Source organism: Streptomyces sp. 5-10 (assembly GCF_014712245.1).
In the GTDB taxonomy this organism is placed as follows: domain Bacteria; phylum Actinomycetota; class Actinomycetes; order Streptomycetales; family Streptomycetaceae; genus Streptomyces; species Streptomyces violaceusniger.
Map to the genome: position 1 here is coordinate 168,879 of NZ_JACVYG010000003.1, position 115,343 is coordinate 284,221.

A 115,343-nucleotide genomic window follows, 5' to 3' on the forward strand; every position below is an offset into this window, starting at 1 on the left:
TCAGGTCGGCGATCGGCCCGGCGGTGGAGCCGGTGCCGGGCAGGCGCTCGCGCAACTCGTCGGCGGTGCAGCGCAGCAGGCGCTGGTACTCGGGGTTGTCCATGGCCTCGATACGGGCGTGCAGGGCGTCACCGCCCGGCCGCGCGAACAACTCCCGCAGCGCGTGCCCGTACTTGAGGGTGATGACCTGCCAGCCGGCCGCGGCGAACATGCCCTGCAGCCGGTCCGCGGCGATGCCGGGGACGACCCGGTCCAGGGACTGCCGGTTCAGGTCGACGACCCACGCCGCCTCGCCCAGGCCGGGCACCATCGGGTCCTGGATCGCCTCCCAGATCGCGCCCTCGTCCAGCTCCGCGTCGCCCAGCAGGGAGTACTGCCGTCCCCTCCCGGCCCCGCCGAAGTGGCCCTCCACGTAGCGCCGGGCGAGGGCGCCCCACAGGGGGGCGGTGGCACCGATGCCGACCGAGCCGGTGGAGTAGTCGACCGGGTCGGGGTCCTTGGCCCGGCTGGGGTAGCTCTGCAGGCCGCCGAAGGCGCGCAGGGTGGTCAGGTAGGACTCGTCCAGCTCGCCCAGCAGGTAGTTGATGGCGTGCAGCACGGGTGAGGCGTGGGGTTTGACCGACACCCGGTCCTCGGAGGCCAGGGCGTGGAACCACAGCGCCGTCATGATCGAGGTCATCGAGGCGCTGGACGCCTGGTGGCCGCCGACCTTCAGCCCCGAGGGGTTCGGCCGCACCCGGTTGGCGTGGTCGATGATCGCGGTGGACAGCCACAGCACCCGGCGCCCGACCGCCTCCAGCACGGCGAGCTCCTCCTCCCGGGCACGGCCCGAGCCGTTTCCGCCGATCGCTCTCAGCTCCGGGTCCAGGACCATCACCGACCGCCTCCGCTGTCCGCACCACGCCATGGAAAACTGATTTTGTGCTCCGTCAGTAGACAGATAGCTCCTCAACTGCACAAGATGCTTCTCTTTCATTGAGCATTCTGCTCATGCTCTGAGTCGAATGAGGGATATCGATTGAGCACTATGAACAGTGAGCGAGGCGTGGACGCCACCGACGCGCGGATCCTGCTCGCCCTCGCCGCCCAGCCACGGGCCACCGTCGTCGCCCTGGCCGAGCAGCTGGGGTTGTCCCGCAACACCGTCCAGGCGCGGGTGGCCAGATTGGAGCAGGGCGGCGCACTGGGCTCCTTCGAGCGCCGGATCACCCCGAACGCGCTGGGCCATCCGCTCACCGCGTTCGTCACCGCGCGGGTCGATCAGCGCCGGCTGGCCGAGGTGTCCGAGGCACTGGCGGGCATCGCCGAAGTCGTGGAGGTCTTCGGCCTCAGCGGCGAGACGGACCTGCTCGTACGGGTGGTCGCCGCGGACGCGGAGGATCTGTACCGGATCGCGGGGCAGATCCTCGCCGTGCCCGGCATCGAGCGCACGGCGACGGCCCTGGCCATGCGCGAACTGGTGCCGCACCGCCTCACCCCGCTGCTGCGCCGAGCCGCGGCGGAGTGAGTGGTCACCCGGGCGAGTCCGCGGGGCGGGGTTCGAGGACGAAGGTGTGCCGCAGCAGGGTGTACGGCTCGTCGGTCAGCTCGCGGCAGGGCCCGGTGTCGGCCTCGTAGGTGTCATAGGACGTGATCAGCGACTCCTTGACCCCGAACACCGGATCCGTGTCCAGGTACGCGTCGTCCGACGGGAACAGCATGGTGGTCACGCGCTGGAATCCCTCAGCCTCGATCAGCAGGTGCACATGGGCGGGGCGCATGAGCGACCTGCCGGTCGCGCCCAGGAGTTCGCCGACCGGGCCGTCACCGGGGATCGGATAGCTGGACGGGCGGATGGAACGGAAGCTGAAGTGTCCGGCCTCGTCGGTGCGGAACAGCGCGCGCATGGCCGGGTCCACCTGGCCGGGCACCTCCACGTCGTAGTGGCCGTCCCCGTCGCTGTGCCAGACGTCCACCGCCGCGTCGGCCACCGGCGCTCCCGCACGGTCCACGACCCGTCCCTCGAAGAACAGCGGGGTGCCGGGCAGACCTCCGGAGATGTCGGCGGCGTCGGCGTGCCGCGGCCTGTCCTCCCTGAAGAAGGGGCCCAGGACGCTGTTCTGGGTGGTTGCCGTGGGTCGTCGGTTGCTCAGGGAGTCGACCAGCATGGTGATGCCCAGCACGTCCGACAGCAGGATGAACTCCTGGCGCGTCGATGTGCACTTCTGCCCGGTGCGCGTCAGGAAGTCCACTCCCCGGGCCCACTCCTCCTCCGTCAGCTCGACATCACGGACGAAGGCATGGAGGTGCCGCACCAGCGATTCCAGGATCTCCGCGACGCGGGCGTCCTCGGTGTCCCGCATGGTGGAGATCACGGCATCGGTGATGGTGTCGCTGGTCAGATCACGCATGGCACGCTCCCGTGGTGGTGGGGTGTCGATGGCGGAGCCGGTCCGGGGGTGTTCGTCGCCGGATGACGTTCACGGTGCCTCGCCGACCCAGGCGCGGGTCAAGAGGGCGCGCACCGCGATCCGTTCCGCGGGCGGCGGATTCCCGTAGCCGTCCCGCACGGCAGGACGACCGTGTGGATTTCGGCGTCCACGCTTCCGGCGTACGCGACCGCCCTGGATCACGTCACCGCAACGAGTGATTCGGGACCGGCCGCCTCACGCGTGTGAATGGGGACCCGTCCCGAGGCGCGGCCTTACCGTGATGGGCACATGTCGGACCCGGGAGACCCTCATGACACGACCGCGACAGTGCTGGTTCTGCGCGGGTGACACCACCGCCACACGGCACGATCGCATCGTCGGGTTGCACAGGGACGTCGAGGCCGGCCCGACCTGGTATCTGGGCGTGCGCACCACGTGGCAGAGCATCAGCGTGCGTGTGCCACGGTGCGAGCGGTGCCATGTCGGCCATACGATCGCGCAGTCCATGCTGGCGGTGTCCATCGCCGCGCCGATCGCCTACGCCGCCAGCGGTGAGTTGGACACGCTCCTCGGGATCCTGCCGAGCACATCGGCCGGCAAGGTCCATTCGGCGATATGGGCCGTGGTGGCATGCCTTCCCGCACTGGCGTGGATCGCCACCCGCCAGGCGTGGCTGCCGTGGCGCCGCCTCGCGCCCCGCCCGCTGCGCCACGCCCGCCGCCACCCGGCGGTGCAGCGCCTGAGGGAGGACGGCTGGCATTACCGGCCGGGGCCCTTTCCGCATTGGCAGAACGCCAAGGACCCGGACCTCGACCACCTCTCCGGGCCGTCCGCCCGCCCCCGGCGGATCCTCGGCCGCATCACCGGCCTGCTCGGGCTCGCCTCCTTCGTCGTGGCCGTCGTGCTGTATCTGCGGGACAGTGAGTTGGCGGCGTTGTTCCTGGTGATCGCCTTCGGTCTGTTCTTCCTCACCTCGAAGATCGACCCCGAGGTGTGAACGCGGCCGGGGCCGGGCCCACGCGCCGGGCCCGCTGTCGGTGAGCTGTTCACGGATCGCGTCCCTGCGGCCGCCCGGTCGGGATCGGCGCCATGCGCCGTCAGCGCCTCGGTCAGCAGCCGCTCCCAGTCCTCGAACGCCTCGGCGGCGGCCACCAGGGCCGGCGGGACCTCGTCGGCCGGCGCGACCGGGTGCAAGCGGTCGTCTACGCCTACCGCCAGGGTCTGGTGATCTGACGCGCCACGCGGCGGACCCTGCGGCTCATGCCGCGATCAGTTCCTCGCTCAGCTTCCAGAGCCGCCGGGCGGACCGCGGGTGGATGGCGTACGGTACGACGTCGGCCGGAGGGTCCTGGTCGGTGCCGAAGGCGATGGGGGCCGGGTCCTCGTCCAGCGGTGAGATGTCGTTGTCCTTGAGGTAGACACCGCCGATCCCGGCGAGCAGTGGGCTGGCCGCCGCGAACACGATGGTGCTCGCCCCCTGTCGCGGACTCTTGATCCCGCGGCCGGGGTCGACGACGGGCCGGCCGGACTCGTCCAGCAGTCCCATGGCCCTCTGCCGCTCCTCGCCGACCGAGCTGTTCAGTTTCGTGCCGACGACCACGCCCGGGTGCACGGCGTAGCCGCGGATACCGTCCTGGGACCAGCGGCGGTCCAGCTCGACGGCGAACAGCACGTTGGCCGTCTTGGACTGGCCGTAGGCGAGGTGGCCGTCATAGCCCGTGGTGAAGTGCGGATCGTCCCAGCGGATGTCGGAGAGTCGATGGCCACCGGATGACACGTTGACGACCCGGGCACCGTGAGCGGCGCGCAGCGCGGGCAACAGGCCCAGGGTCAGCTGGAAGTGGCCCAGGTGGTTGGTGGCGAACTGCGGCTCGTAGCCACGTGCGTCGCGCACCAGGCGTGCGGGGAGCGGCATACCGGCGTTGTTGACGAGGATGTGGAGCGGGCGGCCGGAGTCGAGGTAGCGGGCCGCGAAGGCGTCGATCGAGGTCGGGTCGAGCAGGTCGAGCCGGCTGACCTCGACACCCTCGATCCCGGCCAGCGCGGCCGCGGCGCGTTCCGGGTGGCGCGAGCCGACGGTGATGGACGCGCCGGCCGCGCCGAGTGCCCGGGTGGTCTCCAGGCCGAGTCCGGCGTGGCCGCCGGTGATGACGACGTGGGTGCCGGACAGGTCGATGCCCGCCAGCACCTCGGCGGCCGTCGACGCCGCGGTGAAGCCGGACCCGAGGGGGTGTTGTGTGTGATGCATGGGTCCACTCTCGGGCGTGTCCCTCGTACTTTGAATCCTTGCACGTTCGGGGTTTTTGCTCGATCGTACGGACATGGCCGACGACCAGCTGTCCGAAGTGTTCGATCACATCGAGATCCGGGGGCTGATGTCGAGCGGCTTCGCGGCCCGGGAACTCTGGGTGGCGCGCGGCACCATCGGCCATCCCCTGAAGTTCATCGCGGTGGCGCGCGGCCGCGCGTGGCTGACCACCGACAGCACCGGGAGCCCCATCGCCCTCGACACGGGCGACGTCGCCATCCTGAACAACCAGGCGTGGCTGGAGCTCCGGGGAGGCGCCGGCGACGGGCCGCCCCGCGACATCGATGTGACCACGGCGAGCTATACCTCCCTCCGCGAGGACGACGCCGACCACGCCGGGGCCGACGTGGTCCTCGGCGGCCACGTCGCCCTCAACTCGGTGGGCCGGACCCTGCTGCTCCAGGCGCTTCCGCCGGTGGGGCACGTCCGGGCGTCGCCCGCGGCGACACATCTGCGCGACAGGCTGGACCAGATCCTCGACGAGCTGACCGGCGGCCGCATCGGCTCCGCGTTCGCCATCCGGCAGCACGGCCAGCTCCTGCTGCTCGACATGTTGCGCGCCTACGTCGACCAGGCCGAACTCCCCTCGGGGTGGCTACGGGCACTGACCGACGACCGTCTGCATCCGGCGCTCAGCCTCATGCACGCCGAACCGGCGAAGCCCTGGCGGCTCGAGACGCTGGCAAGCGCCTCGGCGATGTCACGGACGTCCTTCGCCACGCACTTCCGGACCGTGGCGGGCATGCCGCCGCTCACCTATCTCAACCGCTGGCGGATGCTGCTGGCGCAGCGCGCCCTGCGCGACAGCGACGATCCCATCGGGTCACTGGCATCCGCCCTCGGCTACACGTCCGTGAGCGCCTTCAGCTCCGCGTTCAAACGAGAGGTGGGAGAGTCACCACTGCGCTACCGGCACCGGCTGCGTGACGCGAAGCTCGCCCAATGACGCCGTGGTGAAGCCGAGTTGCAGCCGTTGAGGGCCGTGGTGGGCGGTCACCAGCCGCTGACGCGGTTCCAGACGGCTTGGACGGCGGGTGCGCCCGTCACCGTCCGGCCGCTGTCGATGACGTGGTAGCCACGGTGCTGTGCGGCGGTGGCGCAGGCGTGGTTGGGCAGGACGCGCAGGCGGGTGCCGATGGGCAGGTCGGGCAGGGTGGCGCCGTCGCGGGCGGTGATGGTTCCGTGCTCCTGGCTCGCGGCGCTCATGACCAGGCCGGGGATCAGGCGCCCCGCCAGATCGGTGACCAGGCCGTACCCCTGGTCCTGGGGCTGGGCCGCCGTACCGCGGTCGCGGGACATCGCCATCCAGCCGCCGTCGGTGACGATCCAGCCGTACTCGGGGCGGTGTCCGATGACGGCCACGACGACCGACAGCGCGAGGTCGTCGATCCGGCACACCCCGAGGCCGGCCATCACCAGGTCGAAGAACACGTAGTTGCCGGCGCGCAGTTCGGTGACGCCGGTCAGGTCTTCGGCGGCGTGCGCGGTGGGCGTCGAGCCGACGCTGACGGTCGCGACGGGCAGCCCGGCGGCGCGCAGCCTCTCGGCGGCGGCGACGGCGGTGTCACGTTCGTTCTCCGCCGCCAGCCGCCGCTCCTCCGCCGAGTAGGCGAAGTAGGACTCACCCGCGTGAGTCAGCACACCGTCCAGGCATCCGGCGTCGCGCAGGGTGCGGCCGATGCCGAGGAGTGCGGGGTCAGCGGTCTTGAGACCGCCGCGGTGGCCGTCGCAGTCGATCTCGATCTGCGCGGGGATGCCGATACCGGCCCGGCGGGAGGCTTCCGCGACGAAGGCGGCCTGCTCGGGGCTGTCCAGCAGGACCCGGAGGGTGACGCCGCGGCGCAACAGGGCGAGCACACGGGGGAGTTTGTGGGGGTCGATGCCGACGGCGTAGGTGATGTCGGTGTAGCCGCCGTCGGCGAACGCCTCGGCTTCGGCGAGCGTCGAGACGGTGACGGGGTTCGGGGCGGCGCCGTGCATGAGGGCGGCGACGTCGAGGCTCTTGGCCGTCTTGACGTGCGGCCGCAGAGTGACGCCGAGATGGTCAGCCTTGGCGGCGAGTCGGTCGATGTTCCGCAGCGCCTTGTGTACGTCGACCACCGCGAACGGGGTGTCGGGGTCGGCCAGCGTCCCGGCAGTGGTGGAGGGCGTGGTGGTCATGGAGTGATGTCCATCTTCTCGAGTAGGGCCGGGCCGCGTCCCGCGCTCATATTAATCGACTGAAATTCTACTTCTAGACAGTACTGCTAGATCTGCGGGTGCCGCCATACCCACGTGATCACCTGTCTATGTGGTGATGATTCGCCCTCCGCCTGAGGACGTCTAGGCGTTGACAGTCCAGCTCAGCCACTTCATCCTGATTCCGTCACCACATAAGCCGGTGACGACCACAGATCTCATCCCGCCTCCCCCATCGATGAGGACCCACCTTGCGAGACCAGAGCGAATACCTGTACTTTTTGCGCCGCGCCTTCGACGGGATGCTCGCAGCGCTGGAAGACCTGGGTGATGACCTGGGAAACGTCCGCCCGCCACTTCCCGGCGCCAACTCCGTCTACGCGATCGCGTACCACTGCGCAGGTGTCGCCGACTACTGGGTCGGGCACATCATCGCTGGACGGGAGGTCGACCGTGACCGCGCCGCGGAGTTCATCGCCACGGGAAGCGCACACGAGCTGCGGCGGAAGGTCGACGCACTTTTCGAGCGGCTGGCGGCCGACCTCGAATCGGTGACGCCGACTGCGCTCCCGCGCAACACACCGCCCGCCGAGTTCGAGGGGCCGGAGCGCCCGCTGAGCGTGCGAGGTGTCCAACTGCACGTACTCGAAGAGCTCGCCCAGCACCACGGCCACATACAGATCACCCGTGATCTGCTGACGCGGGGAGCGCGCTCATGAGCGTCACCCCGTCCGAGCCGGTGCCCGGTTTCGATGACCTCAGCCTCGACTGGCTGCGCGCCCGCCGCAGCGTCAAGTGGCACCGCCCGGGACCACGGGTGCTCCCCGCATGGGTGGCGGACATGGACTTCCCCACCCCTCCGGTGGTGGTCGCCGCACTGCGGGAGGCCGTCGACCGCCGCGATCTCGGCTATCCGGACTGGCCGGACGGCAGTCCGCTCCGGCGCGCGTTCGCACGGCGGATGATGGACCGCTACGCCTGGGCGGCACCCGCGGACCGCGTACGTGAGCAGACCGACCTGATCCAGTGCCTGCAACTCGTCCTCCACCTCGCCACGGGCGCGGGTGACGCGGTGGCCATCCAGACGCCCAACTACCCTCCGTTCCTCGCCACGTTGGCGACGATGAACCGGCGCGCCGTGCCCATCCCGATGCGGGACTCCGCCGACGGCTGGTGCATGGATCTGGCCGCTCTCGACACCGCGGTCGCGGAGTCGGGCTGTAAGGCACTGGTGCTGGTCAACCCGCACAATCCGACGGGCCGCGTGCTGACCCGTGCGGAGCTGGAGGAGATCGCGGCCATCGCCCGCCGGCACGATCTGTTGGTCATCAGCGACGAGATCCACGCCGAGCTGGCCCATGAGCCGCATCGCCACATACCGTTCGCGAGCCTGTCCCCGGACGCCGCGGGCCGCACCGTCACGCTCACCTCCGCCACCAAGGCGTTCAACCTCGCGGCCACTCGCTGCGCGGTCACCCACTACGGCCCGGACCGGCTGCTCGCACTGCGCGACGCACAACCACCCGACCTGTACGGCGCCGTATCGCCGCTCGGTGTCATCGCCACCGAGGCCGCGTGGCGAGAGGGCGACGCCTGGCAGCGCGACCTGCTCACCGTGCTGGACCGCAACCGCCGACGGGTCCATCAGGTGGTGAGCACCGAGCTCCCGCGACTGCGCCATCACCTGCCGGAGGCCACCTATCTGGCCTGGTTCGACGCACGGCCGCTGGGGCTCGGCGAACCGCCCGTGGAGAGAGTGCTGAAGGAGGGCGATGTCCTGCTCGACGGTGGCAGTCCCTTCGGCCCGGACGCCGACGGCTTTCTGCGGCTGAACTTCGCCACGTCCCATGCCGTCCTCGAGGACATCCTGGCGGGGCTCGTCCGGGCGCTGCGACCGGGGCCGAGCCAATGAGCTGACGCTGGGAGCGGGGGCGGAGCCATCGAGCCGACTCCGGGAGGGTGAAATTCCCTGGCGTGGCGGCCGGAAGGGCCGGAGACTCGTCTCATGGCTGATACGGGGGCGTTCCGGGAGGCGGTCACCGCGTGGGCGGCCGGTGGCCCGGGCGGCCCCGCGCGCGAGCTGGCCGCGCGGCTGCCCATCCGGGCGGTCGTCCTGCTCGAAGGGGCGAGCGACGCCGCGGCGGTCGGCGCGCTGGCCGCGCGCCGCGGCCGGGACCTGGCGGCCGAAGGGGTCTGCGTCCTGCCGATGGGCGGTGCCATGAGCGTCGGACGCTTCGCCCACCTCCTCGGGCCACCCGGTCTGGGCCTGCGCCTCACGGGGCTGTGCGACGAGGCGGAGCGTCGCTTCTACGCCCGTGGCCTGGAGCGGGCCGGCGCGGCGCGGCAGGAGTTCTTCGTCTGCGCGGCGGATCTGGAGGACGAGCTCATCCGCGCGCTGGGCGTGACACGGGTGGCGGAGCTCGTCCGGGCGGAGGGCGACCTGCGCGCCCTGCGGACCTTCCTGCACCAGCCCGCACAGCGGGGCCGCACCTCACAGCAGCAGTTGCGGCGCTTCCTCGGCACGAAGAAGGGGCGCAAGATCCACTACGGCCGCGTCCTGGTCGAGGCCCTCGACGACGACCGCGTACCCGCGCCACTCGACGCCCTGCTCACCAGCCTCCGACCCCTGGAAGGCCGTGGCCGACCGGACGTCACGGCGTGACGTCCACCAGGACCTTGCCGACCGCGCCGCTCTCCACCGCTCGGTGCGCGTCGGCGGCGCGGTCGAGCGGAAAGCGGACCAGCGGCAGGCCGTGCTCCTCGCCGACCGGCAGCGCACCGCCGCGCACCGCGGCGGCGACGTCCTCGACGGCCGCGGCGAGCGCATCCGAACCGACCGTGTAGAGCACCACGAACTGGAAGCGTGCGTTCAGCACCATGCTCCGCATCACGTCCAGTTCGGCCGGCTTGCCACCGTCGTTGCCGTAGGTCGAGATCGTGCCGCGGGTCCGCAGCACGGCCATGTCCAGTGCGAGGTTCGCGCCCAGCGCCACCTCGGCGACGATGTCGACGCCGTCCGGGGCGATCTCGCGGATCTCGGCGGCCGGGTCGCCCTCGCGATAGTTGATGACGTGGTGGGCCCCGGCGGCGGTGGCCAGCCGGGCCTTCTCCGGGCCGCTGATCGTGCTGATCACGGTGGCGCCGGCCCATCGGGCGAGCTGGATCACCGCGTGCCCGACCGCCCCGGCCCCGCCCGCGGCGAGCACCACCTTGCCGTCGAGCGCCCCGGGCCGCAGACGGCGCGGCCCGTCCTCGGCGACGGTGAGCGCACGGTGCGCGGTGAGCGCGGGGACGCCGAGTGAGGCGCCGACGTCGAAACCGGCCTCGTCGGGCAGCGGCACGGCCCGCTCGGCGGGTACGACGGTGAACTCGGCGGCGGTACCGGTGGGCCGCCCGGCGGCGGCCAGGAACAGCCAGACCCGCTGACCGACCCGGCTCCGGTCGATCCCCTCACCGACGGCGTCGATCGTGCCGGCGCCGTCGAGGTGCGGGGTGACCTCGGGGAAGCGCTTGGGGCCGGTGGCGCCGGAGCGGGCCTTCCAGTCGGTCGGGTTGATCCCGGACACGGCGATCCGGACGCGAACCTCGCCGGGGCCGGGCGCGGGCAGGTCACGGTCGACGAGCTGAAGAACGTCGGGGGCGCCGTTGTCGCGGTAGATGATGGCCTTCATGATCCGTCCTCAGAGCCTGGTGGAGCGGGGTTTCCCGGTGCGGCCTGGCGTTCCGTCAGGGCGTCCGGCGGGTGGTCGCGACCCTGGTCGCGCCGTTTCCGGTCAGCCGATGGGGGCCTCGTTGGAGCGGGACTCGATGGCGTCGAGTGCGGCGAGGGTCGCGTCGTCGAAGGTGATCTCGCCGACCGCCATGTTGGCCTCGAGGTGGTCGGCGTCGGCGGTGCCGGGGATGAGCAGCACGTTCGGGGCGTGGTGCAGCAGCCAGGCGAGGCCGACCTGGGAGGGCGTGACGCCCAGGGACGCGGCCACTGCCTGAACGACCGGTTCCTCGGTGGCCTTGGGCAGGCCGGGGAAGGCCCCGCCGAGCGGGAAGAACGGCACCCAGGCGATGCCCTCGGCCGTGCACAGTTCGAGCATGTCCTCGTCGTCGCGGGAGGCCAGACTGTACGCGTTCTGCACACAGGCGATGCCGGCCGGCAGGGCGCGGCGCAGGCCGTCGAGGGTGACGCTGCTCAGGCCGATCGCGCCGATCTTGCCCTCGTCGCGCAGGGCGGTCATCGTCGCGAGCTGGTCGTCGAGGTCGACGACCTGGTCGCCCTCGGGGCACAGCCCGGGGCCGGTGTCCAGGCGGCGGAGGTTGACCACCGGGAGCCGGTCGACGCCGAGGCCGCGCAGGTTGTCCTCGACGCTGGCGCGCAGTTGCTCGGGCCGTTGTGCCAGACGCAGCGGCAGTCGCCCGCCGGGGTCGGGGTCGGCGCCGACCTTCGTGACGACCAGGATGTCGTCCTCAGGGCGCAGCGCCTCGCGGATCACGTCGTTGGCGAAACCGAAGCCGTAGAACTCGGCGGTGTCCACATGGTCGACGCCCAACTCGACCGCGCGGCGCAGCAGCGCGACGGCCTCGCCACGGCGGTCGTGCAGGCGCTCGAGCTGCAACGCGCCGTAGCCGATCCGGGATACGGCGCGGCCGGCGAACGAAGCGGTCGGGGTGGTCATGGCGCTGTCTCCTCGGTCGGTGATCGCAAGGCGGTGTACAGCAGTTCGGCCTGGTAGAGCGCCATCACCCGGTGGGCGATCGGGGCGGCGCGCTCCCGGGCCCCGGCCTGCTCGTGACGCTCGACCTTGACCAGCCACGCCGTGACGCAGTCGTGCAGCATCGCCCGCATCCGGTCCGTCATATCGAGGACGATGTCGCGGATGGCCGGGTCGGTGGTCGCCTCACCCCAGGTCTGCACGCCGACCCGGGCCTCGGCGGGGTCGATCGCGGCGATCAGGCGGGCGAGCAGTTCGTCGGGGCCGGGCGGAGTGTCGCTCGCGGCGTACTCGCCGAGGACTTCCGCGCGCTTGGCGAGCACCTCGCGGGCGGCGGCCTGGACCAGGTCGGCCTTGTTGCGGTAGTGCGCATAGATCGAGCCGGCCGAGAGGCCGGACTCGGCCGTGATGTCGGCGATCGAGGTCCGCTCCAGGCCGTTACGGCCGAAGCAGCGCACGGCGGCCTCGGCGATCTGGGCACGCCGGAGCTCCTTGCGCGCGTCGGTGAGCCGCGGCACCACACACCCCCACAAAAAGAATAGGCGTTCTGCTTATGGGGACACTAACAGAATCGCCGTTCCTTTTGTGGTTGGCGGCACCTGCCAACGCCTGGCAACCCGTCCAGCCCGCCGATGCCCCCGTATCCGCCGTGCTGATCCGCGGTTCCTGCCAGCGCGATCGGGTGCGGCCCCCACCCGGTCCTGGCGTCCCCTGATGGGGCATCAGCTTTTTGGGTTCAGGGCAGCAGGCTTCAGGCTCAGGTTTCCCTGACGGCCTGCTGCTTCTTCCGCTTCCGGTAGCTGGCGGCCTTGTGCTTGTTCCCGCACTCCGCCATCCCGCACCAGCGCCGGGCTCCGGAGCGCGACACGTCCACGAACAGACGCGTGCAGTCGGGGTTCGCGCACTCCTTGGTCTTGGCGAGTTGGGCCGAACTCAGCAGGTCCACGGCGTCGCGGGCCACCGCGCCGAGGACCTCGTCCACGCCGCCCGTCCGCGTCAGCCGCCCCGACGCGTCGAGCTGATGCCTGGGAAGTGGCAGCCGGGCCGCGTCGTTCACCTCGGCGAGGGCGTCCCCGAACTCGGCATCCGAGGGATCCCCAGGAGGCCAGGAACGCACCAGTGTGTAGATCGCCTCGCGTAGCCGGCGGACCCGCTCCAGCCCGCGAGTGTCCATGGGGCCGGGGTCGTCCAGCAGCTGCGCCTCGCGGATCCAGCGGCTCACGTCGCCCGGGGAGGTCAGCAGCTCCGTACGGAGGCTGCGTCGCCACAGCTTCGTGCCCGCCAGGTCGAGGCAGAGGCGACCGCTCACAAAGACGAACTCATCCACGTGACCATATTGCCGGGTGACGTCCTGGTTGTCGACGCCCCGGCTCTACGAAAGACTCTCCTCGCCTCACCTGGGAGAATGGCAATCGCCTTGACCGAACCCGGCCTACCGCCTCCGCCACCGTTACCCGCTTGACAGGTAACACGGGGATCACGGGCCGATGCGGCCCTTGCCTGGCCGGGCTCTCGCGGGCCCGCTGGATCACCAGCAGGGAAGACACAGCCGGTGCGCTCTCGCTCGCCCGGCTGTGCGCGGCGGCCGGTTTCGAGGCCGCGGTCGCCTTCCGCAGCAACAACTACGGGGTCGTACGGGAGCTGGTGTCCGCGGGTCTCGGCGTGGCCATCGTGCCAGGGCTCGGCCACTCGCCGGGCGGCTCGGCGAAGGCGACTCGGCCGGCGCAGCGCTCGGCGTACCGCCGCGTCATGGACGATGTTCGCCCGCGCCGATACCCCCTGAGCCCCGGGACCCCTCCCGGGCCCCTGCCCTACCCTCACCGCTTCCGAGGACCGGGGGTCAGACATGGAACAGGCGTTGGACGCGGCGCTGGCGCAGCTGACGATCAGGGACCGGCTGCGCTTCGGGCGGTTGAGGTTCCACCGTTCGAGCGGGGCGCTGGTCTTCCAGCTCGAAGGCGAGGAGGCGACCGTCCGCGGCTGGCCCCGCCTCTTCCACGAGCGGCACCGCGGCGTTCTGCCGGTCAACTGTCCGGATGAGCTGCCGGCGGAGGAGACACCGGAGCGGCAGGTCGTCACCGAGCTGCTGGCCATCGTCCAGGGCTGCGGATACGACGGCCGCCCGGCCTACCGGCTGCCCATCGTCTTCCCCCGCTTCGCGGCGGCCTTCGCGGCGCTGTACGTGTGGCGGCCGGACGACGGCCAGATGCCGGCCAAGCAGAACACCAAGATCGCACGGATGGTCAAGCAGGCGATCGCCGAGGAACGCCGCTACACCTTGCAGGAGATGAAGGAGCGGGCCGAGGCGCTGGCCCGGGACGAGCAGATGGCCCTGCAGCTGGGCGGGCTGGCCGGGGTGCTGGTGAAGGTGGCGGACGTCTGCCGATTGCCCCACCGCCGTACGGTGCGCTGGTACCGCAGGAAGTGGTTCCGGGGCCGGGTCGTCACCCAGCTGGAGGTCTTCCGGGAGCTGCGCGGCCGACAGCGAAAACCCGTGGCGGACAAGCAGTTGCTGCTCGTCGAGGCGCTGCTCGCGGACATCGACGCGCATTACGGCTTCTTCCGCCGTCTCAACCGGGCGCGGCGCCCGGTCATCCTGCTGCCGGACGTCGACCGGTCCGCCGCGCGACGGCAGATCAGGGATCGGCTGCTGGACGCGTATGACGACGGGGCGCGCGAGCTGCGGGTCCATCCCGTCGTCATCGCCACCTCCGCCCCCGGCGCCGCGCCTCCGCCACGGGGCGAACAACCCCCCGTGGCGGCCGAGGAGATCACCGCCGCGGTGCCCGACCGGTTCCGCGCCCGGGACGAGGCGGTGGAGCGGTGGCGGCGCAATCAGGACGTACCGCTGCCGAGCCGGGTGCTCCAGGTGCGCCTCGTCTCCCCGCCACCGGCTCCGCTTCCCGCGCTCGGGGCGGGCCGGTGGGGCCCGGCGATGTTGTCCGCCGGTACCGTGGCGGTGGTGTGCGCGGTGCTCGCCGGGCTGCTGCACTGGGCCCCGTGGGACCGTGCGGACGGCTGTGGCGAGCGGTTGGTGATGCGGGGCGCGGACTGTGTCGGCGTCTCGGACGGGACCGGGGTCTTCATGCCCGGTCTGCGGGGCATGCGCGAGGTCTTCGCCGGAATCGAGGCGGAGAACGAGCGGATCGTGCATACCGCGCATGCGACCGTGGCGCTGATGATTCCGATGGAGTCGGACAACCCGGCGGTGCGCCGCCAGATCCTCAGCGAGGTGCAGGGCGCCTATCTGGGACAGCTCCAGGCGAACGGCTCGGACGCGGCCCCGCCCATCCGGCTGGTGGCGGCCAACCCGGGCCGGGACTACCGGGCGTGGCGGTACACGGTGGACCGGCTGGTCGACCAGGAGCCCGAGCTGCGGATGGTCGTGGGTTTCAACCTGAGCCTGGACTCCACCCAGGAGGCCATGAGTCATCTGACCAACGAGCTGAGGATCCCCGTCGTGGCCGGGCTGGTCACCTCACAGTCCTTCGCCAACGCCGACGGTCCGGGCCCCTACCGCTATCCGGGCCTGGCCCGGGTGGTGTCCACAGCCAAGGACCAGGCCGCCGCGCTGCTGCGCTACGACCCGGGGCTGGCCCGCGCGCAGACGGCGCTGGTGGCCGACACCCGGCCGGGCGACAGCTACGACAAGTCGCTGCGGGACGCGTTCACCGAGGCCCGGGGCAGCGGTGCCGGAGCCCAGGACATGACGTTCGCCTCGGAGGGGCCGGAGGTCGCGGGGGTCACCCCGAACGAGTTCGAGACCTTCGCCATGAATCTCTGCGAATCCAAGGCGCGCGTCGTCTACTTCGCGGGCCGGGCGTTCCATCTGGAGCTGTTCGTGAAGAAGCTGGCCCGCACCTACTGCGCCCGGAAGAAGTCGTACACGGTCATCTCGGGCTCCGACGCGACCACCCTCGACGAACGCCTCGACGGCACGGAACGCGCCCTGCTCCGGGGCGACCCGGGCGCCGGCACCCCCACCATCAACGTCCTGTACGCGGCACCGGCACACCCCGACGCCTGGGACGTGGAGGTCGGGCGCTGGAAGAAGCGCGCGGGAAAGCGGGGGGCGGCCCCCGGAGACCTGCCGCGCCATCTGGTCGAACCGCAGCGGGCCATGGCGCAGCTGCGCGCCGCGGCCAGGGCCCATGCGGGAAAGCTGGGCACGGTGCGGTTCGAGGACGGACGGGCGATCGAGACCCACGATGTGATCCTTACCGCCGCGAAGGCCCTGACGAAGGCGGCGGCCACCACCCGGACGCCCGTCCCCTCGAAGGATCGGATCAAGGAGGACTACGAGAATCTGAACTCCGCGTTCCGGGTCCAGGGAGCGGGCGGCTGGATCTGTCTGACGAACGCCGGCAACCCGTACAACAAGGCGCTGGCCATCGTCCGGCTCGACCCGATGCGCAGCAAGCTGAGCTTCGAGGCCCTGTCCTGGCCGAAGGGCGCCCCGGCCGCGGACGACCGGTGTGTGGTGCCGCAGAACCCCGGCCGGCCGGGAGCCCGCGACGCGGCCGCGACCGCGCCCCGCGCAACAGAGCTCCCCGCCACAAGCGATTGACCAGGGGCTCTGGTGGGTCTCGTAGGTGGCGATCGCCGAGGGCACTGCGGTGGGCGGGGGCGCGGGGCCGGTGGCGTTCGTGTACTCCGGCAACAGTGCCCAGTGGGCCGGCATGGGCGCCGAACGCCCCGGATTGGTGGACGGCGGGACCAGGTGGCGGCGGACAGGAGTCGGGACACCACCTGCTCGGCGACCGGTTGCCGACCGTGATACCCACCTGGCGGACCCCGGTCGAACCGTCCCGGCGCGGCTGGATCGGCGACCACCGGGTCAGCGGGTAGACGGGCGACCTGCTGGCCGCGTACCGGAGTCCGGCCCCCGATCCGGCCCCGCCGCCGTCGGCCCCTCCGAACCGCTGAGCCCGCGGTGGCCCCGGCCGGGCCGAGCCGACACCGCGATGCGGCTATCGCATGGGCGCCCGCGCGGTGTGCGGCTCCGGCTCATCGGTGTCGGCCAGCGTGTTCCCTCTTCGCTGCTGACGCCCGGATGGCCGCCGGCCCGCCGAGGCGCGCAGGACATCGACGAGCGCGGCCACCGTGGGCCGGTGCTCGGCGAAGGAGCGGCACACCACCACGATGTGGCGTTCCATCGTCTCGTGCAGCTCCAGCACATCGAGGCAGGACGGGCGCAGCCGGAGCATCAGGTCCGTCACCACGCTGACCCCGACGCCGGCCTCGACCAGGGCCAGGGTGGCGGCCGTGTCCGTCACTTCGTGCAGCACCTGCGGTTCGAAACCGGCGCGGCGGCAGGCGGTGAGCACGGCGCGGCCGTAGTAGCTGCCGGCTGACGGCAGGATCCATCCCAGGTCCCTGGTGTCGGCGAGCGAGACCTTCCGCCGACCGGACCTGCCGGACTGACCGGACCTGCCGGGCTGACCCGATCGCCCGGACCTGCCGGACTGACCCGGTCGACCGGACCTGCCGGACCTCCCGGACATGGTTCCGGTGGGAACCGCGAGCGAGAAGCGTTCCCTGGACAGCTCCCGCACCCGCAGGGACGGATCCCGCGGGATGGGCACGTCCGGGTAGTCCAGCCCCAGCGCCAGGTCCACGCTCCCGCCGGCCACCGCGTCGTACACCTCGTCCACGTCCATGTCCCGGCTGCGCACGGTCACTCCGGGGTGCTTCTCGCGCACCTGCCGCAGGGCGGGCGGCAGGATCTCGGCGGCGGCCGTGGCGAAGAGCCCGACCCGCAGCGTTCCGGAGATCTCGTTCCGGATGCGCTCCAGCGCTTCGACGGCCTCGGCCTCCGTGGTGAGGATGCGCTCGGCGTGCAGGGCCAGGGTCGCCCCGGCGTCGGTGAGTTCGACCCGGCGTCCCACCCGCCGCAGCAGTTGGGTGCCGGTGGCCTTCTCCAGGGCGGTGATCTGCTGTGAGACCCCGCCGGGGGTGTACCCCAGGGCCTGCGCGACCGCGGTGATGGTGCCGCGTCTGGTCAGTTCCACCAGCGAACGCAGCTGCGCACTCGTCCAGTCCATATAGGGATCCTAAAAGATCAGAAGCATGGACTGTTGATGGACGTCAACGTTTGTGTGCTGCACGATGACGCGGAGATAGCTGTTCGGCATCGCTCTGTCCTGACAGCCCCGCCGCCCCCCGGGCATGGCCCCGTCCTCGCCCGGCGAGGCGGCCTCGGAAGGGAGTGGTCTGTTGTCCTCCTCCGCCTTCCGCACCGTTCCCGCCTCCGCCGATGTTGTGATCGTCGGTGGCGGCGTGATGGGTGCGAGCACCGCGTTTCACCTCGCCGAGGCCGGGGTGACGAACATCGTCGTCGTCGAGCGCGGCGACCTCGGCTGCGGCAGTTCGGGCAAGCCGATCGGCGGTGTACGCGCCCAGTTCTCCGATCCGCTCAATATCGAGCTGGGCAGCCGCAGCCTGCGTGCCTACCAGGAGTTCCGCCACCGGCCCGGCGCCGACATCCGGCTCGACACCGTCGGCTACCTCTTCCTGCTCGACAGCGCACGGCAGGCGAGTGACTTCGAGGCCGGGGTCCGGCTCCAGAACGGCCTGGGCGTGCCCAGCCGCATGATCAGCCCCGACGAGGCCCAGCGCCTGTGTCCCTATCTCGCCACCGACGGCCTCGTGGCCGCCGCGTACTCCCCCGCCGACGGGCACGCCCGCCCCGGGCTGGTCGTCCAGGGGTACGCCCGGGCCGCGGCCCGGGCCGGCGTCACCCTCGCCACCCACACCGTGGTGTGCGGCCTCGACACGGCCGGGGACCGGGTCGTCGGTGTGCACACCAGCCACGGCCGCATCGCGTGCTCCACCGTGATCTGCGCGGCGGGTGCCTGGTCGGCGCGGATCGGGGAGATGGCCGGCGTCAACCTCCCGGTCCGGCCGGTGAAACGGCAGCTGGCGTTCACCGCGCCGATCACACCGCCCGCCCCGCGCATCCCGTTCACCATCGACTTCTCCTCGACCGCCTACTTCCACAACAGCGACGACGGTCTGCTGCTCGGGCTGGCCGACCCCGGCCAGGAGGAGGGCTTCGACACCACCTGGACACCGGAGTGGCTGGAGCTGTTCCGCAGCGTCGCCCGCCACCGCGCCCCGGCCCTGGCCGGCATGGAGACCGCCGGCGGATGGGCCGGTCTGTACGAGGTCACGCCGGACCACAACGCGCTGATCGGCCGGTCCGGCGAGCTGCCCAACTTCCTCTACGCCGCCGGGTTTTCCGGCCACGGCTTCCTTCAGGCACCCGCGGTCGGCGAGGTCGTGCGCGATCTGTACCTGGAGCGGGAGCCGTTCACCGACATCTCCCCGCTCAGCGCCGACCGGTTCCGCCTCGGCGCCGGGATCCGCCCCGAAGCACACGTGGTGTGAACTGTGAACCCCGATCGAAAGGCCGAACCATGTCAACGCTCAGTCAGTGGCAGCTGAGGGCCGCGTTCGCGGCGCGGCTGTCGGAGATGTACGGGCGGGAGGTCCCCGCCTACACCACGCTCGTGGACGTCTCGCGCGAGGTCAACGAGGACGTTCTGCGCGCGCGGGGAGCCGACGCGACACGCCTCGGGTCCATCGGCCGGGTGACCGCCGAGCGGCACGGGGCCATCCGTGTGGGCACGCCACGGGAGTTGGGGCAAGTGGCCCGGATCTTCGGCGCCCTCGGCATGCACCCGGTGGGCTTCTACGACCTGCGGGAGGCCGCGGCCAGCGCCGTCCCCGTCGTCTCCACCGCCTTCCGGCCGGTGGACGGCGAGGAACTGGCGCGCAATCCCTTCCGGGTGTTCACTTCCATGCTCACCCCGGCCGACCCCCGTTTCTTCGACGCCGAGCTGCGCTCGCGCCTGGAGGCCTTCCTCGCGGACCGCGAGCTCTTTCCCCCCGAGCTGCTCGCGCTGGCCGACCGTGCCACCGCCGAGCGGGAGCTGCCCCGGGAGGCGGCCGAGCGGTTCCTGCACCTCGCCGTGCGGGCATTCGAGCTGTCCGCCGAGCCGGTCGACAAGAGCTGGTACGAGACCCTGGAGCGGATCTCCGCCGTGGCCGCGGACATCGGCGGTGTACGCAGCACCCACATCAACCACCTCACCCCGCGCGTCCTCGACATCGACGAGCTGTACCGGCGCATGACCGACCGCGGCATCGAGATGATCGACACCATCCAGGGCCCGCCCGCCTGGAAGGGCCCCGACGTGCTGCTGCGCCAGACCTCCTTCCGGGCCCTGGCCGAACCCCGCGCGATGCGGACCCCGGACGGCAGTGTCATCAGCGGCGCCCTGAGGGTCCGCTTCGGTGAGGTCGAGGCCCGCGGCATCGCCCTCACCCGCGAGGGCCGCGCCCTCTACGACGAGCTCCTCGGCCACGTGGACGAGCAGGCGTCCCGGGACCCCTCGGCGCCCCGGGGCGAGATCGCCCGCGCCGTGTGGGAGCGGCACCTGCCCGACAGCGAACACGAACTCGCCGCCCAGGGGCTGGCCCACTTCACCTACCACCTCCGCCCCGACCGGCCCCGCGACGGCGGCCGGCCACCCACCGGCCTCGGCGAACTGCTGCGGCAGGGCTGGGTGCGCGCCGAACCCATCGTCTACGAGGACTTCCTGCCCCGCTCCGCCGCCGGCATCTTCCAGTCCAACCTCAGCGGCGAGGGCACCCGCCACAGCGACCAGCAGGGCACGGCCTACGACGCGGACTGGCTCTCCGGCGCCATCGGCCGCGACGTCCTGGACCCCTTCGCCCTCTACGCGCGGCAGCAGAACGACTCCCTCGCACACGTCGCCCGTGAGCTGGGCCTCACCAGCCTCAGCTGACACCTCACCCCCGGAGGACCGCCATGACCAGCACCGCACTGCCCACCACGGACGACCTGCGCACCCGCGCCCGCACCGCCCTCGACACCATCGGCGTCGAGGTCGCCGAGGGCGGCGACTTCTCCGCCCGTACACCGCTCACCGGCGAGAACCTCTTCGGGCTCACCGCCGCCACCGACGCCGACGCCGAAGACGCCATCGCCGCCTCCCGTACGGCCTTCCTCACCTGGCGCACCACGCCCGCACCGCGCCGCGGTGAACTCGTGCGCCGTCTCGGTGAGTTGCTGCGCGAACACAAGAGCGACCTGGCCGACCTCGTCACCATCGAGGCGGGCAAGATCCGCTCCGAGGCGCTCGGCGAGATCCAGGAGATGATCGACATCTGCGACTTCGCGGTCGGCCTGTCCCGGCAGCTGTACGGCCGTACGATCGCCTCCGAACGCCCCGGCCACCGGCTGGCCGAGACCTGGCACCCGCTCGGTGTGGTGGGCGTCATCTCCGCCTTCAACTTCCCCGCCGCCGTGTGGTCGTGGAACACCGCCGTCGCCCTCGTCTGCGGCGACACCGTGATCTGGAAGCCCTCGGAGCTCACCCCGCTGATCTCCCTGGCCTGCGACCACCTGCTCGCCCGGGCCGCCGACGAAGTCGGCGCGCCCCGCGACGTACACCGCCTGCTGCTCGGCGATCGCGCGGTCGGTGAGAAGCTTGTCGACGACCCGCGCGTCGCGCTCGTCAGCGCCACCGGCTCCACCCGCATGGGCCGCGAGGTCGGCCCCCGCGTCGCCGCCCGCTTCGGCCGCAGCCTGCTGGAACTGGGCGGCAACAACGCGGCGATCGTCGCCCCGTCCGCCGATCTCGACCTCGCCGTCCAGAGCATCGTCTTCGCCGCGGCCGGCACCGCGGGCCAGCGCTGTACGACGCTGCGCCGCCTCATCGTGCACCGCGACATCGCCGACACCCTCGTCGGGCGGCTGACCGCCGCCTACGGCAGGCTCCCCATCGGCGATCCGTTCGAGGACACCACGCTGGTCGGCCCGCTCATCTCCCCCGCGGCCCTCGACACCATGAACAGCGCCCTCACCCGCGCCCAGGCCCAGGGCGGCAAGATCCTGGCGGGTGGCAACCGGCGCCTGGCCGAGGCCGCCCCCGCGGCCGCCTATGTCGAGCCGGTCCTCGTCCGCGTCGACGCACAGACGGACGTGGTACGGGAGGAGACCTTCGCACCGATCCTGTACGTCCTCACGTATGACACCCTGGAGGAGGCGATCGCGCTGCACAACGACGTCCCCCAGGGCCTGTCGTCCAGCATCTTCACCCGCGACCAGCGCGAAGCCGAGGTCTTCCTGTCCGCCGCCGGCTCCGACTGCGGCATCGCCAACGTCAACATCGGCACCTCCGGAGCCGAGATCGGCGGGGCCTTCGGCGGCGAGAAGGACACCGGCGGCGGCCGGGAGTCCGGCTCCGACGCCTGGAAGGCGTATATGCGCTCGGCCACCAACACCATCAACTACTCCAGCGAGCTCTCCCTCGCCCAGGGCGTCAGCTTCCTCTGATCAGGCATCTCTCTCACTCGGGCGCGGACGGTGGTCCGGGGCCTGGGACGCACACCGGCCGAAAAGGCGTGCGGTGGGACAGGGTATGCGCTGCCGAGCGCATCACCTCCGAAACACCGCTACCGTGCTTCGCCCTCCTCGTGGGTTCGAACCGCATTCCCCACCATGATTCAGCCCGCGCCCGGCCGCCGAAGCGGACGGCGAGTTAACGGGGCCGGGGCGCCGACCGCATGCGGCGGCGCCCCGCACACATCAGTCGACCCGCCGCGCCAGTACCTGCCCCGGCCACTCCCCGGACAGGAAGCGCTCGGTGGGCGTGAAACCGTTGCGCTCGTAGAACGCGACCAGTTCGCCCCCGCCGCCCGCCCAGCAATCGACCCGCAGCAGCTCCACGCCGGCCCGCCGGGTCTCCTCCGCGGCATGGGCCAGCAGCGCCGCCCCGATGCCCCGGCCGGCGTGCCGTCGGTCGGAGACCAGCAGCCGGACGTATCGCTCGGGTTCGCCGGCCGGGGCGATCGGCATCTGCGGACTGGGCCCGGAGTCCAGCACCAGGGCTCCGACGGGCACTCCGTCCGACTCCGCGATGAATGGGGCGTTCTCGGTCAGATACCGCTCGACCCGCGCCACCCCGCCGGGCCTCCGCGAGTACGGCATCGTGCCCCACTGCTCGGTGTTGCCACGATCGTTCATCCAGACCACCGCGGCGTCGAGCATGTCCAGCACCGCCGGCGCGTCGGCCACATTGCCCGGTCTGATCCGTATGGTGTGTGTGGTGTCGTTCACGGCGGAAGTCTAGGCAGAAAAATACCCGGAACCGCCGGTCGATCGAATGGGCGCTCAAGCGGATTGCGAAATTCCCCGGGCGATCGGGAATTTTGCATCAGACTTTCGGCCGATTGTGTACTGCGAGTGGTTCGGCCTGGGACTACGGTGTTTTCGAGCGTCTGGCAGAACGGAATCGGCGGCACCGGGACGTGGCGGCATTGGGGCGAACCGTATTCGGGCGACTGTGCGAAGAGCGTCAGTGGAGTCACCCCGCGGTGTTTCTCGCGGTCTACGCCAATGTCGCCGCCCGTCTGGGAGAGCCGGAACAGGTGACGGCCCGGCAATTCCACCGGTGGCGTGAGCCTGATCCGCCGTACCCCGGGCCGTCGAGCCAACGGGTGCTGGAGGACATGTTCGGTGCGCCACTGGAACACCTCGGGTTCCCCCTCCCCCAGCGGCACCGCGGCCCCTCGGCATCCGGTGGCGCGGACTCGGCGTTGCGGTTCGCCGTACTGGGGCCCGTTCGCATCTGGCGTGGCGAGCAGGCGCTCCCGGTCCTCAGGCCGCTGGAGCGCGCCGTGCTGTGTGTGCTCCTGCTGCGGGGGCGCACCGCCACCGCGGGCGAGCTGGTCGACGGGGTGTGGGGCGACGCCCCACCGCCTCAGGCGATCGCCAGCTTACGTACCCACGCCTTCCGTCTTCGCCGAGCGCTGGGGCCCGGCGTCCTGGTGTCGGAGGCCGGCGGGTACGCACTGCGGATACGGCCCGGGGCACTGGACCTCGCGGTGTGCGAGAGCTACGAGGCACGGGCGGAACGTGCCACGGCGGAAGGGGAGTTGACCGGCGCGCGGAAACTGCTGCACATGGCGGCGGAGCTGTGGGAGGGACAGCCGCTGGCCGGAGTTCCCGGCCCGTACGCCGAGGCCCAGCGCGCCCGTCTGGAGCAGTGGCGCCTGTCGCTGTTGGAGGCGCGCCTCGAGCTCGACCTGGAACTGGGCCTGCACACCGATGCGGTCTCGGAGCTGACCGCGCTGACCGCGGAGCACCCGCTGCGCGAGCGGCTGCGCACACTGCTGATGACGGCGCTCTACCGCAGCGGCCGACAGGCGGAGGCGCTGGGTGTGTACACCGACACCCGCCGCCTGCTGTCCGAGGAACTGGGCGTGGCGCCCAGCGCCGAACTCGCCCGGCTCCATCAGCGCATCCTGCGCGCCGACCCCACGCTCGCCGGGCCACGAAGGCTCCCCGCCGGGGCCAAAGCGGTGCCCACGGCCTCACCCTCCCCCGCGCCGCGTCCGGCGCAACTCCCGGCGAAGCTCGCCGACTTCACCGGGCGCGCCGCCGTCATGGACACCTTGCGGAAGCGGCTGCCGCTCGCCCAGGGGACGGTGATGGCGATCTCCGTGGTGCAGGGGCTCGGCGGGGTGGGCAAGACGGCCCTGGCCGTGTGCGTCGCGCAGGAGGTCCGGGAGCGGTTCCCCGACGGGCAGCTGTTCGTCGATCTCATCGGCCACAACGCCCAGCCCGCCGATCCCGCGGCCGTACTGGGCACCTTCCTCCGTGCGCTGGGCACCCCGCCCGCGGAGGTCCCGGAGGGGTTACAGGAGCGGGCGGCGCTGTACCGCTCGATCCTGGCCGACCGCCGGGTGCTGGTCCTGCTGGACAACGCCCATGACACGGCGCAGGTGCGCCCGCTGCTGCCCGGCTCTCCGAGCTGCGCCACGCTGATCACCAGCCGCGCCCCGATGACCGGGCTCGACGGCGCCCATGTGGTCGACCTCAGCACCATGGCCCAGTCCGAGGCGCTGGCCCTGTTCACCCGCATCATCGGCGACGAGCGGGCCGCGGCCGAGCCCCGCGCCTGCCGCCAGGCCGTCGCCGCCTGCGGCTATCTGCCCCTGGCCATCAGGATCGCCGCCGCCCGGCTGACGACCCGCCCCGCCTGGACCGTGCGCAACCTGACCGACCGCCTGGCCGACGCCCACCGCCGCCTGCACGAACTGCGGGCCGGGGACCTGGCCGTCAAGACGAGCTTCGAGTTCGGATACGCGCAACTGGGGCCCTCGCAGGCGCGGGCCTTCCGGCTGCTCGCGCTCGCCTACGGACCGGACATCTCCCTGGCCGCGGCCACGGCCATCCTCGGCGTCACCGCCCAAGAGGCGGAGCGATTACTCGAGTCGCTCGTCGATACCAGCCTGCTGCATTCGCCCGAGCCCGGCCGCTACCGTTACCACGACCTCGTTCGCATCTACGCGCGCGACCGCGCCGAGCGGGATGAGCCGCCGGCAGGCCGAGCGGCCGCGATGTCGCGCATGCGGGACTTCTACGTGGCCTCGGCGGCGCGCGTGTACGCGATGGGACGGCCGGGAGACCGGCTCGTCGGCCATCTGTTGTCCACCGACCACCCCGGGCAGGACTTCGGGGGCGCCCGCACCGCGCTGGACTGGCTCCTCAGCGAAGCGGACTGCCTCCTCACCTGCGCCCAGCAGGGCGCCAAGTCCCCGGAGAGAGGCGCCGTGCGCCGCGCGGCGGACCTCCTCCTGGTCACCAGGGACCTGGTCGAGTCCGGTACGCACTACCTCCAGTACGAGGCGGCGGCCCGTTCGGTGGGCCATGCCGCCCATATCGCCGGGGACACGGCCGCGGAGGGCCGGGCCCGCCTGGCCCTGGCGGGGATGTTCCCCGTCACCAGGGGGCAGCAGCAGGCCGACGACGACGCCCGCCGCGCGGGCCTGCTCGCGACTGCCGCGGGCGACCTGACCACCGCCTGCCACGCCGTGAACGTACGTGGCGTCGTAGCGATCTACCAGCAGCGCTACGACGACGCGGAAACACACCTCCGCGAGGCACTGCGCGGCTTCCGGGCCGACGACAACCTCGCCTGCGTGGCCGGTGTGTTGTCCAATCTCTCCCGCGTGCACGCCGCCACGGGCCGGGCCGACAGCGCCGTCGACCTCGCCGCGCGGGGAGTCGACCTCCGGCGGAGCCTGGGCAGCACCTGGCGCATCGCCAATGGCCAACTCGCCCTGGGAATCGCCCTGCACCGGGCAGGACGGCATGCTGCGGCACTGACCGAACTGCTGGAGGCGCTCAACACGTTCCGCGACAACCGGCAGCGGCTCTGGGAGGGTTCCACCCACGCCCGGCTGGCCGAGGTGTACCTCGCGGCGAACCACCCGGCCGAGGCGGCCACACATGCCGAGCAGGCACTGGCTCTCGGCTCCATCGGCAACAAGTGGCGCCGCGGGTCGATCCTGAGTGTGCTGGGCCAGGCATTGGAGCGACTGGGGCAGCCGGACAGAGCCCGCGCGTGCCGGCGCAAGGCCGAGATGTCCTGGGTCTGGTGGAGCCCCTGACCCTACGGCGGGCCTCCTTCTTCATACGAGCTGGGGCGTTCAGCGGCAGGTCGGCATCCTTTCGGGTTGCGGACCTGTCGGCGGAAGCCGATGTGCGGCTGTGCCGGCCGAGCACCGGTTGACTTGGCGCGGGCGGAGGCGATCACGTCTCCGAAGCGCGCGTCTTGTGAGGGCTGCCACGTTGATCAACAGACGGAACGTACTGCGGGCAGGCACGCTTCCGTTCAACCACCGGTACGCCGGGATCCGGCCGGCGGGAATCGTGGCGTGCGGCACCACCAGGGACGTCCGTACGGCGGTCCGCTGGGCCCGGACGGTGGGGCTGCCCGCCGTGCCCCGGATCAACCAAGTGCCGCCGGACGCGACGGCGTTCGTCCACCGCAACGCCGTGTTCATCCTCGCCGCCGAGACCTCGTGGGCGGACTAAGACCCGGCACCTGACGTTCCGCAGGGGGCTTGACAGACTGATCGGCGCGAGTCTCGCTGTCGCGGTCGGCGGGACGAACGGATACACCGCGATCGTCGCCATCAACGCCCTGTCGTTCGCCGCCGCGGCGATCCTGACACGGCTCGACGCCTCAGGCGGCACTCACGCCACTTCCGCCAACGCCACACCAGAACACGACGCCCCCTCAGAGCACGCCCCCACGAGCGGCTGGGCGAGCACCCTCCGGGCCCTCATGACCACACTTCTCGCCCTCGGCCCGGCCACCACCTGGATCCCGATGGCAGCCCTCGCCATGGTCAACATGCTCGGCATCGCCCTTCGCACGCCTCAGTGGGCTCGTGAGTCGAGGAGAGGAGGGCTCACAAGGCCCTGGACCTGTACATGTCCCGGCGCTGAACGTTCAGGTGGAGCTGAGCCGACCATTGACGCGGCCGAGTACAGCCAGAACCTCGGCATCCCCGAGGGCGGTTCCGGGATCGCTCGCCTCGCCGTTACCGCCGCGATCCGGCTTCCGGGCTCGCATCACGGCGGTCATATCCATCCAACGTATTGACATATCAATTGGATGAGATCACTCTCTTCGCATGGCCGAACGCGACCTCCCGCTGTACGAGCAGATCCGCCGGGAGCTGGAGAGCAACATCCGGGACGGCCGGTGGCAGCCCGGGACCCGGGTGCCCACCGAGGCCGAGCTCGGAGAACGGTTCGGTGTCTCGCGGATCACCGTGCAGCGCGCGCTGCGCGAGCTCGTGGACGCCGGGCTGGTCGTCCGGTACCGCAGGCACGGCACGTTCGTCGCACAGACCACCGATGAGGAGAATCTGCTCCGCTCCGCGGGCGTGCTGACCAGCGGGCCCGAAACCCACGGCGACCACCGGGTGATCAGCGCCAAGGTCCTGCCCGCGGGCGGCGCGGCCCTGCGGCTGCCCGGCCTGGACGACAACGACGCCGTCGTGCAGCTCGATCGCCACAAGCTGAGCCCCGACGGCAGCCGCGTGACCAGCACGGAGCTCGCCGTGCTGCCCTTCAGGTTCGCCCCCGACCTGCTCGACCAGGATCTGGTCAGCATCACGAGCCATATGTACCTCCGCGACCGGGGCGTGCCACTGCAACGCTCACGGCTCTACGTGGAGCCGTACGCCCTGGACGAGGAGCACGCCGGGCTCTTCGGCCTGACGCCGGGTGCCGCGGTCTTCCGCTGGCTGCGCGTCACCTGGGCGGAGAACGACGAGGTGGTCGAACACCTCGAAATCATCCTGCCGACCGACACATCCCGCTTCTACGTGGAGACCTCGCTCCAAGGCCCGCTCCGCTGATCCCTGTTCGCCTCCCCGCCGCAGCGTTTCCCCGCTTCCTCTCTCCCCTCGGCCACCCCTCGTTTCCCCCTTCCCTCCCGCCTCCTCCGGTCGCGGGAGCGGGAACGGCACTTCCATCTCTCATCGCAGGAGGTAGCCATGCCATCCCCCCGATCAGCCCTGCCCACCCTGTGTGCCGTGACCAGTGCCCTCGCGCTCACCGTCGCCGTCACCGGCTGCGGCGCCCCCAGCCCCTCCGCCGGTGGCGGAAAGGGAGGCACCCTGGTGGTGGCCGGCTACGGCGGCTCGTTCGAGACGGCGTTCCGCGACTCGGTCCTGCCCGCGTTCGAGAAGAGCTGCGGCTGCGAGGTCACCTACATCCCCGGCTCCTCCACCGACACCGTCGCCAAACTCAAGGCGCAGCGCGCCAATCCGCAGATCGACGTGGCGCTGGTGGACGACGGTCCCCAGGCGCAGGCGCTGGAGGCCGGGCTGCTCGCGTCGATCGACACCAAGGTGGTGCCGGTGGACCACGTGGCGAAGATCGCCCGGATGGAGAACGACTCGGGGGTGGGGTTCGGGCTGACGGCCACGGGCATCGCCTACAACCCCGAGTGGTTCGAGGATCATGGCATCCCCAAGCCCACCACCTGGGAGGATCTGGCCAACCCCAAGCTGAGGGACAAGGTGGTCCTCCCCTCGATCACCAACACCTATGGGGTAGGGCTGCTGGTCGGCGCGTCCAAGGCGAACGGCGGCTCGGAGAAGGACATCGACCCCGGTCTCACGGCGGTCAAGAAGATCGCCAAGAACGCGGCGACGTTCGACACCACCGCCGATGTGTCCAACTACTTCCTCCAGGGCCAGGCCGCCGCCTCGGTGTGGGGGGTGTCGCGGACCTCGACGCTGGCGGAGAAGGACTTCCCGATCGAGTTCGTCTACCCCGAGGACGGTGCGATCGGCCTGGTGACCACGGCGAACGTGGTCAAGAAGGCGCCGCATGAGGAGCTGGCCCAGAAGTTCGTCGCCCATCTGCTGGAGCCGTCCGTCCAGCGCGCGCTCGCCAAGGCGACCTACGACGGCTCGGTGGTCCAGGGCGTCAAGGAGGACCCGGCCCTGAAGAACAAGGTCGTCAGCACCGACAAGGTGGACTCCCTGCTGAAGCTCGACTGGAAGACCATCAACAAGAACCGCTCCGCCTGGACCGACAAGTGGAACAAGCAGGTGGAGAGCAAGTGACCGCGGGGACGGACACCGTGGGCAGGGAGAGCGCGCCGGCCGGGGCGGACACCGCCACCCGAGCGGGAAGCACCCGCGGGCGGCTGGTCCTCAAGGGGATCCACAAGGCCCTCGGCGGCAAGGAGGTCGTCCGTGGCATCGACCTGACGATGGAGCCAGGGGAGTTCCTCACCCTGCTCGGTCCGTCGGGTTGCGGCAAGAGCACCACGCTGAACATGGTGGCGGGCCATCTGCTGCCCGACTCCGGCGTGGTGGAGGTGGACGGCCGCGACATCACCCGGCTCCCGGCGAACCGGCGGGCCATGGGCATGGTGTTCCAGTCGTACGCCCTCTTCCCGCATATGACGGTGGCGGAGAACATCGCGTTCGGCCTGCGGATGCGCAAGGTCGGGGCCGCCCAGCGCAGACGCAGGGCGGCCGAGGCCCTGGAGCTGGTGGGGCTCGACGGCATGGGCGAGCGCTATCCGCGCCAGCTCTCCGGCGGGCAGCGCCAGCGCACGGCCCTGGCCAGGGCGCTGATCGTTCAGCCCGATCTGCTGCTGCTCGACGAGCCGTTCTCCAACCTCGACGCCCAGCTCAGGGTGCGTCTGCGCGAGGAGGTCGCCGCCCTCCAGCGCCGGGTGGGCACCACCACGATCCTGGTCACCCACGACCAGGACGAGGCGCTCGCGGTGTCGGACCGGATCGCGGTGATGGCCGAGGGTACGATCCACCAGCTGGACGTCCCCGAGACCGTGTATCTGCGCCCGGCCACGGACTTCGTGGCGCAGTTCGTCGGCGAGGTCAATGTGCTCGACGGGATCGCGGCGGGGGCGGCCGCCGAAGGGCACCGCTGCCGGATCGGTGACACCCACCTCGTCGCGGCGACACCGGTGGGCACCGCACCGGGCGACGGCGAGGCGGTACGGCTCTATGTGCGGCCGGAGGCCGTACGGGTGCTGGCCGTACCCCAAGCCGTGCCCGGGAAGGGCCACTCGGCGAGCACAGCCGACCGTACGGCGGCGGAGCCGGGGCTTCCCGGCACCGTCGAGGCCACCCGTTTCCTCGGCACCCGTGTCCGCTGCGTCGTGGCCACGGCCGCGGGCCGTGTCGAGGCCACGCTGCCGTTCGGTTCCGAGGTGCCCGGCCTGGGCGAGGAGGTGATCTGCGCATGGCAGCCACAGCACGCGTCGCTGACGGCCCGGCCCTGAGCCCCGACGGCTCCGCGCCGGCGCCGGGGGTTTCCCGGCCGGTCAAGGAGCGCGGCCCGTGGCGCACCGGTCTGCTGCTGGCCTCCCCCGCCATCGCGGTGCTCGCCCTGCTCTTCATCGCACCGCTGTTCATGCTGGTGTACAACAGCTTCCGCACCCAGGCGGGCGATCCCACGCTGCACAACTACACGCGGTTCCTCGGGGACTCCTTCTACCGGGATGTGCTGTGGCACACCCTGTGGATCGGCGCGCTGACCACCCTCGGCTGTCTCGTGGTGGGCTACCCGTTCGCCGTCTATCTGCGCGGCCGCTCCCCCAGGGCGCGCAACTACCTCTCCCTGGTGCTGCTGTCGCCGCTGCTCATCTCCATGGTGACCAGGGCATACGGGTGGCTGGTGCTGCTCGGGCCGAAGGGGCCGATCGCGGACGGGTTCCACGCCGTGGGCCTGGAGGCGCCCAAGATGCTGTACAACGACACGGCGGTCGTGGTCGGCATGGTGCATGTGATGCTCGCGTACATGGTGCTGCCCCTGATGGGCAGTCTGGACCGGATCGACCCGGCCCTCACGCCCGCGGCCAAGGGTCTGGGGGCGAGCGGCTGGACGTGTTTCTGGCGGATCACCGTCCCGCTGTCCTTGCCGGGGATGCTCGCCGGTTCGCTGATCGTGTTCAGCCTGACGGTTTCCAGCTTCGTCACCCCGGCGATCCTGGGCGGGCCCACGGTGAAGCTGATGCCGTACTTCGTCTACACCGAGGCGACATCCAATCTGAACTGGCCGTACGCGGCGGCGATCGGCTTCGTCCTGATCGTGGTGACGACGGTTCTGACGGCCGTGTACGCCCGGCTGCTGCGCGGGCGTGGTGGCAAGGAGGTGTTCGCGTGACCACGGCAACGCAAACGGAAGCGGCGACGGCGACGAGCAAGGCGAGCAAGGCTGCGGGCGAGCCGATCGCCGCGGGCGCGGCCGGGCGCGCCAGGCGTCTGCTCGGCGCGGTGTTCGCCGCGCTCGTCGGCCTGTTCCTGCTGGCGCCCGTGCTGGTGACCATCGCCTCCTCGCTCACCACGACCAGCTATGTCACCTTCCCGCCCAAGGGGCTGACCCTGCACTGGTACGCGGAGCTGCTGAACCGCCCCGAGTTCCTGGACTCGTTCCTGCTCAGCATCGGCGTGGCGGCGGGCGCGGCCGTGGTGTCCACGGCGCTCGGGCTCGCCGCCGGGCTGGCCATCCACCGCTATCCGTTCCCGGGGAAGTCGGTGCTGGACAGGGTGTTCTCGAGCGCGTTCGCCGTGCCGACGATCGTGCTCGGCATCGGGCTGCTCCAGTGGTACGCCCAGCTCGGCATGGCCTCCAGCCCGCTCACCCTGCTGCTGGCGCATCTGGTGCTGACCGTGCCGTACACCGTGCGCCTGGTGCTCGCCGGACTCGCCGGGCTCGACCGGTCGGCGGAGCTGGCCGCCGCCGGGCTGGGCGCGAAGGCGCCGCAGGTGTTCTGGCATGTGACGCTGCCCGCCGTGCGCGGGCCGCTGATCGCCGGGGCGTTCTTCGCCCTGATCACGTCCTTCGACGACCTGACGATCGCGCTGTTCGTGGTGACCACGGACATGCAGACCCTGCCGGTGCGGATCTTCAACTACCTCCAGTACAACTACGACCCGACCGTGACCGCTGTCGGCACCGTGATGGTGCTCTTCGCCGCGGTGGCCGTCGTCATCATCGAGCGCGTCGTCGGCGTCGCGCATCTGTTCGGGGCCGACCCCGAACACTGACCTTCGTGCCAAGGAGGATTCCCGTGCGAGTTGTGGTCATCGGAGCCGGAGTGGTGGGCGCGGCCGTGGCGGCGGAGCTGGCCGCGCGTGGCGCCCGGGTCACCGTGCTGGAGGCCGATCACCCAGGAGCGGGCACCACCGCGAACTCGTTCGCCTGGATCAACAGCGCGAACAAGGAGCCGGAGCCGTACTTCGCGCTCAACCACGCCGGTATCCGCGCACACTACGCGCTGGCCGGGGACGGCGCGCCGTGGTTCTTCCCCGCCGGAAACCTGGAGTGGGCGGTGACGGACCGGCACAAGGAGGTGCTGGCCGCGCGGGTGGCGCGGCTGACGGCCAGGGGCTACCCGGCGGAGTGGATCACCGCGGAACGGGCCAGGGAGCTGGAGCCGGACCTCGCGGCGGCACCGTCCCACGCCGTGTACGCCTTCTTCCCCGAGGAGGCGTACACCCTGCCCGTGCTGCTGCTGTCCCGGCTGCTGGGCGCCGCCAGGGACCGTGGCGCGACGGTGGTCGGCGGCGCCAGGGTCACCGCGATCGAACGGGGCGCGGCCGGAACCACGGTGGTCTGCGCCGACGGCGGCCGCCACCCGGCGGACACGGTGGTGAGCTGCGCCGGCCGGTGGACACAGGAGGTGGCCCGGCTGGCCGGTGCGCACGTCCCCATGGCGGACCCGGATCTCGCGGGCTCGGCCACGGTCGGCTTCCTCGCCACCACCGCGCCGACGGCCGCGCGGCTGTCCCGCGTACTGACCGGGCCACGGCTGAACGCCCGCCCGGACGGCGGCGGGCGGCTGCTGCTCCAGGCCCTGGACCTGGACGCGACGGCGGACCCCGCCAAGGCGTACGCGCCCGACGGCGAGATCGCCACCGCCATGCTGGCCCGCCTGCCCGAGGTGCTGAACGGCGCCGAGGGCACCGCGGTGGAGAAGGTACGGGTCGGCCGGCGCGCCATGCCGGGCGACGGCTTCACGGTGGCGGGCTTTCCCGCCACCGACGTTCCGTTCTATGTGGTGGCGACCCACAGCGGCATCACCCTGGCCCCGCTGCTCGGCCGCCTGGTCGCGGACGAGCTCTACGGCGATGAGTCGCCCCTGCTGCAGGACTTCCGGCCCAGCCGCTTCACCTCGGGCGCGGTCCTGCCCCCGCCACCACCGGCCCGCCGCCCGGGCGAGCAGTGAGACGGGCGCCCGGAGCCGTGCTCCGGGCGCCTCGGATGCGCGGGGCGGGGGACGGCCCCCGCCCCGGGGCCCGGCGGGTCGGAGGGGTCTCAGGGGCCGTCGGCGCAGTCGAGTGCCGTGAGGTCGATGGCATCGGCCAGCGCCTGCATCCCCTTGTCGTTGGGGTGCAGATGGTCGCCGTTGTCGAAGAACGGCAGGATGCGCTCGGGGTCGTAGGGGCTGCGCAGGGCGCGGTCGACGTCGGTCACCGCGTCGAACTCGCCGCTGCCGCGAACGAAGGCGTTGACGTCCTGGCGTACCCGCTCGGCGGCCGCGTCCCATTCGCTCCAGCCCTTGAAGGGCCCCACGGTGGCACCGACCACGCACATGCCGGCCACGTGCGCCCGCTCGATGATCCGGCGGTAACCGGCGATCATGTCATCGGCGGTGACACCGGTGTGCGCCTTGATGTCGTTGACCCCCTCGAAGAGGAACACGGTCCGCACGCCCGGGAGGGACAGGACATCGCGGTCGAGCCGGTTCAGGGCGCTCTGCCCGGCGCCGTCGGCGAGGACCTTGTTGCCGGAGATCCCCTCGTTCGCCACTCCCCTGACGTCGGTGGCCGCCTGCCGCAACCGGCGCGCGAGGTAGTCGGGCCAGCGGCGGTCGAGGTCGGTGGTGGACTGCCAGCCGTCGGTGATGGAGTCGCCGAGCGCGGCCACGGCACCGGTCGCGGCGGAGGTCCGGACGGTGGCGGCGTCGAGGTAGAACCAGGAGCCGGTGGTGTCCGTCCAGTGCGCGGCGCTCTCCTCCCCCGTGTGGTCGCCCTGGGACGTGTACGACGTCTGCATCGCCATCCCGTGGCCCGTCGCCGGACCGGCCGCGTCGGGGGTGTGGAGGCTGACGACCAGGTTGGTGGCGGCGGGCAGGCTGCCGGGCAGGGCGTCGCTGAACACCACCTCGCCCGCCGGGATGGTGACGGTGTGTCCGCCGCCGAAGGTCAACCGCCGGTTGCTGCCCCGCTTCAGCTCGGCACCCGACTTCCGCACGCCGACGTAAAGGCTGTCGAGGGTCAGCGGCCGGTCGCCGAAGGCGTTGGAGAGACGGATGCGCAGATCGCTCCCGCCGACGCTGGTGTGCACGACCATCCGATAGCCGCGGTCGGGTGCCCCGTCTCCTAAGCGATCGGCGCTCGCCGCCCAGGTGACGACGTCGTGTCGGCCGCCCGCCGCCGTGGCGGGCGTGGCGTGCAGCGCGGCGGCCGCGAGCAGTACGACGCCCAGGCCACCGATGGCGGCGCGGCGAGCCGTCATCGGGCGAACCCCTTCAGCGTGACGGACCCGCCGGGCTCCAGGCGGACCGTGCGGGAGGTGGAGCCGTGGGCCACCGTCGTGGTGCGGCCGCCGACGCTGCGGATCGTGGCCGAGGTCGGCACCCCCTGCTGCCAGTACAGATCGACGACGAAGCCGCCCCGCGCGGCCAGTCCCGTGACCGAGCCGGACGCGGCCCAGGCGTCGGGCAGGGCGGGGAGCAGTTCCAGGTGGCCGGGGCGGGAGTACAGCAGCATCTCGCTCATGGCGGCCGGGGTGCCGAAGTTGGCGTCGATCTGGAAGATGCCACGCCCCTTGTCCACCTCGTAGATGTCGAAGAGGTTGAACGCGGTGCCGTTGCTGCCGTCGGTGGACGGGCGGAGGTTGTTGGCCACGAGCCGGTACGCGGTGTCGGCGTCCTTCAGCCGCGCCCAGCACGCGGCCCGCCAGGCGTTGGCCCAGCCGAAGCTGTTCATGCCGCGCGCGGTGAGCAGGGCGGTGGCCCCGTCCACGATCTCCTGGGGAGTGGAGCCGTCGGGGCGGACGCGGTCGCCGGGGAACAGGCCGATCAGCGGGGACAGATGGCGGTGGGTGGTCTCCCCGAGGTTGTCGGGGGACATCCACTCCTGGAGCCGGCCGGTCTTCGGGCTCACCTCCGGCAGGTACAGCTTCTTCCGCAGTGAGGTGATCGTGTCCGCGTAGGCGGTGTCCTGCTTCAGCTCGGCGGCCGCGGCGGCGAAGTTGCCGAACAGCGCCCACACCAGCTCCTGGGCGTAGGTGATGCCCTTGGCGTCCTGTGGGCCGTGTTCGGGCGACCAGTCCCTGTCGTCGATGAGCACCTCCCTGGAGGTGCCGGGGAGGGTGGTGGTGAGCAGCCGCGCCTCCCAGAACTCACAGGCGCCCTTGAGCAGCGGGTAGATCTTCGCCAGATACGTCCGCGACTGGGTGTACTCGTAGTGCTCGTACAGGCTGTTGCTCAGCCAGGCGTTGCCCGCGGGATGCCACCACCAGCCGCTTCCGCCGTGGATGTTGGTGGAGAAGGCGACGGTCCAGCCGGCCACCTTTCCGCTGGAGTTGCGGTAGCGGTTGCGCGGGTCGTTGAAGAGGTCGTGGGTGAGCCGGGCCCAGGACGGGAGCTGGGCGAGGCAGTAGTCGGCGAAGGCGTCGAAGCACGGGGACAGCCCCGCGCGATCGGCCATCCAGTAGTTCATCTGGATGTTGATGTCGGTGTGGTAGTCGCCCATCCAGTCCGGATCGTTGCCGTCCAGCCACAGGCCCTGGAGGTTCAAAGGGAGGCTGTCGCGCGAGCCGGAGATCATCAGATAGCGACCGAACTGGAGGTAGGCGGCCTCCAGTTCGGGGTCGGGCATCCCGTCCCGGGCGCGTGCGGTGAGGCGCTCCCAGGTGTCCAGGGAGCGCTGGGCGTCCGTGGAGGTGCCGAGCGAGAGGGTGAACCACTCGTACAGGCGGCGGTAGTCGGCGATATGGGTGCGCAGCAGGGTGTCCGCCGAGTGCTGGGCGGCGGCGAGCACCTTCGTACGGGCCAGCTTCTCGGGGTCGAGGGTGGGATCGCGGTAACCGCTGTCGGCGTCGGGCGCGTAGTTGGTGCCGCCGCTGACCACCACCGTGAGGTCCTTGCAGCCGGAGAAGTCGATGCGCGTGCCGCCCACCCGGACCCGGCCGCCGCTGCCGTACGCCGTGACCGCCGCGCCGTACCGCAGGCCGTTGGGGAAGGACGCGCCGAACGACTCGGCGTGCGAGGGCTTTTCGCCGTGGGTGCCCTCCAGGGTGACGCTGCCGGTGTAGCGGCCGCCGCCGCTCTGTGTGAAGTGCAGGACGATCACGTCGTCGGGGTGGCTGGCGAAGATCCGGCGCCGGTAGGTGACACCGGAGTGGACGTAGGAACTGGTGACCAGTCCCTGTGCGAGGTCGAGGGCGCGGCGGTAGCCGTTGACGCCGGACAGATCGTGGCCGGGGATGTCCACGGTGAGCCGGGCCAGCAGGGTGAAGGAGCCGAAGTCGTCCCGGCCGTACGGGAATTGGCCGTTGGCATCGAGGGTGTCGTTGAGGCCGCCGGTCCACATCGTGGCGTCGGTGATCAGCAGCAGCTCGCGGCCGGGGTCGTTGCTCGCGAGGGCGCCGAGGCGGCCGTTGCCGACCGGCAGGCCCTGCTCGATCAGGGAGCCCTCGTCGCCGGGGGCCCGCCACCACAGCTCGTCGTGTGAGCTACCGCTGAGCGGCGGGGTGTCGGCCGGGCGCCGGGGCGCGGCGGAGGCGGTGAAGGCGGGCAGGGCGCCGAGGGTCAGGGTGAGTCCGGCCGTCGCCGCGAGGGACAGCGCGGTTCGTCTGCTGGGGTCTGTGCCGGAGTCTCTGTCGAGGTCTTCGTTGACGTCTCCGTCGGGTTCTCTGCCGGCGTCGGTCGGGCGGGGGTTCATGGCGGCTCCAGTCGTCTGAGATCGGCAGATCGGCAAGGGGCCCGGCCGCGGGGCCGGGCCCCTTGGTGTTCAGGAGGACTTCGGTACGTCGATCCGGTCGATGTCCGGTGCGTAGCCGGAACCGCTGTCGAACGTGATGGTGTTGGAGCCGGCCTTGAGCGTCACCGGAACGTAGACACTATTGACGGTGGACCAGTCGCCTGTCGAGGGGAACGTGTGGCGGGTGGCGCCGCCGCCGTTGGCCGAGACATCGGCGGAGCGGGCGTCGCCGCTGATGTAGGCCACCTTGATCTGGTAGGTGCCGGCCCTGCCCACCTCGACGTTGTTGATGGTCAGCCTGGACCCGGTGTAGAGGTTGCCGACCTTGCGGCCGTCGGAGCAGGCCGCGCAGTCGGCCACGGAGGCGTTTCCGCCGAGGGTGTTCGCGGAGGACTCGGCCTCGATACCGGTCCACGTGAGCGCGTCGCCGCGTGGGGTGACCGTGAAGAGGCGGGAGCCGTGGGCGGGCAGGGCCTGGGTGATCCCGTTCTTGTGGGTGCCGAGGTTCTCGCGGTTCCACAGATCCCGCACCGCGGCCTTGCCGGTGAAGCCGAGCGTCGACCAGTCGGCGGTCACCGAGGCCGGTCTGTCGGCGAGGTTGAACAGGGCCACCGTGTAGCTGCCGTCATGGTTCTTGGCTGCCCACACCTGCTGGGGGTCGGACGGTGTGACCGGCCGCGCGGGCGGGTTGTCGCCCTGGTTGACGGCGATGACCTCGCGGTTGGTCAGCAGCGACAGCCCGTAGGAGTCCAGCTTGGTCACGTCGTCGCCGGTGTAGAGCGGGGACTTGGCGATCGCCCACAGCGTGGCGTAGCTCTGCCGCTCGGCCCTGGTGAGGCCGTCCATCTCGCCGTTGCCCACATTGAGGGAGTCGAGGTCGTTCCAGCCGCCGGGGCCGGCGTGCCGGGTCCAGGCCGGGGTGTCGTCCCAGCGGTCGTCGACGGAGTTCTCCCAGCTGACGAGCGTGTTGCAGTAGCACTCGACGTCGGTGTCGACGCGCCAGCCGTTGGAGTGCTTCTTCCAGTCGGCGGCGTGCCCGATGTCCAGCGACCAGGACAGCTCCAGGTGGATCGGGCGGCCGGTGGCGGAGATCGCCTTCTGCCAGGCGGCCACGTCGGCGACGTTGTCGTAGTTGTCGCCGCTCTTGAAGGAGCCGGGGCCCACGCCGTCGAGCTTGAGGAAGTCATAGCCCCAGTCGGCGAACATCCGCGCCTGGGAGTCGATGTACTTCTGTGCGCAGGGATCGGAGAAGTCGATCTTGTATGCGCTGTCCCAGCCGTTGGTGGTGCGCAGGTCGTCGTAGACGATGTCGGCGGTGGTGCAGCCCTCGGCGTTCCAGATCGGCACCTTGCCGCCGCCGTACGCCTCCTTCTCCAGGCCGACGGGCAGATAGATACCGGCCTTGAGGCCCTTGGAGTGGATGCGGTCGGCGACCGACTTCATGCCGCTGGGGAAGCGCACGGGGTCGGCCTTCTGCCGGCCGTACGCGTCGAACTCGGGCGTCCACGCGTAGTCGCGCCACCAGCCGGCGTCGATGTTGATGTACTCGTAGCCGTACTTCTTGAGCTTGGCGGCGAGGGCGTCGGTCTGCTTGAGGACGTTCGCCTCGGTGAGGTAGCTGTAGTCGCCGTTCGGATTGAGGCCCGGGTACTTCGACGACTGCATGCTCCAACTGGTCCATCCCATATAGGGCTTGGCGGCGGTGTCGGTGTCGGTGGCCGAGGATGCCGGGGTGGCCGTGGTGGCGTTGCCGTCGTCGGGCTGTGCCCGCGCCGCCGGGGCGGCCGTGGCGAGGCCCGCGGCGAGGGCCAGGACGACGAGGGATCTCAGACCGCGTACGGGCATGACGGAGTACGAGGGTGACCGCATGGGTCTACCTCCTGGGGGTGCGGTTCGGGGGACGGGGTGGCGGGGAGGTGCGGCGGGGTTCGGGGGTACGGCGGCGGAGGTTGCCCTTGTCCCGACCGGCGGTGGGGGAATGGCAGCCCGCGCTAGTTCGCGTCTGACCTGATGAAGGACTGGATGGCGGTGGCCGCGGCTCCACGAGCCCACTCGTCGAACGGCAGCGGCCGGGTCTGTACGTCGCACCGCGCCGCGGAGCCGAAGGCCGCCGTGGCGAAGGCGTCACGGATGTGGTCGGCGAACAGGTCGTAGGCGGCCAGACCCTCGCCGGAGATGATCACGCGTTCGGGGCCGAGGAGATTGGCCACGGTGGCGATGGCTCGGCCGATGGCGTCGCCTGCCCGTGCGTAGACCTCCCGTGCGCCGGTGACGCCGTCGTGGGCCAGCCCGGCGGCCTCGACCGCGTCGGCCACCTGGACCCCGGTGGCCGCGCGGACCTGACGGACGATGGCGTCGTCGCCGGCGATGGCCTCCACACAGCCACGGTTGCCGCAGTGGCAGCGGGGGCCCGCCGGGTCGACGGTGACGTGTCCGATCTCACCGGCCACGCCGTGAGCCCCGGCCACCACCCTGCCGTGGACCACGAGGCCACAGCCGATGCCCGCGCCGACCGTCACGACGGCGAACCCTGACAGCCCCACGCCCGCCCCGAACCACTGCTCGGCCACGGTCAGCGCGCGCACGTCGTTGTCGACTGTCACCGGCAGCCCCGTGGTCATGGCGGCGAGTTCGGCGAGTGGCACATCGCGCCACTCCAGGAAGGGCGAGTAGCGCACCACGCCCTCGGCGCGGTCCACATCGCCGGAGACGGCCATGCCCAGGCCCGCGACGCGCACACCGAGGCCGTCCGCCTCGATGAGCAATTCCCGGACGAGTTCCGCGGCCGTCCCCAGTACCGCCTTGGGGTCGCGGGCGGGGAGGGGGATGTGCCGGGCGACGAGGATCCGGCAGCACAGGTCGGTGAGCACACCGATGGCCGTGTCCCCGGTCACCTTGACCCCGATGAACAGCGCGCGGCCGCCATCCACCCGCACCAGGTTCGCGGGCCGCCCGAGTGCCGGGCGCGCACCCTCGTCCACGTCCTCCACCAGGTAGCCGGCCTCGATCAGGGGACGGACCGCCTTGGTGACGGCCGCGGCCGACAGCCCCGCCCGCCGCGCCACTTCCAGGCGGGTGAGGGGGCCCTGCGACAGGACCGTGGTGAAGATCTGCGAGGCGGCCGACGTGTGCGCCGGGAACGACTCGACAGCGGAGGGCGAGGACATGGCCGGGAACCTAGGCCCCTTATTTTCCACTGTCAATGAAAGAAGCAAGAATCTCCTGAGGATTGCCTGTGAGGCCTGATCCCGCCTCCAAAGCGCGACTCCTGCGGGGGTGTTGACATGCGATCGAAGGTCTCGTTGGCTTACCGGGCGACCCTCTTCCCTCACTCGCCGAGTCTGCCCGCATCCGTACGCGGCACCCGCCGCTCCCCCGCCGCCCTTCGAACGTGAGGCCCGATGCCGACGATCTCCCGTGCCCCGGACACCGGGGTCTGGCTGCTGACCACGCCCCGTACGTCGTACGCCGTGCACATCGACGAGACGGGCGCGCCCTGCCACCTCGCCTGGGGGCCTCGGCTGACGCCGCGGGAGGCGGAGGAGCTGGTCCTACCCGCCGGGGAGGCGGCGAGCAGCTTCGAGGGGCGGCCCGCGGTGGGCGAGGAACTGCCGGTGGACGGCGGCACCCGCTACGGCACGCCGTCCCTCCAGGTCCGCTACGAGGACGGCTCGCGTGGCTTCGAGTGGCAGCCGACCGGGCACCGCGTCCTCACACCGTCCGACGGTGTCGGCGAACTCCGTCTGGAATTCCGCGACCGCCACTATCCGCTGCACGTCGCGCTCCACTACCGGGTGCGGGACGACACGGATGTCATCGAGCGCTGGACGGTGCTGCGCAACGACGGTGAGCAACGTGTCAGCCTGCTGCGCGCCGACTCGGCGGCCTGGTCCCTGCCGCCGCTGGCCGACTACCGGCTCAGCCATGTCACCGGGCAGTGGTCCGCGGAGAGTCAACTGCGCCGCGAGCGCCTGCCGCACGGGGAGACCGTGCTGACCAGCCGACGTGGCATCACCAGCCACCACGCCGGCCCCTGGGTGATGGTGGACGCGGGTGACACCGGCGAGGAGCACGGCCGGGTGTTCGGCGCCGCCCTCGCCTGGAGCGGGAGTTGGCGCATCACCGCACAGCGCACACCGGACGGGCGCGCCGGTTTCACCGGTGGCGTCGGCCACGAAGGCACATGCGTGCCGCTCGCGCCGGGCGAGGAATGCGCCACCCCGGTGTTCGCCGGGCTGTTCACCGACGGCGGGTTCGGCGCGGCGAGCCGGGCCTGGCACGCCTACACGCTGCGCCACGTCCTGCCGCACGGACGCGAGGTGGCGCCCGTGCTCTACAACTCCTGGGAGGCCACCGGCTTCGACGTGGACGAGGCGAACCAGAAGGCGCTGGCCGAGCGGGCCGCCGCCCTGGGTGTGGAGCTGTACGTGGTCGACGACGGCTGGTTCGGGGCCCGGCGCAGCGACCGCGCGGGGCTGGGCGACTGGACCCCGGCCCGGGAGCGTTTCCCGCGGGGCCTCGGCCCGCTCGCCGACACGGTGCACCGCCTGGGCATGCGCTTCGGCATCTGGGTGGAGCCGGAGATGGTCAACCCCGACAGCGACCTCTACCGCGAGCACCCCGACTGGGTCCTGCACACCCCCGGCCGGCCCCGCAGCGAGCTGCGCAACCAACTCGTCCTGAACTTCGCCCGCGACGACGTGGCCGACTGGGCCCACGGCTGGCTGACCCGGCTGGTCGCGGACCACGGCGTCGACTTCCTCAAGTGGGACATGAACCGCGCCTTCAGCGAGGCCGGGTGGCCCGGCGCTCCGGACGGCCACGACCGGCTGTGGACGCGCTACGTGGCCAATCTGTACGGCGTCCTCGACCGACTGCGGGCCGACCACGCCGGGCTGCGCATCGAGACGTGCAGCGGCGGTGGCGGACGCGTGGACCTGGGCATCCTCGCCCGCACGGACCAGGCGTGGGTGTCGGACAACACCGACGCCGTCGACCGTCTGGTCATCCAGCACGGCTTCAGTCAGCTCCACCCGGCGCGGGCGATGTCCGCGTGGGTGACCGATGTGCCCAACCAACTCACCTCCCGCACCGTGCCGTTGAGGTTCCGCTTCCATGTGGCGATGTGCGGGCTGCTGGGCATCGGCGGGGATCTCGCCCGCTGGTCAGAGGAGGAGCTCGCCGAGGGCGCCGACCTGGTGGCCGAGTACAAGCGGGTGCGCCACCTCGTCCAGTACGGCGCGCTGTACCGGCTGTCCGGACCGCACGGCGAGGCGCCGACCGTGGTGCAGTACGCCGCCGAGGACGGCGCCGAGACCCTGGTGCTGGCCTGGCAGCGCGGCCCGCGCCATGGACTCCCTCGGCTGCCGGTACGGCTGCGCGGGCTCACCCCCGGCGCCCGCTACCGCGACTCCCGCACCGGCGAGGTGCACCACGCCACCGTGCTCGCCGAGTACGGGTTCCGCCCGGACCTCCCGTCCGGTGACTGGGCGAGCACGGCCGTACACCTGGTCAGAGTGGGGCAGGACGAGGCGTAGCACCGCCGCTGTCGCGGTAGGCGGCGGTGGCGATCTGGACGAAGGAGCGGATCAGGGGATTCGTGTCCGTCTCGTTCCATGCCACCACCACGCGGCTCGGCTCCATGTCGATCAGCGGCACCACGGTGAGCCCTTCCGGCGGCTCGTGGTCCACGAGCGTCATGCCGACCGTGCCGTTCCACAGCACTGCTTGCCGGCATTCCTGGACGCCACGCACGACCGGGCCCTCGCGAGGTTCCCCGCCGTTCCAGTACGACTGCCAGAGGGGGTCGGTGCCCTCCGGGAACAGGAACCAGCGGCGGTCCGCCAGGTCGGCCAGTTTCAGGCTGTCGTGGCGGGCCAGCGGATCGTCGGCACGCAGCAGGGCACCCACCGGGTCGGCGCGCAGCTCGTGCACGGTCAGGCCGGTTGCGTCGAACGGCCCTCGGGTCAGGGCGATGTCCACCAGCCCGGCGTGCAGCCCGCAGGTGGGATCGGTGAGGTCGGTCTCGCGGATGTGGACCTCGACGCCCGGGTGCCGCCGGTGGTAGGCACCGGCCAGCCGGGTGGCGCCCGGGTCGGTGCTGTCCCCCAGGATCCCCACGGTGAGGCTCGCGGTGCCGACCGCCGCGGCCACGCGTACGCGCACCCGGTCGGCGTGGTCGAGCAGGGCGCGCGCCTCGTCGAGCAGCACGGCCCCCACCGGGGTGAGCGTGACACCGGCGGACGACCGGTGGAACAGCGCGGCGCCGAGTTCTGTCTCCAGTTGCTTGATCGCCCGGCTCAGTGGCGGCTGGCTCATGTGCAGCCGGACGGCGGCCCGGCCGAAGTGGAGTTCCTCGGCGACCGCCACGAAATAGCGCAGCGTGCGTAGCTCCATGGTGCAACGATACCCATCCGGTATCGACACCGCGGAAGAAGTCTTGGACGGGCGCGGCGGCCCGGCGGTGGAATCCCGGTGTGACTGAAGAACCGAAAACCAGTGTCCAGGCGATGAGCCGCTACGCCACCGGGCCCGCCACCGGCGTCGCCAGGAAGACGGGACGGGAATCGTGAACGTGGCGTATTGGATCGTCGCCGGTCCGCTCGCCCTCTTCTACCTCTACGGGGGCGGGGTGAAGGTGGTCCGGAGCCGTGAACGGCTCCGGCCGATGATGGCCTGGGTGGACACCACGCCGATGGCGGCCGTCAGGTCCATCGGCGTGATCGAAGTGCTCGGCGCGACCGGGCTGGTCCTCCCGCCGCTGACCGGCATCGCGCCCTGGCTGGCCCTCGCCGCGGCCATTGGGTTCGTGGTCCTGCAGATCGGCGCCACCAGGGTGCACCTGCGCCGTGGAGACCGCCAGGTGGCGCTCAACATCACGCTCTTTCTCGTCGCGGCCGTGACCATCTGGCCGGCGACGACATGGCTGTGACATCAGACATCAGACATCGGGCAGGGCCACTCAGCGGCCCGCCTCGCCAAAAGGTGACAAAATGATCCGAGGAGGTTGACCCGCGCCGGGCAGGAGGGCTGGTGGACCTGGACGATCTGGACGCCATTGCCGATGAGCTGTACGCCCCGCCACCGGCGGACTTCACCGCCACCCGCGACGAGCGCGCCAAGGACGCCCGCACCGCGGGAGACCGGGAGCTGGCCGAGCGGATCCGCCGCTTGCGCCGCCCCACCAAGGCGGCGTGGGCGAGCAATCTGCTGGTGCGGCGGCAGCCGGACGAAGCCGAGCAGGTCCTTCAGCTCGGCGAGGCCCTGCGGCAAGCACACCAGGATCTGGACGGCGGGCAACTGCGGAAGCTGGCCACACAGCAGCGCCAGGTCATCGCGGCACTCGCCCGCCAGGCGAGGGAGCTGACCGCCCAGGCCGGGCAACCGATCGGCGAGGGCGCCCAGCGCGAGGTGGAGGAGACATTGCGCGCCGTGCTGGCCGACCCGGACGCGGGACAGGAATGGGTGCGGGGGCGACTGGCCAAGCCGCTCACGGCACCGACCGGATTCGCGCTCGTCGCCGACGCCGCCCGGTCCGCGCCGCCCGCCACCACCCCGCGCCGCGGCGAGGGGGCCTCCGGCAGCAGGGTGGCCGACCTGGACGCCGCTCGTTCGCGGCGCCGCGAACGCCAGGAGCAGGAGCGGCGCCGCGCGGAACAGGAGCGGGAGCGGCGCCGGGAACGCCAGGAGCGGGAGCGGCGCCGCGCGGAACAGGAGAAGCGCCGCGAACAGCGGGAGCGGCAGGCCCGTGCACTTCAGGAGGCCGAGGACGCCGAGCGCCACCTGCGCGCCCGCGAGGGGGACCTCACCACGGCCGAGGACGAGCAACGCCGGGCCGACCAGCGAAAACACCAGGCGCAGCAGCGTCTGGTGGACCTGAGAAAACAGCTCAAGGAGGCCGAGGACGAGCAGCGGGACGCCGATCAAGCCGTCCGGGAGGCCCACACGCGGGTGCGGAAGGCGGACCGGGCGGTCCGTGAGGCGAGGCGGCGGGCCACGGACGTGGCGGCACAAGCGGAGCAACTCGCCGATCAAGCAGAACCGCCGACGGTGTGAGGAAAAGGCGAGACAGGAAACCCGACCACATGAGTTCGCGCCGGACGGCCCAGGCAGGCCGAAGGCCGAACAAGAGCACCATGCGAGGGAGGCAGCGATGATGAGCGACGACAGGGCAGACGACGTCTATCAGCCGACCGGTAGCAATGAGGAGCAGGAGGACGCGGCCCCCCTGGACACCCAGGACTCCCTGGACGAGCGCGACTACGACGAGATGCTCGACGAGGGCTACTCGCCGCCGGAGAAGCCACTGGGGGTCACCAAGCACGGCACGACGGCGGCCGAACAGCACGAGCGCGAGACGCTCGACGAGCGGCTGGCCGAAGAGACCCCCGATGTCGAAGCCCCGGCGGGCGACGAGGTGGGAGATGTGCGGGAGGGCGAGGGCGAACCGATCGACCCCGAGGCGGGAACGGACCGCGCGGGCCGACTCGTCGCCCCCGACGAGGGAGCGCACACCGACACCACCAAGGAAGTCATCGCCAGGGACGAAGGCATCGACGCGGGCGCCGCCGGCGCCGAGGAAGCCGCCGTGCACACCGTCCCGGATGAGCAACTCGAAGCGGAAGGCGACGCGGAACCGGATCGCTGATCCCGCTCGCGGTCGGCCCGCGCCACGCTGCCGGAGACTCGGCGGACCGGCGGTGCCACCATCGGGCAGTGCCGCCGGTCCGGCGCCCCGGCCGGTTGTCAGGAGGCGAGTGTCGGTGTCAGCCGCCCGTGGCCGCGTTGATGGCGTCCCGTGTCCGGTCGACCAGGGACGCGAAGGGGCCTACGGTCCACTGCGCCGCCGGTGAACCCGCCGCCGAGGGGTGGGGATGGGTGGGGGCGATCTTCTCGGCCGCCCGCAGCCGCGTTCCCATGCTCCTGAGCTGCTCTTCGGTCCGCCCGGCACGCACACCGGGGAATTCCTCACGCTCCTCGTGTTCGGCGTGGTCGCTCACGGAGCGTTCGAACTCCATCAGCTGTGCGTCGAAGTCGGGGCTGGTGACATCCATCTTCTCCAGCCGGGCCAACACCTTGTTGGCCTCTTCCTCCTCGTGGTTGCGGGCCTCGGCCTCCTCCTTGCCGACGGTGTCCTGCGCGACCGGCCGGACGATCATCTCCTCCGCCGTCTCGTGCACCGCCAGCAGGGCCCGCAGCTCATCGAACGCCTGTTGCTTGTGCTCGCCCTCGGCGCTCTTCACGTCCTCGAAGAGGTCCCGGATGCGGGCGTGCTGCTCCAGCAGGATCGCCACCACATCGCCCTCCGGCAGCCGCGCTGCCTCCCTGCGTTCCGCGTCCGCCGCGCTCATCGCCACGTCCTTTCCTTCGCTGGTTCCTCTGCGGTCTATGGGTCACCTCGATACCGCGGGGGAAACCAGGCATCACTGATACGGCCACTACACCGCGCTGGTGCCCACGCGGAAGGCGTGGTGTGAAGTGTCCGCAACCACCACGCCGGTGGACGCGGGCCGCGGGCGTCTGGGCGCGGACTACGCCGTCGGCCCGACCCTTGGGACGTCGGCCAACGGGGCCGACAGCGCCGACAGCAAAGGGCCCTCACCGACGGGGGAGCGGTGAGGGCCCTACGTTCAGTGTGGCACGGATCGGCGCGGAAGAATCCGTTCCGAGCCAGAAACATTGCATATATCTGCCGCCTGGCTCCCCACCGGTGCGGCCAGGGCCCTTCCGACACCGGCCGGACGTGGTCCCTCCCGAGGCGGAGGGCACACCTCCACCAGAATGCGCGCGGGGGCGCCCACGTCCTGAGCCGGAATCCGGAAGTCGTTGCCGAGCCAGCGCCATCTGTGCCACCGGCCGTTGAGCCATTCGCGCTCCGCTCTTTCGCGCTCCCTGCCCTCCGTTGACTTCCCCTCACTTTGTGACGGCGGAAAGCGCGAGGAAATGACGCCATGTGAGCGCCCGCCCGGTGTGCGCGATCCGCACACCGGGTGCGGGTCCGCACACCGGGCGGGCCCGGCGCGTGCCGCTACGCCCCTTCGCGGGCCGTTCGCGCCGCGCGGGCCAGGTCCAGGTCGGTGGTCTCCGGCGCCAGGAACTGTGACACGACGGCGCCGACCACCAGCACTCCGGCGCCGACCAGGAGCACGAACTCCGCTCCGAAGTGGTCCAGCCCCATCGGCAGCAGGAACGTACCGATCGCGGCGCCCACCCGGCTCATGGCCGTGGCGAAGCCGACGCCCGTGGTGCGCAGCGACGTGGGGAACACCTCCAGCGGATAGACCGCGGTCAGCGCCGAGGAGGCGGCGTTGAGGAAGATGAAGAACAGGAAGCCGACGACGATCACGGGGGTGGACGACGGCCACACCGCCACCAGCGCCAGACACGCCGCCGTGATCCAGAACGGCGGGATCAGCAGTTTGCGGCGGCCGATCCGCTCCACGACCAGGCACCCCGCGGTGACACCGGCCACGGCGGTGAAGGAGTAGACGAGCAGCGCCGCCACCGCGTTGTCCCCCATGTGCAGGGCCTCGAAGACGTCCGTCCAGAAGGTGCCGATGGCGAAGTACGGCAGCACGAGGGCGGCCCAGAAGACGCTGGCGAACACCGTGGAGCGCACATGCTGCCGGCTGAAGAGGGCACGGAACCCGTCCTGCCGCACTTCGTCGCGCTCGTCGAGTTCCGCGGCGACGTCCACCTCGATGCCGTACTTCTCGATCAGCGCCTCCGCCTCGTCCCGACGCCCCTGGCTCAGCAGCCAGCGCGCGGACTCCGGGATGCCACCGCGCAGGGCCACGCACACCAGCGCGATCACCGCACTGCTCGCCAGGGACCACCGCCACCCGCCGTCGACGGAGGTGAACAGCGCCCCCACGACCGTGGCCAGCGCGTACCCCAGGTACCAGCTGATCTCCAGGCTCGCCAGCAGCCGTCCGCGGCCACGTCGGCCCGCGTACTCCGACAGCAGCGGCGCGCCGATCGCGTACTCGCCGCCGATCGCCACACCCATCACCAGCCGGATGAGGAAGAGCTGCGGGCCGTCCACGACGAAGAACTGGAGCACCGAGCCGACCAGGAAGATCAACATGTCGATGAGGAACACCGGCCGGCGTCCGAACCGGTCGGCCAGCCGGCCGAAGAGCGGCCCTCCGACGAAGATGCCGATCAGCGGCGCGGCCCCGACCATCCCCTGTTCCACGGAGGTCAGCTGGAGGTCGTCGGTGATCGCCCCCATCGCCAGGCCGATGCCACCGATGATGTAGCCGTCGATTCCCTGGCCGATCTGGGTGGCCAGCTTCAGCTTGGTGTGCAGCCGCTTCCGTTCGCGTTCGGTGGCGGGTGCGCCCGGCGGTGTGCTGGGCTCGTTGTGCTCGGTCACAGGCGTCGTTGCCATGCGCGGGTCCTTACCTAGAGGGGGAGAACGCCGCCCCGGGCGGAGCGGCCCCGGGAGGAGCCGGGGGCCCGGGGGAAAGTGGCGGGGAGAGGGGGAATGAGCCGGTAGCGGGGAGCGGGTGCGTCAGCCGGTCGGCCAGTCGAGGGCGATGTACTGCGTCTCCAGGAACGCCTCGATGCCCTCGCGGCCGCCCTCCCTGCCCAGACCCGACTGCTTGACGCCGCCGAAGGGCGCCGCCGGGTCGGACAGCAGGCCACGGTTGAGGCCGACCATGCCGCTCTCCAGGCGTTCGGCGAGGCGCAGGGCCCGGGCCACGTCGCGCGAGTAGATGTACGAGGCGAGTCCGTGCACCGTCGCGTTGGCGCGGGCCACCAGCTCGTCCTCGTCGGCGAAGGTGGCCAGGGGCGCGACCGGCCCGAAGACCTCCTCGTTCATGATCCGGGCGTCCTCGGGGACGTCCACCAGGACGGTCGCCGGATGGTAGCAGCCGGGGCCCTCGGGCACGCTGCCCCGCGCGGCGACCTTCGCGCCACGCGCCACCGCGTCGTCGACCAGGGACCGGATGGACTCCACGGCGGTCGAGTTGATCATCGGGCCGAGGGTGACTCCCTCCTCCAGACCCGCTCCGGCGCGTACCGCGGTCATGGCCGCCGCGAACTTCTCGGTGAACTCGGCGGCCACGGACTGATGGACGTAGAACCGGTTGGCGGCGATGCAGACCTCGCCACCGCCCCGCATCTTGGCGTCCATCGCACCGCGCACCGCGGCGTCGACGTCGGCGTCCTCGCAGACGACGAAGGGCGCGTTGCCGCCCAGTTCCATGGTCACGTTGACGACGTTCGGCGCCGCCTGCTCCAGGAGTTTCCGGCCGGTGGCGGTGGAGCCGGTGAAGGAGAACTTGCGGACCCGCTCGTCGCGCAGCCAGACGGAGACCACCTCGGGTGCGCGGTCGGTGGGCAGCACGTTCAGCAGACCGTCGGGCAGGCCCGCCTCGCTCATCAGGGCGGCGATGGCGAGGGCGGTGAGGGGTGTGTCCGGGGCCGGTTTGAGGAGCACCGGACAGCCGGCGGCGAGCGCCGGGGCGATCTTCCGGGTGGCCATGGCGGCCGGGAAGTTCCAGGGGGTGACGAAGGCGGTGACGCCCACCGGGTGCCTGCGTACCACGTGGCGGAAGCCGCCACCGGGCGCGTCGCCGAACGAGGAGCCGATCCGTACCGCCTCCTCGGCGAACCAGCGGAAGAACTCCGCCGCGTAACCGACCTCGGCCACCGCGTCCCGGTACGCCTTGCCGTTCTCCAGGACGATCAGGCGGGCGAGCGTGTCGGTGTGTTCACGCATCAGCGCGAAGGCGGTGTGCAGCACCTCCGAGCGACGGCGCGGTGGCGTCGCCCGCCATCCGGCGGCGGCCGCGTGGGCCGCGTCGACCGCCGCCACGGCGTCGCCCAGGCCCGCCGCGGACACCTCGCGGATCAGCTCCGTGGTGGCCGGGTCGTGCACGGGAAACGTCCGTCCGTCCTCGGCCGCACACCAGCGGCCGGCGATGAACACATCGCCTTCGGCGAACGGTGCCTTGACGAGGGTTTCCATGCCGGGGAGGTTCATGAGCTGCTCTTTTCTCCGTTCCGAACGAGGGCTGGTCCGGTTCGCGGTGAATTTACGAGCGCGTCATACGGCCGACAAGGCCGCTTCTCGGATCGCAATGCTGGTTGCTGTCAGGGCAACTCATCGCATACGAGAGGGAGGGGACGGGCGCGGCCGCCCGGTCCGGGCGCCCTCAGGTGAGCCGTGCCCGGGGGAACGGGGTGTGCCGCGGCTCCCAGCCCAGCAGCGCGGAGACGCGTGCCGCCGCCTTGGCGGTGGTGTGGCCCGCCTGGTCCAGGCGGTCGCCGAGGCGGGACTTGGGGGCCGAGATGTTGATCGCCGCCACGACGCGCCCCCGGAAGTCGCGCACGGGCGCCGAGACCCCGACCAGACCGGCCTCGAACTCCTCGCTCACCCTCGCGTACCCCTGGCGCGACGCCTCCTGGATCAGCGCCCACAGTTCGGGAATCGGCGGGGTGGAGGTGGTGCCGAAGCGGACGTACAGCTCGTCGGGCGTGGCATCGGCCAGCAGCACCCGCCCGGCCGAGGTCTGCCACGCGGGCACTCCGCGCCCCTCCCAGCCGTGGACGCGGAAGGAGTGGCCGGAGATCGAGAGCAGGGTGAGCACCTCGCGGTCGCTCAGGACACACAGATGGCTGGTCTCCTCCACGTCCGCCGACAGCGCGTGCATCACCGGCTCGGCCATGCGCACCAGCCGGTTCTGCGAGGTCCGCGCGACCAGCGAGAAGAGCCGCCAGCCCAGCCGGTACTCCAGGGTGTCGGGGTCCCGTTCCACGATCCCCGCGGCGGCCAGGGCCTTGAGGGCGCGCGAGACCTGGGTCTTCTCCCGGCCCACCAGCTGCGCCAGGCGTACGACGCCGAGTCCGCCGGCGTTCTGCGCCTCGTCGGAGGCGAGCGCCTCCAGCAGGTCGATGTCACGGCGCAGCCCGTGGCCGCGCGGGGCGGTGGTCTCTCCGCGGCCAGGGGAGCCGGCTCGGGGGCCCGCGCCGTGCGCGTCGGCGGGGTCCTCGGGGCCGTCGGTGCCGCGAGGGGGGAGGTTCGTCACGCGCGCCATCCTAAAGGCGTGCCTGTGGGAACCCCCAGGTCAGCCGCCGGGTTGTCGTGAGAGCAACCGGCATTTCGATTCCAGCGGGCGCCTTGCGAGGGGGTGGCGGCGGTTCTAGATTCGCCGCATCGGACCGGATGAACTGCGGTGAATGCGAGGTTCATCCCCTCGGTCCGCCGAATCCTCGCTCCCGGAGATCCAGGAGATCCCATGCCATCGCCTTTTGCCCCGGCCGCCCTCATCGGCGAGGCCTTCGCCGGGGAAGGTGCCAACGCCGCGCACACGAACGTCGTGATCGGACGCAAGGGCGGACCCGTCGAGACGGCCTGGGCCACGGCGCTGGCCACGCCCAGCGCCGGACACGTCCCGTTCCTGACGATCGTGCGGCCCTCGGTGCCGGTGAAGCCGCTGACGCTGTTCGTGACGAAGGCCGCCGCGGAAGGTGAGCTGCACCAGCGCGCCACGTGGGGCTCCGCCCAGGCCGGTCTGGCGCAGGGCGTCACGGACGCGGTCCGGGACGGTCTGCTGCCCGCCGAGGAGGCCGACGATCTGCTGATCATCGCCGCGATCTGGGTGAACCCGGCGGTCGACGACCTGGACGTGTCCTTCCGCAACCAGCGCTCCGCCGCGTACGACGCGGTGCGGGCCGCGGTGAACGCCACCCCGACCGTGGCCGATGTCCTGGCGGCCGCCGGGGAAGGCCCGGCCAACCCGTTCTACGCCCCCACCTCCGAGGCGCTCGCCCGATGAAGATCACGGACATCACCCTGGACCGGCTGCGGCTGGAGCTGGACCCGCCGTTCCGGGCCGCCTGGGACCCCGAGCCGCGGCGCCACTTCGACGCGACGATCGTCCGCGTCCACACCGACGAGGGGATCACCGGCATTGGCTCCGGTGACCTCATGGACGGCTTCGACACCTACAAGCACCTGTTCGTCGGCGAGGATCCGCTCGACATCACCCGGCACGTCAAGGCCATCGAGACCGCGAACTTCCACGGCGCCCACTACTGGCCGCTGGAGGCGGCGCTGTGGGACATCATCGGCAAGGTGCACGGCCGCCCGGTGGCGGAGCTGTTCGGCAACGCGGCCACGAAGCTGCCCGCCTACGCCTCCTGCGGTGAGCTCAAATCGCCGGAGGAGCGCGTGGCCACCGCGCTGAAGGTCCGCGAGGCGGGCTTCCGCGCGATGAAGATCCGCATCGACCGCAACCGGGTGGACGAGGGGATCGCCGCGGTCCGCGCGGTGCGCGAGGAACTGGGCGCGGACTTCGAGATCATGGTGGATCTGAACCAGTCGTGGCGCATGGCGGGCGACACCGCGGGCGCCACCGACCTCGCCCGGACCCGCAAGATCATCGCGCGGCTGGCCGAACTCGATGTGTTCTGGGTCGAGGAGCCGCTGCCCTACTGCGACGTGGCGGGCTTCAAGCGCCTGCGGGCCGAGAACCCCGGGGTGCGGATCGCCGCGGGCGAGATGCACCACTCCCCCACCGAGCTGCTGCGCTACCTCGAAGAGGACGCCCTCGACATCTACCAGATGGACGTGGTGCTCGCGATCGGCATGCACCGCGCCCGCACCTTGGCGGAAGTGGCACAGCTCAAGCACCGCCACTTCACCCCGCACAGCTGGACCAACGGCATCGGTGTGCTCGCCAATCTGCACGTGGCGGCGGGAGTCGGCGGCGGCCCGTACTTCGAGTTCCCCTACGACCCGCCCGGGTGGACCCCGGAGCGCCGGGACTTCATGCTCGCCGACCCGGTACGGGTGGCCGGCGACGGCGACCTCGAGGTGCCCGCGAGGCCGGGCCTCGGCATCGAGCTGGACGAAGACGCGATCGACCGGTGGAGGATCACATGACGCACGGCATCGACGCCCTGCTCTCCCGCACGCACGGCCAGTGGCTCGCCGCGGCCGACCAACTGACCTTCGAGACAAGGCCGTTCATCGACGGCCACTTCACCGACGCCCTCTCCGGCGACACCTTCACCAGCCTCTCGCCACGCGACGGCGCGGTGCTCGCCAAGGTGCAGGCGGCCGGCGCCGAGGACGTGGACCGTGCCGTACGCGGCGCGCGCGCCGCCTTCGAGGACGGACGCTGGCGTGACCTTCCGCCCAAGGAGCGCAAGCGCGTCCTGCTGCGCTGGGCCGACCTGATCCGGGGACACGCGGAGGAGCTGGCCCTCCTCGACACCCTGGAGATGGGCAAGCCCATCACCGAGTCCGTGCGGATCGACGTGGACAAGGCCGCCGAGACCATCGCCTGGTACGCCGAGGCCATCGACAAGACCTACGACGAGGTGGCGCCGACCCCCGGGGACGCGCTCGCCCTGATCACCCGGGAGCCCCTGGGTGTCATCGGCGCGGTCATCCCGTGGAACTACGCGCTGCTCATCGCCAGTTGGAAGCTGGGCCCGGCCCTGGCCACCGGCAACAGCGTCGTGCTCAAGCCCGCCGAGCAGACGTCCCTGGCCGCGCTGCGGCTGGCCGCCCTCGCCACCGAGGCGGGTCTGCCGGACGGGGTGTTCAACGTCATCCCCGGGCGCGGCGAGGTAGCCGGGCAGGCGCTCGGCCGCCACCCCGAGGTCGACAAGATCGCCTTCACGGGCTCGGTGGAGGTGGCCCGGCTCTTCCAGGTGTACGCGGGCGAGTCCAACGGCAAGCAGGTGGCGGTCGAGGCAGGTGGCAAGTCTCCCCAGCTCGTGCTGGCGGACGCCGACATCGAGGCCGCCGCGTCGGCCGTGGCATGGGGCATCTTCTACAACGCCGGGCAGACCTGCAACGCCGGTTCCCGCGTGGTGGTCCACGCCTCCGTCAAGGACCGGCTCCTGGACGCCGTGCGCCGGATCACCGCGGACACCTTCCGGGTGGGCGATCCGCTCGACCCGGCCACCGTCATGGGCCCCCTGGTCGACGAGAACCAGCTGGCCACGGTCCTCGGCCACATCGAGCGTGGCGTGGCGGACGGGGCGACCGTGGTGTTCGGTGGTGGCCGCACGCTCACCGAGTCGGGCGGCAGCTATGTCGAACCGACCGTCCTGGACGGGGTGGTGAACACCTCAGCCGTCGCCCAGCGGGAGATCTTCGGCCCGGTCCTGGCCATCGTGTCCTACGACGGCGACGCCGACGAGGGAATCCGGCTGGCCAACGAGAGCGACTACGGGCTCGTCGCCTCCGTCTGGACCCGGGACGTGGCCGTCGCCCACCGCGCCGCCAAGCGGCTGCGGGCCGGGACGGTCTGGATCAACACCTTCGACGCCAGTGATGTCATCACCCCGTTCGGCGGCTTCAAGGCCACCGGCGCGGGACGTGACAAGTCCCTGCACGCCTGGGACGCGTACACCGCGCTGAAGACCACCTGGGTCAACCTGGCCTGAACCGGAGACGGTTCGCGGCCACCTCCACAACGCCCCTCTCCCTTTACTTCCCTTCTCACCACAGCGAGGACAACGATGAGGATCGGTTTCATCGGCCTGGGCAACATGGGTCGCCACATGGCCCGCCATCTGATCCAGGCGGGACACCAGGTCACCGTGCACGACATCCGCCCCGAGGCCGCCGCGGAGCATCTCGCGCTCGGCGCCGACTGGGCCGACACCCCCGCCGCGTGCGCGGACGGCGTGGAGCTCCTGGTCACCAGCCTGCCGACGCCGCGTGTCGTCGAGGATGTCCTGCTGCGGGGCGGCGCCGCCGCGGCCCTGGCGCCGGGGACCCTGTGGGTCGACATGTCGACCTCGACCCCGGCGGCCGCCGAGCGGATCGCCGCCGAGGTGCTGGACGCCCAGCGGGTGCGCCGGCTGGACGCGCCGGTCTGCGGGATGTCACACGGCGCCGACTCCGGCACCCTGCAGATCTTCGTCGGCGGTGCCGAGGAGGACTTCCGGGCCGCGCTGCCCGCGCTGGAGGCGATGGGCGACCCGAAGCGCATCCTGCACGTCGGCCCGCTCGGCGCCGGTTACACGGTCAAGCTGCTGCTCAACCTGCTCTGGTTCAGCAAGCTCGTGGCCACCTCCGAGGTGTTCGCGATGGGCGCCAAGGCGGGCGTCGACCTCGGCCTGCTGCGTGATTCCCTGCTCAAGAGCTCCGCCGCGTCCTATTTCCTGGAGCACGACTTCATCCGCATCCTCACCGACGGGGACTACGACGACTCCTTCGCCATGGTCCTCGCCTGCAAGGACCTCGGCCTCGCCATCGATCTCGGCCGCGACCTGGGCGTGCCCACCGAGCTGTCGGCGGTGGTCGAGCAGATCTTCCGCCGCTCCAGGACCGAGCACGGCGATCTCGCGGGCGAGATGAGCCCCGTCCGCCTCTACGAGGCCCTGGCCGGGCAGGAGTTCCGGCTGGCCGTCCCGACCACCGCGCCGGTGGACGCGACCGTCGCGGTCTGACGACGAGCGAACGCCACCCCGCCCCACGACGTCAGGAGCCGCACCCATGACCTCTTCCGGGCCCGGCGGTCCCGCACCGCTGAGCATCGACCCCACCTGCCGCATCGAGTTCGGCCCCGGCCGCATCGGCCGACTCCCCGCCCTGATCGCGGCAACCGGCCACGATCGCGCCTTCGTCGTCACCGACCGCGGTCTGCGCGCCGCAGGCGTCCTCGAACCGGTCCTCAAGGCCCTCGAAGCCGCCGGGCTGGAGTACGCCGTCCACGACGAAGTGGCGCCCAACCCGTCCACCGCCAACGTCGACGCGGGTGCCGCACGGGCCCGTACGTTCGGCACCGCCGCGGTCGTCGCCCTCGGCGGTGGCTCCGTACTCGACGCGGCGAAGGGCATCGCCCTGCTGGTCGGCAACCCGAGCGCCACGGCCGCCGACGCCGACGACCTCTGGGAGGCGGCCGACGGGCTACCGCTCGTCGCGATCCCCACCACCTCCGGCACCGGCGCCGAGACCAACGGCTTCGGGGTCATCGAGGACACCGCCGCCCGCCGCAAGGTGTACATCGGCCACCCGTCGGTGAAGCCGCGCATCGCGCTGCTCGACCCGGAGCTCACCCTGGGCCTGCCCGCGCCCGCCACCGCCGCCACCGGGATCGACGCCCTCGTGCACGGCATCGAGTCGCTCGCCTCGCGCGGCGCGAACCCGATCTCCACCGCCTACGCCACCCAGGCCGTGGCCATGGTCAGCCGCGCCCTGCCCGCCGCGTACCGGAACGGCTCGGACCTCGACGCCCGCGCCGAACTGATGCTGGGAGCCCATCTCGCGGGGCAGGCACTCACCCTCTCCGGACTCGGGCTCGTCCACGGCATCGGCCACGCGCTGACCGCGCACACCGGTACCCCTCACGGCGTCGCCCTCGCCGCCGTGCTCGAGGAGGTGATGGAGTTCAACGCTCCCGCCGCACAGGGCGCCTATGAACAGGTGGCGCGTGCCATGCGCCTCGCACCGCCCGCCGACGGGGACTGGGCGCGGGCAGCCATCGACGGGGTGCGCGAGATCGCGGGCACCGTCGAGGTGAAACGGCCCCTGAGCACGCTCGGCGCCGACCGCGCCATGCTGCCCTCCATCGCCGCCGGGGCGGTGGCGGACGCGGTGACGAAGAACAATCCGCTGTCGCCCGATCGGGCGCAGGTCCTGAACATCCTCACCACCACATACTGATCAGCAGCCCATCTGGTCCAAGGCGACGGAAGCTAGTGGTGCCAGGCATGCCCGCCCGTGTTGTGGATGAAGCGCTGCAGCACCTTGAGGGTCGTCAGGTACTCCTCGTCGGAGATGCCCGCGTGCCGTTCCGCCCACAGCTCGTCCTGGAGGGCCGCGGCCTTGTCGTAGAAGGCCCGGCCCTCCTCAGTGATGCCCAGGCGCCCCTCGGCGTCCTCGGTGATCCAGCCCAGGGCGATGGTCCGGTCGATCTCCGCCTCCATGACCTCCGGGCCGGCGTCGAGATAGTTGCGGAGGAGGCCGGACACCTCACCGCGGGTCTTGACCGTGTCGGCGCGTGCGACCTGCGCGATGACCCACCACTGCGGCTGGGTGGTGCCGACCCCGGCGAGAGCCGCCTGGATGCGGCTGACCACGGCCTTGTAGGCCGCCCAGCTCCAGTATCCGATGGGCTGCTTGAGCAGTTCGGCGTCGCTGTGGGAGTACTCCATGGCCGGTCCCTCCGTCGTTGCGTGAACTCGACTGACGATGGGATCGACCGTAGAAGTTCAACCTAAGGTGAAGTCAAGGCGCCATCTGGCGGTGGGATCGGTCAGCGGTCGGCCGTCAGCAGGCGGACGCGACCCGTGCCGGGGAGGGCCGGGTCGAAGGCCGGGGGAACCGGGCGGGCGTGCCGCTCCGCCAGGTCGGTGAGGGGTTCTTCCGCGGCGCTCCAGCCGTGGTCCGCGAGCCAGTCGGCGGGGGGCTGCGTCATCTCGTTCTTCCACAGGGAGGACAGCATGCTCATGATGCCCTCCGGTGAGGCGGACGCCGCGTCCTGGGCCTGGTCGGTGTTCACCATCGACCGGGTGACATGTTCCACCCCGAGGTGGCTGCCCGGCGCGGACAGCGCAGTGATCCGGTCCAGTAGCTGGTCCGCGTCGCGCTCGGTCAGGTAGACGAGTATCCCCTCGACCAGCCAGGCCGTCGGCACGTCCTCCCGGAAGCCCTGCTTCGCCAGCAGCGAGGGCCAGTCCTCGCGCAGGTCGGCCGCGATCACCTCGCGTTCACAGCGCGGCTCCTCGCCCCGGAGGACGTGTTCCTTGAAGTCCAGCACCTCGGGCTGGTCCAGTTCGAAGAGGCGTGTACCGTCCGGCCAGCGCAGACGGAAGGCACGGGTGTCCAGGCCCGCCGCGAGCAGGACCGCCTGGCGGCAGCCGGCCGCGCACGCCTGTGTGAAGTAGTCGTCGAAGTACCGGGTGCGCAGGGCGAAGTAGTCGCCCATGGCCTCGGTGAACGGCTTTCCCTGCCCCTCAGTCCAGACCGCCTGCTGCTCGGCGCCCGCGGCGTCGACGAAACGTGTGGCCAGGGCGTCCTCGAACAGCCGGTCCGGGCGCCGGCTCTCGTTCGCGCGGGTGATGCCCACGAACAGCGCGGTGCTGCTGACTCCCGCCAGGCGCTCGTGTCCGTCGGTCACGTGGTCCTCCGCTTCGTGTGGTGGTCTCTCATGCCTTCTCTCCGGTTCGTGAGCGTGTCGTTCCCGCTCATGAGCGCGTCGCTCCAGCTCATGAGGCGGTGCGCTTGCGGTACGCCTCGCGGTCGAAGCGGACGCCGCCGCGCCAGATCGCCTCGATCGACCGGGTGCGAGTGATGTCCCGCGTGGGGTCGCCCTCGACCAGGACGAGATCCGCGCGCCGCCCCGGCGCGATCACCCCGCGGTCGGCCAGACCGAAGTGCGCGGCGGGGGCCGAGGTCGCCGCCGTAAGCGCCTCCGCCGGAGTCAGTCCGGCCTCGACGAGGAGGGCCAGCTCGGTGTGGAGACTGGCGCCGTGGACGACCGGGCAGGCGCGGTCCAGCCGGTAGTTGGTGTCGGTCCCCGCCAGTACGGGCACGCCTGCCCGGTGCAGACGGGCCACGCTCGCCAGGGCGTGGGTGAAGTGGTGCTCGGGGGACGCCTTCTCCACGCAAAGGCCCTCGCGGCCCGACGCGATCGCCGTACGGGCGTGCTCCGGGAGGTAGCCGACGATCCGCGGATCGCCCGCCAGCGATCGTCCCGTGCGGGGCCGGGAGGAGGTCTCCGGGGCGGACGCCTCCAGCATGGCCAGGGTGGGGATGGCGACCCGCTTCTCGTCCGCGGTCCGGCTGACGAACGCGTCGTCCAGAGCCGCTTCCAGCGGAAGGTGCGTCAGCATGTCCACACCGCTGTCCAGGGCGAGTCGCGCGGACCACCCGGCGGACACATGGGCCACGGTGAGCAGGCCCCGGCGCCGCGCGGCGTCGGCGAGCGCCGTCACGGTCGCCCCGTCCAGGGCGGGCAGCGACATCCCGTGGTTCGCGCCATCGTCCACGATGATCTTGATGAAGTGTGCGCCCTCCGCCTGTCGCGCGGCCACGAACGCGTCGGCGTCCTCGGGCCCGGCCACCGTCGGCAGCAGCGGCATGGCGTGGCCGGGGTGCCCTCCGGGCGCGCTTGCCACCAGCCCCGAGCTGCGCATATCGGCAAGGTCGGCACGCTCACCGGCCGCCGTGCACAGGGCCTGGGTGAGCTCCGGCGGGCCCATGAACATGTCCAGCTCGGTCGTCACACCGAAGGCCAGCGCCAGTTCGAGATTGCTCTCGGCGCCGAACACATGCGTATGCGCGTCGATCAGCCCGGGCAGCAGCGTCAGGCCCGTTCCGTCGATCACATCGGCCGACGCCGATGCCCCCGTGGCCGCGGCGGGCTCCGTGAGGACGCGCGTGATGACCCCGTCGGCGAACTCCACCGCCCCGGGGCCCAGCATCGCCGTCCCGTCGAAGATCCGCACCTTGTCGATGATCACCGGCCGCACCTCTCTCACCGTCCGATCGCGATCGCTGTGGAGCCGTAGAAACACAGCAGGTTGAAGAAGAGCACAAAGCCCATCGCCGGGAGCATCAGCCCGGATGGCTGTCTGCGCACGAGGAAGCGCCAGGCACCGAGCGCGGGGAAGACGATGCTCAGCGCCGGCAGCAGGCCCCGCGTACCGAAGAGCAGGAGTCCGAGTGCCACCGCGCCCACGGCGAGAGCGAGGCACACGGCCGCGCTGCCGCGCGGGCCGAGCACCTCCGAGTACAGCCGTGCCTCTGGGTCCCGCCGCCACTCGGTCTTCCGCGCGAACTCGAACTGGAGGAAGGCGCAGGCGAACATGGCCATCAGCGGGACGGCCCGCCCGTCGCCGTCGATCGCGTCGCCGGTCAGCAGCGAGACATAGAGGTAGACGGAGAGCAGCAGCTGCACCGGGTAGCTGACGAGGAGATTGGCGAGAAGGGCCTCGCCGATCCGCGGCGACCAGCGCTCCAGCGCGACCAGGAACAGCGTGTACCCGAGGGCGAGCAGGATCAGCAGCACGGAGAGGGCCGAGACGAGCGCGTTCAGCACGACGACGAGTACTGTGATCAGCGCCATGGCGCCGCGCAGCTCCGCCACCGTGATGGCGCCCGTCACCAGCGGCCGGTCCGGGTTGTGCCGACGGTCGTACTCCAGGTCCTTCTGTTCATCGACCATGCGGGCGAACAGCAGGGCCAGCACCACGCTCACCGCGCGCACCACGGTCGCCCCGGAAGGTGTCCAGTGCGAGGAGGGCCCCGAAAGTGCCTCGGCCGAGCCCTCCAGGGTCAGGGTCCACAGCACGCCGTAGGTGACGTAGATCTGCGGGCGGAACATCCGCAGGACGAAACGGCCCAGCCGGGCCGGTACGCGGGAAGCGGTCAGGACATCGCTCAACGCTGCCACCGTCTCCCGGACAGGGGACGGCCGAGCGTGCCGGGGGCGGCGGTCATATCGGCCGCGCTTCCGTCGGGGCCGGTGTGAGGCGCAGTTCGCCGTCGGCGATGGTGTGTCCGGCCTGCTTCATGGCGCACCGCAGAACGGCGCTCGTCCCGTCGCCTTCCACCCGGACGCTCTCGCAGGTGATCGGCAGGTCGAGCTCGCCGAAGCCGGTGAAGCGCGCCTTCAGCCCCGTGAGGACGGCCGACGCCGACGGCAGCGCCCCGGTTTCCACGGCGGTGGCGATGCCGAGCTGGCGGAACGCCTCAAGGGTCAGCATGCCGGGGACATGGTCCAGGGGGTGGTCGAACAGCACCGGGTGGCTGGTGTCGACGAGGAGCCGCGCGGTCCCCATCTCCCCGCCGTCCTGCGGGAGTTGGAGCTGAATCGGGGAGATGACCACGTTCGTGGCGTCCCTGCGGTCGACCAGGGCCGCCCCGATCCGCGGCTCCGGCTCGCAGGCCGTGAACGTGGCCTGGACGGGCAGCCCCAGCGTGGCACGCACGTCCTCGCGCGTCGCTTGCCACTGGGCGGGCGTCAGCCAGGACATGGAGCCCTCCAGCGTCGCCGCCACGCGGTCGCCGATCAGCGCGGTGTAGGACAGCCGCGCCCCCTTCAGGCCCTCGCGGCCACGGAAGCGGCGCACGATGCGGCAGCGCAGCACCACCTCGGTGGGTACGTCGCGTACCGCGAGCGCGGTGATGTCCACGTCGCGCAGGGCGATGTCCCGCAGGATGAACTTCGTGCCGAACGGGTTCTCGAACAGATCGTGGCCCAGCATGAGGAGCGACTGCCGGACGGCCTCCACCAGGACCATCGGGTCGTAGACGTGGCGGCAGCCCGCCGTGTCCCGGTAGAAGGCGTGTGAGCGGGGTATCTGCACCCCGATGTCGAGGGTGTCCTCGTCCCGGGCGAGTACGCCGGTCAAAAACACCTCGGCCAGGCTCAGCCGATGGACGAGCTCGCGCGGCACCGTCTGGCTGAATTCCACCGTGTCCATGCTTTCCCCCTCTGTGTTACCGAACCGCCGACCGCGCCAGGTGGTGATGCCAGTCGGACACGCTGACTCCACCGAGCACGGGGGCCAGCCCCTTGCGCTTCATCGGCAGGACGTGGGAGCCGACGATCACCGTGTCCCAGGCGTCGAGCGGCAGCCCGGCCCGCCACACGGCTTCGATCAGCCGCCGGTAGCCCTCCTGGTCCCGGGCGGCGAGCCGGGCCGCCCGCAGCTCGTCCCGGACGGCGCCGGGGGCCAGGGATTCCTCCGCCTCCGCCACGGCCCGCTCGAGCCGTTCCGCGGCCGGTTCGAAGGAGAGGTCCCGCTCGGGCACCTCGGCGTGCAACCGCTCGCCGAGCTCACGCGCGCGGGCCGACTGGTCCTCGCCCGCCAGCGCGGAGGCGTAGACCCGCCGCCGGAGCGCCGCGCCGAAGTAGATGCCCAACTCCCGTGCCACATCGGCGGGTTCGTCGGGGGTGTGGACGAGGTTGAGCAGATAGCTGTAGCGGCCGGTCGCGTAGCGGAGCTGGCCGGGGATCCGCGCTCGCGGGTCGGTGGGGCCCTTCCGCTCGGTCAGGACGACCGACGCGGGTGCGCTCGGCAGGGCCTCGGCCCCGTCGGCGTCCTGGCGCACCACGAGCACCACCGCGTCGCAGGTGTCGGTGAACAGATCGGCGAGACGGCGGCGCTCCGGTGTGGCCAGGTTCCACTGGAAGTACCACAGCGCCCGCACGGTGTTGGGGGTGAGCCGGGTGCGTTCCGCGGCCACGATCCGGAACCCCTCCCGGGTCAGCCAGTCGACCGTCGTCGGTAGCTGCCTGCTGACCACGGCGTCGGGCTTGAGCAGCAGTGCGGCGTGCCGGTGGAGGAAGCCGTCGACATCGGCGGTGAGGGTGGCGAGCTGTTCGACGCTCTCCAGGAAGTAGGTGTCCGAGCCGAAGAGGACGCGCTTGCGCGGATCGCAGCTGAGGGCCGGGGAGATGTCCTCGCCGAAGGGCCGGCCGTTCGTGGTGTCCTCGCTCATCGGCCGGCTCCGTTCACATCGCTCGCCGTCGGGCCGGTCCCGTTCGCCGTCGGTGCCGCGTCCGGAGCCGCTATGTTCAGCCGGGCGAGCACCTCGGTGGCGTCGGCAGGCGGTGCGCCCAGGTAGCCCGTCTCCAGGCAGTGGTCGATCAGCGTGCGCAGGAAGTCCTGCCCGTCCGCCGGTGGCCTGCGGGTGGCCAGACCCGCCGTGTGGGAGTCGTCGAAGCACGTCCGGCGCCGGAAGTAGCTCTCGTAGAGCGTCATGACACGCTCGTAGTACGCCCGCTCCCGGCGGGGCAGCCGCTGGGCGTCGAAGCTCGTCGGCGGGACGAACCGCGGCACGTGGAACGGCGGGTACTCGGCCATCACATCGGAGAAGTCCCGCAGCGTCAGCGGTGCGCCCACCGCGTGGAAGGTCCGGCCCGCCGCCTCCTCGAACCGGTGGGTGACCTCGGTGATGATGTCCGCCACATAGTCCACGGGCACCAGGTCGAGACGTGCCTCGTACTGGCCGGGGATGGAGCGGACCTTGCCCTCGGTGGCCAGTTTGAGCACGACGTAGATGTTCTTGTAGTCGCGCACCACACCGGTGCGCTCGTCGCCGACGACGATGCTGGGGCGGACGATCGCGGTGCGCACCCCGTCGGCCTGGGCCTTGTGCACCAGGGCCTCGGCCCGGAACTTGCTGTCCTCGTAGGCGTTGGCGAGGCGCTGGCCCTCGTCCAGCTCCGTCTCGCGGATCAGCCCGTCGCGCTCACCGCACACATAGGCGGTTCCCACATGCACGAGAGGCACACCGCCGGCGCGGGCCAGCTCCAGGACGTGGCCGGTACCGTCGACGTTGACCGCCTGGTAGACCTCGTCGGGGAGGCCGAAGTCGGTGATCGCGGCGCAGTGCACGATGCGGTCGAGGCCGTCCACGACCAGCGCCTGGTACGCATCCTCGGACAGCCCGAGCCGGGGCTGGGTCACATCGCCCAGCAGGCAGGTGACGGCGTCCGGCTCCAGCGGGGTGCCGTCGTTGCGTATGACCACCGGCTGGTGGTGGACCAGGGCGGTGACCTGGTGCCCGGCCGCCACCAGCCGGGCGGTGACCTCCGCGCCGACCAGCCCGGCCGCGCCGGTCACCAGGATCCTCATGCGCTCCGTCATCGGCCCGCCTCCGCTCGCGGCGCTTCGGTCTCTTGCCGTGCCTCGGTCTCTCGCCGCGCTTCGGCCACCAGGCGGGCGATGTCGCCGAGCGTGGTGACCGTGGCGGTCCTCTCCTGAGCGAGCTCCCCGAGCCCGAAGCCCTCCTCCAGCGCCAGCGTCAGCTCGATGAGCCGGAGCGAGTCATAGGCCAGATCCGCGACGAGCTCGGTGTCGTCGGCCAGGGTGGCGCCCCCCGCGGGCGCCATCGCGCCGACGATCGCGTACACCTTGCTCCGCGTCTCGTCCTCGTTCGGCGATGGTGTGCCGGTGCTTGACGTCAACGTTCCTCCCTCAGCGTCAGGTGGTGGCGAGATGCGGCTGCGCGCCACCGCTGGACAGCAGATCGCTCGCCTCGTCGATGGGCAGGTCCGCGTCGAGGTGGGCGCCGAGGCGCAGCCAGTCGTAGCCGATCTCCAGCGTCTGCCGCCATCCGTCCGAGGAGTCGAAGGAGGACGGGAAGCTGTGTGCGCCGACCGTGTGCCGGACCAGGGCGACGAAGTCGTCCAGCGCGGTGAGCGCCGCGCTGCCCTGGGCCGCGGACGCGACGGTGAGCGTCGCGAGGTGCCGGGCCTTCGCCCGGATCTCGTCGGTGTCGGCCCCCGCCGGAAGGAGGGACAGCCTGCGGACGACCTCGGAGTCCGGGGGCAGCGGGTTGACTCCATGGGCGCTGAGCACGCCGCGCAGCGCGGCCCGCAGCATCCTCCGGGCACTGAGTTCGGCGACGCTCCACTGCTCGCGGTCCAGGGCGCCGGTGAGGTCCTCGCGGGCGTTCTCCACCAGCACGTTGGACCACACCAGGGTCATCGCGGCGGCGCTGAACCGGCGGGCCGGCATGGGCACGAGATCGATGCCCTCCTCACCGCCGACCGCAGCCCCGCCCACGGTGACGACGGGCCGCGCGATACTCGGTGGCGGTGTGACGGGGCCGGACGGGGCGGCAAGCGGCATGGCGGGGACGATCGGGCCGCCGCCCTTCCACGCCACCTTCACCAGTCCGAACCGGAGGAACTGGGCGATCAGCGGGCCCGCCTGCGGTGCCCCCGACGCCTCCGCCACGGCCACTACGCTCCCCAGGGGCCGACCGAAGACGACCGAACGCCAGGCCCGCGCCGCCCTGTCCCCGAGGACGAACACGTCCCGCTTGTCGCGTACGACATGCACGCGGTCGCCGGTCTGCCAGGTGGTCACCCCGGTGGCCCTGGCCACGGTGATCCGCTCGGAGTCGGGTTCGGCGCCCGCCACCCCCAGATCGGCCGTGAGCCGGACGCCCTCGGTGATGTACTCGGCGGTGTCGAGGTCCGACGCCTCCAGCGAGGCGAGCGTCCGGTACCGGTCACACAGCGGTTGGTCCCCGATGCGGTCCAGCTGCATGGGCAGCCACTTCGGCTCCAGGTAGGTCTCTCCCCGCCCCGCCGCCCAGGACTTCACCGCCTGGAGCAGTCCTGCCTCGGTCCACGCCGCGGCCTCCTCGTCCTGGCCGAGTTCCCGCAGGGCGAGCGCGTAGCGGATCGACTGGCGTGCGTGGTGTGCCCACCACTCGCGCATCGTGTCCTGGAAGTCGTCGAAGGACATCAGCCCCTTGACCTTCGCCACCAGGTCCGGATTGCGCAGTGGGAAGCTGCGCAGCAGACGCTGACAGCGGTTCAGCAGATCCTCCGAGACGGCGCCCACGTGGCCGCGCGTGTCGGTCGTGATCGCGGAGAACTGCTCGGCGAGCTGCCGCACGGAGCGGGTCCTGACCTCGACCCGCCGCCCGTCCAGGAACAGGAGCGAGGGCATGGTGGGCAGGTCGGCGTCGCTGTCCGCGATGAGCAGGAAGTCGATGTCGGACGAGGAATTGCCGAAGCCCTCGGCGATCGAACCCTCGAGGACCACAGCGCAGTTGGCGACGGAGTGGATCCGCGGAATGGTCTTGTCGAGCAGGTTCTGCAGATAGTCCTCGCTGAGGATCACACGGGCCTCCCGGTCGTGACATGGGCCGTCTCCAGGACACGCACGTCTTTGAGGCGGCCTGCTCGCAGCTCTTCCCACATGTGGCGACGTCTCGGCTTGCCGCTGGACGTCTTTCTGATCAGCCCACTGCGGCCGGTGACGACGGTGATGGCGACGTCGTCGCCGAGTGCGCCGCGCAGGACGAGCGTGGCGGCCTCCACCCACGCGCCCTCGGCCTTCTCCGCGAACAGCGTCACCGAGGTGCCACCGGTGCCCTCGACGCCGACGACCGCGCACTTCTCCCGGGCGATCCCGGTCGCGGAGACCACCTTCGCCTCCAGGTCCTCCATGTAGACGCTGCGTCCGCGCGCCTTGAGGCTGTCGCCCATCCGGCCGAGCACGAACAGCTCGCCGCGGTGGAAGAACCCGGCGTCCCCGGTCCTGATGCCGCCGTCGACGAACCGCGTGGAGCCGGTGCGCCCGGCGTGGTAGCCGCTCGTCACCGAGGGGCCGGTCACCTCGATCTCGCCGAGGTGGCCGTCGGGCAGGGCCCGTCCCTCGTCGTCGACCACCGTGGCGCCCACCCCGTCGCCGGGGCCGCCGCAGCCGATCAGCCAGCCGTCCTCACCCTCGGAGGGCGTCGTCGCGGAGCTCGCGAACTCGCCCTCCTCGTCGATGGTGATGGGGCCTGCGAAGCGCAGCGTGCCGGTGTCCACGCGCACGGTCGGCGCGGGGGTGCCGGAGGTACGGACGGTCACCGCGAGCGTGGCCTCGGCGAGCCCGTACGACGGCAGGTAGACGGAGGGGGAGAATCCGGCGGGTGCGGCGAGCTTGGCGAAGTGCTCCAGCGCACGGGGGTTGATGGGTTCGGCGCCGACGATGGCGTTGCGCCACGCGGACAGGTCCAGCTCCGCGAGCCGGTCGCCGAGCCGCCGGGCCGCGTACTCGAACGCGAACGGCGGGGCGGCGGTGTGCGCGGCGACGGCGAAGCACCGCAGCCAGCGGGCCGGATCGCGGATGAACTGCTCGGGGCGCATGAGCCACAGATCGGCCCTCACGCTCACGGGGGTGAGCAGACAGCCGATGAGCCCCATGTCGTGGTGGAGCGGCAGCCAGGAGGCCCCGGCGTCGCCCGCGCGCCAGCCGAGTGTGCTCCGGATCAGTGCGAGGTTGGCCTCCAGGTTCGCCCAGGTGACCCGGACTCCGCGGGGCCGGCTGCTGGAGCCCGAGGTGAACTGGAGGAGGGCGAGTTCGCCGGGTTCGCGGGGCTGGATCTCATCGCCGTCATCGCGCCAGATCCACGGCTCGCGGTCGGAGCCCGCGGCGGCCAGTACCCGGGCGGCCACGGGGGCGAGGCCCTCGGCGGTGATGGTGACGGCGGCCTCGGTCTGCCGCAGGATCCCGGCCGTGTGCTCCACGTACTCGGCCTCGGCGGCGAACGCCGGCGGGGGGATGAGGCACACCGTGGCGCCCGCGGCCCAGACGCCGAAGAGCGACGACAGACACGGGAAACCGGTGGGCAGGAGGACGCACACCACATCGCCGGGGCGCACTCCTCGTGCCGCCAGCGATCCGGCCACCCGCCGTGCGGAGGCGGCGAGTTGGGGGTATCCGTGGAACTCCCAGCCGCCTCGGTCGTCGGCGAGGTGGATGCCTCGGCCGTGGAGGTCTCCGGCAGTCGTCCGGGGAGGATCCGTCAGCCAGGAGAGCAGTGCGTCACTCACTCGTCGCGTCCTTCGTGTGCCCTGTCTCGGCCCCGGTGTCGGTGCCGGTCTCGGCCGGGGTGTCGTCGTCCAGGAACGTGATCGCCCCCGTGCCTCCGTCCACCCTCAGCCGCATACCGGTCTCCATCTCCGTGACCGCGCCCTTGACCTGGACGACGGTCGGAATGCCGAGCTCACGGGCGACGATCGCCACATGCGTCAGCGGGCTGCCCCGCTCGATGACGAGTGCCGAGGCGGAGGGCAGCGCGGCGACCCAGCCCGGATCCGTGCGATAGGTCACCAGGACACCGCCGTCCACGTCCACCGGGGTGTCCGTGACGACGGCGCGGGCCTCCACCACACCGGGGCAGGACGGGGTACCGCGCAACTCCCGGACGCCGGTGCGCGCCACGCCGCCCTTCACAAAGCCGGCCCGCTCCAGATTGCCCCGCCAGTAGGCGGCGCCACGGGTGGTGAACCGGGACGGCGCGGACAGCTGCTCGTCCTCGGCCTGCTGACGCTTGCGCAGCTCCACGAGGCCGCGCAGATCGGTGTGCGCCGTCGTGCCCTCGTAGGCGCCCCGCAGCTCCTCCAGGCGCAGGAAGAAGACATCGTTCCAGTGGTCGATCGCCCGCATCCTGGCCAGATCGCGGCCCATGGCGCGCAGCATCCGCTTCGCCGAGCCGAACGCGCGGGTGCGGCAGAATCTCAGCCGTTCCCGGTTGTAGAGGGAGGTTTGTGCCTTGCGGCGGACGACGTCGTAGAGCACCCGGCGCGGCCCGCGCAGGTGCTCGTCCAGATAGGCGTCGGCCTTCTCGCCGGAATGGGTGTCCACCTCGGGCAGCGCGGCACGCACCATGGGGAACAGGCTCGACGGGTCCTCCCGCAGATCGGGCACTTCGAGCTTGAGCTCGTCGAGGCTGCGGTAGCCGTACGCGGCGACGTACTCGTCCACCGAGGCGAGGAACGCGGCGTGGCCGCCGTCGCGCAGCGCCTGATGGGTGTCCGCGGCCGGGGTTTCCTGGATGAGTCGGCTCAGCTCGGCGTCGTCACGGACGGTGGCGGCGAGGGCCGACAGCGCGCGGGCGGGTTCGATGGACTCCACCCGGGAGCCGGGGCTGGCGGCGCTCCAGGTGAGCCATTCGGGGGCGTCGGGCAGCCAGCGTCTGTTCAGCAGGGCGAGTGCGCCGATGGACCAGAGAATCGCCGCGTCCAGGGTCTGCATCGGACCCCACTTCTCCAGCAGGTCCTTCTCCAGGGCGCGGAATCGCCGGTAGACGTCCTGGCCCTCCATCGCGTCGTAGTCGACGTTGTCGAACTCCTCGTACGCCTTGTAGAAGTAGGCCATGAAACGTTCGACAGAGCGGTTCATGGTGAGGAAGCGGCGTACGAAAGCGGCCACCGTCCTCGCGCGGGACAGCCGGCCGCGCAAGGAAGAAGAGAAGGTGTACGGGTAGATGGTCTCGGCCATTTCGTCGTCGAGTGGCTCCTCGACGCCGATCGCGACTTCAAGTACTTTCCTGTTGAGTTTGTACAGTGGCGCGATCCGTACCATCCGGTACCAGTGGAGCAGGTTGTAGTACACCCGGCCATGGAAATAGCCGAGCATATGAGGGGCCCATTCCTCGATCTCGCGCAGTGCGGCGGGCGGGACCCGAAGCCCTCGGGCGTAGTATTCGTAGACCCTGCCGTAGACATTGGCCGCGAAGCTGTAGGTCAGCGGTGAAACGATTCCGGAGAAGCTCTCGATGATGTTGGCGTTGTCCCAGATCCGGAGTTCGCCTTCGCTCGGCCCTAACTCATCCTCCGATGGCTGGATCGCATCCGGCAGCGCGGTGATGGGGCGGGCCTGTAAAATCCACAGGGCGTCGCCCGCGAGCGCCCACTCGATGTCCTGCGGGGTGTCGAAGACCGTCGCGATGCGCGCCCCGGCCTCGTGCAGCCGTGCTATGTCCTTCGGCTCAAGCGACAGCTTCTCCCGGTCGGCCGGCTCCACTTCGGCCACCAGATATCCGGAACCCGCCGGATCCAGGTGGTACCGCTCCTGCTTGTCGCCGAGCACGGTGTCGTCCACCGCGCCCGTGGCGCCGTCTAGACGGACGGTGTCGGCGTCCACCGCGCCCGAGACCAGGCCCTCGCCCAGTCCGTACACGGAACTGATCACATACTGCCGCCGATTGCCGGTCACCGGGTTGGCGGTGAACATGACGCCGCTGCGCTCGGCATCCACCATGTCCTGCACCACGACGGCGATGCCCGCGTCGCGCGGCGGCAGCCCGTGGCGCAGCCGGTAGTGCAGCGATCGCTCGGAGAACGCCGACGCCCAGCACTTCTTGACGTGCGCTATCACTTCGGGGAGTCCGGACACATTGAGGTAGGTGGCGAACTGACCGGCGAAGGAGAGCTCCGCGCCGTCCTCCTCGACGCCGGAAGAGCGCACCGCGACCCGAGGGCGCCCCACATGCGCATACGCTTCTTCGATGACCGACGCCGCGTCGTCGCTCAACTCCCCCGACTCGATGATTTCGGCCAGCTGCCGGGAGATTCGGTTCACATTGTCCTGGGTGACCTCGGCGAGCAGATCCCCGATGCGTCCCGTCTCGTCGAGTGCGGCGATGAATTCCTGGAACACATCGAGCCCGACGACTGCCCACCGGGGGACGGCGAGCCCGTTCCTGGAGAGCTCATGGAGATTCTTCCCCTTCCCGCCCGCCAGCTTCGCGGCCTCACCTGGGAGGCTGTCGTCGACTATGGCTCGCATCTGTTTCCTCGGCCTCCGGACACGCGTCGCGAAACACACCCCGCTTGATCACGAGGAAGTTTCACCGTACCCCACGGATCTGGCGATTGCGATGCTTCCCCTCTCTTTTGCAAGGCCACTTCATGACATCCCGACACTTTGGCTGGTTGCTACGGCATTTCCGGGCGATTGACGGCCGGTTACCCCTGGCGCTCGGCGTTCGCTGGGGGTAGTAGTGAGCTGGTAACGCTAGGATCCTGCCATTGCTCCCGCCCCGTTTCCTGCCCCCACGCCCTTTGTTCTCCCCGGCCGGTGGCGAATCCCTGGTGGGCCGCACAATGGCCACTAGTGGCCACTGCCGCGCAGCCGCCGGAGAACTGAGCGGACGCTGGAGAACTGGAGAAAACCGATGTCCCTCCTTCCTCCCGGCTCCCGGCAGCCCGCCCTTCTGCAGACCGTGCGCATGCGCGACCCGGTCCACTACTTCGCGGCACTTCGGCGGCGCTACGGCCCGGTGTTCCGCATGAAGCTGATCGGCTTCCCGCCCCAGGTGGTGGTGTCCACCGCGGAACTCGCCGCGGAGATCTACAGCACGGACGGCGACGGCAACCGGGCCGGGGCACTGCGCGCCGGATACGTGCCCTGGCTCGGCGACTATTCGCTGTTCACGAACGACGGCGAGCCGTGGTGGCGGCACCGCAAACTGCTCAGCCCGGCCCTGCACGGCCGGTCCATCGCGAGCTACCCCGAGCTCATCGCCGAGATCGCCGCGGAGGACATCCGGACGTGGCCGCTCGGCAGGCCGTTCGCGCTCCAGGAGCACATGCAGGCCATCACGCTGGAGGTCACCCTGCGGCTGGTCTTCGGGATCCGCGACGTCACCCAGCTGGCCCGGCTGCGGGCGTTACTCCTCACCCTGTCCAAGGCCAGTGGCTCCCCGCTGCTGTTCCTGATGCCCGCGCGACTGCGGGCGTGGGCGGAGAAGTCCCCACTGGCGATGCGCATACCGGTCCTGCCGACGACCCGCACCATGAGGGCCAGCGCGGCGGTGGACGAGATCCTCTTCGCCGAGATCGCGCGGCGCAGGGACGAGGAGGACAGCGGCGCCACCGATGTGCTGGGGCGGTTGCTGCAGGCGCGGGACGACCAGGGCCGGTCGATGAGCGACCAGGAGATCCGCGATGAACTGCTCACCCTGCTGGAGGCCGGACTCGAGACCACGGCGACAGGCCTCTCCTGGGCCTTCGAACGGTTGATGCGCTCCCCCGACGTACTGCGGCGGCTGCGGGAGGAGTTGGAGCGGGGCGAGGACGACAGCTACCTCGAAGCGGTCGTCAAGGAGGTGCTGCGGCTGCGCCCGGTGATCACCGGCTCGGGGCGGCTGCTGGACAAGCCGCTGCGGCTCGGCGCATACGAGATCCCAGCCGGATGGGTGGCCATCCCGATGTTCTCGCTCATCCACCAGGACAGCGAGGCGTATCCGGACCCCGAGGAGTTCCGGCCGGAGCGGTTCCTCGGCGAGGGCGCCCAAGCGGCACAGAAGTCCTTCCTGCCGTTCGGCGGCGGCCGGCGCTACTGTGTCGGTGCGCAGCTCGCCATGATGGAGATGAAGGTGATCATCCGTGAGGTGCTGGGGAGAGTGGAGCTGACCGCGGCCGACCCCGCACCGGAGGCCCAGCGCATGTGGCACGTCACCCTGGTCCCGGGAAGGCGCGCGGTCGCCGTGGCCCGCGAACAGCCCGTGAACCGGGCGCCGTTGGGCGAGGAGCCGAGGTGCCCCGTGCACCCGGCCCCGTCCGAATAGGCCATCACCCGCGCGGTCGGTCTGTGGCCGTGAGTTGGTCGCCGAGGGGACTTCGCCGGTACAGCACCTGCCGTCCGTGGCGCGCCCGGGTGACCAGCCCCGTGGCGTGCAGGACGCGCAGGTGCTGGGACACGGCGCTCGAAGTCACCCTGAGGCGGCGGGCGAGCTCGACGGTGGGCAGGGGCTCCTCGAGGAGACCGAGGAGCCTCGCCCGGGGCGCGCCGATGAGCGACACCAGAGCGGCCGCGTCGTGAGTGGGCGCCGAGGCCCACAGCGTCGCCACGCCACGGCTGGGGTAGACCAGCGACGGAGGTTCCTCCGGGCTCACCGGGGGCGCGGGCTTGTGTGCGAAGACGGAGGGCAGGAGGAGCAGCCCTCGGCCGGACGCCGCGACGCGGTGCCGGCTGATCATCTTGGCGATGTGCAGCACCCCGTTGTCCCAGCGCAGATGGGGATGCATATCGGCGAAGAGCAAGCGGGCGCCTCCCATGGCCAGTTGGCGCGCGCGGTAGGTCATGTCGGCCTCCACGACGAGTCGCATCCGTGGCCACATCGGCTTGACGGCGATCTCCCAGTACTGCCGTAGCAGGGCGCAGATGGTGTCACGGAGTGCGGCGACGGTCGCGTCGTCGGCCGCGGTGGCATCGCGCAGCGCCCAGGGCAGCGAGTCCGGCGCGTGCGTGGCCAGCAGATCGCGGCGGACCAGGCCGGGAGGGGTCCGACGGACGACGGCGAGCTCGTCCTCGAAGGCCGGGGCGAAGCCGGCGGGCCGTGGGGTCAGGAAGTCCGGAAGGGTGCGTCGCCGCGCCACCAGGGACATCAGGAGGCCGGTGTCCAGGTCGCCGAGTCCGCCGAGTACGGCTCTGCGCCACGGCAGATGCACCGCGGACAGGGTCGGGTCATGCAGCACCCGCAGGCTGAACACCGTCTCGTTCAAGGGCGATACGGCGAACCGCGTGTCCGCCAGGTCCTCGACATCGAGCACAAAGCTGATCATTAAGCCATACGCTACATCGATTGGCGGCGGAACTCCGGTGGCATGGACTTCGGCCCATGACACATCCCACGACACCTTCCGTGAGACACCCCCTGCGTGCGCGGACACCGCGTGTGCCGGCTCTGCGTGCGCGGCCACTGCGTCTGTGGCTGCTGCGTGTGCGGACCACGGCCGGATGAGCCGCCGTATGGTCCTGCTCCTCGCCATCACCTGCGCGGTGGCGGTGGGCAACATCTACTTCCCGCAGTCCATCGGCCCGCTGGTGGCCGACGGGCTGCGGGTGTCGGCCGACTCGGCCACCGTGGTGGTCACCGCCACCCAGGTCGGCTACACGGCCGGAATCGTCCTGCTGGTGCCGCTCGGCGACCGCATTCCGCACCGTACGTTCCTCGTCGTCCTGCTCGGCCTTACCGGCCTGGCGCTGCTCGCCGCCGGGTGCGCGCCCGCCCTGCCGCCCCTCGTCGCCGCCAGCGCTCTCGTCGGGCTGACCACGGTGGCGGCGCAGATCGTCGGCCCGCTGGCGGCCGGTCTCGTGGCCGCCGACCGCCGGGGAGCGGTGATCGGCACCCTGCTGAGCGGATCGACCGGCGGCATGCTGCTGGCCCGCACCTTCAGCGGCACCCTCGGCGAGTGGCTGGGCTGGCGGGCCCCCTACCTCGTGGCCGCGGTCCTGGCGCTGCTGCTCGCCACCGTCCTGGCGTTCGCGGTCCCCGCCACGACCCCGGCCTCCCGGCAGTCCTACCCCGCGCTCCTGGCCGAACCGCTGCGCCTGCTGCGCACCGAGCCGGAGCTGCGCCGCTCCTGCTGGTACCAGGCGACCGTCTTCGCCGGATTCTCGGCCGTCTGGACCTGCCTGGCGCTGCTCCTCACCGGTCCCGCCTACGGGCTCGGCGCCCAGGCCGTCGGGCTGCTCGCCCTGGTCGGCGGGGCGACCATGCTGTGCACCCCGCTCGCCGGGCGCCTGGTGGACCGCCGAGGGCCCGATCCGGTGAACCTCATCTGCCTGCTCGGGGTGCTCCTCTCCGCCGCGGTCCTCGCCGCGGGTGCCCTGGGCGGGACGCCGGGCCTGGTCGCCCTGACGGTCGGCACACTGCTGCTGGACGTGGCGATGCAGTCCGGCATGGTGGCCAACCAGGCCCGCGTCTACGCCCTGCGCCCGGACGCCCGCTCCAGGCTCAACACCGCCTATATGACCTGCGCCTATCTGGGTGGCAGCGCGGGTTCCTGGCTCGGTGTGCGCGCCTGGGGCCGGGCCGGCTGGTGGGGTGTGTGCGCACTCGTCGCACTCCTGACCGCACTCGCCCTGGTCCGCCATCTGCCGGCCCGCACGCCACTTCCGGGACACCCTCGGCGCCCCTATAGTAGGTAGACCTACCTACCTAATCTGTCAGGGTGCATACGATGAGTGAGACCGGTGTGAGGACGACCGAGCCCGGGAGGCGGCGGCCGGCGCGGGAGCGCCTGCTGGCAGCCGCCGCGCGCCGCTTCTACGCCGACGGCGTGACGGCGACCGGAATCGACACGATCACCGCCGAGGCGGGCGTGGCGAAGATGAGCCTGTACAACAACTTCTCCTCCAAGGCCGATCTCGTCAGGGCGTATCTCGACGCCCGCCACGAGGAGTGGCTCGCGCTGTACCGGGCACGCCTGGAGCGGGCCGAGAGTCCCCGCGACGGCGTTCTCGCGGTCTTCGACGCCTACGCCGATCACGCGGCGTTCGCCTATGAGCGCGGCTTCCGCGGCTGCGGCCTGCTCAACGCGGCCGCCGAGCTGCCCGCCGGGGACGAGGGGCGGACCGTCGTACGCCGCCACAAGGAGGAGGTCGAGCGGCTGATCGCCGGCCACCTCGAGGAACTGCTGCCCGAGCTGCCCGAGCGCCCCGACGACGCTCGGACGATGGCGGAGCACCTGGCGTTCCTGCTGGAGGGCGCGATGGCGCGCGCCGGTCTGGAAGGGGACGACAGCCGTCTGCGGCATGCCCGCGCGATGGCGGCGGCCCTGCTGGACCGGCTGTGACGGCCCTGGGACGCGGCGCCCGTTCGGCGGGCGCCGGATCGTTGTGCGTGCTCGCCGCGTCCGTCCTGTGGGGCACCACCGGCACGGCGGCCACCTTCGCCCCGGCCGTCGGTCCCCTCGCCATCGGCGCCGTCGCCATGGGCCTCGGCGGGCTGCTCCAGGCCCTGGTCGCCGCTCCCCGCATCGCCCGCCAGGCCCCGCGGCTGCGTGCGCGGCGTGGCACCGTACTGCTCGGCTCGGTCGCGGTGGCGGCCTACCCCTTGGCGTTCTACAGCTCGATGCACCTGGCCGGAGTGGCCGTGGGCACCGTGGTGTCCATCGGCATGGCCCCGCCGGCCTCGGCCGTGATCGAACGCGTCATGGACCGGCGCCGGCTGACACGCCGCTGGAAACTCGGCGCCGCCCTGGGCGTGTTGGGCACCCTCATGCTGTGCGCGGGCCAAGCCGCAGGAGCCCCCGGCGGCGCGGAGCGGGTGTCCACGGCCGCCACGGTGCTGGGCGTGGGGCTGGGCCTCATCGCGGCCACGACCTACGCCCTCTACTCCTGGGCGGCTCACCGCCTGATCACCCAGGGGGTCACCTCGCGCGCGGCGATGGGCGCGGTCTTCGGCGTGGGCGGGCTGCTCCTGGTGCCGGTCCTCCTGGTCACCGGGGCCCCGCTCCTCGACTCCGGGTCCAACGTGGCCGTCGGGGCGTACATGGCGCTGGTGCCCATGTTCGCGGGCTACGTTCTGTTCGGCTGGGGGCTGGCGCACGTGCCCGCCTCCACGGCGACCACGCTCTCCCTGCTGGAACCGGCCGTCGCGGCCGTCCTCGCCGTGCTGGTCATCGGCGAACGCCTCCCCGCCGTCGGCTGGGGCGGTATCGCACTCGTCCTCGCCTGCCTGGCCGTCCTCACCGCCCCGGCGGGCATCTCCGGGCGGCGCCGACGGCCGCGAGACGGCGTGACGATGCCGCAGCGCACAGCGGTGGAGCACACCGTCGCCCAGTCGGACCCGGCGCCGTAGCGGAGTCCGGCTGCTACGGCGGGCCGTCCGCCGTTCGGTGATGTCATTCAGCCCTCCGCGGGCCGGAAAACCTCTCCGCGAGTTCGCGATGCCTGTCGGCGGCCGGCTTCGCCATGGATGTGCGGATCGTCCCCGCCCAATGCGTCCTCCTTGCCACGGCGACGTGGCCGACCGGGAGTGTTCCCGGTCGGCCGCGGAGTGCGGGACGAGTCTCCCATGTCGCCGGTGCGCCCTTCGGCGGGCCGACGGAGCGGTTGCGGGGCTGGGCGGCGGCTGAGCGGCGGCGTCTTCACCGCGGTCGCCGGGATCCGTCGGCCCGCCGACCGGGTCAGGTCGCGGTCGCGGACGCCGCCGCGCGGCCCGCCGTGCGGCCCGAGAAGAGGCAGCCGCCCAGGAAGGTGCCCTCCAGGGAGCGGTAGCCGTGCACTCCGCCGCCGCCGAAGCCCGCCACCTCACCGGCCGCGTACAGGCCGCTGACCGGGTCGCCGGAGGCGTCCAGGACGCGGCCGGAGAGGTCGGTCTGGAGGCCGCCGAGGGTCTTGCGGGTGAGGATGTTGAGGCGCACGGCGATCAGGGGTCCGGCGCCCGAGTCCAGGATCCGGTGCGCGGAGGCGGTGCGGCTGAGGGTGTCGCCGGGGTAGGCGAGCGCGTTGCGGATGCCCATGACCTGGACGTCCTTGGTGTACGGGTTCTCGATCTCGCGGTCGCGGGCCTCGATCTGCCGTTTGAGGTCCGCCAGGTCGATCAGGTCGTCGCCGGTCAACTTGTTCATGCCCGCGACCAGTTGGGGCAGGTTGTCGGCGACGACGAAGTCCTCGCCCTTGTCCCGGAACCGCTGGATCGGCTCGGGGGTCTGCCAGATGCGGGAGAGGAGCTGCAGGATGTCCTTGTTGGTCAGGTCCGGGTTCTGCTCCGAGCCCGAGAGCGCGAACTCCTTGGCCATGATCTTCTGGGTGGTGACGAACCACGAGTAGTCATAGCCGGTGGCGGTGATCGACCCGAGGGTGTGCAGGGTGTCGTAGCCGGGGATGTCGGGGGTGGAGAAACGCCTGCCCTTCGCGTCGAACCACATCGACGACGGACCGGGCAGAATGCGGATGCCATGGCCCGGCCAGATCGGGTCGTAGTTCCTGAGGCCCTCGGTGTAGTGCCACATCCGGTCCGGGTTGACGATCCGCCCGCCCGCCTTCTCGGTGATCGCCAGCATGCGGCCGTCCACATACGCGGGGACGCCGGTGACCATGAATTTGGGCGGCGAGCCGAGCCGGTCGGGCCAGTTCCGGCGTACGAGGTCGTGGTTGGCGCCGATACCGCCGGAGGTGACGATCACCACCGGGGCGTTGAGCTCGAAGTCGCCCACCACGGTGCGCGAGGTCTGCTTGCCGCGGGCGGCGTCGCTCGGCTCCAGGATCGAGCCGCTCACCCCGGTGACGGCGCCACCGGTGACCACCAGCTCGTCCACCCGGTGGCGGAACTTGAAGGTCACCCGGCCGTCCTTCGCGGCGGCCCGCACCTTCTTCTCGAACGGCTCGACCACGGCCGGACCGGTGCCCCAGGTGACGTGGAAACGCGGCACCGAGTTGCCGTGGCCGTCCGCGAGACCGCCGCCGCGCTCGGCCCAGCCGACGATCGGGAACCATCGCACACCGAGCCCGTGCAGCCAGGACCGCTTCTCCCCGGAGGCGAACTCCACATACGCCTCGGCCCACTTGTGGGCCCAGTAGTCCTGGCCACCGGGATCGGTGATGCCGCGGTCGAAACCGGCCGTGCCGAGCCAGTCCTGCCAGGCCAGTTCGGGCGAGTCCTTGATCCCCATCAGCCGCTGTTCCTCGGAGTCGACGAAGAACAGGCCACCGAAGGACCAGAACGCCTGGCCGCCGAGGTTGCTCTCGGGCTCCTGGTCCAGGAGGAGCACCTTGCGCCCCGCGGCCGCCAGTTCCGCCGTGGCCACCAGCCCGGCGAGCCCGTGGCCGACCACGATGGCGTCCGCGTCCGAGGACGCCCCGGAGGCGGCGAAGGCCGGAACCGCCGCCTGGGCGAGCGCGGCGCCGGCGAGCACACCGCCCGCAGCCGTCAGGGCGCGGCGGCGGCTGATCCCGGCGGGCGACGCGGAATTCTCTGTGGAGTTCTCCATGAGCTGCCTTCCGGAGGGGTTCGGAGGGTGCGGGAGATCGGAGGGTGAGGAGATACGGAGGAGGTTGCCGCGACGGAATCGTGTTACCGGCCGGCAACGTGTTACCGACGGTAGCCCACAGGGTGCACGGCCGCCAGAGTTCTGCTCATAAGCAGCAACTCGCATGCGCCGCAGGGGACTTCGGGTGGCTCAACGACCACCAGCTGACGGCTCGGCCAAGGCGCTCCCCCGCGGCGAGAAGGGGTACGGATCGAGGATGTCGGGCAGCGGCCGGGCGCCCCGCTCACTCCCTCGGGGCTCCGCAGCGCGCACAGCGGGCGAAGTGGGCGGTGTCCTGGATCGCGCCGCAGTCGGCGCAGACCCTCTCCAGCCAGCAGGCGGGATCCCCGCCCTCGGGCTCGGGCTCGGCGGGCGCCGGGTCCGCCGTCTCACGGTCCGGGTCGCCGGGCCGAGCCGTGCCGCTCATCGTGTGCGCCTCCTCATCCGGACCGCGCGTGTGTCCGTGACCGGGCGTCGCATATGTGCAGTATACGCCCCGAACTCCGCCCAGGGGCGGCCGGGGCGGTCGAGGCCACCCGGTCCGGTATCCAGTACGAGGGCCCCGGAACCCGTGCGCGCCTCCGGAACCTGACGCGAACCCATCTCCGTTTCAGCACTCGGCGGTCTCGGTGAGACGGGCCTGGTCGTGCCCGGCGCTCTCGCCGTTCGCGATGGGCTGGGCCGCGTAGGTGATGCGGATGACGCCGTCGGCATGCCGTTCGGTGCCGGCACGGACGCCGAAGACGTCGGCGAGGAGGTCCGGAGTGAGCACCTCCAGGACCGGTCCCGCCGCCGCCACGGCTCCGTCGTGCAGGACGACGAGATGGTCGCAGAGACGGGCGGCGAGGTCGAGGTCGTGCAGGACGGCGAGGGTGGTGACGCCGGTGGCCCGGATCAGGGCCAGGAGTTCGAACCGGGCCCGTATGTCGAGGTGGTTGGTGAGCTCGTCCAGAACGAGGAGCCGTGGACGCTGCGCCAGCGCCCTTGCCAGGAGGACGCGCTGTCGTTCGCCGCCGGACAGGGAGGCGTAGTCGCGGTCCGCGAAGGGCCGTACTCCGCAGCGGTCGATGGCATCGGAGACGGCTTCGCGGTCCTCGGCTCCGTCACGGCCGAGCAGCCCGTGGTGCGGGACGCGGCCGAGGGCCACGATCTCGGTGACGGTCAGGCCGGTGGTGTTGCCGCCGGCGTCCTGGAGAACGGCGGCCGTACGACGCGCAGCGGCGCGGGGGGACAGCTCCCACACGCTGTCCTCGCCCACCCTGACCACACCGTCCGCCGGGCGGAGCGAGCGGTAGACGGTGCGCAGCAGGGTGGACTTGCCGCTGCCGTTGGGGCCGACGAGGCCGACGATGTCGCCCTTCCGGGCCTCCAGGCTCACGTCCCGGAGAATCGGGTTGTGGTCCAGGGTGACGTGGAGCCGGTCGACGGTGAGTTTCATGGTGTCAGTCCAGGCCCTTGTTGTGGCGCAGCAGCCACAGGAAGAAGGGGGCGCCGAGCAGAGCGGTGAGGATGCCCAGGGGGATTTCGTTGGGGCGGTTGAGGGTGCGGGAGAGCAGGTCGACGAGGACCAGGTAGACGGCTCCCAGCAGGGCGGTCAGGGGGAGCAGCCGGCGGTGGTCGGCGCCGGTGGTCAGGCGCACCAGATGCGGGATCATCAGGCCGACGAAGCCGATGCTGCCGGCTACGGCGATGACGGTTCCCGTCAGCAGTGCGGCGAGCACCAGGAGCACGGCGCGCAGCCGGTTGACGTCGACGCCGAGCGCGGTGGCGGACTCGTCGCCGGCCAGCAGGGCATTGAGCCGTCGGCCGAAGAGACCGAGGAGCGCAGTGGTGACGAGCACCACCACGGCGACGGTGGGGAGTTGGTCCCACTGCGCGCCGGAGACGCTGCCCAGCATCCAGAACATGACCGTCCGCAACTCGGTCGGCGTCGCCTGGAGTTGCACGTAGCTCGTGGCCGAGAGGAAGACGTAGCCGACGGCGACGCCGGCCAGCACCAGCCGGGTCGGCGCCAGGCGTCCCCGGCGTTGTCCGAGGACGAAGACCAGCGCCCCGGCGGCGATCGCGCCGAGGAACGCGGCCGCCGACACCCCGAGCCCGGCCAGCGCCGCGCCGCCGCCCAGGGTGATGACCAGCACCGCGCCGAGCGTGGCGCCGTAGGAGAAACCCAGCACGATGGGGTCGGCCAGCGGGTTGGACACCACGGTTTGCAGCACGGCGCCGGACACGGCCAGGCCCGCGCCGACGAGGGCCGCGAGGACCACCCGCGGGGTGCGGAAGTTCCAGACGATCTGGTCCAGCGCGGGGTCGGAGTGCGCCGCCCCCGCGCCGGTGACATGGTGGAGGACGATCCCCCACACGTCGCCCAGCGGAACGTTGACCGCGCCGATACTGATCCCCACGATCATCGTGGCGGTCAGCACGACGGGCAGGAGCGTGAACGCCAGCGGAGTTCCGAGCCGGGTCAGAACGCCTCGGGGTGCAGCATCTTGGCGATCCTCTCCACCGCCAGGTCGTTGCTGGGGCCCAGGTACATCGAGTCGGACAGGACGACGTACTCGTTGTTCTTGGCGGCTGACCACTGGGGGAACTCCTTGAGCAGCTTCTTGGCGTAGGCAGCCGGATCGGGGTCGTTGTAGCTGATGACGACGAGGGCGTCGACGTCGGTGGCGGCCACCTTCTCCTTGCTCAGGTCGGCGAAGAGGGCCTGGGAAGCGTCCTCGAAGGCGTTGGCGCCGCCGGCCTTGGCGAGGATGTCGTTGACGATGCCCTTGCTGAAGACCGAGCTGAAGTCGTTGCTGCCCATGGTCATGTTGGAGAAGAGCACCATGACGTTCGGCTTCTTCTCCTCCTCGACCTTTTCGGAGACCGCAGCGATGTTCTTCTCGGACTCGGCGATCAGCTTCTCGGCCTTGTCACTGACGTTGAAGATCCTTCCCATGTCGCGCAGCAGTTGGTAGCTGTCGGCGACGGTCATCCTGGAGGGATCGTCGTCGCAGCCCTGCGGGGAGACGTAGCTGTTGGCTCCCACCTGCTTCAACTGCTCGCGGGTGGCGAAGCCGTTCTTCTGGTCGAAGCCGTACGTGGTGGCGGACAGGACGAGATCGGGGCGCAGGCCGAGCATGGCCTCGCGGGGGATGTCGTAGGCCTCGTTGAGCTTGATGTCACCGGTGGGCAGGTGCTTGATGGCCGCGGCCCGGTCCGCCACCTCGGACATTCCGTAGGTTTGCTGGTTGGCGACGATCTTGTCCTGGAGGCCGAGGGCGAGAAGCGTGGAGACCTCGGCGACCGAGGCGCCGTTCATGACGACGACCCGGCTGGGGGCCTTCTTGAACGTCTCCTTCTCACCGCAGTTGTCGAGGGTGACCGGGTAGCCGGATTTCGAGGCGGCGGCCTCGGTGGTGCCGCCGCTCGCCTTGCCCTCGGACGAGGAGCCACATGCCGCCGTGAGCAGGCAGAGGGCTGCGGCCAGGGTGGCGGCGGCCGACCGTTTCATCGGCATGTGGGCTCCTTTATGTACAGGCTGTGCTCATGGGCTGAAGTGTTCCGATGCAGTAGTCGCGGCGAAGTGGTCGTGAGTTCCCGGGAGTCGTGGGCCGTTCGGCAAAGGCCCGCCGTTGGGTGGCAGAGTCGTACCGCTCACCCCTCGCCGGGGCGCACCACGACGGCTTCGGCCTCGACCCGTCCGCTGTGCTCGAAGCGGAGGGTGAAGGGCACCACGTCTCCCCTCCTCCAATGCGCCGTGACCGGGACGGTCACATCACTGGTCTCCGGTGACATGTCGAGGGCGCCGCCCGCCGGAACCGGCAGTGACTTTGTGGTCTGCCGGTACGCGGCGCCTCTTCCGGTCATCCGGTGACGGCTGAGGGAGATCTCCCCGGTGACCGCCGAGGAGGTGACCCCGACCAACCGGTCCCGCGCACCGCCCGTGTTGGTGATCCGGAAGAACGCCGCGGTCTTCGGCAGGTCCGGGGACGGCAGGAAGAGCCGTGCCCCGGTGACGCCGATCCGTGGGGGGCTGCCCGCGTTGCCCTTGGCGGTCCACGCGGCGAGGCCACCGAGCGCGAGGACGAAGGCGCAGACCGGAGCGACCGCGGCCAGGAGGGAGTCCCTGATCCGACGGGGGCTGGGCGTCCAGGAGGCGTATGTCATCGGGCGGTTCTCCACCTCGGTGTCGGGCGACGGATCCGGAAAATGCGGCCCGCAAGCGGCGGACACGGGCGTCACCGTGGCATCCGGGTGACAGGACGGGAGGGACGCCTGCCGGCCGGCGACGGCTGCCAGGCGCGCAGGCGCAGGCTGTTGCCGACCACGAGCAGGGAGCTGGCGGACATCGCGGCGGCGGCGAGCATGGGGTTGAGCAGTCCGACCATGGCCAGCGGCACGGTGACGAGGTTGTAGCCGAAGGCCCAGAGCAGGTTGGCCCTGATGGTGCTCACAGTGGCGCGGGCGAGTCGGATGGCGTCCGCCAGGGCCTCGATGTCCCCGCGGACCAGGGTCACGTCGGACGCTCCGATGGCCACGTCCGTGCCCGTGCCCATCGCGATGCCCAGGTCGGCGCCAGCCAGGGCGGCCGCGTCGTTGACCCCGTCGCCGACGACGGCGACCCGGCGGCCGCTCTCCCTCAGCGCGCGCACGAGGTCGGCCTTGGCCTCGGGCGTGCACCGGGCGTGTACCTCCTCGATGCGCACGTGGGCGGCGACCGCTCGGGCGGGCGCCTCGTGGTCGCCCGTGGCGAGCACCGGGCGTACTCCCAGGCGCTTCAGCCGGTCCACGGCCCGGTAGCTCTCAGGCCTGAGCACGTCGCCGACCTCGATCAGCGCCTCGGTGACGCCGTCGACGCGGACCACGACCGTGGTGTGGGCGGCCGCCTCGGCGGCGGGGAGCGCCTCGGCGAGCGGCCCGGGCAACACCTCGTCCGGGGCCAGAACCTCCACCAGTCTGCCGTCCACCCGGCCGCGCACGCCCCGGCCCGGCAGCGCGGCGAAGTCGGCCGCGTCCGGAAGTGGCTGTCCGGAAGCGGCCCGCCGTGCGTACGCGGTGACAGCGCGTCCGAGGGGATGCTCGGAACCCTGCTCGACCGCGCCCGCGAGCCGGACCGCCGGCTGTTCGCCGACGCCGTCCGGCACGGCCGTGACCCGGACGACGCTCATGTGCCCGCAGGTGAGGGTGCCGGTCTTGTCGAGCACCACGGCATCGATGTGCTCAAGGCCCTCCAACGCCCGCGGGCCACTGACCAGAACGCCCAGTTGAGCCCCGCGGCCCGTCGCGGCCATCAGCGCGGTCGGGGTCGCCAGGCCCAGGGCACAGGGGCAGGCCACGACCAGCACGGCCACGCACGCGGTGATCGCGGCCTGAGGTTCGGCTCCGGCGCCGAGCCAGAATCCGAGCACGGTGGCGGCCAGGGTGAGCACGACCGGTACGAAGACTCCGGCGGCCCGGTCGGCCAGCCGCTGTGCTTTCGCCTTGCCTGCCTGGGCCTCGGTCACCAGCCGGGTGATACGGGCCAGTTGGGTGTCCGCGCCGACGGCGGTGGCCCGGACCAGCAGCAGGCCACCCACATTGACGGCACCGCCGACGACGGGTTCGCCCGGTCCGACCTCGACGGGCTCGCTCTCCCCGGTGACCAGCGCGAGATCCACCGCCGAACTGCCCCCGGTGACGACTCCGTCCGTGGCCACACGTTCACCCGGCCGGACGACGAAGATCTGCCCGACCCGCAGTTCCTCGATGGGGACCAGACGCTCGCCCGCGGCGTCCCGTACGGCCACTTCCTTCGTCGCCAGCCGTGCGAGGGAACGCAGAGCCGCACCGGTGCCCCGCCGCGCCCTCGCCTCCAGGTAGCGGCCCGCCAGGACGAACAGGGGTACGCCGACCGCCGCCTCGAGGTAGATGTGGGCGACACCGTCCGAGGCCATGGGCATCAGGCCGAACGACATCCGCATGCCGGGGGCGCCCGCTCCACCGAGGAACAGCGCGTAGGAGGACCACGAGAACGAGGCGGCCACACCGAGCGAGACGAGGGTGTCCATGGTGGCCGCCGAGTGCCGCAGCCCGGATACGGCCCTGCGGTGGAACGGCCAGGCTCCCCAGACCGCCACGGGCGCGGCGAGCACGAAGCACAGCCACTGCCAGTTGCGGAACTGCCACCCGGGCACCATCGACAGGACCAGCACCGGCAGCGCGAGCAGCGCGGTGACGAGCAGCCGGTCCCGCTCGCGCCGGTCCGCCTCCACGGAGTCACCGCCGGCTTCCCACCGCTCTTCCCGGCGCGGCGGTTCGGGGAGCGCGGCCGTGTATCCCGCGCTCCGGACAGCCTCGACGAGCTGCTCGACGCCTGTCTCGCGGGGGTGGTGGACACGGGCCCGTCCGCTCACCAGGTTCACCGTCGCGGTGACCCCCTCCAGCCTGCTCAGCTTCCTCTCGACCCGCTTCACGCAGGCGGCACAGGTCATGCCACCGATCATCAAGTCGGTCTCCACCCGCACGGAGACCGGATCCGTGGCCATCAGTGCCCGCCTCCGCGGCCCATGTCCATGCCTCCCATGCCCGGCTCGTCGCCGTGGCGTCCGCCCTCCGGGTCGTCTCCCACCACTCCTGGACCGTGCATGCCGGGGGCGACGGGCCCCATGTGGGCGCCCACGGCGTAGGAGGCCGTGAACACGATGGCGAGCAGCAGAAGGAAGCCGCACAGCGCGGGCGGTGGCAGCGCGCGGGGCGGCCGCGTCGTGTTACGAGTGGGTTCCTGCCCGGTTTGTGCCATGTGCCAAGTCTTTCGAATCGCGTCACGGATTTCGCCGGTCCGGTACAGGGGGTCGGCCCGATCGACGGGCCAGGTCCCGGCCCCGCGGATTCACACCAGCAGGACGAACACCACCGCCATACCCAGTGCCATCGCGCCGTGGCAGCCGAGATCCAACGCGTCGCGCTCGGCCGGTGCCGAGGGGTGCCGCGGCCCGGTGGTGCCATCGAGCCGGGCGGCGTCGAATCCCCGCGCCAGCCACCGCAGGGCGAGCAGGAGGAGCAGCCCGGCCAGCAGTCCGGCGGTCAGTCGCGGCCCGGTTCCGGTGAGGGTCATGGCCACGGCACCGGACCCACCGGACATGTCCATCCCGGGCATGTCCGCCATCCCGCCGGAGCCGCCGTGCCCCGACATGGACGAGGACGAGACCATCGCGGCGGCCATCCAGGCCATCGCACCCATCATCACCACGTGCGGTAGGGCACCCGACAGCGCGTGCGCGGCGGAGAGTGGAGCCGGGCGGGCCAGGGCCACCCCTGCGAACCACGCCCCGCCCAGCGTGAACAGGATGATCTGCGGCCGGGCGGGGAGGTCCATGCCCCACGGCCAGACCATCGCCACCATGGCGAAGGCCATCATCGCGTGCAGCAGATGCGCGACTCTCCCGGCGGCGCCCGGTCCGCCACCGGCGCGTTCGGGTGCAACGGCACGCCGCACGGCGGAGAGGGCGGGCACGAGGAACAGCACGGTCAGGACCCAGCGCAGCCCCGTCGCGGCGATCATCGGACCACCGCCGTGCGACGGCGCTCAGGAACGTCCGGCAATGTCACCCGTTCCTCGGGCGTGGTCGGCCTGTGGGGCATCGCTGAACCTTCTCTCGAGTAGTGCGGAGACCGTGAGCAACGGCGTATCCCGCTTCGGTGATGGCGGCGCGCACCCGCTCGTCGTCGACTGTGTCGCCGCCCACAGTGGCCTCGTTGCGCGGGAAATCGACGCTCACGTCGCTGACCCCGGCCATACGTGCGTATGCGCACCGGTGTTCACGTCAGCCACCGGCCGTCTGAGCCGGTTGCCCGCGCCGGTCGGCCAGGCGGCCGAGCGCGAGGTCGATGACCAGGAAGGCGGCCAAGGGAATGCCGAGGAGCGGCAGGTAGTACCCGAGGACCGCGACGACGACGGTCAACACCGCGAGGACGTACGACGGCACCTGCCGCCAGGCGCCGCGCGGGATGGGGCGGCCGAAGGCACCGGCCCGACCGCGCTGCCACCACATCCGGTAGCCCCACACGATCAGGAAGATCAGGGCGAGCGCGAGGGCGGCCAGGGCGATCTGGTTGGGGAGCCCGAACAGACTCCCCATGTGGGCGTCGATGCCCCAGCGGGAGAGCTTGGCCAGCAGGGGATAGTCGGCGAACCGCACCACATCGGTGACCTGGCCGGTCGCCGGGTCGACGGCGGCGGCGTCCTGCTTCTCGGGCCAGCTGCGCTGGATCTGGCTGACGGTGTACGCGGTGCCGGGCCCGGCGGGCGGGACGATCTCCACCGGGTTGCCCAGTCCCTCGGCACGCGCGGCCTTCAGCACGGCGTCGACGCCGACATCGGCGGATTCGCCGCCCTTTCCGCTCGACCCGCCCATGTCCATGCCCTCCATGCCCTGCATGGAGCCGTGTCCGGCGTGTTCGCCGCCGACGGCGGAGCTGACGGCCGGAGTGGCCTGGCCGAGGGAGGCGCGGAGGTCGGTGACGTTCGCGCCCGCGTACGTGGACCACGTCAGACCGGTCGCGGACAGGAAGAACAGCCCCAGCGCCGCCCAGACCCCGACCGAGCCGTGAAAGGACATCGTCCGCCTGCGGCCCGTGGCGGACCGGTCCGGCAACGCCGTGGCACGGAGCTTCCGCTTCGCCGAGCCCTTGCGGCGGCGGGCGATCCACAGCACCAGACCGCCGCCGGTGATCACCCACAGCCAACTGGCGGCGAGCTCGCTGTAGAGACGGCCAGTGTCGCCGAGATGCAGATTGCGGTGCAGATCGTCGATCCAGGTGCGCAGCGGCAGCGCGCCACTGGTGCCGTACTGCTCCAGCGCGCCCCGCACCTTCCCCGTGTACGGGTCGACGAAGACGGCCAGCTTGTGCTCGGGGTCGACACCCTTGACGCCGGAGAGCAGCACGCGCGTCGTGGCACCCGCCTCCGGTGAGGGGCGGATCGCGCCGATCTCCCCCTCGGGGTGGGCCTCGCGGGCGGCGGCGATCTGCTGGGAGAGCGGCAGCTCGCTCTTGCCGGCCGGGACCCGCAGCTCGTGGTCGTAGACGATCTTCTCGGCCTGGAGGGAGCCCGCGTAGAGAAGCCCGGTCGCGGCGGCCACCAGCAGGAAGGGCGCGACGAGGACACCCGCGTAGAAGTGCAGTCGCAGGGCCAACGGGCGCAGAGCCGACCAGCCACCAGGACCCGCGCCCGAGTCCGATGTCCGGGGTGCGGCGCCGGGCTGTGGCGCGTCAGGCCGGTGTGGTCCGTCCTCGGTGTCGGCGGCGACGGGTTCGGCGGACATGGGAACTCCTGGCTCGGGGACGATGCTGGTCGGCCGGAGCCGCACCAGCCCAGTAGTCGGGCCTCCGGAGGAAGGAGTTCCGGAGATGTGGCGTGACGTACGCCACAGAGCATGGCCGAACGTTCGTGCCGCCGTACCGACCCTGCCGTCCGTGGCGCCCCCGGGTGTGGTGGAGTGGCGACCGCTCGCCCTCCGCCGCACCCGGCCCCTCCGCTTGACTGGGTGGACAGGTGTGCCCCGGCCGCTGCCACGTCGGACTTTCCGCTCTCCGCCGGGCCGGGGCGGAAACCTCTCACAGCTCAGATGTCGGCTGACACGCCCCGGCAGTTCCCGGCCGGGCCGGTTTTTCTCCTTGTGTGACAGAGCCTCCGTACGGTGAGCGGTCGACCGCCCCGGACCGTAAAGGTGAGCGAACCCCGGCCGTTTCCGCCGAGCCCGCACAGAGGAGTGCCGAAGATGCCGTTGACCGATACCTCCTCGACGCCGCGACCGGCGCCCGACGGAGCGGAGCCGCGCGTCGCCCGGGCGCGGCGCGCACTGCCGCCTCCCGCCCTGACCGGGTTTCTCGTCCTCCTGGCGGTGTTGATGGCCGCCTCCTACGCGGTGGGGCGGGCGGCCGGTCCAGTGGCGCCCGGTATCCATCGGAGTGTGCCGCAGGACGGCGGGGCCGGAGGCATGGATACCCACGGCATGGGGCCGCAGGACCCCAGCGCTAGGGGAGGGGCCCGATGAGCGAGCGGCCGGACACCGCGTCCGATCCGATCACCTCGTCCGGCGTGTCCGCGCGCACCACCGACCTGCTGATCGGCGGGATGACGTGCGCGGCCTGCGTGGCCCGGGTGGAGAAGAAACTGGCCCGCGTCGAAGGCGTGAGCGCCACCGTGAACCTGGCCACCGGCACGGCGCGGGTCTCCCACCCGGCCACCGTGGCCCCGGCGGAGCTGATCGCCACCGTCGAACGGGCCGGTTACACCGCCGAGCTCCCCGCGCCTCCCGCCGCCACCGGAGAAGACGACAGTCGATCGCCCCGGGACGGGGCTGACGACGGGCCAGGCCGCGATGAGGTCGTCGACCTCGAACGGCTCGTCATCACGGCGGTGCTGGCGCTGCCCGTGATCGCCATCTCGATGGTCCCCGCCTGGCAGTTCGAGCGATGGCAGTTTGCCTGTTTTTCCCTCGCCACGCCGGTCGCGACCTGGGGTGCGTGGCCCTTCCATCGGCGGGCGTTGCGCGGTCTGCGGCATGCCACGGCCACCATGGACACCCTGGTGTCCGTCGGCGTCCTCACGTCGTTCGCCTGGTCGGCGTACGCCCTGCTCTGGGGCGGCGCGGGCGTGACGGGGATGCGCATGCCGTTCAGCCTGCTGCCCTCGGCCGACGACGGGGTGCCCCATATCTATCTGGAGGCGGCGGTCGCCGTACCCCTGTTCGTCCTCCTCGGGCGGCATCTGGAGTCGCGGGCCCGGCACCGGAGCGGCTCGGCGCTGCGGGCGCTCGCCGAACTCGGCGCCAAGGACGTGGAGTTGAGGGAACCGGGCGGCAATCGCCGCGTCCCGGTGGCCGAACTCACCACGGGAGGGGAGTTCGTGGTGCGCCCCGGCGAGAAGGTCGCCACGGACGGTGTGGTGGTCGAGGGTGGCTCGGCGCTGGACCTCTCCCTGGTCACCGGCGAGAGCGCACCGGTCGAGGTGACCCCCGGCACCGCCGTCGTCGGTGGCGCCGTCAACTCCGGCGGGATACTCGTCGTGCGCGCCACAGCGGTCGGCGCCGACACCCAACTCGCCCGCATCACCCGTCTGGTGACCGAGGCGCAGGCGGGCAAGGCCCGGATCCAACGGCTCGCCGACGCGGTGGCGGGAGTCTTCGTGCCGGTGATCGTGGCGATCGCCGGCACCGTGCTGAGCTTCTGGCTCGGCGCGGGCGCGGCGGGTGAGACGGCCGTCACCGCGTCCGTGGCCGTGCTCGTGGTGGCCTGCCCGTGTGCGCTGGGGCTCGCCACACCGACCGCGTTCCTGGTGGCCAGTGGACGAGGGGCGCAACTCGGCGTCCTCGTCCGCGGCCCGGAGGCGCTGGAGCGGCTGCGCCGCGTGGACACCGCGGTCTTCGACAAGACCGGCACACTCACCACAGGGCACATGACGCTGATCGACACGACCGTGGCGGAGGGCGGTCCGGAGGCGAGGGAGGTGCTCCGGCTGGCCGCGGCCGTGGAGCAGGGCTCCGAGCACCCCATCGGCCGGGCGGTGGTCGCGGCCGCCCGCCGCGAGGAGGACGGGGTCGCGCGGCTGCCGGAGGTGACGGGCTTCCGGGCTGTTGCCGGTGAGGGCGTGTCCGGGCGTGTGGACGGCCGTGAGGTGCGGGTACGCCGCCCCCGGCCGTCGGAACCCCTGCCGGAGCCGTTGCGCCGGGCGCGCGAGGCCGCCGAACGCGCCGCGCACACCGCCGTGATCGTGGAGATCGACGACCGCCCCACGGGGCTGCTCGCCGTCGGGGACAGCCTGCGGCCCACCAGTCGCGAGGCGGTGCGCGAAGTACGTGCGCTGGGCATCGAGCCGGTACTGGTGACCGGTGACGGCGCCGCCCCCGCCCATGCGATGGCGGAACGGGCGGGCATCGACACGGTCCACGCCGGAGTGACCCCGGAGGAGAAGGAACGTATCGTCACCGCACTGCGCGAGCAGGGCCGGTGCGTCGCGGTGATCGGCGACGGGGTCAACGACGCCGCCGCGCTGGCCTCCGCCGATCTGGGGATGGCGATGGGCGGCGGCACCGACGCCGCGATCGGCGCGGCCGACATCACCCTCGTACGCAACGACATGCTGGCCGTCGTCGACGCCATCCGGCTCACCCGGCGCACACTGAGCACCATCCGCGCCAACCTCGTCTGGGCCTTCGGCTACAACGTGGTCACCGTTCCGCTGGCCGCGACCGGCTGGCTCAACCCCATGGTGGCGGCCGCGGCCATGTCCGCGAGTTCGGTCCTGGTCGTCACCAACAGCCTGCGGCTGCGGTACTACACCCCCGGCGGGTGGCAGACCGGCACCCTGCCCGCTCCCCTCTCCCCCTACGGCCCCGCGGCCACCGAGCACGGCTACCCGGGAAGGAAGTCCGATGTCCTCAGCGACCGATGACCGCACCGCACCACGACGGCGCCTGAGGGAGACGACGGCCCGGGGAATACGGGCGGCACTGGTGCCGGTGGGCGGCTGCGCACTCGCGTTGGCCCTGCTCACGGGGTACACGGCGACCGGGGCGGCGGGTGAGCCCACACCGAGGATCCGGGTCAGTGGCGGCCGTATCGTCCCGTCCAACGGGCAGACGGCTGCCGCCTACTTCACGATTCGCAACGTCGGGGACACGGACGACACCCTGGTCTTCGCCGACTCCCCGGAGCTGGGAGTCTCCATGCTGCGCGCGCCCGACCGGAAGCGCCCGGGTACCGTCCGGCGGCCGAAGGCAGTGACCGTACGCGCGCACAGCACACTGCGGATGTCCCGGCAAGGCATCCACGTCGCCCTCCTCGACCCCCCGACGCTGCAGCCGGGAGAGCGGGTGCCCTTCAACCTGTGGTTCTCCGGACGCGGCCGGGTCGGGGCCGAGGCGGTGCGATCGCATCTCACCGATCGTTGAGGGCGCGGCCTGCGCGAAAAGAGGGCCCTCACAGGTATTGACCTGCGAAGACCCTCTACACCGCCGGGACGACAGGATGTGAACCTGCGGCCCCTTGACCCGTGGTGCCGTCTCCGGAAGCAGCCAAGCCATAGATCCGATCTCTCACGACCCCACGACCCTTGATGGGACGTAATGGCGCCCAACCCCTCCCCAGTTATCGGATGACTCGGTAACGTATCGGCCTCGGGAGGCAACGATGCCGAGATCTTACCGACGCTCCGCAGTGGCATTTCTGCTCTGCGGCGTCCTGGCCATGACGCTCTTCATCACCGGGCCCGCACAGGCGAAGGACTCCGCCTGGACCGTGCGCGGCCCCTCGCCCCGCTCCGGTCCGCTCGCCCAGCTGCGGCTTGACGGCGCATCGGGAGCGCTGACGCTCCAGGTGTCCCGGGGCGGACGTACGGTGGTCGAGCCCTCGCCCGTGGGCATCGTCACCGAGCGGGCGGATCTGTCGCACGGGCTGGGCTATCTGGGGCGCCACGACCGCACCGTCGTGGAGCACTACCGGTCGACGGCCGGCAAGGAGCGCTCGCGCGCCGCGCGGATGACCGAGACCCGCTTCCGGTTCCGGGGCGACGGGAACGCCCGGCTGGACCTCGTGGTGCGGGTATCGGACGACGGGGTCGCCTACCGCTACGACCTGCCCTCCGGCAGCGGCGATGTCCTCGGCGAGACCTCGGCCTTCACCCTGCCCCCGGACGCGGCCGCGTGGCTGGGCGACTACCGCAAGGACAACGAGAACCTGTTCAAGGAGTACACCGCGGCGACCGCGCCCACCGGTGAGTACATGGCGCAGGCGCTCTTCGAGACCGGCGGCGGCTACGCCCTGATCGCGGAGTCGGATCTGACCGGCCGCTACTCCGCGGCCCGGCTGATCCACCAGCAGGGGGCGCCCACGTACCGTATCGGCCTGTGGGACGAGCGGGTCGAGTCCGACGGGCCGCTCAGCACACCCTGGCGCGCCCTGATCGTGGGCGATCTGCCGACCGTCACCCAGTCCACCTTCACCGACGATCTGGCACCGGCGTCGCGCGTCGCCGACACCTCGTGGATCCGGCCCGGCCCCGCCCTGTGGACCTGGCTCGCGGGCGGCAAGCCGGCCGGGCAGAGCCTGTCGATGCAGAAGGGGTACGTGGACTACGCGGCCCAGCGCGGATGGCCGTATGTGGTGGTCGACGCGGGCTGGTACTTCGACCCCGACCAGTGGGACGTCACCGATCCCGACTGGCAGAAGAACAGCTGGATCCCGCAGCTCGTGGACTACGCCCGCGAGCGGCGGGTGGGCATCCAGGTCTGGATCCACCACCGTGACCTCGACACCGCCGAGGAGCGCGAGCAGTGGCTGCCCACCCTGGAGCGGTGGGGGGTGAAGGGCGTCAAGATCGACTTCATGGACTCCGAGTCCCAGGAGACGCTGGGCTGGTACGACGAGATCCTCAAGGGCACCGCGGCCCACCATCTGCTCGTCAACTTCCACGGCTCGACGATCCCCAAGGGCATTCAGCGCACCTGGCCGCAGGTGATGACGATGGAGGGCGTGAACGGCGAGGAGAAGCGGACCAACACCCCGCAGCACCTGGCGACGCTGCCCTTCACCCGCAATGTCATCGGCTCCATGGACTTCACCCCCGGGGCCTTCCACCGGCCCCAGCGCCCCAACGCGGCGTCGGACGCGGGCGAGGTCGGCCTGTCGGTGCTCTACGAGTCCGGGATCCAGAACCTGGCGGGCACCCCGGAGTCGTACGACGCCCGTCCGCTCGCCCGCCGGTTCCTGGAGCAGATCCCGGCCACCTGGGACCGCACCCGGCTGCTGGCGGGGCGGCCGGGTGAGAGCGCGGTGCTCGCCCGCGCCAGCGGCTCGCGGTGGTTCATCGGCGGTACGTTCACCGGCCCCGCGCACACCGCCGAGGTGCCGCTGCGGCTGGAGCCGGGCCGCTGGCTGGTCGATCTGATCCTGGACGGCCCGGACGGTCTGGTCCGCAGGCCCACGGTGGTGCGCGGCGGGCAGACCCTGTCCGTGCCGGTCACGGCGGACGGCGGGTTCGCCGCCATCGCCTGCCGCTGGCGGCCCGGCCTGTCGACCTGCGACCGCCCCTGACCGTCCCCCTCTCAGGCGGACACCCCGTCCAGGACGCCCGTCCAGATGCCGATCGCCGGAAGGCAGGCGCCGGCCGCGAAGACCCATGCGGCGGCGTATGCCCGCCGTCAACTCCCGTGCCCGGCACCGGCACGGCGCGGGGGCTTGCGCGTGCGGGTCCAGTCCACCAACTGCCGGGCGGTCCAGGTGGTGATGACGCGCTCCGCCGGCACCCCGCATTCCACGGCCCGGGCGCATCCGCCTGGCTGCCAGTCGAGCTGGCCGGGCGCGTGGGCGTCGGTGTCGATGGAGAAGAACGTCCCCACCCGCACGGCCTCCCGCAGCAGCCTGCGCGGCGGATCCAGCCGCTCCGGGCGGCAGTTGATCTCCACGGCGGTGCCCGCCGCCGCGCAGGCGCCGAAGACCTCCTCATGGTCGAAGGCCGACTCGGGGCGTTTGCCGCCGAGCAGCCGTCCGGTGCAGTGGCCCAGCACATCGACCAGCGGATCGCTGACGGCGGTGACCATCCGGCGGGTCATGGGGCGGGCGTCCATCCGCAGCTTGGAGTGGACCGAGGCCACGACCACGTCCAGCTGGTCCAGCAGCTCCGGGTCCTGGTCCAGGGAGCCGTCGGGGAGGATGTCGACCTCGATCCCGGTGAGCAGCTGGAACGGGGCGAGCTTCGCGCGCAGCTCCGCCACCACCTCCAGCTGGGCGCGCAGCCGGTCCGCCGAGAGGCCGCGGGCCACCGTCAGCCGCGGGGAATGGTCGGTCAGCACCGCCCACGTGTGCCCCAGCCGCGCCGCCGTACGGGCCATCAGCTCGATCGGGGAGCCACCGTCGGACCAGTCCGAGTGCATATGGCAGTCCCCGCGCAGCGCGGCGCACAGCTTCGCCGCGTCCTCGTCGGGCTCGCGCCCGGCCTCGGCGGCCTCGGCCTCCAGCTTCGCCAGATACCCGGGCACCTGGTCCTTCAGCGCCTCCTGGACCACCTGCGAGGTCTTGGGGCCAAGGCCCTTGAGCGACCGGAGGGTGCCGTTCGCGGCGCGCCGCTCCACCTCCTGGGGGTCCAGGTCGGCGAGCACCGACTGGGCCGTGCGGAAGGCACGCACCCGGTAGGTCGGCGCCTGGGCGCGCTCCAGGAGAAACGCGATCCGGTCCAGGGCCTCCAGGGGGTCCATCGGGCGCTCCTCGCTGTGGGTGGCGTGGTGGCGTGCGGGGTGTGGCGTGGCGTGCGGGTGTCATGACGTGGGGCGTCCGTACCTCAGGCGCGGCGGTTCGGACGGCGGCCGGGGGGCTGGCGGGGTTCGGGACGTGCCGTCAGCTCGTCGATGTCGCAGGTCCGGGGGGTCTTCTCGGAGACGGTGATGGGCCGGCCGTAGTGCCGGATCTCCAGGGGGGCGCCCTCGGCCACGGAGTAGGTGACGGAGCGGTTGGTGATCTCCACCCGCAGCCTCCGGCCCAGCACCTGCATGGTGAAGGCGAGCCGGGCCAGCTTCTCGGGGAGCTTGGGCGAGAACTCCAGCCTGCCGTCGCGGTGCCGCATCCCGCCGAACCCGGCGACCAGGGCGATCCAGGTGCCGGCGAGCGAGGCGATGTGCAGACCGTCGCGGGTGTTGTGCTCCAGGTCCTTCAGATCCATCAGGGCCGCCTCGCCCAGGTAGTCGTAGGCGAGCCGCAGATGGCCGACCTCGGCGGCCATGACGGCCTGGGCGCATGCGGAAAGCGAGGAGTCCCGGACCGTCAGCCGCTCGTAGTAGTCGAAGTTGCGTGCCGTCTGCTCCTCGGTGAAGCACTCGCCGCGCAGATACATCGCCAGCACCAGGTCGGCCTGTTTGACCACCTGTTTGCGGTACAGGTCGAAGTAGGGGAAGTGGAGCATCAGCGGGTACTGGTCGGCGTGGGTGCCCTGGAAGTCCCACTCCTGGTGGCCGGTGAAGTCCGCGGACTGCTCATGGACGCCCAGGGTCTTGTTGTACGGGACGGTCATGGACTCGGCGGCGTCCCGCCAGGCGGCGGCCTCCTCGTCGTCGACGCCCAGTTCGGCGCCCTTGTCCGGGTGGCGTTCGACGATGTCAGCGGCGGCCCGCAGGTTCGACTGGGCCATGAGGTTGGTGTAGACGTTGTCGTCCGCGATGGCGCTGTACTCGTCGGGGCCGGTCACCCCGTCGATGTGGAAGCGGCCGTGGTGGTCGTGGTGGCCGAGGGAGCGCCACAGCCGGGCGGTCTCCACCAGCAGTTCCACGGCGGTCTCGCGCTCGAACTCGTCGTCGCCGGTGGCGGCCACGTAACGCACCACCGCGTCCGCCACATCGGCGTTGACGTGGAAGGCCGCGGTGCCGGCCGGCCAGTAGGCGGAGCATTCCGAGCCGTCGATGGTGCGCCAGGGGAAGGCGGCGCCCTCGTGGCCCAGCTGCCGGGCCCGGTCCCGGGCGGCGGGCAGGATGGACTGCCGCCAGCGCAGCGCCTCGGCCACGGACTCGGGGAAGGTGTAGGTGAGCAGGGGCAGGACGAAGGTGTCGGTGTCCCAGAACGAGTGGCCGTCGTACCCGGAGCCGGTGAGGCCCTTGGCGGGGATGGCCCGTTCCTCGGCGCGGGCGCCGGCCTGGAGGACGTGGAAGAGGGCGAAGCGCACGGCCTGCTGGATCTCGGCATCCCCCTCGACCTCGACGTCGGCGCGGGACCAGAAGTCCTCCAGCCAGCCGCGCTGCTGGGCCACCAGGCCGCGCCAGCCGGTGCTGGCGGCCCCGGCCAGCGCGGCCTCGACCTGGTCCCGTACGGCGGGCAGCGAGCGGGCGCCGGACCAGCCGTAGGCCACCAACTTCTCCAGCCGCAGCACCTGGCCCGGCTCCAGCACCGAGGTGACGGTCAGCCGGGCCACGTCGTCGGCGCTCTCACTGGCGTAGCGGGTGGGCGGCGGCCCGGTGATCAGGTGGTCGGCGGCGGCCGCGACCCGCAGGCAGCTGGCCTCGGTGCAGTGGATCAGCCGCAGCCGCTTGTCGTCGGCGGCGTTCTCCTCGGGCTTGAGCGGGGACTCCAGGGCCTCGGCCACCCGGGGGTCGCCGCCGCGCTCGGGGAGCTGCTCGTTGGCGACCAGTTCGGACTGGACGACGACGCGGATCTGGGCGTCGACGGCCTCCACCTCGTAGGCGACGGCGGCGATGGCCCGCTGGGTGAGGGAGACCAGCCGGGTGGAGCGGACCCGCACGCTGATGCCGGAGGGGGAGGTCCATTCGCAGGTGCGGTGGAGCACTCCGCCGCGCAGATCGAGCACCCGCTCATGGGAGCGCAGCCGTCCGTAGCGCAGGTCGAAGGGCTCGTCGTCCACCAGCAGCCGGATGATCTTGCCATTGGTGACGTTGATCATGGTCTGGCCGGCCTCGGGGTAGCCGTATCCGGCCTCGGCGTAGGGCAGGGGACGCCGTTCGTACACCCCGTTGAGGTAGGAGCCGGGAAGGCCGTGGGGCTCCCCCTCGTCGAGGTTGGCACGCCAGCCGACATGGCCGTTGGAGAGCGCGAAGACCGATTCGCTCTGCGGCAGCAGATCGAGCCGGAGATCGGTCTCCCGCAGCAGCCAGGGGTCGACGGCATACGAGGAATCGGTGATCACGAGTCGTCCTCCAGCAGCTCGGCGAGATCCTTGACCACGATGTCGGCGCCGTGTGCGCGCAGCGCGTCGGCCTGGCCCACTCGGTCCACGCCGACGACACAGCCGAAGTGCCCGGAGTGCCCGGCCTCCATGCCGGCCAGGGCGTCCTCGAAGACGGCGGCCGCCCCGGGCCCGGTGGCCAGCTCCCGTCCGGCCTCCAGGAAGGTGTCGGGGTGCGGTTTGCCGGGCAGCTTGCGCTCGGCGGCGACCACACCGTCGATCCGCACCTCGAAGAGGTGCTCGATACCGGCGGCGATCAGCACATCGCGGCAGTTGGCGCTGGAGGAGACGACCGCGGTCCGCAGTCCCTCGGCGCGCACGGCCTCCACGAAGCGCACCGAGCCCGGGTACGCCTCCACTCCCTCCTCCCGGATCTTCTCCAGGACGAGGATGTTCTTGCGGTTGCCCAGGCCGTGCACGGTGTCCTTGTCGGGCGGGTCGTCCGGCTCGCCGTCGGGGAGCTCGATGTCCCGGGAGGCGAGGAAGGTGCGCACCCCGTCGGCGCGCGGACGGCCGTCCACGTACTCGTCGTAGTCACGGCCCGAGTCGAAGGGGCGGAAGGAGGGGCCGTCACGCCGCCGCAGGTACTCGTCGAACATCTGTTTCCACGCCGCCGCGTGCACCACCGCGGTGCGGGTCAGCACCCCGTCGAGGTCGAACAGGCAGGCTCGGATGCCATCGGGCAGGCAGAGCTTGGTCATGGCCCCCGGTTCCCCCGGGAACGCCGGAGTATGCGGGGGAAGGGGAAGCCTTCCCCCACTCAGCGGAGCGCGGCGCGCACTCGGCGCGGGGCGGGCGCGCTCAGCGACGGGTGCGCTCAGCGTCGGGGCGCTCGCTCAGCGCGGGCGGCGCTCAGCGCGGGCGGCGCTCAGCGCGGAGAGCAGTCAGCGGAGGGCACTCAGCTGGGGCGCTGGCTCACCACGGGACAGCGCGCGCTCAGCGCGGCACGACGGTGCGCCCCTCGCGGCCGGAACGGTCGGCGGCCTCCAGCACGGCGACGACCTCGCGGCCGAACCGTACGTCGCAGGGATCGGCCGCGCCGCCGTCGCGGGCCGCGCTCAGCAGCCGGTCGACGGCCGTGGCGAAGGCGTCCACCGCGGTGGTCCCCGCCTCGGGCACCGCGGCGATCCCCCGCTCGCCGTAGAAGTCGCAGGAGAAGCCCTGGGCGGCGGGCCGGGCGTCCAGGGTGAGCGCGAGCGTGCCGATGGCATCGGAGTGGTGGCGCAGCAGCACATGCGCCGCGCCGCGCGGCCCCTCCAGGGCGGTGACCTCGGCCACCGGTCCGAGCACCGGCAGCAGGACGGACAGCGAGTGCGGGCCGACGTCCCACAGCCCGCCGCGCTCCCGCCGCCAGCGGGAGCCGCCGTAGCGGCCGCCGGGCTGGAAGATCGAGGCGAAGGCGGTGGCGCGGCCGCCGTCCCAGCCACCGTCCGCCGCGGCCTGCTGGAGGAAGGTCTCGACGGGCGCCGCGAAGCGGTTGGTGAAGAACACGACCGAGGCCAGCCCGCGCTCGTCCACGGCGTGCACGATCCGGTCGGCCTCCTCGGTGCCGAAGGCCAGCGGCTTGTCCAGCAGCAGATGGCGCCCGGCCAGCGCGGCCCGCTCGGCGAGTCCGCTCTGGATGTCCGGCGGGAGGGCGATGGCCACGGCGTCCACGTCGGCGATGAGCGCGTCGGCGTCCGGGTAGGCACGGGTGCCCCAGCGGTCCGCCAGAGCCTGCGCCTTCGCCGGATCGCGCCCCCATATCCCGGCCAGTTCGGCCACGGGGTGCGCGGCGAGCGCCGCCGCGTGCGTCTCGGCCGCCCAGTGTCCGGTGCCCAGCACTCCGAACCGCACTGTCCGTCCCCCTCCGCGTGAAGCCGTGAAGCCATGAAGCCGTAAAGGCATGAAGCCGTGAAGCCGTGAAGCCCCCGGGGCCTTCCCCGGGTGTCGGCCGCGATCCTACGCCCGTACGGCCCGGGCGCTTCCGCCGAGCGCGGTACGCCCCTCCCCCGCCTGGCCGCCGGCGGATGCCGGTGACAGGGGGCGGTGCCAGGGTGAGGCCATGGCCGGCCACGGTGCGGGGGACGGCCGAAGCCCACCCTCACCGCTGGAGGAACCCGTGGCCCGTGGCTCGTCCCGCTCCCCCTCCCGCACACACCGGCGGCGTGCCACGGTCCGGGCCGCGGCGGCCCTGCTGCTGTGCGGGGCGGCGGTTCCGGCCTGCGCCTCCTCGAGCGAGCACGGGCCGGACCGGGCGGCGTCGGCGTCGGCGCGGCAGAGCGCGCTCCAGGCGTCGGCCGCGGCGAAGAAGAAGGCGGAGAAGAAGGCCGAACTGGCCCGGCTGCTGCCGGGGATGCCGCCCCCGCTGGACCCGCATGACCTCTACGCGGCCGACCGGCCGGGGAAGCTGTCCCGGACGGTGAAGGACTATCCGTCGCGGGTGTACGTGCCCAACACGCTCTCGGACACGGTGAGCGTCATCGACCCGGAGAAGTTCAAGGTCATCCGCACGTTCCGGGTGGGCCACCAGCCGCAGCACGTGGTGCCCTCGTGGGATCTGAAGACGCTGTGGGTCAACAACGACCTGGGGAACACCCTCACCCCCATCAACCCCGCCAACGGCCGGGTGGGCCGCCCGGTGGACGTCCACGACCCGTACAACCTCTACTTCACCCCGGACGGGAAGTACGCCGTGGTGATGGCCTCCATGGACCGGGCGCTGGTCTTCCGGGACGCGCACACCATGAAGGTGGTCAAGTCGGTGCCGGTGGACTGCTACGGGATCAACCACGCGGACTTCTCGCCGGACGGGCGCTACTTCATCGTCTCGTGCGAGTTCTCCGGTGAGCTGCTGAAGGTGGACACGGCGAAGAAGAAGGTGATCGCCAAGCAGCGGCTGCCGATCGCCGGGGCCATGCCGCAGGACGTCAAGATCTCGCCCAACGGCAAGACCTGGTACGTCGCCGACATGGTGGCGAACGGCCTGTGGGTGCTCAACGGCGACACCTTCGGCAAGCCGCGGCTGCTGCCCACCGGGAAGGGCACGCACGGCCTCTACGTCAGCCGCGACTCCCGTTCCCTGTACATCTCCAACCGCGGCGAGGGCACCATCTCGGTGCTGTCCTTCAAGACCGGCAAGCTGGTGCGGCGGTGGCGGCTCCCCGGCGGCGGCAGCCCCGACATGGGCGGGGTGTCCACCGACGGCAAGGTGCTGTGGCTCTCGGGCCGCTACAACGCCGAGGTCTACGCGATCGACACCCGCACCGGCCGGCTGCGCGCCCGGATCCCGGTCGGCGGCGGCCCGCACGGGCTCGCGGTCTACCCCCAGCCCGGCCGCTACTCCCTCGGCCACACCGGAATCTTCCGCTGAGGCGGTGTGCCCGAGGGCGCCCGTCCGGGGCTGTGTGTCGGCGCCCGCCCGGGGCTGCGACCATCTGCATAGTCTGCTGCATAGCCTGCCTATATAGAGGCGTGATATAAAAGTAGATGTGGAATACACACAGCAGTCCGGTCCCCGGGAATCCGACGCCCCCGCCACCCGTGAGGAGGTCGCGGAGGCGCTGGAGCAGCTGGCGTTCCTCGCGGTGCGCCATCTGACCAACCGGGACATCAGCTTCACCGCGGCCTCGACCCTCGGCCGGCTCAGCCGGGAGGGCCCGTTCCGGCTCACGGCCCTGGCCGCCGACGAGGGCGTCACCCAGCCCTCGATGACCCAGCTGATCCAGCGGCTGGAGCGACAGGGTCTGGTGACCCGGGTCGACGATCCGCACGACGGGCGGGTGGTGCTGGTGGCGATCACCGACGCCGGGCGGGAGCTGCTCGCCGAGCGGCGCCGCGGCCGTACGAACCGGCTCGCCGAACTGCTGGCCACCCTCTCCCCCGAGGACGAACAGGCACTCGCCACCGCCGTCCGCGCCGCCACCCCCGCCTTCCAGCGGCTGGTCGAGAGCGCGGCACGGGCGCGGAAGTCCCCGGGAGACACCGCTTCCTGATCAACCGGCACCCTGCCGCGCCACGGCTCGCCATGTCGTCACGGCTCGGGCCCTGAACGACGGAGCATCATTTGTCCGCTCATCCCAGCGCCCCCAACCCCTTCAAGCAGCCGAAGGCCGTATGGGCGGTCGCCTTCGCCTGTGTGATCTCCTTCATGGGCATCGGCCTCGTGGATCCGATCCTGCCCTCCCTCTCCGCCAAGCTGCATGCCACGCCGAGCCAGGTGTCGCTGCTGTTCACCAGCTATCTGGTGGTCACCGCCGTCGCCATGCTGGTCACCGGGTTCGTCTCCAGCCGTATCGGCGCCAAGCGCACCCTGGTGGCCGGTCTGGTGCTCATCGTGCTCTTCAGCGCGGCGGCCGGGGCGTCCGGCAGCATCGACGGGATCGTCGGCTTCCGCGCCGGATGGGGGCTGGGCAACGCCCTGTTCATCGCCACCTCGCTGGCCGTCATCGTGGGCTCGGCCAGCGGTGGCTTCGCCGGCGCGATCATCCTCTACGAGACCGCGCTGGGCATCGGCATCGCGATCGGGCCGCTGCTGGGCGGCGAGCTCGGCTCGATCAGCTGGCGCGGGCCGTTCTTCGGCGTGGCGGTCCTGATGGCCATCGCGCTGATCGCGACGATCGTGCTGGTCCAGCCCACTCCGACCCCGGCGCGCCGGGCCTCGATCGCCGACCCGATCAAGGCGCTGCGCCACCGCGGACTGCTCACCATGGGGCTGACCGCGCTCTGCTACAACTGGGGCTTCTTCACGGTGCTGGGCTACGCCCCGTTCCCGATGGACCTGGGCACCCATGAGCTCGGCTACGTCTTCACCGGCTGGGGTGTGCTCGTCGCCTTCTTCTCGGTCTTCGGCGCCCCCTGGCTGCAGGCGCGGCTGGGCATAGCCCGGTCCCTGTATCTGAATCTGGCGCTGTTCGCCCTCGACATCCTCGTCATCGGTCTGTTCACCGACTCCAAGACGACGCTGATCGTGGCGGTGATCGTGGCGGGCGCCTTCATCGGGATCAACAACACCATCACCACCCAGGCGGTGATGACCGTCGCCCCCGTCGAACGGCCCGTCGCCTCCGCCTCCTACGGTTTCGTCCGCTTCATCGGCGGCGGTCTGGCCCCGTACGCGGCGGGCAAGATAGCCGAGCACAGCGGTGTGCATCTGCCCTTCTACATCGGGGCAGCGGCGGTCGCGCTGGGCATCGGCGTCCTGGCCACCGGGCACTCGCTGCTCGCCGAGGCCGAGCGCGTCCAGGCGGCGGAGGCGGCCGGACACGCCCCGGCCGAGGAGCGGCGCGAGACGCTGGAGAAGCAGGCGCTGGCCGAGGAGCTCGGCTCGGCGGGCTGACGCGGGACGGGGCCCCGGTGGGCCCCGTCCGTGAGGGCCCCGTCCGTGAGGGCCCCGTCCATGAGGGCTCCGTCTCCCATGGGCCCGGCCCCGCCCCCCGTGAATCTGCCAGGAGCCTCAGATCCGCCAGGAACGGATGTGGCTGGCCGCGTCGAAGACGTCGGACTTGCCCGAGAGGATGTCGCGGACCAGGTCGATCAGCGCCCCGTACGGCGGGTCGATGCCCTCGCCGGAGGCGTGCATATAGGCGACCGCGGTCGCGGCGGCGAACCGCGCGTTGCTCGCCGGAAGGGGTCTGAGCAGCGCGATGGTGTGCAGCAGGGCCGCGGCCCGCCACGCGGGGTCGGGATCGACACCCAGGCGCGGCGGGTCGACGCGGTGGCGGGCGACGGCCGCGACCAGACCCGAGAAGTCCGAGATGGCCGGCTGTTCCGGCATGACCTCCTCATGGCGCTGCAGCAGCCAGGGGACGTCGATATGCAGCGGCGGGGCCATGGTCAGGCGGCCTGCCCGGGCTGGCGGTGCTCATCGTCGGGGAACGCGTCCGCGAAGGCGTCGGCGTTGTCCACGAAGAACCGACGGAAGACCTCGGCACCCTCCTGCAGAGCGCGGTGACGCGCGATGTCGGCCACGGTCGCCTCGCGGACGAGGGCTTTCATGGTGGTACCGCGCTCCTTGGCGATCTGACGGAGATCCTCCAGTTCCCGATCGCTGAATTCCACGTTGAGTGCTGACATGAGGACACCCTACTCACCGGGTACCCCGTCAGCAATCGCCGCAGCTCAGATCATGTTTTTGTAGGTACTTGACAAACCTTTCCAGCCATGAGGGAGGCTGCGGCCGGGGACGGGACCGCCGTCGGGCCCGACCCGGACGAACGGCTCGCGCACCTCACGGTCGGTCAGGCTCCGGTACGCGGCGGGGCGGCGGAAGGCGTCTCCCCAGGCCTCCCGGCGCCGGTGGTCGCGCAGCGCGTCGAGGTCGAAGACCGCCGGATAGACCCCCTCGGCCTCACCCGCCTCGACCACCAGCGTGTCCCGCGACCGCCCGTCCACGAAGGCGATGCCGTCGTGGGCGACGGAGTGCCCCCAGCCGGGACCGGCGTAGTTGGCCATGGCCATACCGGTCATGTTCTCCACGGCGCGGGAGCGGAACTGGGAGAGCCGGTTGATCTCCAGCTCGCAGGCGTTCGGGGTGAGGACGATCTCCGCCCCGGCGAGCATCAGGGCGCGGGCGCTCTCCGGGAACTCCCGGTCGTAACAGATCATCGCCCCGGTCATCACCTCGCCCACCGCCGTGTCCAGGGCGCACACCTCGAACCCCTCCCCCGGGGTCAGGCCGGCCTCGGGCAGGTCGAAGGCGCAGGTGTGCACCTTGGCGTAGGTCAGCACCAGGCGGCCGTGCCGGTCGATGAGGGAGAGGGTGTTGCGCGGCGGTCCGTCCGAGCGCTCCAGGTAGGTGAGCGCGATGGCCATCTCGAGCTCGGCTGCCAACTCCCGGAAGCGGGTGACGAAGGGCGAGTCGCGGGTGATCGGCTCGCCGAGCCAGACGGGCTCGGGCCATGGCGCGGCCGGGGTGCGGGCGCCGTCCCACAGCGACGGATGGCGGTAGACGTCGCCGTCGGCGGAGCCCTCGGGGACGGCGCAGCTGTAGCCGTTGCTCCACATCTCGGGGAAGAGCGCGATATCGGCGCCGAGCGCCCGGGCCCGGCGGCAGGCCGCCTCGCCGAGGGCGAGGTTCACGGACAAATCGGGCCCAGGCGGGGCGAGTTGGAGCAGGGCGACGGTGAGGGTGGTCATGGCGGATGCCTCCTTCGGTACCTGATGGCGTGCGGGCGATGCGAAGGAGGTGTCCCGGTGGGCCCCGGGGGCGGGGCGGGTGTCAAAGCATGCCGCCACGCTACCCGGGCGCGAGGTGGGTTCGCGAGGGGCCGTCGCCTCCGGATCCCGGCGGCGGGAAGCGGGTAGAGCCACGTGGTGCCGTCGCTGCTCGACCGGGACGCCTCGCGCCCAGCCCGCGTATCCGCCGTGAACCGGCTGGCGGATGGCACGGTGCACGACTGGTGAACGACAGCTACGGTGAGCCGCGTCGCCGTAAGTGAGAAGAGGGAGCATGGAGCAGCGTGAGTTCGGCCGACTCGGCCGGAAGGTCTCGGTCGTGGGCCTGGGCACCTGGCAGTTGGGCGCGGACTGGGGCGAGGTGGGTGAGAAGGACGCCCTGGCCGTGCTGGACGCGGCCGTCGAAGCGGGCGTGACGTTCTTCGACACCGCCGATGTGTACGGGGACGGGCGCAGCGAACAGCTCATCGGGCGGTACCTGAGGTCGCGCCCGGACGCCGGGATCTTCGTGGCGACCAAGATGGGGCGGCGCCTGCCGCAGCTGGCGGAGAACTACACCCTGGACAACTTCCGCGCATGGACCGACCGTTCGCGGGCCAACCTGGGCGTGGACACCCTGGATCTGGTGCAGCTGCACTGCCCGCCCTCCTCGGTGCACTCCTCGGCCGCGGTCTTCGACGCGCTGGACACCCTGGTGGCCGAGGAGCGGGTGGCGGCCTACGGGGTGAGCGTCGAGACGTGTGCGGAGGCGCTGGCGGCGATCGCGCGTCCGGGCACGGCGAGCGTGCAGATCATCCTCAACCCGTTCCGGCTCAAGCCGCTGGAGGAGGTGGTGCCGGCGGCGCGGGAGGCCGGTGTGGGGATCATCGCGCGGGTGCCGCTGGCGTCCGGTCTGCTGTCCGGGAAGTACACCAAGGACACCGTCTTCGCCGAGAACGACCACCGCACCTTCAACCGGCACGGCGAGATGTTCGACCAGGGCGAGACGTTCTCCGGCGTGGGCTTCGAGGAGGGGATCGAGGCCGCGGTGGAGTTCGCCGGGCTGGCCCGGGCGGGAGCCACCCCCGCACAGACGGCGCTGCGGTGGATCATCCAGCAGCCGGGCGTGACCTCGGTCATCCCCGGCGCGCGTTCGCCCGAGCAGGCTCGGGCGAACGCGGCCGCCGCGGGACTGCCCCCGCTGCCGGGTACCACGCTGGAGGCCGTCGGCGACCTGTACGACCGGCGGATCCGGGCCCAGGTGCACCATCGCTGGTAACGGTGGCACGCGGGGCTCAGAAGCCGGCGTCCGCCGCCCATTGCGCGAGTTCGCGCTGGGCGGCGGCGCGCTGCTCCGCCGTGGGGGCGGCGGTGCCGTCGGCGATCAGCGCGTAGTGCAGGGTGCCGGTGGGCTCGTCGGCCGGGGCGGAGAGCACCAGCCGGTTCCCGGCGCCGTCGCCGGGCTCCGCCGCGGTGGCGACGGGGTGGTCGGCGGTGTGGCCGTGCGCGGTGTACGCGGGCGGGCCGGTGACGGTGCCCAGGTCGGAGACGACGGTGGTCCGGGCGGGGTCGAAGTCGCGGGGCAGCCGGAGTTCGGTGGGCGCGTCGGTGGCGCCGTCGGAGCGCCACACCAGCATGCCGTAGCGGCCGGAGCCGGTGACCTCGGCGACGTTTCGCAGGCTGCCGGGGATGCGGTCCCAGCTGAGCGTGGTGGAGCCGTCACGCGCACGGTCCTCGAAGGTGAAGGCGAGGGTGCGGCCCGCGACGGCGCGCGGATAGATCCGGTCGAGCAGCCGGGCGTCCTGGCGCAGGGCGGCGGTGCCGGAGTCGTCGAGGCGGACGGCCGAGAGGTCCTCGTCGTTCCAGGCGTCGCCCTCGGTGAGGATCTTCCCGGTGTTGCCGTTCATGGCCTCGTGGTGGCGGCCGTTGTAGAGGTCCCACTGCCACTGGGTGGAGGAGAGCACGGCGCCGGAGGCGGCCGGCCGGGTCCACCAGGAGGCGCCGGGGAGGCGGGAGTCCAGCGCCTGGTACATGCCCTTGACGACGGTGGGGGCCTTGTCGGAGGTGAAGCCGGTCAGCGGATGGCCGAACTCGCTCATGACGGCGGGCAGGTCCAGGGCGGTGGAGCGGTCGCGCAGGGCGCCGAAGTCGGCCGCGTACTGGCCGTCGGCCGCCTTGCCGGGCATGAAGACCCCGGAGATGGCCTTCTGGTCGTAGTAGTGGGTGTTGAAGACGTAGTCGGGGCCGGGCTTTCCGGCGTCCAGGAGTCCGCCCTCCTGGCGCTGGAAGTCCAGGTTGGAGTTCCAGAACATATTGGGCTCCACGAAGGCGGGCTTGTCCTGCCAGCCCGCGGCGTCCATACGGGCGCGGAACTTCTCGTAGAAGGGCCACAGCACGCTCTTCTCCCAGGTGCGGCTGTTCTGGCCGTCGTCGTACGTGCCCGCGTACGGCTCGTTGAGCGGGTCGAAGCCGACGACGCGGGTGAACTGGTCGTCGGTGAGGTGGCGGGCGAGGTAGGTCATGGTCTTCTCGGCGGTGGCCAGGAAGGCGTCCTGGACGCGTACGGTGCCCGCGCCGGTGGTCAGGGCGCGGTTGCGCCAGAAGTCGCGGGTGGCGCCTCTGACCGCCTGGTTCTGGGTGATGTTCTGGCCCCAGTGGAAGCAGATGCCGCAGGACTCCTTGGGGTAGCCGCCCGCGTCGACGACCCACTTCGGGGCGCCGTCGCCGCTGTACCAGCTGTCCTTGTCGAAGAGATGGCGGGAGTAGAGGTCCTGGTGGAAGTCGGGGAAGACCCGGATCCCGGCGTCGAGGAACGCCTTCATCTGCGCGGTGGCCTTCTCCAGATAGCCGGTGTCCACCTGGCCGGGCTCGGGCTCGGCATGGGCCCAGGAGAGCAGGAACCGCACCGCGTTGGCGCCGGTGAGGTGGCGCATGGCGGCGGCGGATTTCTGGGCGTCGGCGGTGGTGGCGAACGGGAGCCCGCCGTTCTCCTCCAGTTTGGTCTCGCCGGACACGTTGAAGCCGCGCAGCACGACCTCGCGTCCGTGGCCGTCGGCGAACCGGGTGCCGTCCACGGTCACCCGGTCCGCCGCCCGGCCGTCGAACCAGGGCGCCTCGGCCGCGGCCGCCGGAGTGCCCGGGGCCGCGGCCGCCGCCAGCAGCAGGACGGCCACCCCGAGCAGCCGGGTGCGACCCGGTCGGGGGTGGCCGATCCGTATCCCTCGTGTCTCATGAGTCGGCATGGACCTACCGTCCAGTAAACCTGAGGGATCGTCAACTGCTGACGTTCGAAGAGAAGTTCGGCGCCGAGGCGATGTGGTTACCGCTGGAAACCACGACCCAGGGCCGCACCGGCCTCCGGCGCCCCGAGGGAGTCCGGCCCGAAGGAGACGACGCCGTCCGTGGTGAGGCCGCCCGCCTGGCCGCGCAGCACCCAGGCCGCACCGCTGGTGGACTGGGCGCCGTCCTCGTCGGGCGCGCCCACGGCCAGGTCGTCCTTGCCGTCGCCGTCGGTGTCGGCGAGCCCCGTCGCCATGGCGAAGTGGTCGCCCGCCTCCGCGACACCGGGGACACCGGCGGTGTCCTGGGTGAACGCCTGGGCTCCGGTGCCGGACAGCCCGCCCCGGCCACCGTAGAGCTGGACGACGCTGCCCGCCTCCTTGACCGAGTCCAGGCCCTCGTACGGGATGCCGACGGCGATGTCCGCGTAGCCGTCGCCGTTGACGTCGCCGGAGCTCAGCGAGTAGCCGAACTGGTCGCCGTCCTCGTTGACGCCGGGGACGCCCGCGGTGTTCTGGTCGATGGTCGTGGTGCGGGTGGTGCTCGGCCCGGACGCGGTGCCGTAGAGGACCTTCAGCGTGCCGTGGTCGTACGGCAGGTTCTCGACGACGTCACCGGGGACGGTGCGCAGGACCAGATCGCCGTGGCCGTCCTTGTCGACGTCGCCGATGGTCGCGGAGGCGGCGTCGGTGAGGTCGGCGGCCTTCTGCGACAGGCCCTTGTCGTCGCCCTTGAAGAACAGGCTGGACTGGGACATCTCCTCGAAGGCGTGGGTGGAGACGAGGTCGTCCTTGCCGTCGCCGGTGATGTCGCCCGCGGTCAGACTGGTCGGCGCGTCGAACCGGCCGGTGTCGGAGAAGGAGCCGCCCGCGTCCTCGCCGTCCCGGGTGAACGGGCCGAGGCGGACGCGCACTCCGGTCTTCTCGTCGTCCGGGCCCTCGCCGGTGGTGACCACGTCGACCAGGTCGGCGTGGCCGTCGCCGTTGAAGTCACCGCCCGCGATGACGCTGTCACCCCAGTGGTCGCCGTTGCCGCCGGGCAGCTGGGTGCCGCCGGTCAGCCCGTTCGGCGAGCCCCACAGAACCGTGAGGGCCGGGGACTTGCCGGTCTGGATCGCCAGATCGGTGTAGCCGTCGCCGTCGAGGTCGCGGGCGACGGTGTGGGCCCCGAAGAACGCCGATGCGGCGGGGTCGCCGGGGACGCCCTCGGTCGCCTGGCTGACGACCTGGCGGTGGGCGGTGTCCGCGCCGGAGGCGGAGCCGTAGACGACGGCGACATAGCCCGCCTTCGCCTTGCCGCCCACCGTGCCGGCGGGGGCGGAGACGGCGAGGTCGGCGCGTCCGTCCTTGTTGAAGTCGACCTTCGGCGCGGCGGCCGCGGCGGGTCGGGCCTCGGCGGCACCCGCGGAGGGTACGGCGAGTAAGGCGGGGGTCGTCACAAGCGCGGCCACCGTCGCGCAACGCACGACGGTGGTGAGGGAACGGGGGCGCACACTTCCTCCTGCTCGTTGATGAGCGTTTACCTCATGTACACCCATCAGGACATCTGACGTCGCCTCAGGGTTGTACGGCCGCCTCCATCGATTTCCCTAGTCCGCCTCGTCCACATAGCGGAGCACGCCCATGAGATGGGTCTCGTCGATCTCTTCCCCGGGCGTCGCCACGCACGCGGCCAGGCGTTTGGTGAGGGTGTCGGCGTCGATTCCGGTGCCGATCATCACCAGCTGGGTGGTGCGGGGCTCACCGCGCTCCCAGGGCGAGAGCTGGAAGCGGAGGTACGAGCCGACCGCGTGCAGCCCGAACTTCCGCTCCCGGCCCGCGCCCGCGAAGTGGAGGAACCCCTTGGCGCGGTACAGGCCCGCCGGACGGCTGTCGAGAAATTCCATCAGCCGTTGCGGATGGAGCGGCTCGGCCGCGGAGAACTCCACGCTCTCGTAGGCGGCGTGGAGGTGCAGGCTGTGGTCATGGCCGTGGCCGCGGACGTCGTCCCCGCACCCGTCGGCGCCACACCCCTCGTCGGCCCATACGTCGGCGAACGAGAGCTGCCGGAAGCCTTCCTCCGCGGTCTCGCGGGGCCGGCGGTCGAAGAGGAGTGCGGGGTCCACGCGCCCGTGCGCGGCGGTCACGACCGGCGCGCCGGGGGCGATCTCCTGAAGGGCCTCCAGCAGACCCCGCCGCTCGTCCTCGGCGACGCGGTCGGTCTTGTTGAGCACGACGAGGTCCGCGGCGCGGACATGGCGGTCGAGCTCGGGGTGACGGATCCGGGTGTCCGGGAACTCCGCGGCGTCCACGACCTCCACCAGACCGCCGTAGACGATCCGCTCATTGCTGCTGGACAGCAGCGTACGGATCATGCTCTGCGGCTCGGCGAGACCGCTGGCCTCGATCACCACGACATCGATGCGCAGCTCGGGATCGGTGAGCCGCTCGAGCATCTCGTCCATCTCGGAGGCGTCCGCCGCACAGCACAGACAGCCGTTCTCGATCGGAATCATCGAATCGACCTGCCCGGCGACGGCCATCGCGTCGATGTTGATCGATCCGAAGTCATTGACGATGACGCCGATCCGGGTGTCCGTGCTGTCCCGCATCAGATGGTTGAGCATCGTCGTCTTGCCGGAGCCCAGAAAACCCGTGACGAGAATGACCGGAATCCGTTGTGTGGCCAAGGCTGTGTCTCCGTGCGGCGGTCCGTGGTGATCTCGGGCGGACCGCTCATGCTATCCGGCCGCCGATGGCCGTGTGCGCGCACATGACCGTGGCCCGCCACGCCGGGCGCGGCGGGCCTCGAGTCCTTCGTGCTCCCGGGGCGGGACCGGTCAGGGGATCTCGATCCCCGCCTCGGCCGAGAGCCGGTCGATCTCGGCCAGCTCGGCGTCGCTGAAGGCGGGCGAGTCCAGCACCGCGACGTTCTGCTCCAGCTGGGCGACGCTGCTCGCGCCGATCAGCACCGAGACCACCCGGGGGTCCCGCAGCACCCATGCGAGCGCCAGCTGGGCGAGGGTCTGGCCGCGGCCCTCCGCGAGCTTGTTGAGGGCGTGCAGCAGGCCCAGCCGCTCCTCGGTCAGGGTCTCGCGCTTGAGGAAGTGGCCGAGCGCCATGCGCGAATCGGCGGGCACCCCGTGCAGATAGCGGTCGGTGAGCTGCCCCTGCGCCAGCGGTGAGAAGGCGATGACCCCGACCCCCGCCTCGGCGGACGCCTGGAGCACCCCGCCCTCGACCCCGCGCTGGAGGATCGAGTACGGATGCTGGTTGATCAGGTACGGGGTGCGCAGCTCCTTCAGGATCGCGGCGGCCTCGGCGATCGCCTCCGGCGGGTAGTTGGACAGCCCCGCGTAGAGCGCCTTGCCCTGCCGCACCGCGCTGTCGAGCGCGCCCATCGTCTCTTCCAGCGGAGTGTCCGGGTCGAAGCGGTGGGAGTAGAAGACATCGACGTAGTCCAGCCCCATCCGGGACAGCGACTGGTCAAGGCTGGCGAGGACGTACTTGCGCGAACCCCACTCGCCGTACGGCCCCGGCCACATCAGATATCCGGCCTTGCTGGCGATGAAGAGCTCATCGCGGTAGCGGCGGAAGTCCTGGGCGAAGATCGAGCCGAAGTTGCTCTCGGCGCTGCCCGGCGGCGGACCGTAGTTGTTGGCCAGATCGATATGGGTGACGCCGAGGTCGAAGGCGCGGCGCAGCACCGCGCGCTGGGTCTCCAGGGGGTGGGTGTCGCCGAAGTTGTGCCACAGGCCGAGCGAGACCTTCGGAAGCAGCACACCGCTGCGGCCGCAGCGCTGGTATTGCATGGAGTCGTAGCGGTTCTCGGCGGCGAGGTGGACCATGCGCGTCGTCCTTGTCCGTACGGTGCGGTTGGGAGCGGACGGGCCGTGGGGACGGCCCGCCCGCCCGAGCTTGTCAGCTTTGGGCCAAAGTGGCGACCTCATTAGCGCTGAGTGTCCTGCCGTACACACGGACGTCGTCGAACGCGGCCTTGAGGTACGGGTCCGGGTACTGCGACTTCCCGAGGTAGCCGGCGCGGATGTGGTTGCCGAAGTGCACGGGCTCGACGGTGATGGCGGTGTTGCGCCCCACCTCGCGCCCGCCGACGTAGAGGACGGCGGTGCCACTGCCGTAGGCGACGGCCACATGGACCCACTGGCCGGTGGGCAGCGGGGCGGCCTCGATGCGCTGCTCGGCCCCGCCGCCGCCCGCGGTGATGGCGAAGCGCAGCTTTCCGGAGTCGGCCACGGGGGTGAGGAACATATTGGCGGTGACACCGGTCCCGATGTCGAAGATCCGGGTCCAGGTGGCGGGGGTGCCGTCCAGCCGGACCCAGGTGGCCAGGGTGTACGCACGGGCACCGGCCAGGAGGTCGTCGGCGAGGACGACATGGCCGTCCGCGCCGTTCAGGGCGACCGCGCCACCGGTCCTGCCCGCCGTCCAGGAGGCGCCGCCGACGAGCCGGGCGGTCTTCCCGCGGCCGGTGGCGTCGGCCGCCGTGGTGCCGGAGGTCTCGTCGAGGCGGTGCCAGGCGGCGAAGGCGGGCGGCGGGGTGGGCGGCTGCCCGGTCAGCCAGTACACGTTGTAGTGCTGGTGGTGGACGCGGGCGACCGGCAGCAGGGTCACGCTCTCCCCACTGGCCGTGGCGCTGAACCGCAGGGGGCTGGTGGCCGTCTGCGTCACCGATCCGGTGTCCAGGCGCGGCATGGTCATTCCGGTGCGCCCGCCGTACGCCCCGGCGAGCACCACGGGCCCGTAGAGCACGGCCCGGACGTCGGGGTCGTCGGGGGTGGGGTCGAACGTCAGCTTCATCGGCAGGGTCACCTCGACCCGGTCGCCGGTCTTCCACGCGCGGTCGATGATCAGCCAGCTTCCGGGGGCCGGCCGGTCGGCGAGGGTGGTGCCGTTGAGCGTGGCGCGGGCCCCGGCCGCCCAGGAGGGGATGCGGACGCGCAGTTCGAGGGAGGCCGCGCCGGAGGTGACGGTGAGGGTGGTGGTCTGCTGGTCGGGGAAGCCGGTGGTCTGGCGCCAGGTGATGCCCTTGTCCTGCCAGCGCAGCTCGGAGGGGATGAAGAGGTTCACCAGCAGGCTGCGGTCGGCGTGGGTGTAGATGGTGTCCGCGAACTTGGCCTGGGTCTCCATGCCGCTGCCGTGGTCGCAGGAGAAGTTGTCGTAGTCGGTGGAGTACTGGTCGGGGTCGGGGCCCATGAAGGACGGCTGCTGTTTGAAGGAGCCGGGGGCGAGACCCGTGTAGTAGATGTTGAAGCCGTGGGCCGAGTCCGGGTCCTGCTCCCCCAGCATCTGGTTGAACAGGGTGCGCTCGTAGTAGTCGAGCAGGTCCACGCGCTCGGGTGCGTGGAAGTGGATCAGCCGGGTGAGCTTGAGCATGTTGTACGAGTTGCAGTTCTCGCAGCAGTTGTTCGAGAGCTGGGCGGCGATGGCGTCGGGCTCGTGGAACGCCTCCCCGTTGCTGTTCCCGCCGATCACATAGGTGTGGTGGTCGGTGACGATCTTCCAGAAGTTCTCGCCGATGGTGCGGTAGCGGCTGTCGAGCCCCTCCTCCCACAGCCGCATGGCGCCGACCATCTTGGGGATCTGGGTGTTGGCGTGCAGCCCGGCCAGCTGGTCCTCGTTGCGGGCCAGCGGGTCGAAGACGCGGGCGTGGGTGAAGCGCTCGGCCACCTTCAGCCAGCGGCTGTCGCCGGTGATGGCGTGCAGATCGGCGAGGACGTCGTTCATGCCGCCGAACTCGGTCTGCAGCACCCGCTGCATCTGGTCGTAGCCGAGCTTGCCGGTGCGGGTGTCGACCCAGGCGGCCTGGCGCAGCACGGTCTGAAGGGCCTCGGCGTTGCCCGCGAGCCGGTACTGGTCGACGAGCCCGGCCATGATCTTGTGGATGGTGTAGTACGGCGCCCACACCCCGGTGCCGGCCTCCAGCCGGTCGAAGAAGCTCTCGGGGAACGCCGAGAGATAGCCCTGGGCGTAGCCCGCGGCCGGGGACTTGGCCTGGCAGGCGGCGAGCGCCGAGACCAGCTTGCGGCCCTTGTCGAGCAGGGCGGTGTCGCCGGTGTTCGCGTAGCTGAGGGCCAGCCCGGACAGCAGGTGGCCGGTGCTGTGGCCGCGCAGTTCCGTGCTGGGGCTCTCCCAGCCGCCGCAGGGCTGGGCGCTGCTGGGGAGGCCCACGTTGAGGCGGAAGGTGTGCAGCAGCCGGTCGATGTCGACGAAGCGCAGATAGGCGCTGTTGCGGGACTGGTTGTCCTTGAAGGCGCCGGGGAGCAGGGTCACGGCGGAGAGCGGAAAGGGCTGAGTGCTGGTCAGCGCCTTGGGGGTGCGGTGGGTCGCGGCCGGGGTGGCGCCCGGGGCCGCCGCCGAGGCGGTGCCTCCGGTGGCGACGGTGAGCGCCACGGCCGCGGCCCCGGAGGCCGTGGTGGCGATGAAGTGCCGTCTGTCGACTGGTTCGCTCATGACTTCCCTCACTGAGGTTCGAAATTACGAACAATGTCCGACACCGTGTGCACCGCGAAGGTACCGGCCCTCCCGGGGACGTCAACAGCCTCCGGGCACCGGAGCTCAGGCACCGGCGGTGCGGGTCGGTCAGCCGCGCCGCCACTGCTGGTTGGCGCCGCCGGTACAGCTCCACTGGAGGAGCGCGGCCTTGTCCGCCGTGGACTCGTCCGCCACGTCCAGGCACTTGCCGCTGGAGCGTGCGGTGAGCCGGACGTAGCCGTCACCGGTGTCGGTGGCCCGCCACTGCTGGTTCGTCCCCGTGCCACAGGCCGACTGGACCACGGCGGCGCCGTCGGCGGTGGAGCCGCCGGCCACCGTCAGGCACTGGGAGCTGTGCCGGGCGACCAGCTGGACCTGGCCACCGCCCACGTCCTTGGACCAGAACAGCTGATTGCCACCGCCGTTGCAGGTGTACTGCACGGCCGCGGTGCCATCGGTCTGCGAGCCGGAGACGATGTCGGCGCACTTGCCGCTGTGCCGGGCCCTGAGCGTGGTGTACGGACCGCCGGAGCCGGTCACCGTGCCCGCCGCCGTGTCGATGGTGAGCTGCGGATACCAGTCCATGGTGAGGGTGGTGGCGGTGGGGAAGGCCAGTGGCAGCCAGACGTAGCGCGAGTCGTTGACGGTGCCGCCGAAGGAGTTCCCCCAGCGGTCGCCCAGATAGAGGTACGAGGTGGTGCCGCTGCCCTGCACGGGCAGGACGTACGCGGTCTGCGAGCCGTAGGCGGTGGCGTCGCCGACATCGCGCATCGCGCTCCAGGGGCCCGCCAGGCTGGTGGCGGTGGCGTACTGCTGCTGGTTGGGGTTCCAGCCGGTGGCGCCGGAGGTCAGCATGAAGTACACGTTCCCGCGCTTGAACAGCGCCGGTGCCTCGCGGTGGCCGCCGGGCCAGGGGTTGGCCACCAGGCTCGCCACCCCGGTGTAGTCGTCGGTCAGCCGGTAGATGTGCAGGTCGTAGTTGTCCCGGGCGGCCGAGACCATGTATCCGGCACCGTCGCCGTCCTGGAAGAGGGTGAGGTCCCGGGACATGTGCTGGCCCAGCGGGCGGAAGCTGCCCCGCCAGGTGTAGTCGCCGTCGATGGTGGCGGAGGTGGCGACGGCCGCGCGCGCCTCGCTGTAGTCGCTGCCGTTCTCCTTGTGCATCCACATCACGTACTGCCTGGTCCGCTCGTTGTAGAGCACCTTGGGCCGCTCGATGTTGGCGGAGGCCAGCTCGGGGTCGGTGGCCTGGGTGAGGACGTGGCGGCGGAACTCCCAGGTCTTGAGGTCCGTGGAGCGGTAGGCGGAGACATAGCGGAAGGTGTTGTCGGCGTTGCGGTTCTCGCCGAACCAGTAGTAGTAGCCGCCGGACTTGATGACTCCCCCGCCGTGGGCGTGCACCACCTCGCCCGATGTGGTGGTGAACTGGGTGCCGTTGGCGACGGTGACGGGGGCGGCCTGTGCCGATCCCGCCAACGGGGCGAGCAGCCCGAGGACGGCGGCCACGACGAGGGTCCACAGACGGGCCCTGGGACGACCGCGCATCACACGGTCTCCTTCCACACGGTGAAGTGGCGGGCGAATCCGGTGAGCCCGGGCAGCTCCCGGATCGGGGTCCAGGTCCGGAAGCCGTCGAGGCTGTCGCTGTAGTAGTACTTCTGCTCGGTGTAGCCGTCGAAGTAGATCCGCCAGCCGCCGTTGTCCAGGCGCACCAGCGCCGGTCCCTCGCGCCAGCTGCCCCAGCCCGCCCAGTCGCCGGTGCCGCGGAAGGTGTACGGCCCGCCGAGGCTGGTGGCCGTGGCGTGTTCGATGT

The 115,343-nt window shown here is 71.5% G+C and carries 96 protein-coding genes and 1 pseudogene (2 of these 97 cut by a window edge); 42 read left to right on the top strand and 55 right to left on the bottom strand.

Translation table 11 applies throughout. The features are described from left to right. Positions 1–874, bottom strand: the beginning of a protein-coding gene (locus tag IEJ02_RS05275) for a thiamine pyrophosphate-binding protein (RefSeq protein WP_191063785.1). 1,478 nt of this gene lie to the left of the window's left edge; the window shows 874 of its 2,352 coding nt (coding positions 1–874); the start codon lies at positions 872–874; the stop codon falls past the left edge of the window. 153 nt (positions 875–1,027) lie between these two features. Here IEJ02_RS05275 and IEJ02_RS05280 point away from each other — a divergent pair, with 153 nt between their 5' ends. After that, entirely contained in the window at positions 1,028–1,507 is a 480-nt protein-coding gene (locus IEJ02_RS05280; RefSeq protein ID WP_137981865.1) for an Lrp/AsnC family transcriptional regulator, read from the top strand. A 4-nt stretch (positions 1,508–1,511) separates the two neighbouring features. Here the strand turns inward: IEJ02_RS05280 and IEJ02_RS05285 are convergent, their stop codons facing one another. Next, positions 1,512–2,390 (bottom strand): dioxygenase family protein, encoded by an 879-nt coding sequence (locus tag IEJ02_RS05285; RefSeq protein WP_191063610.1) that lies wholly within the window; start codon positions 2,388–2,390, stop codon positions 1,512–1,514. A gap of 331 nt (positions 2,391–2,721) precedes the next feature. On the opposite strand from IEJ02_RS05285, the gene IEJ02_RS05290 reads away from it, so the two are divergent. Beyond that, positions 2,722–3,408: a hypothetical protein gene (locus tag IEJ02_RS05290; protein WP_191063611.1), complete on the top strand. Its 687-nt coding sequence runs from the start codon at positions 2,722–2,724 to the stop codon at positions 3,406–3,408. 92 nt (positions 3,409–3,500) lie between these two features. Next, positions 3,501–3,644 (top strand): hypothetical protein, encoded by a 144-nt coding sequence (locus IEJ02_RS50275; RefSeq protein WP_191063612.1) that lies wholly within the window; start codon positions 3,501–3,503, stop codon positions 3,642–3,644. Positions 3,645–3,669: 25 nt separating this feature from the next. Here the strand turns inward: IEJ02_RS50275 and IEJ02_RS05300 are convergent, their stop codons facing one another. Then, positions 3,670–4,659, bottom strand: a complete 990-nt coding sequence (locus tag IEJ02_RS05300; protein WP_191063613.1) for an SDR family NAD(P)-dependent oxidoreductase — start codon at positions 4,657–4,659, stop codon at positions 3,670–3,672. A gap of 73 nt (positions 4,660–4,732) precedes the next feature. Between IEJ02_RS05300 and IEJ02_RS05305 the strand changes: the two genes are divergently transcribed. Beyond that, entirely contained in the window at positions 4,733–5,665 is a 933-nt protein-coding gene (locus tag IEJ02_RS05305) for an AraC family transcriptional regulator (RefSeq protein ID WP_191063614.1), read from the top strand. Between the two features lie 47 nt (positions 5,666–5,712). On the opposite strand, the gene IEJ02_RS05310 is transcribed toward IEJ02_RS05305, so the two are convergent. Further along, positions 5,713–6,879, bottom strand: a complete 1,167-nt coding sequence (locus tag IEJ02_RS05310; protein ID WP_191063615.1) for a DSD1 family PLP-dependent enzyme — start codon at positions 6,877–6,879, stop codon at positions 5,713–5,715. Between the two features lie 269 nt (positions 6,880–7,148). On the opposite strand from IEJ02_RS05310, the gene IEJ02_RS05315 reads away from it, so the two are divergent. The 3 genes from IEJ02_RS05315 (at position 7,149) to IEJ02_RS05325 (ending at position 9,559) form a co-directional block, all read left to right on the top strand. After that, positions 7,149–7,616, top strand: a complete 468-nt coding sequence (locus IEJ02_RS05315; RefSeq protein WP_137981747.1) for a DinB family protein — start codon at positions 7,149–7,151, stop codon at positions 7,614–7,616. Then, positions 7,613–8,809, top strand: coding sequence for a MalY/PatB family protein (locus IEJ02_RS05320; protein WP_191063616.1), 1,197 nt, complete (start codon positions 7,613–7,615; stop codon positions 8,807–8,809). The genes IEJ02_RS05315 and IEJ02_RS05320 overlap by 4 nt, the downstream gene beginning before the upstream one ends. A 93-nt stretch (positions 8,810–8,902) precedes the next feature. After that, positions 8,903–9,559 (top strand): TOPRIM nucleotidyl transferase/hydrolase domain-containing protein, encoded by a 657-nt coding sequence (locus IEJ02_RS05325; protein ID WP_191063617.1) that lies wholly within the window; start codon positions 8,903–8,905, stop codon positions 9,557–9,559. On the opposite strand, the gene IEJ02_RS05330 is transcribed toward IEJ02_RS05325, so the two are convergent. The 4 genes from IEJ02_RS05330 to IEJ02_RS50280 all read right to left on the bottom strand — a co-directional run bounded on the left by IEJ02_RS05330 (position 9,549) and on the right by IEJ02_RS50280 (position 12,927). After that, positions 9,549–10,568 (bottom strand): NADPH:quinone reductase, encoded by a 1,020-nt coding sequence (locus IEJ02_RS05330; RefSeq protein ID WP_191063618.1) that lies wholly within the window; start codon positions 10,566–10,568, stop codon positions 9,549–9,551. The genes IEJ02_RS05325 and IEJ02_RS05330 overlap by 11 nt on opposite strands. Positions 10,569–10,670: 102 nt before the next feature. Next, the gene (locus IEJ02_RS05335; protein WP_191063619.1) at positions 10,671–11,564 is read right to left on the bottom strand and encodes an aldo/keto reductase; all 894 of its coding nucleotides are present in this window, start codon (positions 11,562–11,564) and stop codon (positions 10,671–10,673) included. After that, entirely contained in the window at positions 11,561–12,118 is a 558-nt protein-coding gene (locus IEJ02_RS05340; RefSeq protein WP_191063620.1) for a TetR/AcrR family transcriptional regulator, read from the bottom strand. Before IEJ02_RS05340 ends, IEJ02_RS05335 begins: the two co-directional genes overlap by 4 nt. 239 nt (positions 12,119–12,357) lie before the next feature. Beyond that, entirely contained in the window at positions 12,358–12,927 is a 570-nt protein-coding gene (locus IEJ02_RS50280) for a CGNR zinc finger domain-containing protein (protein ID WP_191063621.1), read from the bottom strand. A gap of 131 nt (positions 12,928–13,058) precedes the next feature. Between IEJ02_RS50280 and IEJ02_RS48230 the strand changes: the two are divergent. Together IEJ02_RS48230 and IEJ02_RS48235 are read left to right on the top strand one after the other, a co-directional pair. Further along, positions 13,059–13,283 (top strand): annotated as a pseudogene (locus IEJ02_RS48230) (LysR substrate-binding domain-containing protein); the annotation flags it as partial. A gap of 163 nt (positions 13,284–13,446) precedes the next feature. Next, on the top strand, positions 13,447–16,167 hold the full coding sequence (locus IEJ02_RS48235) for a type 1 periplasmic-binding domain-containing protein (protein WP_223863405.1): 2,721 nt from the start codon (positions 13,447–13,449) through the stop codon (positions 16,165–16,167). A 403-nt stretch (positions 16,168–16,570) separates the two neighbouring features. Here the strand turns inward: IEJ02_RS48235 and IEJ02_RS05355 are convergent, their stop codons facing one another. Continuing rightward, positions 16,571–17,644, bottom strand: a complete 1,074-nt coding sequence (locus IEJ02_RS05355; protein WP_191063623.1) for a LysR family transcriptional regulator — start codon at positions 17,642–17,644, stop codon at positions 16,571–16,573. Between the two features lie 124 nt (positions 17,645–17,768). On the opposite strand from IEJ02_RS05355, the gene IEJ02_RS05360 reads away from it, so the two are divergent. Genes IEJ02_RS05360 through amaB form a run of 3 tightly spaced genes read left to right on the top strand, consistent with a single transcriptional unit; the run spans position 17,769 to position 21,966 of the window. Next, entirely contained in the window at positions 17,769–18,989 is a 1,221-nt protein-coding gene (locus IEJ02_RS05360; RefSeq protein ID WP_191063624.1) for an NAD(P)/FAD-dependent oxidoreductase, read from the top strand. A 29-nt stretch (positions 18,990–19,018) separates the two neighbouring features. Then, a complete protein-coding gene (gene hglS, locus IEJ02_RS05365) occupies positions 19,019–20,413 on the top strand; it encodes a 2-oxoadipate dioxygenase/decarboxylase (RefSeq protein ID WP_191063625.1) in 1,395 nt (464 codons plus the stop codon). 23 nt (positions 20,414–20,436) lie between these two features. Continuing rightward, positions 20,437–21,966: an L-piperidine-6-carboxylate dehydrogenase gene (gene amaB / locus IEJ02_RS05370; protein WP_191063626.1), complete on the top strand. Its 1,530-nt coding sequence runs from the start codon at positions 20,437–20,439 to the stop codon at positions 21,964–21,966. 252 nt (positions 21,967–22,218) lie between these two features. Here amaB and IEJ02_RS05375 read toward each other — a convergent pair whose 3' ends face one another. Then, the gene (locus IEJ02_RS05375; protein WP_191063627.1) at positions 22,219–22,749 is read right to left on the bottom strand and encodes a GNAT family N-acetyltransferase; all 531 of its coding nucleotides are present in this window, start codon (positions 22,747–22,749) and stop codon (positions 22,219–22,221) included. Positions 22,750–23,006: 257 nt separating this feature from the next. On the opposite strand from IEJ02_RS05375, the gene IEJ02_RS05380 reads away from it, so the two are divergent. From IEJ02_RS05380 to IEJ02_RS05420, 9 genes are all read left to right on the top strand, one after another. After that, positions 23,007–26,087 (top strand): AfsR/SARP family transcriptional regulator, encoded by a 3,081-nt coding sequence (locus tag IEJ02_RS05380; RefSeq protein WP_317985723.1) that lies wholly within the window; start codon positions 23,007–23,009, stop codon positions 26,085–26,087. A gap of 181 nt (positions 26,088–26,268) precedes the next feature. Then, positions 26,269–26,514: an FAD-binding oxidoreductase gene (locus IEJ02_RS05385; RefSeq protein WP_191063628.1), complete on the top strand. Its 246-nt coding sequence runs from the start codon at positions 26,269–26,271 to the stop codon at positions 26,512–26,514. A 253-nt stretch (positions 26,515–26,767) separates the two neighbouring features. Next, the gene (locus tag IEJ02_RS05390) at positions 26,768–27,088 is read left to right on the top strand and encodes a hypothetical protein (RefSeq protein ID WP_191063629.1); all 321 of its coding nucleotides are present in this window, start codon (positions 26,768–26,770) and stop codon (positions 27,086–27,088) included. Between the two features lie 31 nt (positions 27,089–27,119). Continuing rightward, positions 27,120–27,851, top strand: coding sequence for a GntR family transcriptional regulator (locus tag IEJ02_RS05395; protein WP_191063630.1), 732 nt, complete (start codon positions 27,120–27,122; stop codon positions 27,849–27,851). 177 nt (positions 27,852–28,028) lie between these two features. Then, positions 28,029–29,069, top strand: coding sequence for an ABC transporter substrate-binding protein (locus tag IEJ02_RS05400; RefSeq protein ID WP_275558124.1), 1,041 nt, complete (start codon positions 28,029–28,031; stop codon positions 29,067–29,069). Next, positions 29,066–30,259: an ABC transporter ATP-binding protein gene (locus IEJ02_RS05405; protein WP_317985724.1), complete on the top strand. Its 1,194-nt coding sequence runs from the start codon at positions 29,066–29,068 to the stop codon at positions 30,257–30,259. Before IEJ02_RS05400 ends, IEJ02_RS05405 begins: the two co-directional genes overlap by 4 nt. Further along, positions 30,220–31,143, top strand: a complete 924-nt coding sequence (locus IEJ02_RS05410; RefSeq protein ID WP_191063632.1) for an ABC transporter permease — start codon at positions 30,220–30,222, stop codon at positions 31,141–31,143. The genes IEJ02_RS05405 and IEJ02_RS05410 overlap by 40 nt, the downstream gene beginning before the upstream one ends. Further along, on the top strand, positions 31,140–32,027 hold the full coding sequence (locus tag IEJ02_RS05415) for an ABC transporter permease (protein WP_317985725.1): 888 nt from the start codon (positions 31,140–31,142) through the stop codon (positions 32,025–32,027). Before IEJ02_RS05410 ends, IEJ02_RS05415 begins: the two co-directional genes overlap by 4 nt. Before the next feature lie 23 nt (positions 32,028–32,050). Further along, entirely contained in the window at positions 32,051–33,208 is a 1,158-nt protein-coding gene (locus tag IEJ02_RS05420) for an NAD(P)/FAD-dependent oxidoreductase (RefSeq protein ID WP_191063633.1), read from the top strand. Positions 33,209–33,297: 89 nt separating this feature from the next. Here the strand turns inward: IEJ02_RS05420 and IEJ02_RS05425 are convergent, their stop codons facing one another. From IEJ02_RS05425 to IEJ02_RS05440, 4 genes are all read right to left on the bottom strand, one after another. Continuing rightward, complete coding sequence (locus IEJ02_RS05425; RefSeq protein ID WP_191063634.1) at positions 33,298–34,500, bottom strand: SGNH/GDSL hydrolase family protein; 1,203 nt, start codon at positions 34,498–34,500, stop codon at positions 33,298–33,300. Further along, complete coding sequence (locus tag IEJ02_RS05430) at positions 34,497–36,932, bottom strand: glycosyl hydrolase family 95 catalytic domain-containing protein (protein WP_223863407.1); 2,436 nt, start codon at positions 36,930–36,932, stop codon at positions 34,497–34,499. Before IEJ02_RS05430 ends, IEJ02_RS05425 begins: the two co-directional genes overlap by 4 nt. A 69-nt stretch (positions 36,933–37,001) precedes the next feature. Further along, positions 37,002–38,840: an alpha-galactosidase D gene (locus tag IEJ02_RS05435; RefSeq protein WP_191063635.1), complete on the bottom strand. Its 1,839-nt coding sequence runs from the start codon at positions 38,838–38,840 to the stop codon at positions 37,002–37,004. 122 nt (positions 38,841–38,962) lie between these two features. Next, complete coding sequence (locus IEJ02_RS05440; RefSeq protein ID WP_191063636.1) at positions 38,963–40,138, bottom strand: ROK family transcriptional regulator; 1,176 nt, start codon at positions 40,136–40,138, stop codon at positions 38,963–38,965. 234 nt (positions 40,139–40,372) lie between these two features. Here IEJ02_RS05440 and IEJ02_RS05445 point away from each other — a divergent pair, with 234 nt between their 5' ends. Next, positions 40,373–42,508, top strand: coding sequence for an alpha-galactosidase (locus IEJ02_RS05445; protein ID WP_191063637.1), 2,136 nt, complete (start codon positions 40,373–40,375; stop codon positions 42,506–42,508). On the opposite strand, the gene IEJ02_RS05450 is transcribed toward IEJ02_RS05445, so the two are convergent. Then, positions 42,483–43,367 (bottom strand): LysR family transcriptional regulator, encoded by an 885-nt coding sequence (locus tag IEJ02_RS05450; RefSeq protein ID WP_191063638.1) that lies wholly within the window; start codon positions 43,365–43,367, stop codon positions 42,483–42,485. The two genes, IEJ02_RS05445 and IEJ02_RS05450, sit on opposite strands and share 26 nt — an antisense overlap. A gap of 172 nt (positions 43,368–43,539) precedes the next feature. Here IEJ02_RS05450 and IEJ02_RS05455 point away from each other — a divergent pair, with 172 nt between their 5' ends. The 3 genes from IEJ02_RS05455 (at position 43,540) to IEJ02_RS05465 (ending at position 45,618) form a co-directional block, all read left to right on the top strand. After that, entirely contained in the window at positions 43,540–43,902 is a 363-nt protein-coding gene (locus IEJ02_RS05455) for a DoxX family protein (protein ID WP_191063639.1), read from the top strand. A 101-nt stretch (positions 43,903–44,003) separates the two neighbouring features. Next, entirely contained in the window at positions 44,004–45,026 is a 1,023-nt protein-coding gene (locus tag IEJ02_RS05460) for a hypothetical protein (protein WP_317985726.1), read from the top strand. A gap of 97 nt (positions 45,027–45,123) precedes the next feature. Next, complete coding sequence (locus tag IEJ02_RS05465; RefSeq protein ID WP_191063640.1) at positions 45,124–45,618, top strand: DUF5709 domain-containing protein; 495 nt, start codon at positions 45,124–45,126, stop codon at positions 45,616–45,618. Positions 45,619–45,736: 118 nt separating this feature from the next. Here the strand turns inward: IEJ02_RS05465 and IEJ02_RS05470 are convergent, their stop codons facing one another. After that, complete coding sequence (locus IEJ02_RS05470) at positions 45,737–46,321, bottom strand: hemerythrin domain-containing protein (protein WP_191063791.1); 585 nt, start codon at positions 46,319–46,321, stop codon at positions 45,737–45,739. A 127-nt stretch (positions 46,322–46,448) separates the two neighbouring features. Between IEJ02_RS05470 and IEJ02_RS48240 the strand changes: the two genes are divergently transcribed. Beyond that, the gene (locus tag IEJ02_RS48240) at positions 46,449–46,589 is read left to right on the top strand and encodes a hypothetical protein (protein ID WP_223863408.1); all 141 of its coding nucleotides are present in this window, start codon (positions 46,449–46,451) and stop codon (positions 46,587–46,589) included. Between the two features lie 409 nt (positions 46,590–46,998). Here the strand turns inward: IEJ02_RS48240 and IEJ02_RS05475 are convergent, their stop codons facing one another. The 3 genes from IEJ02_RS05475 to IEJ02_RS05485 all read right to left on the bottom strand — a co-directional run bounded on the left by IEJ02_RS05475 (position 46,999) and on the right by IEJ02_RS05485 (position 51,010). Continuing rightward, entirely contained in the window at positions 46,999–48,363 is a 1,365-nt protein-coding gene (locus IEJ02_RS05475) for an MFS transporter (protein WP_191063641.1), read from the bottom strand. Positions 48,364–48,486: 123 nt separating this feature from the next. Further along, entirely contained in the window at positions 48,487–49,965 is a 1,479-nt protein-coding gene (locus tag IEJ02_RS05480; RefSeq protein WP_191063642.1) for an NAD-dependent succinate-semialdehyde dehydrogenase, read from the bottom strand. 172 nt (positions 49,966–50,137) lie between these two features. Next, positions 50,138–51,010, bottom strand: coding sequence for an IclR family transcriptional regulator (locus IEJ02_RS05485; RefSeq protein ID WP_317985727.1), 873 nt, complete (start codon positions 51,008–51,010; stop codon positions 50,138–50,140). A gap of 210 nt (positions 51,011–51,220) precedes the next feature. Here IEJ02_RS05485 and fae point away from each other — a divergent pair, with 210 nt between their 5' ends. From fae to IEJ02_RS05510, 5 genes are all read left to right on the top strand, one after another. Next, positions 51,221–51,760: a formaldehyde-activating enzyme gene (gene fae / locus IEJ02_RS05490; protein WP_191063643.1), complete on the top strand. Its 540-nt coding sequence runs from the start codon at positions 51,221–51,223 to the stop codon at positions 51,758–51,760. Next, positions 51,757–52,869 carry a mandelate racemase/muconate lactonizing enzyme family protein gene (locus IEJ02_RS05495; protein ID WP_191063644.1) on the top strand — a complete coding sequence of 371 codons (1,113 nt, stop codon included), beginning with the start codon at positions 51,757–51,759 and terminating at the stop codon, positions 52,867–52,869. Before fae ends, IEJ02_RS05495 begins: the two co-directional genes overlap by 4 nt. Next, a complete protein-coding gene (locus IEJ02_RS05500; RefSeq protein WP_191063645.1) occupies positions 52,866–54,386 on the top strand; it encodes an aldehyde dehydrogenase in 1,521 nt (506 codons plus the stop codon). Before IEJ02_RS05495 ends, IEJ02_RS05500 begins: the two co-directional genes overlap by 4 nt. A 75-nt stretch (positions 54,387–54,461) precedes the next feature. Further along, complete coding sequence (locus IEJ02_RS05505) at positions 54,462–55,397, top strand: NAD(P)-dependent oxidoreductase (RefSeq protein ID WP_191063646.1); 936 nt, start codon at positions 54,462–54,464, stop codon at positions 55,395–55,397. Positions 55,398–55,443: 46 nt separating this feature from the next. After that, positions 55,444–56,613 carry an iron-containing alcohol dehydrogenase family protein gene (locus IEJ02_RS05510; RefSeq protein WP_191063647.1) on the top strand — a complete coding sequence of 390 codons (1,170 nt, stop codon included), beginning with the start codon at positions 55,444–55,446 and terminating at the stop codon, positions 56,611–56,613. Between the two features lie 32 nt (positions 56,614–56,645). Here the strand turns inward: IEJ02_RS05510 and IEJ02_RS05515 are convergent, their stop codons facing one another. From IEJ02_RS05515 to IEJ02_RS05565, 11 genes are all read right to left on the bottom strand, one after another. Continuing rightward, entirely contained in the window at positions 56,646–57,104 is a 459-nt protein-coding gene (locus IEJ02_RS05515; protein ID WP_191063648.1) for a MarR family winged helix-turn-helix transcriptional regulator, read from the bottom strand. Between the two features lie 101 nt (positions 57,105–57,205). Then, positions 57,206–58,069, bottom strand: coding sequence for an SAM-dependent methyltransferase (locus IEJ02_RS05520; RefSeq protein WP_191063649.1), 864 nt, complete (start codon positions 58,067–58,069; stop codon positions 57,206–57,208). A gap of 88 nt (positions 58,070–58,157) precedes the next feature. Further along, a complete protein-coding gene (locus IEJ02_RS05525) occupies positions 58,158–59,423 on the bottom strand; it encodes an amidohydrolase family protein (RefSeq protein WP_275558245.1) in 1,266 nt (421 codons plus the stop codon). A gap of 5 nt (positions 59,424–59,428) precedes the next feature. Continuing rightward, positions 59,429–60,337, bottom strand: coding sequence for a UbiA family prenyltransferase (locus IEJ02_RS05530; RefSeq protein WP_191063650.1), 909 nt, complete (start codon positions 60,335–60,337; stop codon positions 59,429–59,431). 52 nt (positions 60,338–60,389) lie between these two features. Further along, entirely contained in the window at positions 60,390–61,379 is a 990-nt protein-coding gene (locus tag IEJ02_RS05535) for a ScbA/BarX family gamma-butyrolactone biosynthesis protein (protein WP_191063651.1), read from the bottom strand. 16 nt (positions 61,380–61,395) lie between these two features. After that, entirely contained in the window at positions 61,396–62,400 is a 1,005-nt protein-coding gene (locus IEJ02_RS05540; RefSeq protein WP_191063652.1) for a nucleoside-diphosphate kinase, read from the bottom strand. Continuing rightward, positions 62,397–63,551, bottom strand: coding sequence for an SDR family oxidoreductase (locus tag IEJ02_RS05545; RefSeq protein ID WP_191063653.1), 1,155 nt, complete (start codon positions 63,549–63,551; stop codon positions 62,397–62,399). Before IEJ02_RS05545 ends, IEJ02_RS05540 begins: the two co-directional genes overlap by 4 nt. Continuing rightward, a complete protein-coding gene (locus IEJ02_RS05550) occupies positions 63,548–63,871 on the bottom strand; it encodes a phosphopantetheine-binding protein (protein WP_191063654.1) in 324 nt (107 codons plus the stop codon). The genes IEJ02_RS05545 and IEJ02_RS05550 overlap by 4 nt, the downstream gene beginning before the upstream one ends. Positions 63,872–63,887: 16 nt before the next feature. Then, positions 63,888–65,543: a hypothetical protein gene (locus IEJ02_RS05555; RefSeq protein WP_191063655.1), complete on the bottom strand. Its 1,656-nt coding sequence runs from the start codon at positions 65,541–65,543 to the stop codon at positions 63,888–63,890. Further along, entirely contained in the window at positions 65,540–67,246 is a 1,707-nt protein-coding gene (locus tag IEJ02_RS05560) for an AMP-binding protein (protein ID WP_191063656.1), read from the bottom strand. The genes IEJ02_RS05555 and IEJ02_RS05560 overlap by 4 nt, the downstream gene beginning before the upstream one ends. Then, positions 67,239–69,986 (bottom strand): phosphoenolpyruvate synthase, encoded by a 2,748-nt coding sequence (locus tag IEJ02_RS05565; protein WP_191063657.1) that lies wholly within the window; start codon positions 69,984–69,986, stop codon positions 67,239–67,241. Before IEJ02_RS05565 ends, IEJ02_RS05560 begins: the two co-directional genes overlap by 8 nt. Positions 69,987–70,374: 388 nt before the next feature. Between IEJ02_RS05565 and IEJ02_RS05570 the strand changes: the two genes are divergently transcribed. Further along, positions 70,375–71,769 (top strand): cytochrome P450, encoded by a 1,395-nt coding sequence (locus tag IEJ02_RS05570; protein WP_191063658.1) that lies wholly within the window; start codon positions 70,375–70,377, stop codon positions 71,767–71,769. Between the two features lie 4 nt (positions 71,770–71,773). Here IEJ02_RS05570 and IEJ02_RS05575 read toward each other — a convergent pair whose 3' ends face one another. Continuing rightward, a complete protein-coding gene (locus IEJ02_RS05575) occupies positions 71,774–72,766 on the bottom strand; it encodes an ArsR/SmtB family transcription factor (RefSeq protein WP_191063659.1) in 993 nt (330 codons plus the stop codon). A gap of 175 nt (positions 72,767–72,941) precedes the next feature. Here IEJ02_RS05575 and IEJ02_RS05580 point away from each other — a divergent pair, with 175 nt between their 5' ends. The 3 genes from IEJ02_RS05580 to IEJ02_RS05590 are packed head-to-tail and all read left to right on the top strand — an operon-like array spanning position 72,942 to position 75,789. Further along, a complete protein-coding gene (locus IEJ02_RS05580; RefSeq protein ID WP_191063660.1) occupies positions 72,942–74,135 on the top strand; it encodes an MFS transporter in 1,194 nt (397 codons plus the stop codon). A gap of 32 nt (positions 74,136–74,167) precedes the next feature. Beyond that, positions 74,168–74,782: a TetR/AcrR family transcriptional regulator gene (locus IEJ02_RS05585; RefSeq protein WP_191063661.1), complete on the top strand. Its 615-nt coding sequence runs from the start codon at positions 74,168–74,170 to the stop codon at positions 74,780–74,782. Beyond that, positions 74,779–75,789 (top strand): DMT family transporter, encoded by a 1,011-nt coding sequence (locus tag IEJ02_RS05590; RefSeq protein ID WP_370466974.1) that lies wholly within the window; start codon positions 74,779–74,781, stop codon positions 75,787–75,789. Before IEJ02_RS05585 ends, IEJ02_RS05590 begins: the two co-directional genes overlap by 4 nt. Before the next feature lie 328 nt (positions 75,790–76,117). Here IEJ02_RS05590 and IEJ02_RS05595 read toward each other — a convergent pair whose 3' ends face one another. The 10 genes from IEJ02_RS05595 to IEJ02_RS05640 form a co-directional block, all read right to left on the bottom strand. Beyond that, the gene (locus IEJ02_RS05595; protein WP_191063662.1) at positions 76,118–77,923 is read right to left on the bottom strand and encodes an FAD-binding dehydrogenase; all 1,806 of its coding nucleotides are present in this window, start codon (positions 77,921–77,923) and stop codon (positions 76,118–76,120) included. A 283-nt stretch (positions 77,924–78,206) separates the two neighbouring features. Further along, complete coding sequence (locus tag IEJ02_RS05600; protein WP_191063663.1) at positions 78,207–78,389, bottom strand: hypothetical protein; 183 nt, start codon at positions 78,387–78,389, stop codon at positions 78,207–78,209. A gap of 183 nt (positions 78,390–78,572) precedes the next feature. Then, the gene (locus IEJ02_RS05605) at positions 78,573–79,400 is read right to left on the bottom strand and encodes an ABC transporter ATP-binding protein (RefSeq protein WP_191063664.1); all 828 of its coding nucleotides are present in this window, start codon (positions 79,398–79,400) and stop codon (positions 78,573–78,575) included. Between the two features lie 4 nt (positions 79,401–79,404). After that, on the bottom strand, positions 79,405–80,370 hold the full coding sequence (locus IEJ02_RS05610; RefSeq protein ID WP_191063794.1) for a FecCD family ABC transporter permease: 966 nt from the start codon (positions 80,368–80,370) through the stop codon (positions 79,405–79,407). 56 nt (positions 80,371–80,426) lie between these two features. Next, the gene (locus tag IEJ02_RS05615; RefSeq protein ID WP_191063665.1) at positions 80,427–81,464 is read right to left on the bottom strand and encodes an ABC transporter substrate-binding protein; all 1,038 of its coding nucleotides are present in this window, start codon (positions 81,462–81,464) and stop codon (positions 80,427–80,429) included. A gap of 137 nt (positions 81,465–81,601) precedes the next feature. Then, positions 81,602–82,114, bottom strand: a complete 513-nt coding sequence (locus IEJ02_RS05620) for a copper chaperone PCu(A)C (RefSeq protein ID WP_191063666.1) — start codon at positions 82,112–82,114, stop codon at positions 81,602–81,604. Between the two features lie 71 nt (positions 82,115–82,185). Continuing rightward, positions 82,186–84,471, bottom strand: coding sequence for a heavy metal translocating P-type ATPase (locus IEJ02_RS05625; protein WP_191063667.1), 2,286 nt, complete (start codon positions 84,469–84,471; stop codon positions 82,186–82,188). After that, entirely contained in the window at positions 84,471–84,725 is a 255-nt protein-coding gene (locus tag IEJ02_RS05630; RefSeq protein ID WP_191063668.1) for a hypothetical protein, read from the bottom strand. The genes IEJ02_RS05625 and IEJ02_RS05630 overlap by 1 nt, the downstream gene beginning before the upstream one ends. A 90-nt stretch (positions 84,726–84,815) precedes the next feature. Then, complete coding sequence (locus IEJ02_RS05635; protein ID WP_191063669.1) at positions 84,816–85,487, bottom strand: DUF5134 domain-containing protein; 672 nt, start codon at positions 85,485–85,487, stop codon at positions 84,816–84,818. 262 nt (positions 85,488–85,749) lie between these two features. Further along, on the bottom strand, positions 85,750–87,249 hold the full coding sequence (locus tag IEJ02_RS05640) for a PepSY-associated TM helix domain-containing protein (RefSeq protein ID WP_191063670.1): 1,500 nt from the start codon (positions 87,247–87,249) through the stop codon (positions 85,750–85,752). Between the two features lie 728 nt (positions 87,250–87,977). Between IEJ02_RS05640 and IEJ02_RS05645 the strand changes: the two genes are divergently transcribed. The 3 genes from IEJ02_RS05645 to IEJ02_RS05655 all read left to right on the top strand — a co-directional run bounded on the left by IEJ02_RS05645 (position 87,978) and on the right by IEJ02_RS05655 (position 93,019). After that, positions 87,978–90,380: a heavy metal translocating P-type ATPase gene (locus IEJ02_RS05645; RefSeq protein WP_191063671.1), complete on the top strand. Its 2,403-nt coding sequence runs from the start codon at positions 87,978–87,980 to the stop codon at positions 90,378–90,380. Continuing rightward, positions 90,361–90,879, top strand: a complete 519-nt coding sequence (locus tag IEJ02_RS05650) for a copper chaperone PCu(A)C (RefSeq protein WP_191063672.1) — start codon at positions 90,361–90,363, stop codon at positions 90,877–90,879. Before IEJ02_RS05645 ends, IEJ02_RS05650 begins: the two co-directional genes overlap by 20 nt. Positions 90,880–91,117: 238 nt before the next feature. Then, positions 91,118–93,019 (top strand): glycoside hydrolase family 97 protein, encoded by a 1,902-nt coding sequence (locus IEJ02_RS05655; protein ID WP_191063673.1) that lies wholly within the window; start codon positions 91,118–91,120, stop codon positions 93,017–93,019. A 107-nt stretch (positions 93,020–93,126) separates the two neighbouring features. Here IEJ02_RS05655 and IEJ02_RS05660 read toward each other — a convergent pair whose 3' ends face one another. The 4 genes from IEJ02_RS05660 to IEJ02_RS05675 form a co-directional block, all read right to left on the bottom strand. Then, positions 93,127–94,179, bottom strand: coding sequence for a PHP domain-containing protein (locus IEJ02_RS05660; RefSeq protein ID WP_191063674.1), 1,053 nt, complete (start codon positions 94,177–94,179; stop codon positions 93,127–93,129). 83 nt (positions 94,180–94,262) lie between these two features. Further along, complete coding sequence (locus IEJ02_RS05665) at positions 94,263–96,608, bottom strand: glycoside hydrolase family 65 protein (RefSeq protein ID WP_191063675.1); 2,346 nt, start codon at positions 96,606–96,608, stop codon at positions 94,263–94,265. Beyond that, positions 96,605–97,348 carry an HAD family hydrolase gene (locus IEJ02_RS05670; RefSeq protein ID WP_191063676.1) on the bottom strand — a complete coding sequence of 248 codons (744 nt, stop codon included), beginning with the start codon at positions 97,346–97,348 and terminating at the stop codon, positions 96,605–96,607. Before IEJ02_RS05670 ends, IEJ02_RS05665 begins: the two co-directional genes overlap by 4 nt. Positions 97,349–97,583: 235 nt before the next feature. Then, positions 97,584–98,483, bottom strand: a complete 900-nt coding sequence (locus IEJ02_RS05675) for a Gfo/Idh/MocA family protein (RefSeq protein WP_191063677.1) — start codon at positions 98,481–98,483, stop codon at positions 97,584–97,586. 265 nt (positions 98,484–98,748) lie between these two features. On the opposite strand from IEJ02_RS05675, the gene IEJ02_RS05680 reads away from it, so the two are divergent. The 3 genes from IEJ02_RS05680 (at position 98,749) to IEJ02_RS05690 (ending at position 101,964) form a co-directional block, all read left to right on the top strand. After that, a complete protein-coding gene (locus IEJ02_RS05680; protein WP_191063678.1) occupies positions 98,749–99,999 on the top strand; it encodes a YncE family protein in 1,251 nt (416 codons plus the stop codon). Between the two features lie 118 nt (positions 100,000–100,117). Beyond that, on the top strand, positions 100,118–100,621 hold the full coding sequence (locus tag IEJ02_RS05685; protein WP_191063679.1) for a MarR family winged helix-turn-helix transcriptional regulator: 504 nt from the start codon (positions 100,118–100,120) through the stop codon (positions 100,619–100,621). A 71-nt stretch (positions 100,622–100,692) separates the two neighbouring features. Continuing rightward, a complete protein-coding gene (locus tag IEJ02_RS05690; RefSeq protein ID WP_191063680.1) occupies positions 100,693–101,964 on the top strand; it encodes an MFS transporter in 1,272 nt (423 codons plus the stop codon). A gap of 117 nt (positions 101,965–102,081) precedes the next feature. On the opposite strand, the gene IEJ02_RS05695 is transcribed toward IEJ02_RS05690, so the two are convergent. Genes IEJ02_RS05695 through IEJ02_RS05705 form a run of 3 tightly spaced genes read right to left on the bottom strand, consistent with a single transcriptional unit; the run spans position 102,082 to position 103,763 of the window. After that, positions 102,082–102,459, bottom strand: coding sequence for a toxin Doc (locus tag IEJ02_RS05695; RefSeq protein WP_137981685.1), 378 nt, complete (start codon positions 102,457–102,459; stop codon positions 102,082–102,084). Positions 102,460–102,461: 2 nt separating this feature from the next. Then, the gene (locus IEJ02_RS05700) at positions 102,462–102,701 is read right to left on the bottom strand and encodes a hypothetical protein (RefSeq protein WP_137981684.1); all 240 of its coding nucleotides are present in this window, start codon (positions 102,699–102,701) and stop codon (positions 102,462–102,464) included. A gap of 45 nt (positions 102,702–102,746) precedes the next feature. Continuing rightward, positions 102,747–103,763 (bottom strand): carbon-nitrogen hydrolase family protein, encoded by a 1,017-nt coding sequence (locus IEJ02_RS05705; protein ID WP_191063681.1) that lies wholly within the window; start codon positions 103,761–103,763, stop codon positions 102,747–102,749. A 313-nt stretch (positions 103,764–104,076) separates the two neighbouring features. Here IEJ02_RS05705 and IEJ02_RS05710 point away from each other — a divergent pair, with 313 nt between their 5' ends. Further along, positions 104,077–105,060: an aldo/keto reductase gene (locus IEJ02_RS05710; RefSeq protein WP_191063682.1), complete on the top strand. Its 984-nt coding sequence runs from the start codon at positions 104,077–104,079 to the stop codon at positions 105,058–105,060. Positions 105,061–105,076: 16 nt separating this feature from the next. Here the strand turns inward: IEJ02_RS05710 and IEJ02_RS05715 are convergent, their stop codons facing one another. The 7 genes from IEJ02_RS05715 to IEJ02_RS50285 all read right to left on the bottom strand — a co-directional run. Next, complete coding sequence (locus IEJ02_RS05715; RefSeq protein ID WP_191063683.1) at positions 105,077–107,023, bottom strand: cellulase family glycosylhydrolase; 1,947 nt, start codon at positions 107,021–107,023, stop codon at positions 105,077–105,079. Between the two features lie 77 nt (positions 107,024–107,100). Further along, positions 107,101–108,552, bottom strand: a complete 1,452-nt coding sequence (locus tag IEJ02_RS05720; RefSeq protein ID WP_191063684.1) for an FG-GAP and VCBS repeat-containing protein — start codon at positions 108,550–108,552, stop codon at positions 107,101–107,103. Positions 108,553–108,648: 96 nt separating this feature from the next. Next, positions 108,649–109,728, bottom strand: coding sequence for a CobW family GTP-binding protein (locus IEJ02_RS05725; RefSeq protein WP_191063685.1), 1,080 nt, complete (start codon positions 109,726–109,728; stop codon positions 108,649–108,651). Positions 109,729–109,878: 150 nt separating this feature from the next. After that, positions 109,879–110,886 carry an aldo/keto reductase gene (locus IEJ02_RS05730; RefSeq protein WP_191063686.1) on the bottom strand — a complete coding sequence of 336 codons (1,008 nt, stop codon included), beginning with the start codon at positions 110,884–110,886 and terminating at the stop codon, positions 109,879–109,881. A 73-nt stretch (positions 110,887–110,959) separates the two neighbouring features. Next, positions 110,960–113,509, bottom strand: a complete 2,550-nt coding sequence (locus IEJ02_RS05735) for a glycoside hydrolase family 127 protein (protein WP_191063687.1) — start codon at positions 113,507–113,509, stop codon at positions 110,960–110,962. 129 nt (positions 113,510–113,638) lie between these two features. Continuing rightward, positions 113,639–115,075 carry an RICIN domain-containing protein gene (locus tag IEJ02_RS05740; protein ID WP_191063688.1) on the bottom strand — a complete coding sequence of 479 codons (1,437 nt, stop codon included), beginning with the start codon at positions 115,073–115,075 and terminating at the stop codon, positions 113,639–113,641. Further along, positions 115,075–115,343 carry the 3' end of a family 43 glycosylhydrolase gene (locus IEJ02_RS50285; protein ID WP_191063689.1) on the bottom strand. It continues 1,615 nt past the right edge of the window, so 269 of the gene's 1,884 nt are visible here — the last part of the coding sequence; the start codon falls outside the window, past its right edge; the stop codon is at positions 115,075–115,077. Before IEJ02_RS50285 ends, IEJ02_RS05740 begins: the two co-directional genes overlap by 1 nt.

What these genes read in the sequence shown, in the direction of transcription:
- IEJ02_RS05280 (WP_137981865.1), top strand. Translation starts at nt 1,028, where the DNA reads ATGAACAGTGAGCGAGGCGTGGACGCCACCGACGCGCGGATCCTGCTC.
- IEJ02_RS05285 (WP_191063610.1), bottom strand. Translation starts at nt 2,390, where the DNA reads ATGCGTGATCTGACCAGCGACACCATCACCGATGCCGTGATCTCCACC.
- IEJ02_RS05290 (WP_191063611.1), top strand. Translation starts at nt 2,722, where the DNA reads ATGACACGACCGCGACAGTGCTGGTTCTGCGCGGGTGACACCACCGCC.
- IEJ02_RS50275 (WP_191063612.1), top strand. Translation starts at nt 3,501, where the DNA reads ATGCGCCGTCAGCGCCTCGGTCAGCAGCCGCTCCCAGTCCTCGAACGC.
- IEJ02_RS05300 (WP_191063613.1), bottom strand. Translation starts at nt 4,659, where the DNA reads ATGCATCACACACAACACCCCCTCGGGTCCGGCTTCACCGCGGCGTCG.
- IEJ02_RS05305 (WP_191063614.1), top strand. Translation starts at nt 4,733, where the DNA reads ATGGCCGACGACCAGCTGTCCGAAGTGTTCGATCACATCGAGATCCGG.
- IEJ02_RS05310 (WP_191063615.1), bottom strand. Translation starts at nt 6,879, where the DNA reads ATGACCACCACGCCCTCCACCACTGCCGGGACGCTGGCCGACCCCGAC.
- IEJ02_RS05320 (WP_191063616.1), top strand. Translation starts at nt 7,613, where the DNA reads ATGAGCGTCACCCCGTCCGAGCCGGTGCCCGGTTTCGATGACCTCAGC.
- IEJ02_RS05325 (WP_191063617.1), top strand. Translation starts at nt 8,903, where the DNA reads ATGGCTGATACGGGGGCGTTCCGGGAGGCGGTCACCGCGTGGGCGGCC.
- IEJ02_RS05330 (WP_191063618.1), bottom strand. Translation starts at nt 10,568, where the DNA reads ATGAAGGCCATCATCTACCGCGACAACGGCGCCCCCGACGTTCTTCAG.
- IEJ02_RS05335 (WP_191063619.1), bottom strand. Translation starts at nt 11,564, where the DNA reads ATGACCACCCCGACCGCTTCGTTCGCCGGCCGCGCCGTATCCCGGATC.
- IEJ02_RS48235 (WP_223863405.1), top strand. Translation starts at nt 13,447, where the DNA reads ATGGAACAGGCGTTGGACGCGGCGCTGGCGCAGCTGACGATCAGGGAC.
- IEJ02_RS05355 (WP_191063623.1), bottom strand. Translation starts at nt 17,644, where the DNA reads ATGGACTGGACGAGTGCGCAGCTGCGTTCGCTGGTGGAACTGACCAGA.
- IEJ02_RS05360 (WP_191063624.1), top strand. Translation starts at nt 17,769, where the DNA reads ATGGCCCCGTCCTCGCCCGGCGAGGCGGCCTCGGAAGGGAGTGGTCTG.
- hglS (WP_191063625.1), top strand. Translation starts at nt 19,019, where the DNA reads ATGTCAACGCTCAGTCAGTGGCAGCTGAGGGCCGCGTTCGCGGCGCGG.
- amaB (WP_191063626.1), top strand. Translation starts at nt 20,437, where the DNA reads ATGACCAGCACCGCACTGCCCACCACGGACGACCTGCGCACCCGCGCC.
- IEJ02_RS05390 (WP_191063629.1), top strand. Translation starts at nt 26,768, where the DNA reads ATGACCACACTTCTCGCCCTCGGCCCGGCCACCACCTGGATCCCGATG.
- IEJ02_RS05395 (WP_191063630.1), top strand. Translation starts at nt 27,120, where the DNA reads ATGGCCGAACGCGACCTCCCGCTGTACGAGCAGATCCGCCGGGAGCTG.
- IEJ02_RS05410 (WP_191063632.1), top strand. Translation starts at nt 30,220, where the DNA reads ATGGCAGCCACAGCACGCGTCGCTGACGGCCCGGCCCTGAGCCCCGAC.
- IEJ02_RS05425 (WP_191063634.1), bottom strand. Translation starts at nt 34,500, where the DNA reads ATGACGGCTCGCCGCGCCGCCATCGGTGGCCTGGGCGTCGTACTGCTC.
- IEJ02_RS05430 (WP_223863407.1), bottom strand. Translation starts at nt 36,932, where the DNA reads ATGAACCCCCGCCCGACCGACGCCGGCAGAGAACCCGACGGAGACGTC.
- IEJ02_RS05435 (WP_191063635.1), bottom strand. Translation starts at nt 38,840, where the DNA reads ATGCGGTCACCCTCGTACTCCGTCATGCCCGTACGCGGTCTGAGATCC.
- IEJ02_RS05440 (WP_191063636.1), bottom strand. Translation starts at nt 40,138, where the DNA reads ATGTCCTCGCCCTCCGCTGTCGAGTCGTTCCCGGCGCACACGTCGGCC.
- IEJ02_RS05445 (WP_191063637.1), top strand. Translation starts at nt 40,373, where the DNA reads ATGCCGACGATCTCCCGTGCCCCGGACACCGGGGTCTGGCTGCTGACC.
- IEJ02_RS05450 (WP_191063638.1), bottom strand. Translation starts at nt 43,367, where the DNA reads ATGGAGCTACGCACGCTGCGCTATTTCGTGGCGGTCGCCGAGGAACTC.
- IEJ02_RS05465 (WP_191063640.1), top strand. Translation starts at nt 45,124, where the DNA reads ATGATGAGCGACGACAGGGCAGACGACGTCTATCAGCCGACCGGTAGC.
- IEJ02_RS05470 (WP_191063791.1), bottom strand. Translation starts at nt 46,321, where the DNA reads ATGAGCGCGGCGGACGCGGAACGCAGGGAGGCAGCGCGGCTGCCGGAG.
- IEJ02_RS05475 (WP_191063641.1), bottom strand. Translation starts at nt 48,363, where the DNA reads ATGGCAACGACGCCTGTGACCGAGCACAACGAGCCCAGCACACCGCCG.
- IEJ02_RS05480 (WP_191063642.1), bottom strand. Translation starts at nt 49,965, where the DNA reads ATGAACCTCCCCGGCATGGAAACCCTCGTCAAGGCACCGTTCGCCGAA.
- fae (WP_191063643.1), top strand. Translation starts at nt 51,221, where the DNA reads ATGCCATCGCCTTTTGCCCCGGCCGCCCTCATCGGCGAGGCCTTCGCC.
- IEJ02_RS05495 (WP_191063644.1), top strand. Translation starts at nt 51,757, where the DNA reads ATGAAGATCACGGACATCACCCTGGACCGGCTGCGGCTGGAGCTGGAC.
- IEJ02_RS05500 (WP_191063645.1), top strand. Translation starts at nt 52,866, where the DNA reads ATGACGCACGGCATCGACGCCCTGCTCTCCCGCACGCACGGCCAGTGG.
- IEJ02_RS05505 (WP_191063646.1), top strand. Translation starts at nt 54,462, where the DNA reads ATGAGGATCGGTTTCATCGGCCTGGGCAACATGGGTCGCCACATGGCC.
- IEJ02_RS05510 (WP_191063647.1), top strand. Translation starts at nt 55,444, where the DNA reads ATGACCTCTTCCGGGCCCGGCGGTCCCGCACCGCTGAGCATCGACCCC.
- IEJ02_RS05515 (WP_191063648.1), bottom strand. Translation starts at nt 57,104, where the DNA reads ATGGAGTACTCCCACAGCGACGCCGAACTGCTCAAGCAGCCCATCGGA.
- IEJ02_RS05535 (WP_191063651.1), bottom strand. Translation starts at nt 61,379, where the DNA reads ATGGACACGGTGGAATTCAGCCAGACGGTGCCGCGCGAGCTCGTCCAT.
- IEJ02_RS05540 (WP_191063652.1), bottom strand. Translation starts at nt 62,400, where the DNA reads ATGAGCGAGGACACCACGAACGGCCGGCCCTTCGGCGAGGACATCTCC.
- IEJ02_RS05545 (WP_191063653.1), bottom strand. Translation starts at nt 63,551, where the DNA reads ATGACGGAGCGCATGAGGATCCTGGTGACCGGCGCGGCCGGGCTGGTC.
- IEJ02_RS05565 (WP_191063657.1), bottom strand. Translation starts at nt 69,986, where the DNA reads ATGCGAGCCATAGTCGACGACAGCCTCCCAGGTGAGGCCGCGAAGCTG.
- IEJ02_RS05570 (WP_191063658.1), top strand. Translation starts at nt 70,375, where the DNA reads ATGTCCCTCCTTCCTCCCGGCTCCCGGCAGCCCGCCCTTCTGCAGACC.
- IEJ02_RS05575 (WP_191063659.1), bottom strand. Translation starts at nt 72,766, where the DNA reads ATGATCAGCTTTGTGCTCGATGTCGAGGACCTGGCGGACACGCGGTTC.
- IEJ02_RS05580 (WP_191063660.1), top strand. Translation starts at nt 72,942, where the DNA reads ATGAGCCGCCGTATGGTCCTGCTCCTCGCCATCACCTGCGCGGTGGCG.
- IEJ02_RS05585 (WP_191063661.1), top strand. Translation starts at nt 74,168, where the DNA reads ATGAGTGAGACCGGTGTGAGGACGACCGAGCCCGGGAGGCGGCGGCCG.
- IEJ02_RS05595 (WP_191063662.1), bottom strand. Translation starts at nt 77,923, where the DNA reads ATGGAGAACTCCACAGAGAATTCCGCGTCGCCCGCCGGGATCAGCCGC.
- IEJ02_RS05600 (WP_191063663.1), bottom strand. Translation starts at nt 78,389, where the DNA reads ATGAGCGGCACGGCTCGGCCCGGCGACCCGGACCGTGAGACGGCGGAC.
- IEJ02_RS05605 (WP_191063664.1), bottom strand. Translation starts at nt 79,400, where the DNA reads ATGAAACTCACCGTCGACCGGCTCCACGTCACCCTGGACCACAACCCG.
- IEJ02_RS05610 (WP_191063794.1), bottom strand. Translation starts at nt 80,370, where the DNA reads ATGATCGTGGGGATCAGTATCGGCGCGGTCAACGTTCCGCTGGGCGAC.
- IEJ02_RS05615 (WP_191063665.1), bottom strand. Translation starts at nt 81,464, where the DNA reads ATGCCGATGAAACGGTCGGCCGCCGCCACCCTGGCCGCAGCCCTCTGC.
- IEJ02_RS05620 (WP_191063666.1), bottom strand. Translation starts at nt 82,114, where the DNA reads ATGACATACGCCTCCTGGACGCCCAGCCCCCGTCGGATCAGGGACTCC.
- IEJ02_RS05625 (WP_191063667.1), bottom strand. Translation starts at nt 84,471, where the DNA reads ATGGCCACGGATCCGGTCTCCGTGCGGGTGGAGACCGACTTGATGATC.
- IEJ02_RS05630 (WP_191063668.1), bottom strand. Translation starts at nt 84,725, where the DNA reads ATGGCACAAACCGGGCAGGAACCCACTCGTAACACGACGCGGCCGCCC.
- IEJ02_RS05635 (WP_191063669.1), bottom strand. Translation starts at nt 85,487, where the DNA reads ATGATCGCCGCGACGGGGCTGCGCTGGGTCCTGACCGTGCTGTTCCTC.
- IEJ02_RS05640 (WP_191063670.1), bottom strand. Translation starts at nt 87,249, where the DNA reads ATGTCCGCCGAACCCGTCGCCGCCGACACCGAGGACGGACCACACCGG.
- IEJ02_RS05645 (WP_191063671.1), top strand. Translation starts at nt 87,978, where the DNA reads ATGAGCGAGCGGCCGGACACCGCGTCCGATCCGATCACCTCGTCCGGC.
- IEJ02_RS05650 (WP_191063672.1), top strand. Translation starts at nt 90,361, where the DNA reads ATGTCCTCAGCGACCGATGACCGCACCGCACCACGACGGCGCCTGAGG.
- IEJ02_RS05655 (WP_191063673.1), top strand. Translation starts at nt 91,118, where the DNA reads ATGCCGAGATCTTACCGACGCTCCGCAGTGGCATTTCTGCTCTGCGGC.
- IEJ02_RS05660 (WP_191063674.1), bottom strand. Translation starts at nt 94,179, where the DNA reads ATGGACCCCCTGGAGGCCCTGGACCGGATCGCGTTTCTCCTGGAGCGC.
- IEJ02_RS05670 (WP_191063676.1), bottom strand. Translation starts at nt 97,348, where the DNA reads ATGACCAAGCTCTGCCTGCCCGATGGCATCCGAGCCTGCCTGTTCGAC.
- IEJ02_RS05695 (WP_137981685.1), bottom strand. Translation starts at nt 102,459, where the DNA reads ATGGCCCCGCCGCTGCATATCGACGTCCCCTGGCTGCTGCAGCGCCAT.
- IEJ02_RS05700 (WP_137981684.1), bottom strand. Translation starts at nt 102,701, where the DNA reads ATGTCAGCACTCAACGTGGAATTCAGCGATCGGGAACTGGAGGATCTC.
- IEJ02_RS05705 (WP_191063681.1), bottom strand. Translation starts at nt 103,763, where the DNA reads ATGACCACCCTCACCGTCGCCCTGCTCCAACTCGCCCCGCCTGGGCCC.
- IEJ02_RS05710 (WP_191063682.1), top strand. Translation starts at nt 104,077, where the DNA reads ATGGAGCAGCGTGAGTTCGGCCGACTCGGCCGGAAGGTCTCGGTCGTG.
- IEJ02_RS05715 (WP_191063683.1), bottom strand. Translation starts at nt 107,023, where the DNA reads ATGCCGACTCATGAGACACGAGGGATACGGATCGGCCACCCCCGACCG.
- IEJ02_RS05730 (WP_191063686.1), bottom strand. Translation starts at nt 110,886, where the DNA reads ATGGTCCACCTCGCCGCCGAGAACCGCTACGACTCCATGCAATACCAG.
- IEJ02_RS05735 (WP_191063687.1), bottom strand. Translation starts at nt 113,509, where the DNA reads ATGAGCGAACCAGTCGACAGACGGCACTTCATCGCCACCACGGCCTCC.
- IEJ02_RS05740 (WP_191063688.1), bottom strand. Translation starts at nt 115,075, where the DNA reads ATGCGCGGTCGTCCCAGGGCCCGTCTGTGGACCCTCGTCGTGGCCGCC.